Origin of the sequence: Streptomyces sp. NPDC058985 (assembly GCF_042740985.1) — a bacterium.
Lineage (GTDB): Bacteria > Actinomycetota > Actinomycetes > Streptomycetales > Streptomycetaceae > Streptomyces.
The window spans coordinates 1-112,459 of the sequence record NZ_JBHYJX010000014.1; the positions used below are offsets into that span (position 1 = coordinate 1).

At 71.5% G+C, this 112,459-nt stretch carries 106 protein-coding genes, 1 tRNA gene and 3 pseudogenes (1 of these 110 cut by a window edge); 61 read left to right on the forward strand and 49 right to left on the reverse strand.

Translation table 11 applies throughout. The features are described from left to right. The 3 genes from ACFW01_RS15045 to ACFW01_RS15055 form a co-directional block, all read right to left on the reverse strand. Positions 1-778: class I SAM-dependent methyltransferase (locus ACFW01_RS15045; protein ID WP_384503906.1), on the reverse strand; the 778-nt coding region annotated here is incomplete at its 3' end. A gap of 184 nt (positions 779-962) precedes the next feature. Continuing rightward, positions 963-1,592 carry a DUF2064 domain-containing protein gene (locus ACFW01_RS15050; protein ID WP_384504044.1) on the reverse strand — a complete coding sequence of 210 codons (630 nt, stop codon included), beginning with the start codon at positions 1,590-1,592 and terminating at the stop codon, positions 963-965. Between the two features lie 5 nt (positions 1,593-1,597). Continuing rightward, complete coding sequence (locus tag ACFW01_RS15055) at positions 1,598-2,326, reverse strand: glycosyltransferase family 2 protein (RefSeq protein ID WP_234956575.1); 729 nt, start codon at positions 2,324-2,326, stop codon at positions 1,598-1,600. Between the two features lie 358 nt (positions 2,327-2,684). On the opposite strand from ACFW01_RS15055, the gene ACFW01_RS15060 reads away from it, so the two are divergent. Together ACFW01_RS15060 and ACFW01_RS15065 are read left to right on the forward strand one after the other, a co-directional pair. Next, a complete protein-coding gene (locus ACFW01_RS15060; protein WP_384504046.1) occupies positions 2,685-3,491 on the forward strand; it encodes a response regulator transcription factor in 807 nt (268 codons plus the stop codon). Position 3,492: 1 nt separating this feature from the next. Beyond that, the gene (locus ACFW01_RS15065) at positions 3,493-4,605 is read left to right on the forward strand and encodes a HAMP domain-containing sensor histidine kinase (protein WP_234956576.1); all 1,113 of its coding nucleotides are present in this window, start codon (positions 3,493-3,495) and stop codon (positions 4,603-4,605) included. Between the two features lie 226 nt (positions 4,606-4,831). On the opposite strand, the gene ACFW01_RS15070 is transcribed toward ACFW01_RS15065, so the two are convergent. Next, positions 4,832-5,833 carry an NAD-dependent epimerase/dehydratase family protein gene (locus tag ACFW01_RS15070; protein WP_384503908.1) on the reverse strand — a complete coding sequence of 334 codons (1,002 nt, stop codon included), beginning with the start codon at positions 5,831-5,833 and terminating at the stop codon, positions 4,832-4,834. A gap of 181 nt (positions 5,834-6,014) precedes the next feature. Between ACFW01_RS15070 and ACFW01_RS15075 the strand changes: the two genes are divergently transcribed. The 3 genes from ACFW01_RS15075 to ACFW01_RS15085 are packed head-to-tail and all read left to right on the forward strand — an operon-like array spanning position 6,015 to position 7,590. Continuing rightward, positions 6,015-6,401 (forward strand): sortase-dependent protein, encoded by a 387-nt coding sequence (locus ACFW01_RS15075; RefSeq protein WP_384503910.1) that lies wholly within the window; start codon positions 6,015-6,017, stop codon positions 6,399-6,401. Then, positions 6,398-7,057 carry a class F sortase gene (locus ACFW01_RS15080; protein WP_384503912.1) on the forward strand — a complete coding sequence of 220 codons (660 nt, stop codon included), beginning with the start codon at positions 6,398-6,400 and terminating at the stop codon, positions 7,055-7,057. The genes ACFW01_RS15075 and ACFW01_RS15080 overlap by 4 nt, the downstream gene beginning before the upstream one ends. 41 nt (positions 7,058-7,098) lie before the next feature. After that, entirely contained in the window at positions 7,099-7,590 is a 492-nt protein-coding gene (locus ACFW01_RS15085) for an RNA polymerase sigma factor (protein WP_153178812.1), read from the forward strand. Positions 7,591-7,680: 90 nt separating this feature from the next. Here ACFW01_RS15085 and ACFW01_RS15090 read toward each other — a convergent pair whose 3' ends face one another. After that, complete coding sequence (locus tag ACFW01_RS15090; RefSeq protein WP_384503914.1) at positions 7,681-7,995, reverse strand: hypothetical protein; 315 nt, start codon at positions 7,993-7,995, stop codon at positions 7,681-7,683. A gap of 39 nt (positions 7,996-8,034) precedes the next feature. Between ACFW01_RS15090 and ACFW01_RS15095 the strand changes: the two genes are divergently transcribed. Further along, complete coding sequence (locus tag ACFW01_RS15095; RefSeq protein WP_384503916.1) at positions 8,035-8,388, forward strand: DUF952 domain-containing protein; 354 nt, start codon at positions 8,035-8,037, stop codon at positions 8,386-8,388. A 95-nt stretch (positions 8,389-8,483) separates the two neighbouring features. On the opposite strand, the gene ACFW01_RS15100 is transcribed toward ACFW01_RS15095, so the two are convergent. The 3 genes from ACFW01_RS15100 to ACFW01_RS15110 form a co-directional block, all read right to left on the reverse strand. Beyond that, the gene (locus ACFW01_RS15100; protein WP_234956582.1) at positions 8,484-8,804 is read right to left on the reverse strand and encodes an SCO5918 family protein; all 321 of its coding nucleotides are present in this window, start codon (positions 8,802-8,804) and stop codon (positions 8,484-8,486) included. 44 nt (positions 8,805-8,848) lie between these two features. Then, entirely contained in the window at positions 8,849-10,408 is a 1,560-nt protein-coding gene (locus ACFW01_RS15105; RefSeq protein ID WP_234956583.1) for a DEAD/DEAH box helicase, read from the reverse strand. Positions 10,409-10,628: 220 nt separating this feature from the next. Further along, on the reverse strand, positions 10,629-10,832 hold the full coding sequence (locus ACFW01_RS15110) for a cold-shock protein (RefSeq protein WP_019324834.1): 204 nt from the start codon (positions 10,830-10,832) through the stop codon (positions 10,629-10,631). Between the two features lie 275 nt (positions 10,833-11,107). Between ACFW01_RS15110 and ACFW01_RS15115 the strand changes: the two genes are divergently transcribed. Further along, positions 11,108-11,722 carry a VOC family protein gene (locus ACFW01_RS15115; RefSeq protein WP_234956584.1) on the forward strand — a complete coding sequence of 205 codons (615 nt, stop codon included), beginning with the start codon at positions 11,108-11,110 and terminating at the stop codon, positions 11,720-11,722. Positions 11,723-11,888: 166 nt separating this feature from the next. Next, the gene (locus ACFW01_RS15120; protein WP_384503920.1) at positions 11,889-13,181 is read left to right on the forward strand and encodes a phosphatase PAP2 family protein; all 1,293 of its coding nucleotides are present in this window, start codon (positions 11,889-11,891) and stop codon (positions 13,179-13,181) included. An 18-nt stretch (positions 13,182-13,199) separates the two neighbouring features. On the opposite strand, the gene ACFW01_RS15125 is transcribed toward ACFW01_RS15120, so the two are convergent. From ACFW01_RS15125 to ACFW01_RS15140, 4 genes are all read right to left on the reverse strand, one after another. Next, on the reverse strand, positions 13,200-14,273 hold the full coding sequence (locus ACFW01_RS15125) for an ABC transporter ATP-binding protein (RefSeq protein WP_384503922.1): 1,074 nt from the start codon (positions 14,271-14,273) through the stop codon (positions 13,200-13,202). Continuing rightward, positions 14,270-15,079, reverse strand: coding sequence for a molybdate ABC transporter permease subunit (gene modB / locus ACFW01_RS15130; RefSeq protein WP_234956587.1), 810 nt, complete (start codon positions 15,077-15,079; stop codon positions 14,270-14,272). The genes ACFW01_RS15125 and modB overlap by 4 nt, the downstream gene beginning before the upstream one ends. Continuing rightward, positions 15,076-15,912 (reverse strand): molybdate ABC transporter substrate-binding protein, encoded by an 837-nt coding sequence (gene modA / locus ACFW01_RS15135; RefSeq protein WP_384503924.1) that lies wholly within the window; start codon positions 15,910-15,912, stop codon positions 15,076-15,078. Before modA ends, modB begins: the two co-directional genes overlap by 4 nt. 257 nt (positions 15,913-16,169) lie before the next feature. Then, a complete protein-coding gene (locus tag ACFW01_RS15140; protein WP_234956590.1) occupies positions 16,170-16,565 on the reverse strand; it encodes a helix-turn-helix transcriptional regulator in 396 nt (131 codons plus the stop codon). Between the two features lie 108 nt (positions 16,566-16,673). Here ACFW01_RS15140 and ACFW01_RS15145 point away from each other — a divergent pair, with 108 nt between their 5' ends. The 3 genes from ACFW01_RS15145 to ACFW01_RS15155 all read left to right on the forward strand — a co-directional run bounded on the left by ACFW01_RS15145 (position 16,674) and on the right by ACFW01_RS15155 (position 19,745). Further along, on the forward strand, positions 16,674-17,453 hold the full coding sequence (locus ACFW01_RS15145) for an Fpg/Nei family DNA glycosylase (RefSeq protein ID WP_384503926.1): 780 nt from the start codon (positions 16,674-16,676) through the stop codon (positions 17,451-17,453). Between the two features lie 45 nt (positions 17,454-17,498). Next, on the forward strand, positions 17,499-18,443 hold the full coding sequence (gene sigJ, locus ACFW01_RS15150) for an RNA polymerase sigma factor SigJ (protein ID WP_234956593.1): 945 nt from the start codon (positions 17,499-17,501) through the stop codon (positions 18,441-18,443). A 111-nt stretch (positions 18,444-18,554) separates the two neighbouring features. Beyond that, entirely contained in the window at positions 18,555-19,745 is a 1,191-nt protein-coding gene (locus tag ACFW01_RS15155) for an NAD(P)/FAD-dependent oxidoreductase (RefSeq protein WP_384503928.1), read from the forward strand. Positions 19,746-19,900: 155 nt separating this feature from the next. On the opposite strand, the gene ACFW01_RS15160 is transcribed toward ACFW01_RS15155, so the two are convergent. Then, positions 19,901-20,674, reverse strand: a complete 774-nt coding sequence (locus ACFW01_RS15160; RefSeq protein WP_384503930.1) for a polysaccharide deacetylase family protein — start codon at positions 20,672-20,674, stop codon at positions 19,901-19,903. A 255-nt stretch (positions 20,675-20,929) separates the two neighbouring features. On the opposite strand from ACFW01_RS15160, the gene ACFW01_RS15165 reads away from it, so the two are divergent. Further along, positions 20,930-21,499: a DM13 domain-containing protein gene (locus ACFW01_RS15165; protein WP_384503932.1), complete on the forward strand. Its 570-nt coding sequence runs from the start codon at positions 20,930-20,932 to the stop codon at positions 21,497-21,499. A 10-nt stretch (positions 21,500-21,509) separates the two neighbouring features. Here the strand turns inward: ACFW01_RS15165 and ACFW01_RS15170 are convergent, their stop codons facing one another. Then, positions 21,510-21,887 carry a DUF1330 domain-containing protein gene (locus ACFW01_RS15170; RefSeq protein WP_234956598.1) on the reverse strand — a complete coding sequence of 126 codons (378 nt, stop codon included), beginning with the start codon at positions 21,885-21,887 and terminating at the stop codon, positions 21,510-21,512. Between the two features lie 367 nt (positions 21,888-22,254). On the opposite strand from ACFW01_RS15170, the gene ACFW01_RS15175 reads away from it, so the two are divergent. Then, positions 22,255-23,559 (forward strand): peptidase, encoded by a 1,305-nt coding sequence (locus ACFW01_RS15175; protein ID WP_234956599.1) that lies wholly within the window; start codon positions 22,255-22,257, stop codon positions 23,557-23,559. A 66-nt stretch (positions 23,560-23,625) separates the two neighbouring features. Here ACFW01_RS15175 and ACFW01_RS15180 read toward each other — a convergent pair whose 3' ends face one another. From ACFW01_RS15180 to ACFW01_RS15190, 3 genes are read right to left on the reverse strand one after another with little or no spacing between them, the layout of a single operon-like run. After that, entirely contained in the window at positions 23,626-24,006 is a 381-nt protein-coding gene (locus ACFW01_RS15180) for a hypothetical protein (protein WP_234956600.1), read from the reverse strand. After that, entirely contained in the window at positions 24,003-24,662 is a 660-nt protein-coding gene (locus tag ACFW01_RS15185; protein ID WP_234956601.1) for a hypothetical protein, read from the reverse strand. The genes ACFW01_RS15180 and ACFW01_RS15185 overlap by 4 nt, the downstream gene beginning before the upstream one ends. Beyond that, positions 24,653-25,210: an RNA polymerase sigma factor gene (locus ACFW01_RS15190; protein ID WP_384503935.1), complete on the reverse strand. Its 558-nt coding sequence runs from the start codon at positions 25,208-25,210 to the stop codon at positions 24,653-24,655. The genes ACFW01_RS15185 and ACFW01_RS15190 overlap by 10 nt, the downstream gene beginning before the upstream one ends. A gap of 261 nt (positions 25,211-25,471) precedes the next feature. Between ACFW01_RS15190 and ACFW01_RS15195 the strand changes: the two genes are divergently transcribed. Then, a complete protein-coding gene (locus ACFW01_RS15195; RefSeq protein WP_384504048.1) occupies positions 25,472-25,945 on the forward strand; it encodes an Asp23/Gls24 family envelope stress response protein in 474 nt (157 codons plus the stop codon). A gap of 408 nt (positions 25,946-26,353) precedes the next feature. Here the strand turns inward: ACFW01_RS15195 and ACFW01_RS15200 are convergent, their stop codons facing one another. Together ACFW01_RS15200 and ACFW01_RS15205 are read right to left on the reverse strand one after the other, a co-directional pair. Continuing rightward, the gene (locus ACFW01_RS15200; RefSeq protein ID WP_384503937.1) at positions 26,354-27,286 is read right to left on the reverse strand and encodes an SRPBCC family protein; all 933 of its coding nucleotides are present in this window, start codon (positions 27,284-27,286) and stop codon (positions 26,354-26,356) included. A 3-nt stretch (positions 27,287-27,289) separates the two neighbouring features. Beyond that, complete coding sequence (locus ACFW01_RS15205) at positions 27,290-27,859, reverse strand: hypothetical protein (protein WP_384503939.1); 570 nt, start codon at positions 27,857-27,859, stop codon at positions 27,290-27,292. 175 nt (positions 27,860-28,034) lie between these two features. Here ACFW01_RS15205 and ACFW01_RS15210 point away from each other — a divergent pair, with 175 nt between their 5' ends. Continuing rightward, complete coding sequence (locus ACFW01_RS15210; RefSeq protein ID WP_234956605.1) at positions 28,035-28,682, forward strand: GntR family transcriptional regulator; 648 nt, start codon at positions 28,035-28,037, stop codon at positions 28,680-28,682. Between the two features lie 87 nt (positions 28,683-28,769). Here ACFW01_RS15210 and ACFW01_RS15215 read toward each other — a convergent pair whose 3' ends face one another. Further along, positions 28,770-29,570 carry a carbon-nitrogen hydrolase family protein gene (locus ACFW01_RS15215; RefSeq protein WP_384503941.1) on the reverse strand — a complete coding sequence of 267 codons (801 nt, stop codon included), beginning with the start codon at positions 29,568-29,570 and terminating at the stop codon, positions 28,770-28,772. A gap of 12 nt (positions 29,571-29,582) precedes the next feature. Further along, positions 29,583-30,950: an MFS transporter gene (locus tag ACFW01_RS15220; RefSeq protein WP_234956607.1), complete on the reverse strand. Its 1,368-nt coding sequence runs from the start codon at positions 30,948-30,950 to the stop codon at positions 29,583-29,585. A gap of 126 nt (positions 30,951-31,076) precedes the next feature. On the opposite strand from ACFW01_RS15220, the gene ACFW01_RS15225 reads away from it, so the two are divergent. After that, positions 31,077-31,766: a DUF2848 domain-containing protein gene (locus ACFW01_RS15225; protein WP_234956608.1), complete on the forward strand. Its 690-nt coding sequence runs from the start codon at positions 31,077-31,079 to the stop codon at positions 31,764-31,766. Positions 31,767-31,782: 16 nt separating this feature from the next. On the opposite strand, the gene ACFW01_RS15230 is transcribed toward ACFW01_RS15225, so the two are convergent. The 3 genes from ACFW01_RS15230 to ACFW01_RS15240 form a co-directional block, all read right to left on the reverse strand. Further along, positions 31,783-33,327 (reverse strand): fused MFS/spermidine synthase, encoded by a 1,545-nt coding sequence (locus ACFW01_RS15230; RefSeq protein WP_384503944.1) that lies wholly within the window; start codon positions 33,325-33,327, stop codon positions 31,783-31,785. A 90-nt stretch (positions 33,328-33,417) separates the two neighbouring features. Then, complete coding sequence (locus ACFW01_RS15235) at positions 33,418-33,786, reverse strand: hypothetical protein (RefSeq protein ID WP_234956610.1); 369 nt, start codon at positions 33,784-33,786, stop codon at positions 33,418-33,420. 68 nt (positions 33,787-33,854) lie between these two features. Next, positions 33,855-34,442 carry a TetR/AcrR family transcriptional regulator gene (locus ACFW01_RS15240; RefSeq protein ID WP_234956611.1) on the reverse strand — a complete coding sequence of 196 codons (588 nt, stop codon included), beginning with the start codon at positions 34,440-34,442 and terminating at the stop codon, positions 33,855-33,857. A 157-nt stretch (positions 34,443-34,599) separates the two neighbouring features. Between ACFW01_RS15240 and ACFW01_RS15245 the strand changes: the two genes are divergently transcribed. Next, the gene (locus tag ACFW01_RS15245; protein WP_234956612.1) at positions 34,600-35,397 is read left to right on the forward strand and encodes an ABC transporter ATP-binding protein; all 798 of its coding nucleotides are present in this window, start codon (positions 34,600-34,602) and stop codon (positions 35,395-35,397) included. A 5-nt stretch (positions 35,398-35,402) separates the two neighbouring features. Further along, the gene (locus ACFW01_RS15250; protein WP_384503947.1) at positions 35,403-36,752 is read left to right on the forward strand and encodes an FtsX-like permease family protein; all 1,350 of its coding nucleotides are present in this window, start codon (positions 35,403-35,405) and stop codon (positions 36,750-36,752) included. A gap of 143 nt (positions 36,753-36,895) precedes the next feature. Here ACFW01_RS15250 and ACFW01_RS15255 read toward each other — a convergent pair whose 3' ends face one another. The 3 genes from ACFW01_RS15255 to ACFW01_RS15265 form a co-directional block, all read right to left on the reverse strand. After that, positions 36,896-37,249, reverse strand: a complete 354-nt coding sequence (locus ACFW01_RS15255) for a hypothetical protein (protein ID WP_384503949.1) — start codon at positions 37,247-37,249, stop codon at positions 36,896-36,898. Between the two features lie 74 nt (positions 37,250-37,323). Beyond that, on the reverse strand, positions 37,324-37,575 hold the full coding sequence (locus ACFW01_RS15260; protein WP_234956615.1) for an SCO4226 family nickel-binding protein: 252 nt from the start codon (positions 37,573-37,575) through the stop codon (positions 37,324-37,326). Between the two features lie 150 nt (positions 37,576-37,725). Beyond that, positions 37,726-38,742 (reverse strand): sporulation protein, encoded by a 1,017-nt coding sequence (locus tag ACFW01_RS15265; protein WP_384503951.1) that lies wholly within the window; start codon positions 38,740-38,742, stop codon positions 37,726-37,728. Positions 38,743-39,291: 549 nt separating this feature from the next. On the opposite strand from ACFW01_RS15265, the gene putP reads away from it, so the two are divergent. From putP to ACFW01_RS15305, 8 genes are all read left to right on the forward strand, one after another. After that, a complete protein-coding gene (putP, locus tag ACFW01_RS15270) occupies positions 39,292-42,240 on the forward strand; it encodes a sodium/proline symporter PutP (protein WP_384503953.1) in 2,949 nt (982 codons plus the stop codon). Positions 42,241-42,599: 359 nt separating this feature from the next. Next, the gene (locus ACFW01_RS15275; RefSeq protein WP_384503955.1) at positions 42,600-44,942 is read left to right on the forward strand and encodes an N-6 DNA methylase; all 2,343 of its coding nucleotides are present in this window, start codon (positions 42,600-42,602) and stop codon (positions 44,940-44,942) included. A 72-nt stretch (positions 44,943-45,014) separates the two neighbouring features. Continuing rightward, positions 45,015-45,239, forward strand: coding sequence for a hypothetical protein (locus ACFW01_RS15280; RefSeq protein WP_234956623.1), 225 nt, complete (start codon positions 45,015-45,017; stop codon positions 45,237-45,239). Positions 45,240-46,704: 1,465 nt separating this feature from the next. After that, positions 46,705-49,152 (forward strand): DUF6603 domain-containing protein, encoded by a 2,448-nt coding sequence (locus ACFW01_RS15285; protein WP_384503957.1) that lies wholly within the window; start codon positions 46,705-46,707, stop codon positions 49,150-49,152. A gap of 8 nt (positions 49,153-49,160) precedes the next feature. After that, a complete protein-coding gene (locus ACFW01_RS15290; RefSeq protein ID WP_384503959.1) occupies positions 49,161-51,341 on the forward strand; it encodes a hypothetical protein in 2,181 nt (726 codons plus the stop codon). After that, on the forward strand, positions 51,338-54,817 hold the full coding sequence (locus ACFW01_RS15295; RefSeq protein WP_384503961.1) for a hypothetical protein: 3,480 nt from the start codon (positions 51,338-51,340) through the stop codon (positions 54,815-54,817). Before ACFW01_RS15290 ends, ACFW01_RS15295 begins: the two co-directional genes overlap by 4 nt. Positions 54,818-54,846: 29 nt before the next feature. Next, positions 54,847-56,412, forward strand: coding sequence for a hypothetical protein (locus ACFW01_RS15300; RefSeq protein WP_384503963.1), 1,566 nt, complete (start codon positions 54,847-54,849; stop codon positions 56,410-56,412). A 315-nt stretch (positions 56,413-56,727) separates the two neighbouring features. After that, complete coding sequence (locus tag ACFW01_RS15305; RefSeq protein WP_384503965.1) at positions 56,728-58,635, forward strand: hypothetical protein; 1,908 nt, start codon at positions 56,728-56,730, stop codon at positions 58,633-58,635. Positions 58,636-58,722: 87 nt separating this feature from the next. Here ACFW01_RS15305 and ACFW01_RS15310 read toward each other — a convergent pair whose 3' ends face one another. From ACFW01_RS15310 to ACFW01_RS15320, 3 genes are all read right to left on the reverse strand, one after another. After that, complete coding sequence (locus ACFW01_RS15310; RefSeq protein ID WP_384504050.1) at positions 58,723-59,460, reverse strand: type I-E CRISPR-associated protein Cas6/Cse3/CasE; 738 nt, start codon at positions 59,458-59,460, stop codon at positions 58,723-58,725. A 174-nt stretch (positions 59,461-59,634) separates the two neighbouring features. Next, a complete protein-coding gene (locus tag ACFW01_RS15315; RefSeq protein WP_234956630.1) occupies positions 59,635-60,219 on the reverse strand; it encodes a TerD family protein in 585 nt (194 codons plus the stop codon). A 192-nt stretch (positions 60,220-60,411) separates the two neighbouring features. Beyond that, entirely contained in the window at positions 60,412-60,675 is a 264-nt protein-coding gene (locus ACFW01_RS15320; protein ID WP_121748154.1) for a GlsB/YeaQ/YmgE family stress response membrane protein, read from the reverse strand. Between the two features lie 264 nt (positions 60,676-60,939). On the opposite strand from ACFW01_RS15320, the gene ACFW01_RS15325 reads away from it, so the two are divergent. Further along, complete coding sequence (locus tag ACFW01_RS15325; RefSeq protein WP_234956631.1) at positions 60,940-61,089, forward strand: twin-arginine translocase TatA/TatE family subunit; 150 nt, start codon at positions 60,940-60,942, stop codon at positions 61,087-61,089. Positions 61,090-61,150: 61 nt separating this feature from the next. Here ACFW01_RS15325 and ACFW01_RS15330 read toward each other — a convergent pair whose 3' ends face one another. Both ACFW01_RS15330 and ACFW01_RS15335 read right to left on the reverse strand, forming a co-directional pair. Continuing rightward, positions 61,151-61,726, reverse strand: coding sequence for a TerD family protein (locus ACFW01_RS15330; RefSeq protein ID WP_234956632.1), 576 nt, complete (start codon positions 61,724-61,726; stop codon positions 61,151-61,153). An 89-nt stretch (positions 61,727-61,815) separates the two neighbouring features. Further along, positions 61,816-62,082: a GlsB/YeaQ/YmgE family stress response membrane protein gene (locus ACFW01_RS15335; protein WP_161167585.1), complete on the reverse strand. Its 267-nt coding sequence runs from the start codon at positions 62,080-62,082 to the stop codon at positions 61,816-61,818. A gap of 150 nt (positions 62,083-62,232) precedes the next feature. On the opposite strand from ACFW01_RS15335, the gene ACFW01_RS15340 reads away from it, so the two are divergent. Both ACFW01_RS15340 and ACFW01_RS15345 read left to right on the forward strand, forming a co-directional pair. After that, positions 62,233-62,619, forward strand: coding sequence for a BlaI/MecI/CopY family transcriptional regulator (locus ACFW01_RS15340; RefSeq protein WP_234956633.1), 387 nt, complete (start codon positions 62,233-62,235; stop codon positions 62,617-62,619). Positions 62,620-62,625: 6 nt separating this feature from the next. After that, positions 62,626-63,558: a M56 family metallopeptidase gene (locus ACFW01_RS15345; RefSeq protein WP_234956634.1), complete on the forward strand. Its 933-nt coding sequence runs from the start codon at positions 62,626-62,628 to the stop codon at positions 63,556-63,558. A gap of 265 nt (positions 63,559-63,823) precedes the next feature. Here the strand turns inward: ACFW01_RS15345 and ACFW01_RS15350 are convergent, their stop codons facing one another. The 3 genes from ACFW01_RS15350 to ACFW01_RS15360 form a co-directional block, all read right to left on the reverse strand. Further along, positions 63,824-64,279: a tellurite resistance TerB family protein gene (locus ACFW01_RS15350; protein ID WP_234956635.1), complete on the reverse strand. Its 456-nt coding sequence runs from the start codon at positions 64,277-64,279 to the stop codon at positions 63,824-63,826. 129 nt (positions 64,280-64,408) lie between these two features. Continuing rightward, a complete protein-coding gene (locus ACFW01_RS15355; protein WP_384503969.1) occupies positions 64,409-65,401 on the reverse strand; it encodes a sporulation protein in 993 nt (330 codons plus the stop codon). 94 nt (positions 65,402-65,495) lie between these two features. Further along, on the reverse strand, positions 65,496-65,714 hold the full coding sequence (locus ACFW01_RS15360) for a hypothetical protein (RefSeq protein ID WP_234956637.1): 219 nt from the start codon (positions 65,712-65,714) through the stop codon (positions 65,496-65,498). 363 nt (positions 65,715-66,077) lie between these two features. Between ACFW01_RS15360 and ACFW01_RS15365 the strand changes: the two genes are divergently transcribed. Together ACFW01_RS15365 and ACFW01_RS15370 are read left to right on the forward strand one after the other, a co-directional pair. Then, a complete protein-coding gene (locus ACFW01_RS15365) occupies positions 66,078-67,415 on the forward strand; it encodes a hemolysin family protein (RefSeq protein WP_384503971.1) in 1,338 nt (445 codons plus the stop codon). After that, the gene (locus ACFW01_RS15370) at positions 67,412-68,431 is read left to right on the forward strand and encodes a hemolysin family protein (RefSeq protein ID WP_234956638.1); all 1,020 of its coding nucleotides are present in this window, start codon (positions 67,412-67,414) and stop codon (positions 68,429-68,431) included. The genes ACFW01_RS15365 and ACFW01_RS15370 overlap by 4 nt, the downstream gene beginning before the upstream one ends. Positions 68,432-68,653: 222 nt before the next feature. On the opposite strand, the pseudogene ACFW01_RS15375 reads toward ACFW01_RS15370, so the two are convergent. Beyond that, positions 68,654-68,959 (reverse strand): annotated as a pseudogene (locus tag ACFW01_RS15375) (hypothetical protein); the annotation flags it as partial. A gap of 178 nt (positions 68,960-69,137) precedes the next feature. Between ACFW01_RS15375 and ACFW01_RS15380 the strand changes: the two are divergent. Continuing rightward, positions 69,138-69,541: pseudogene (locus ACFW01_RS15380) on the forward strand (site-specific integrase); the annotation flags it as partial. Between the two features lie 34 nt (positions 69,542-69,575). Here the strand turns inward: ACFW01_RS15380 and ACFW01_RS15385 are convergent. Further along, positions 69,576-69,953 carry a metalloregulator ArsR/SmtB family transcription factor gene (locus ACFW01_RS15385; RefSeq protein ID WP_234956639.1) on the reverse strand — a complete coding sequence of 126 codons (378 nt, stop codon included), beginning with the start codon at positions 69,951-69,953 and terminating at the stop codon, positions 69,576-69,578. A gap of 94 nt (positions 69,954-70,047) precedes the next feature. Between ACFW01_RS15385 and ACFW01_RS15390 the strand changes: the two genes are divergently transcribed. Together ACFW01_RS15390 and ACFW01_RS15395 are read left to right on the forward strand one after the other, a co-directional pair. After that, complete coding sequence (locus ACFW01_RS15390; protein ID WP_384503974.1) at positions 70,048-72,024, forward strand: heavy metal translocating P-type ATPase; 1,977 nt, start codon at positions 70,048-70,050, stop codon at positions 72,022-72,024. After that, complete coding sequence (locus ACFW01_RS15395; protein ID WP_384503976.1) at positions 72,021-72,437, forward strand: (2Fe-2S) ferredoxin domain-containing protein; 417 nt, start codon at positions 72,021-72,023, stop codon at positions 72,435-72,437. The genes ACFW01_RS15390 and ACFW01_RS15395 overlap by 4 nt, the downstream gene beginning before the upstream one ends. 352 nt (positions 72,438-72,789) lie before the next feature. Here ACFW01_RS15395 and ACFW01_RS15400 read toward each other — a convergent pair. Then, a pseudogene (locus tag ACFW01_RS15400) lies at positions 72,790-73,212 on the reverse strand (DUF1707 domain-containing protein). A 302-nt stretch (positions 73,213-73,514) separates the two neighbouring features. Beyond that, positions 73,515-73,588 (reverse strand) — tRNA-Gly (locus ACFW01_RS15405). Positions 73,589-74,113: 525 nt separating this feature from the next. On the opposite strand from ACFW01_RS15405, the gene dcd reads away from it, so the two are divergent. Next, positions 74,114-74,689, forward strand: a complete 576-nt coding sequence (dcd, locus tag ACFW01_RS15410) for a dCTP deaminase (protein WP_064728971.1) — start codon at positions 74,114-74,116, stop codon at positions 74,687-74,689. Positions 74,690-74,726: 37 nt separating this feature from the next. After that, the gene (locus ACFW01_RS15415; RefSeq protein WP_234956641.1) at positions 74,727-75,236 is read left to right on the forward strand and encodes a phosphoribosyltransferase; all 510 of its coding nucleotides are present in this window, start codon (positions 74,727-74,729) and stop codon (positions 75,234-75,236) included. Between the two features lie 44 nt (positions 75,237-75,280). Here the strand turns inward: ACFW01_RS15415 and ACFW01_RS15420 are convergent, their stop codons facing one another. After that, positions 75,281-76,306 carry a hypothetical protein gene (locus ACFW01_RS15420; protein WP_384503978.1) on the reverse strand — a complete coding sequence of 342 codons (1,026 nt, stop codon included), beginning with the start codon at positions 76,304-76,306 and terminating at the stop codon, positions 75,281-75,283. Between the two features lie 133 nt (positions 76,307-76,439). Here ACFW01_RS15420 and ACFW01_RS15425 point away from each other — a divergent pair, with 133 nt between their 5' ends. Further along, positions 76,440-77,096, forward strand: coding sequence for a TetR/AcrR family transcriptional regulator (locus tag ACFW01_RS15425; RefSeq protein ID WP_234956643.1), 657 nt, complete (start codon positions 76,440-76,442; stop codon positions 77,094-77,096). 90 nt (positions 77,097-77,186) lie between these two features. On the opposite strand, the gene ACFW01_RS15430 is transcribed toward ACFW01_RS15425, so the two are convergent. The 3 genes from ACFW01_RS15430 to ACFW01_RS15440 all read right to left on the reverse strand — a co-directional run bounded on the left by ACFW01_RS15430 (position 77,187) and on the right by ACFW01_RS15440 (position 81,936). Next, on the reverse strand, positions 77,187-78,194 hold the full coding sequence (locus tag ACFW01_RS15430) for a YIP1 family protein (RefSeq protein WP_234956644.1): 1,008 nt from the start codon (positions 78,192-78,194) through the stop codon (positions 77,187-77,189). A 91-nt stretch (positions 78,195-78,285) separates the two neighbouring features. Beyond that, positions 78,286-79,515, reverse strand: coding sequence for an FG-GAP-like repeat-containing protein (locus ACFW01_RS15435; protein ID WP_384503981.1), 1,230 nt, complete (start codon positions 79,513-79,515; stop codon positions 78,286-78,288). A 138-nt stretch (positions 79,516-79,653) separates the two neighbouring features. Further along, positions 79,654-81,936, reverse strand: coding sequence for a (Fe-S)-binding protein (locus ACFW01_RS15440; RefSeq protein WP_234959349.1), 2,283 nt, complete (start codon positions 81,934-81,936; stop codon positions 79,654-79,656). Between the two features lie 251 nt (positions 81,937-82,187). Here ACFW01_RS15440 and ACFW01_RS15445 point away from each other — a divergent pair, with 251 nt between their 5' ends. From ACFW01_RS15445 to ACFW01_RS15485, 9 genes are all read left to right on the forward strand, one after another. Further along, a complete protein-coding gene (locus ACFW01_RS15445; protein WP_384503983.1) occupies positions 82,188-83,408 on the forward strand; it encodes an MraY family glycosyltransferase in 1,221 nt (406 codons plus the stop codon). 95 nt (positions 83,409-83,503) lie between these two features. Beyond that, the gene (dnaK, locus tag ACFW01_RS15450) at positions 83,504-85,363 is read left to right on the forward strand and encodes a molecular chaperone DnaK (RefSeq protein WP_234959350.1); all 1,860 of its coding nucleotides are present in this window, start codon (positions 83,504-83,506) and stop codon (positions 85,361-85,363) included. Next, complete coding sequence (gene grpE, locus ACFW01_RS15455; RefSeq protein ID WP_234959351.1) at positions 85,360-86,037, forward strand: nucleotide exchange factor GrpE; 678 nt, start codon at positions 85,360-85,362, stop codon at positions 86,035-86,037. Before dnaK ends, grpE begins: the two co-directional genes overlap by 4 nt. Before the next feature lie 36 nt (positions 86,038-86,073). Continuing rightward, positions 86,074-87,273 (forward strand): molecular chaperone DnaJ, encoded by a 1,200-nt coding sequence (gene dnaJ, locus ACFW01_RS15460; RefSeq protein WP_234959352.1) that lies wholly within the window; start codon positions 86,074-86,076, stop codon positions 87,271-87,273. A 5-nt stretch (positions 87,274-87,278) separates the two neighbouring features. Next, positions 87,279-87,734, forward strand: a complete 456-nt coding sequence (locus tag ACFW01_RS15465; RefSeq protein ID WP_122616728.1) for a heat shock protein transcriptional repressor HspR — start codon at positions 87,279-87,281, stop codon at positions 87,732-87,734. Between the two features lie 216 nt (positions 87,735-87,950). Beyond that, the gene (locus ACFW01_RS15470) at positions 87,951-89,066 is read left to right on the forward strand and encodes a substrate-binding domain-containing protein (protein ID WP_234959353.1); all 1,116 of its coding nucleotides are present in this window, start codon (positions 87,951-87,953) and stop codon (positions 89,064-89,066) included. 178 nt (positions 89,067-89,244) lie between these two features. Beyond that, positions 89,245-89,625: a hypothetical protein gene (locus ACFW01_RS15475; protein WP_384503987.1), complete on the forward strand. Its 381-nt coding sequence runs from the start codon at positions 89,245-89,247 to the stop codon at positions 89,623-89,625. Between the two features lie 121 nt (positions 89,626-89,746). Beyond that, the gene (locus ACFW01_RS15480; protein WP_384503988.1) at positions 89,747-90,433 is read left to right on the forward strand and encodes an ABC transporter ATP-binding protein; all 687 of its coding nucleotides are present in this window, start codon (positions 89,747-89,749) and stop codon (positions 90,431-90,433) included. Continuing rightward, positions 90,430-92,595 carry a hypothetical protein gene (locus ACFW01_RS15485; protein WP_384503989.1) on the forward strand — a complete coding sequence of 722 codons (2,166 nt, stop codon included), beginning with the start codon at positions 90,430-90,432 and terminating at the stop codon, positions 92,593-92,595. The genes ACFW01_RS15480 and ACFW01_RS15485 overlap by 4 nt, the downstream gene beginning before the upstream one ends. Before the next feature lie 52 nt (positions 92,596-92,647). Here the strand turns inward: ACFW01_RS15485 and ACFW01_RS15490 are convergent, their stop codons facing one another. Beyond that, positions 92,648-93,370, reverse strand: a complete 723-nt coding sequence (locus ACFW01_RS15490; protein ID WP_384503990.1) for a DNA-binding response regulator — start codon at positions 93,368-93,370, stop codon at positions 92,648-92,650. A gap of 314 nt (positions 93,371-93,684) precedes the next feature. On the opposite strand from ACFW01_RS15490, the gene ACFW01_RS15495 reads away from it, so the two are divergent. Next, a complete protein-coding gene (locus ACFW01_RS15495) occupies positions 93,685-94,722 on the forward strand; it encodes a helix-turn-helix transcriptional regulator (RefSeq protein WP_234959354.1) in 1,038 nt (345 codons plus the stop codon). On the opposite strand, the gene ACFW01_RS15500 is transcribed toward ACFW01_RS15495, so the two are convergent. From ACFW01_RS15500 to ACFW01_RS15510, 3 genes are read right to left on the reverse strand one after another with little or no spacing between them, the layout of a single operon-like run. Continuing rightward, positions 94,685-95,668, reverse strand: a complete 984-nt coding sequence (locus ACFW01_RS15500; RefSeq protein WP_384503992.1) for a helix-turn-helix transcriptional regulator — start codon at positions 95,666-95,668, stop codon at positions 94,685-94,687. The genes ACFW01_RS15495 and ACFW01_RS15500 overlap by 38 nt on opposite strands. After that, positions 95,665-96,651, reverse strand: coding sequence for a helix-turn-helix transcriptional regulator (locus tag ACFW01_RS15505; protein WP_384503994.1), 987 nt, complete (start codon positions 96,649-96,651; stop codon positions 95,665-95,667). Before ACFW01_RS15505 ends, ACFW01_RS15500 begins: the two co-directional genes overlap by 4 nt. 25 nt (positions 96,652-96,676) lie before the next feature. Beyond that, the gene (locus tag ACFW01_RS15510) at positions 96,677-97,687 is read right to left on the reverse strand and encodes a helix-turn-helix transcriptional regulator (RefSeq protein WP_234959358.1); all 1,011 of its coding nucleotides are present in this window, start codon (positions 97,685-97,687) and stop codon (positions 96,677-96,679) included. A gap of 86 nt (positions 97,688-97,773) precedes the next feature. Here ACFW01_RS15510 and ACFW01_RS15515 point away from each other — a divergent pair, with 86 nt between their 5' ends. From ACFW01_RS15515 to clpB, 3 genes are all read left to right on the forward strand, one after another. After that, positions 97,774-97,959 carry a hypothetical protein gene (locus ACFW01_RS15515; RefSeq protein WP_234959359.1) on the forward strand — a complete coding sequence of 62 codons (186 nt, stop codon included), beginning with the start codon at positions 97,774-97,776 and terminating at the stop codon, positions 97,957-97,959. Between the two features lie 5 nt (positions 97,960-97,964). Beyond that, complete coding sequence (locus ACFW01_RS15520; protein WP_125494939.1) at positions 97,965-98,300, forward strand: hypothetical protein; 336 nt, start codon at positions 97,965-97,967, stop codon at positions 98,298-98,300. 297 nt (positions 98,301-98,597) lie between these two features. Further along, positions 98,598-101,210, forward strand: coding sequence for an ATP-dependent chaperone ClpB (gene clpB / locus ACFW01_RS15525; RefSeq protein ID WP_384503997.1), 2,613 nt, complete (start codon positions 98,598-98,600; stop codon positions 101,208-101,210). 58 nt (positions 101,211-101,268) lie between these two features. Here the strand turns inward: clpB and ACFW01_RS15530 are convergent, their stop codons facing one another. Then, positions 101,269-101,736 carry a hypothetical protein gene (locus ACFW01_RS15530; protein ID WP_384503999.1) on the reverse strand — a complete coding sequence of 156 codons (468 nt, stop codon included), beginning with the start codon at positions 101,734-101,736 and terminating at the stop codon, positions 101,269-101,271. A 217-nt stretch (positions 101,737-101,953) separates the two neighbouring features. On the opposite strand from ACFW01_RS15530, the gene ACFW01_RS15535 reads away from it, so the two are divergent. Further along, positions 101,954-102,490 (forward strand): YbjN domain-containing protein, encoded by a 537-nt coding sequence (locus ACFW01_RS15535; RefSeq protein ID WP_234959362.1) that lies wholly within the window; start codon positions 101,954-101,956, stop codon positions 102,488-102,490. Positions 102,491-102,764: 274 nt separating this feature from the next. Further along, positions 102,765-103,316, forward strand: coding sequence for a Uma2 family endonuclease (locus tag ACFW01_RS15540; protein ID WP_384504001.1), 552 nt, complete (start codon positions 102,765-102,767; stop codon positions 103,314-103,316). Here the strand turns inward: ACFW01_RS15540 and ACFW01_RS15545 are convergent. Beyond that, positions 103,261-104,502 carry a pyridoxal phosphate-dependent aminotransferase gene (locus tag ACFW01_RS15545; protein WP_384504003.1) on the reverse strand — a complete coding sequence of 414 codons (1,242 nt, stop codon included), beginning with the start codon at positions 104,500-104,502 and terminating at the stop codon, positions 103,261-103,263. The genes ACFW01_RS15540 and ACFW01_RS15545 overlap by 56 nt on opposite strands. 183 nt (positions 104,503-104,685) lie before the next feature. Between ACFW01_RS15545 and ACFW01_RS15550 the strand changes: the two genes are divergently transcribed. The 9 genes from ACFW01_RS15550 to fbaA all read left to right on the forward strand — a co-directional run. Continuing rightward, the gene (locus tag ACFW01_RS15550; RefSeq protein ID WP_234959365.1) at positions 104,686-104,961 is read left to right on the forward strand and encodes a hypothetical protein; all 276 of its coding nucleotides are present in this window, start codon (positions 104,686-104,688) and stop codon (positions 104,959-104,961) included. A gap of 398 nt (positions 104,962-105,359) precedes the next feature. Further along, positions 105,360-105,896 carry a DUF2617 family protein gene (locus ACFW01_RS15555; RefSeq protein ID WP_234959366.1) on the forward strand — a complete coding sequence of 179 codons (537 nt, stop codon included), beginning with the start codon at positions 105,360-105,362 and terminating at the stop codon, positions 105,894-105,896. Positions 105,897-106,040: 144 nt separating this feature from the next. Next, positions 106,041-107,696 (forward strand): polyamine aminopropyltransferase, encoded by a 1,656-nt coding sequence (locus tag ACFW01_RS15560; RefSeq protein WP_234959367.1) that lies wholly within the window; start codon positions 106,041-106,043, stop codon positions 107,694-107,696. 305 nt (positions 107,697-108,001) lie between these two features. Further along, on the forward strand, positions 108,002-109,174 hold the full coding sequence (locus ACFW01_RS15565; protein ID WP_384504006.1) for a sensor histidine kinase: 1,173 nt from the start codon (positions 108,002-108,004) through the stop codon (positions 109,172-109,174). After that, positions 109,171-109,920: a response regulator transcription factor gene (locus ACFW01_RS15570; protein WP_234959369.1), complete on the forward strand. Its 750-nt coding sequence runs from the start codon at positions 109,171-109,173 to the stop codon at positions 109,918-109,920. The genes ACFW01_RS15565 and ACFW01_RS15570 overlap by 4 nt, the downstream gene beginning before the upstream one ends. A 52-nt stretch (positions 109,921-109,972) precedes the next feature. Further along, positions 109,973-110,815 (forward strand): SRPBCC domain-containing protein, encoded by an 843-nt coding sequence (locus tag ACFW01_RS15575; protein ID WP_384504008.1) that lies wholly within the window; start codon positions 109,973-109,975, stop codon positions 110,813-110,815. Between the two features lie 82 nt (positions 110,816-110,897). Then, a complete protein-coding gene (locus ACFW01_RS15580; protein WP_234959371.1) occupies positions 110,898-111,686 on the forward strand; it encodes an aldose 1-epimerase in 789 nt (262 codons plus the stop codon). A gap of 10 nt (positions 111,687-111,696) precedes the next feature. Next, on the forward strand, positions 111,697-112,248 hold the full coding sequence (gene pyrE / locus ACFW01_RS15585) for an orotate phosphoribosyltransferase (RefSeq protein WP_234959372.1): 552 nt from the start codon (positions 111,697-111,699) through the stop codon (positions 112,246-112,248). Between the two features lie 168 nt (positions 112,249-112,416). Further along, on the forward strand, positions 112,417-112,459 hold the 5' portion of the coding sequence (gene fbaA, locus ACFW01_RS15590) for a class II fructose-bisphosphate aldolase (protein WP_234959373.1). Its footprint extends 989 nt past the window's final position; 43 of the gene's 1,032 nt are visible here — the first part of the coding sequence; its start codon is at positions 112,417-112,419; its stop codon lies off the right edge, out of view.

Sequence of the window (112,459 nt, forward strand, 5' to 3'; positions counted from 1 at the left end):
GGTCGCTGCGCAGCGCGACGAAGGGGCGCTCCCCCGACGTCCACTGAGCGACGGTCCGCCAGCCCCCGGCGGCCGCGCGGTCGAGCAGGGCGCGGGTGCCGATCCGCGCCCAGGGGAAGGGGCTGCCGGCGGCGTGGCCGTCGGTGACGTCGACGAGCTGCACGTGGGCGCGCTCGTCGACGTCCACCCCCGCGGTCTCGGCGATCAGCAGGCCCCCGGGGGCGAGCAGGGCGGCGACGCGGGCGAGCAGGGCGCGGGGATCGCCGCCGATGCCGACGTTGCCGTCCATGAGGAGCACGGTGTCCCAGCGGCCCTCGCCGGGCAGCGGCTCGAAGACGGAGCGCCGCAGCGACTGGCCGCCGGAGCGCACGGTGTGGGCCACCGCGGCCTCGCTGACGTCGATGCCGAGGACGGTCCGGCCCCGGGCGGCGAGTTCCGCGACCAGCCGGCCGGGGCCGCAGCCCACGTCGAGGACGGCGCCCTCGCACCGGTCCAGGACCTCCAGGTCGACCGTGTCGGCCCCCGCGCACCACCGCTCCACCTCCAGCGGCAGCAGCCACCCGTCGGTCCGCCGCAGGAACAGCGGCCCGCGACCGGCCCGCAGCGCGGCGGCGTAGGGGTCGGAGCCGGCCCAGGGCGCCGGTCCCGCCAGGGGGAACGCCGACTCCGCGAGGCGCCCGGGACCGACGGCCGTCCAGTCGCCGGACGGCCGCTCCACCGGCCCGCTCCCCACGGCGCGGTCCGCCCCGTCGGCCGGTCCGCTCACCGGCTCACTCATCGGCCGCCCCTTCGCACGCCCGTGGCCGCTCATCGGCCCACCCGCGCGTCCGCGCCGGCCGTGCATGCCGCGAACCGGCCGGGCGGCCGGCCCACCGGTGGGTGTGCCGGTCCGTTCTCGGCGGCGCGGTCCGCCCCGCCGGTCCGTCCGCTCGTCGGCCGCCCGCCCGCGCGTCCGTGGCCGCTCATCGGCCCACCCCCGCGTCCGCGCCCGCCGTGCACGCCGCCAGCCGGGCGGCGAAACGGCCGTGCGGGGCCAGTGCGGCGACGGCCCGGGCGTCGGCGGCGGTGTCGACGTCGCGCAGGGGCGGCAGGTCCCGTACCCGCAGCCCCGCCGCCAGCAGGCGCTCGCGCTGCACGGCCCCCGTCACCGGCGTCGACATCGGCACGCCCCGCAGCAGGGCCGGGTCGGGGCGGGCCAGGCCCAGCGCCCAGAAGCCGCCGTCCTCCGCCGGACCGAAGTACGCGTCGCAGTCCGCGAAGTCCACGTCGAGCAGCTCCGGCGTCACCTGCGGCGTGTCCATCCCGATCAGCAGGGCGGGCCCCGCGCACCCGGCGAACGCCTCCGCGAGCCGTGCGTCGAGACCGCCCGCGCACTGCGGTACGACGTCGAAGCCGGGCGGCAGCCAGGGCCCCGGGGCACCGGCGAGGACCAGCACCCGGCGCCGGGCGGGCGTCGCGGCGACCGCGCGCAGGGTGTCGGCGAGGGACGCCTCGGCCAGCGCGGCCGCCTCGTTCGGGGTGAAGGGCGGGGTGAGGCGGGTCTTGACCCGGCCGGGGCGGGGCTCCTTCGCGATGACGAGGAGGGTGCTCATCATGCTCACCGTGTGTTCCCCTCGTGGGCCGCGTCACGCGGAACCGTGCGATCCGGTTGCTCGGCGAGCACGCCGCGCATGTCCCGTACCGCGTGCCAGGTGCCGCGCCAGGTCCCGGTGACCTTCGACGCCCCGGTGCGGGGCAGGTACGGCACGTCGTGCTCGGTGACCCGCCAGCCCGCGTCGGCGGCCCGCACCACCATCTGGAGCGGGTAGCCGCTGCGCCGGTCGGTGAGGCCGAGGCCGAGCAGCGCCTCGCGGCGGGCGGCGCGCAGCGGGCCGAGGTCGTGCAGCCGCAGGCCGGTGCGGCGGCGCAGCATCCGGGCGAGCGCGAGGTTGCCGGCCCGGGCGTGCGGGGGCCAGGCGCCGCGCCCCTGCGGTCGTCGGCGGCCGAGCACCAGGTCGGCGGTGCCGTCCCGGATCTCGCGCACGAAGGGCTTCAGCAGGCCCGGATCGAGGGAGGCGTCGCAGTCGCAGAAGCAGACGATGTCGGCCGTGGCGGCGGTCAGCCCGGCGTGGCAGGCGGCGCCGAAGCCGCGGCGCGGCTCGGTCACGACCGTGGCGCCGAGCGCGCGGGCGATCTCCGCAGAGCCGTCGGTGGAACCGTTGTCGACGACGAGCGCGCGCCAGCCGTCCGGGATGCGGGCCAGGACCCAGGGCAGGGCTCCGGCCTCGTCCAGGCAGGGGAGTACGACGTCGACGACGGGAGCGGGCGAGGTGGTCACGGCTCTCACCCTACGAGTCGAAATCGGGCGAAACGGGCTCCCGCTCCTTACGAAACACGGACGTCGCGGCCCGGGTCGGCCCTCGGGGACGACGTCCGCGTGGGCGCGGTGCGAGGCTGGGCCCATGCAGCAGCCGCACGAGCCCGCTCCCGCACAGGCGGACCGCGCCGGATCCTCCGCCGGATCATCGGCCGGATCCTCCGCCGGATCCTCCGCCGGATCCCCGGCCGGAAGCCCCGCCGCATCCTCCGCCGGATCCCCGGCCGGATCCCCGGCCGGAAGCCCCGCCGCATCCCTGGCCGGATCCCCCGCCGCATCCCTGGCCGGAACTTCGGCCGGATCCCCGGCCGGATCCCCCGCCGCATCCCTGGCCGGAACTTCGGCCGGATCCCCGGCCGGATCCCCCGCCGGATCCTCCGCCGGATCCCCGGCCGCATCCCCCGCCGGCACCCCCACCGGGACCCCCGATGGATCCACCGCCGGCCCCGCCCGGATCCTGGTCGTCGACGACGACCCCACCGTCGCGGAGGTCGTCGCCGGGTACCTGGAGCGCGCCGGGCACGTCGTGGACCGGGCCGATGACGGTCCGGCCGCGCTCACCCGGGCCGCTGCGCACCGGCCGGACCTGGTGGTGCTGGACCTGATGCTGCCCGGCATGGACGGCCTGGAGGTGTGCAGGCGGCTGCGCGGCACCGGGCCCGTGCCGGTCGTCATGCTGACCGCCCGCGGCGACGAGGACGACCGCATCCTCGGCCTGGAGGTGGGGGCGGACGACTACGTGACCAAGCCGTTCAGCCCCCGCGAGCTGGTGCTGCGGGTGGAGTCGGTACTGCGCCGCACCCGGCCCCCCGCCGGTCTGGTGCCGCCCTCCGCGGCCGGTCTCACCGTCGACCCGGGCGCCCGGCGGGCCACGAAGGAGGGCGCCGAGCTGGCCCTCACCCTGCGCGAGTTCGACCTGCTGGCCTTCTTCCTGCGGCACCCGGGGCGGGCCTTCGCCCGGGAGGAGCTGATGCGGGAGGTGTGGGGCTGGGACTTCGGCGACCTGTCCACCGTCACGGTCCACGTGCGGCGGCTGCGCGGCAAGGTCGAGGACGACCCGGCCCGGCCGCGGCTGATCCAGACCGTGTGGGGCGTGGGCTACCGCTTCGACCCGACGGGGCGGGAGACGGTCTGACATGCACGACACCCTCCTCATCGCCCTGTACGCCTTCGCCGGCGCCGCCGCCGCCGGGCTGGCCGGCGCGGCCGTGCTGCGGCTGATCCGGCGGCGCTCGCTGACCGCGTCGCTCGCGGTGGTGGCGGCGGTCGCCGTCCTCGCGATGCTCGCGGGGACGCTCGCCGTCGCCTGGGCGATGTTCCTGTCCCCGCACGACCTGTCCGTGGTCACCACCGTCGTGGCGATGGCGGCCGTGGTGTCGCTGGCCACCGCGCTGCTGCTGGGCCGCTGGGTGGTCGCCCGCAGCCGCGAACTGGCCGCCGCCGCACGCTCCTTCGGCGACGACGGCGACTACGCGGCCCCCACCGTCCCGGCGACCGCCGAACTCGACGCCCTCAGCCGTGAACTGGCCGCCACCAGCGCGCGCCTGGCCGAGTCCCGGGAACGCGAGCGCGCCCTGGAGACCTCCCGCCGCGAACTGGTCGCCTGGATCTCGCACGACCTGCGCACCCCGCTGGCCGGCCTGCGGGCCATGTCCGAGGCCCTGGAGGACGGCGTCGCCGCGGACCCCGACCGCTACCTCCGCCAGATCCGCACCGAGGTGGAACGCCTCAACGACATGGTCGGCGACCTCTTCGAACTCTCCCGCATCCACGCCGGAGCGCTCGCCCTCGCCCCCGCCCGGATCTCGCTCTACGACCTGGTCGGCGACGCCCTCGCGGGCGCGGACCCGCTCGCCCGGGAGCACGGCGTACGGCTGGTCGGCGACGCGGTGGCGGCGGTGCCGGTCGAGGTGGACGGCAAGGAGATGAGCCGCGTCCTCGGCAACCTCCTGGTCAACGCCATCCGCCGCACCCCCGCCGACGGCACGGTCGCCGTCGCCGCCGAGCCCTCGCCCGAGGGCGTGGTGCTCTCCGTCTCCGACGGCTGCGGCGGCATCCCGGAGGAGGACCTGCCGCGCGTCTTCGACACCGGCTGGCGCGGCACCCACGCCCGTACCCCTCCGGCCGGCGCGGGCCTGGGCCTGGCCATCGTCCGCGGCATCGTGGAAGCCCACCGCGGCCGCACCACGGTCCACAACATCCCCGGCGGCTGCCGCTTCGAGGTGACCCTCCCCCTGGCCGACGCCTGAGCCGTCCGGCGCCTTCCCCCCTGGACCTGCCCGGGCCGGCGCTCTCGCCCTCGGACCCGGTCCCCGGCCCCAGGGGCTCGGTCCCCGGCCCCAGGGCTCGGTCCCCGGCCCGAGGGCGGCGCGGTCCTCGGCCCGAGGGCTCGGTCCCCGGCCTGGGCGCCCCGCCTCGCCCCGCGCCGTCTGCCCGGCCCGCGGACCGTGTCCGACCGTGCCGCCGCCCCCGACGTCATTGCCCCCGCAGACCCGCCCGGGCGAACTCCTCCATGCCCTCCCCGAAGCCGACCCGGGGGTGCCACGACAGGTCGGTGCGCAGGCGGGCGGAGTCGGCGGTGATGTGGCGTACGTCGCCCAGGCGGTACTCGCCGGTGACGACCGGTTCGGGGCCGCCGTACGCCTCGGCGAGGGCGGTGGCCATCTCGCCCACCGTGTGCGGGTCGCCGCTGCCGGTGTTGTAGGCGGTGAGCGTGCCGCCCGGGCGGTCGGCCGTCAGTGCCGCGACGTTGGCCGCGGCCACGTCCCGTACGTGTACGAAGTCCCGGCGCTGGCGGCCGTCCTCGAAGACCCGGGGGGCCTCGCCGCGGGCGAGCGCGGAACGGAAGAAGGAGGCGACCCCGGCGTACGGGGTGTCGCGGGGCATCCCGGGGCCGTACACGTTGTGGTAGCGCAGCGACACCGCCGTCGCGCCGGCCGACCGCGCCCAGGCGGCGGCCAGGTGCTCCTGGGCCAGCTTGGTCGTCGCGTACACGTTGCGCGGGTCGGCCGGCGCGTCCTCGCCGACCAGCCCCGGGGAGAGGGCCGCGCCGCACACCGGGCACGGCGGCTCGAACCGGCCCGCGTCCAGGTCGGCGACGGCCCGCGGGCCGGGCCGGACCACGCCGTGCCGTGCGCACTCGTAGCGCCCCTCGCCGTACACGACCATCGACCCGGCGAGCACGAGCCGCCCCACGCCCGCCTCCGCCATCGCGGCGAGCAGGACGGCGGTGCCGAGGTCGTTGTGCGAGACGTACTCCGCGGCGTCGGCGACCCCGTTGCCGAGCCCGACCACCGCCGCCTGGTGGCACACGGCGTCCACCCCGGTGAGCGCCTTGGCGACCGCCGCGGGGTCGCGCACGTCGGCGGCGGGGTCCTCGCGGACGTCGTACCCGACGGGCTCGTGCCCGTGTTCCCGCAGTGCCGTGACGACATGGGACCCGATGAACCCGGCATGGCCGGTGACCAGTACGCGCATGCGTCCACGCTAGGCGCGTGAGGCCCTCGCGCCGCGCGTCCGGCGCGGCACGTCACGGGTCCGTAAGAAGGGGATGCATCCGTCACCCACCACGGCTTTGCCATCCCTTTGCAACCCGCCGGGGTGCCGCCTCGTCTCTCCGTCCGATCCACCCACCACCCCCCCGAGAGAGAGCGACCCGATGCGCCGCACCATCCTCAGCGCCGTGGCCCTGGCCTGCACCGCCGTACTGGCCGGCACCGCGCCCGCGTTCGCCGACGACCCCAGCCCCGCGCCCACCAAGGCCCCGGCCCAGAGCACCCCGAGCCCCGTGCCGAGCGAGTCCCCGACCAAGGCCCCGACGCCCTCGCCCAGCAAGCCGGGTCCGGCGGACGAGGCACCCGCCCCCGCCCCGGCCGACGGCCAGGTCTCCGCCGTGCCCGAGGGCGCCCCCGACACCGGCGTCGCGACCCGGGAGCCGGGCGGCGCCGACGCGGGGCCGGCCGGCGCGGGCGCCGGTGCCGTGCTCGTCGCGGGCGGCGCGGTCCTCTTCGTCGTACGGCGTCGGCGGGCGGCGACCGGGGCATGACCCGGCCCGCCGGTCGCGCCCTCGCCACCGCGGCGCTCACCGTGCTGCTCGCCGGCTGCGGCGGCGGCGCGGGGAACGTCGGGAACACGGGGAACGCGGGGCACACGGGGAACGACGTGGCCGCGTCCGACCGCCCCGGCACCACCGCGCCCTCATCACCCACCGCCGCCAAGTCCACGCGGCCACTGGAGCGTTCGGTGCCGGTCGGCCTGCGCATCCCGGCCGCCGGCGTCGACACCCCGGTGATGCGGCTGGGGCTCGCGGAGGACGGCACGGTGCAGGTCCCGCCCGTCACGGACGACGACCGCGCGGGCTGGTACCGGCACTCGCCGACCCCGGGCCAGGTGGGACCGTCGGTCCTCCTCGGCCACGTCACCGTCGGCACCCACGGCGACGGCGTCTTCCGCCACCTCGCGCGGCTGCACCGGGGCGACCGGATCGAGACGCGCCTGCAGAACGGCGCGGCGGCCGAGTTCACGGTCACCGCCGTACGGACGGTGCGCAAGGCCGAGTTCCCGACGGACGACGTCTACGGGGACGTGAAGCGGCCGGAGTTGCGGCTCATCACCTGCGGTGGCCCACGCGTCGGCGAGGAGTACCGGGACAACGTCATCGTCTTCGCCGCGCTGAGCGCGACGCGTCCCGCTCCCTCCTGACCGGCCGTGCGCACGGCATACCCTCACGACCATGGAGAGCGTTGAAACGGTCCCGTGACAGGGCGGCGTCCGAGCTGTTCGCCGCCCTGTATCCGCGCCTCGCCGGCTGGTGCCGCCGGCTCGTCGACGACGACGAGACGGCCCACGAGATCGCCTCGGAGGCGTTCACCCGGCTCTGGGCCCGCTGGACGTCCGTGGAGGAGCCCCGCGGGTTCCTCTACGTGACCGCCGCCAACCTCGTCCGGGATCACTGGCGCAAGCTGGAGCGCGAACGCCGGGCCGTGCGCCGGGTCACCGCGGAGGTCGCCGTACGCCCGCACCCCGAGCAGGCCGACCCCTCGGTGCGGCTGCTCGTGCAGTCCCTGCCGGAGCGACTGCGCGTGCCGATCCTGCTCCACTACTACGCTGACATGCCGATCCGGGAGGTGTCCGCGCTGACCGGGCGCAAGGAAGGAACCGTCAAGGCCGACCTCCACGCGGCCCGCGAACTGCTCCGCGTCCATCTGAGGAGAAGCCTTGACCACACGCCTTGAGGACGATCCCGGGTCCGGACGGGACGAGGACGATCCGCTGCTGGTCGTGCTCCGCCCGGAGACCGCGTACCTGGGCCCGCCGCCCGGCCGCTACGAGGCGGTCCGCAAGGCCGCGTCCCGGCGGCGTCTGCTGCGCGCCGCCGCCGGCGGAGCCGCGACCGCTGCCGCCGCCGTCCTGATCGCGCTGCCGCTGAACTGGGCGTCCCCCGCCCCGCCCCCGCGTCCGACGGCCCCGCTGGCCCCCGCCGACCCGCCCGCGACGACCCCACCGACCCCCGCCTCGCCCCGCGACGCCTCACAGGCGCCGAGTCCGGTCCCCGACGCGTCCACGGGGGCCGTGCCGACCCCGTCGGCCTCCTCGCCGTCGGGGTCCGCGCCGCCGTCCGCCCCGGGCTCCGTGCCCACGCCCTCGGAGCCCGGCGGGCCTGCTGTTAAAACGGAACGATGATCTACCACGTGGTGCCGCTCGCCGAGTGGAACGCCGACCCCGACCGGCCCTACGCCCCCGCCTCCCTCGCCGAGGACGGGTTCGTGCACTGCTCGCCCGACGAGGCGACCACGCTCGCCGTCGTCAACGCCTACTACCGCGCCGCGCCCCGTCCCCTGCTCGCGGTGCTGCTCGACGAGGACCGGCTCACCCCGAGGTGCGTGTGGGAGGCGGCGGAGCCCGCACCGCCGCCCGGGGTCGCCGAGGGCACCCTCTTCCCGCACGTCTTCGGCCCGCTCGACCGCGCGGCCGTCCGGCGCGTGAGCGAGGTGCGCCGGGACGGCGCGGGCCGGGCCACGGGGCTCTCCTGACGCCGGAGGCGCGGAACTCTCAGGCCATCAGGCCATGGAAGTCTCCGGACACCGGGCCACGCGGCTCTCCCGACGGATGAAGCCCGTCGTCACTCCTACTCCTGCGGCTGGGCCGGTCCTCCGAGCAGCGCCGACGCGGTCTCGACCGGCGTGGCGGCGGGCGCCGGAGCGGGCTCTGCCCCGGGGGCCGGGTGGCAGGTGAAGCCCAGGCGCGTCATGGCCCGGGTGACCTCGGCCGCCGAGAAGTCGCGGCTGTCCTGCCGGGTGACGACCACGCCCACCTGCTTGACCGGGTAGCGACGGCGGCCGATGGTCACGGACTCACCCGTGACGGGCTGGGGCGTGACGCCCTTCATCGAGTCCAGCACCCCTTGCTTGGTGAGGTCGAACGGGTACCGGGCGATGACACAGCGCATGATGCCTCCAACAGGGGGACGGAGCGGATGGGCTTGCGGTTCGTCTAGGCCGCCGACGAACCACCGGCGGACTGGCGCCGCGGCCTGCGCCGCGGGGCTTCGCCGGCGGAGCGGCTCTGGCCGCCCCCGCGGCCCTGGCCGGTGCGGGTCTGCGGGACGGAGGCCTGGCCGGAGCGGGCCTGGCCGGAGCGGCCGCGCCGCCCGCGCGACGAGGAGCCGGTGCCGGACGCGGCGCGCCGCGGGCGCTCCACGACCGGTGCGGTGATGACGACGGGGACGCCGGAGGGGGCCTGCGCACCGGTGATGCGGGACAGCTCCGCCTCGCCGGAGCGGACCGGGGTGACCTGCGGGGTGATGCCGGCCGAGGCCATCAGCCGCGTCATGTCGCGCCGCTGGTCCGGCGTGACCAGGGTGACGACGCTGCCCGACTCGCCGGCGCGGGCCGTACGGCCGCCGCGGTGCAGGTAGTCCTTGTGGTCGCCGGGCGGGTCGACGTTGACGACCAGGTCGAGGTTGTCGACGTGGATGCCGCGGGCCGCGACGTTGGTCGCCACCAGCGCCGTCACCTGCCCGTCCTTGAACTGGGCGAGGGTGCGGGTGCGCTGCGGCTGGGACTTGCCGCCGTGCAGTCCGGCCGCCCGCACGCCGCTCTTCAGCAGCTGCTTGACCAGCCGGTCCACCCGGTGCTTGGTGTCCAGGAACATGATGACCCGGCCGTCACGCGCCGCGATCTCGACGGTCGTGGCCTGCTTGTCCGCCTCGTGCACGTGCAGGACGTGATGCTCCATCGTGGTGACGGCGCCGGCCGACGGGTCGACGGAGTGGACGACCGGGTCCGACAGGTAGCGGCGGACCAGCCGGTCGACGTTGCGGTCCAGGGTGGCGGAGAAGAGCATCCGCTGCCCGTCCGGCCGCACCTGGTCGAGGAGGGCGGTGACCTGCGGCATGAAGCCCATGTCGGTCATCTGGTCGGCCTCGTCGAGCACGGTGATGCCGACGTCGCCGAGGTGGCAGTCACCCCGGTCGATGAGGTCCTTGAGCCGTCCCGGCGTCGCCACGACGACCTCGGCGCCGCCCCGCAGCGCACCGGCCTGCCGGCCGATCGACATGCCGCCGACCACGGTGGCCGACCGCAGGCCCACGGCGCGGGCGTACGGGGCGAGCGCGTCGGTGACCTGCTGGGCCAGCTCACGGGTGGGGACGAGGACCAGGGCGCGCGGCCTGCGCGGCTCGGCGCGGAGACCGGCCGTGCGGGCCAGCAGGGCGAGGCCGAAGGCGAGGGTCTTGCCCGACCCGGTGCGGCCCCGGCCGAGTACGTCGCGCCCGGCCAGGGAGTTCGGCAGGGTCGCCGCCTGGATCGGGAACGGCACGCTCACGCCCTCGCCGCTCAGCGCGGAAAGCATGCGCTCCGGCAGGTCGAGTTCGGCGAACGTGTCGACGGCGGGCAGCGCCGGAGTGATCGTCTTCGGGGGTGCGAACTCGCCCTGGGGCGCGGCGGCCGGGCGGCGGCCGGGGTTCTGGGAGCGGCCGCCCGTGCGGGAGGAGCGGCGGGGGCCGCCGCCGGAGCGGCTGCGGTCATTGGTGCGTGTGCGTGCGCGGTCCATACGGAACCTTCCTCGATACGGCACGTATCAAGGGAGTCCCGCAGCGGTGGTACGGCGCGGGGAATCGCAAGAACGAGCCGGGTCCGGTCACTGTCGGCGCATCGGGGCGCGGGACCGGAAAATGGAGAAGAAAACGAGAAGAAAAGAAAGAAACGCGAGCGGGGGCCCGCACCCCAAGGTGCGGGCCCCGACTGCGAAGTAACGCGAGTGCGTCGTGAGGTCAGGCGACCACGATGTTCTCGGCGGTCGGGCCCTTCTGGCCCTGCGCGATGTCGAAGGTCACCTTCTGGCCCTCGAGCAGCTCACGGAAGCCCTGGGCGGCGATGTTCGAGTAGTGGGCGAAGACGTCGGGGCCGCCGCCGTCCTGCTCGATGAAGCCGAAGCCCTTTTCCGAGTTGAACCACTTCACGGTGCCGGATGCCATTTTTTCTCCTTCGGGACGGTGCTCGGCGCTCACCCTGTGTGAACGCCGGTCGCCGTGATGATCACCCCGTCGGAAAAACCTTCAGGCAACCACAACTGCAACTTCCATCGACAGTAGCACGCCGTGACCGTGTGGACGCTCGTGATAATCCCGTCGCACTCGCGACGCCCCCGCTGTCCCGGCCGGACGCGGCCCGGGGGCGGCCGGATCCCACGCGGCGGCATGGTCAGTTTTCGAGAAGCATCGCCGGCCCCGCCGCCCATACCGTCATGGACATGAACTCCATCGACTCCATCACCCTGGAAGTGGCCGACACCGAGGCCGCCGCCCGCTTCTACTCCGACGCCTTCGGGCTGGACCCGAAGCGGGTCCGCGTCCGTGCCTCCGAGTCCCCGACGACCGGCTTCCGCGGCTTCACCCTGTCCCTCGTGGTGTCCCAGCCGGGCAACGTCGACGCGCTCCTCGCCGCCGCCGTGGAGGCCGGCGCCACCGTCGTCAAGCCTGCGGCGAAGTCCCTGTGGGGCTACGGCGGCGTCGTCCAGGCGCCGGACGGCACGATCTGGCAGCTCGCCACCTCGAAGAAGAAGGACACCGGCCCGGTCACCCGCGAGTTCGACGAGATCGTGCTCCTGCTCGGCGTCGAGGACGTGAAGGCCAGCAAGCAGTTCTACGTCGAGCGCGGGCTCGCCGTCGGCAAGAGCTTCGGGGGCAAGTACGTCGAGTTCGCCACCGAACCGGGCACGGTCAAGCTCTCCCTCTACAAGCGGCGCGGCCTCGCCAAGGTCGCGGGCGTCGACGCCGGCGGCAGCGGCTCGCACCGCCTCGTACTCGCCGGGGAGACCGAGCCGTTCGAGGACCCCGACGGCTTCGCCTGGCAACCCGCGCAGTAATACATTCGTCTTCTTGCGCTGACGGGCTGGTAACCCTCCCGTCGCTGAAAGGTCGTTATTTGCGCAAATCGGTAAAAAGACGCAAACAGAATAAAGATTGAGATATATGCCATCACGGATACCCTCGCGCCTACGTGGGCGACAGCAGCGCGCCAGACTCTGGGCCGTGGCGGGTGCGGCGGCTCTCGCGTTCCTCGTCGCGCTGGAGATCGCCGCTCGCCGCTACGGTCTCCCGGGGCCGATCACCAACCAGGCGAAAGAGGTGGTGTTCGCCCCCGTCTCGGGGCCGCTGCTCTACGCCGGCCTGGCGCTGACGATGGTGGTCCTGACCTGGCGTCAGCGCTTCGTGGCGGCCGCCTGCGCGGTCGGTGTCGACCTCGTCTTCGCGCTGGTGCGCTGGGCGGCGGGTGCCACGGTGTCCGGCAGCCACTCCTTCGGCAACGGCGCGCTCTGGGTGGTCCTCGGCTGCGGCGTCCTCGCGCTCACGCGCCGCACCGGCCGGGAGAGGGTCCTGCTGCTGAAGGGTGTCGGGCTCGGTCTGCTGCTGGTGGCCGGCCGCAAGACCGGCGACACCTGGCTGCTGATCACCGCGAAGACCCACCCGAAGGTGCTGGACCCGTACGTCGCGGTCGCCGATCACGCGCTGGGCAGCCCCTCGTGGCTGGTGGGCCGGGTGGTCAGGGCCTCGGGCCCGGCCGGCGAGCACGTCCTCGACTGGGTCTACGTCCAACTCGCGGTGGCCGCGGTGGTCGTGGCGCTCTACCAACTGCGTCATGTCGCCGCCGAGCGCCGCTTCCCGCGCCATCACCTGGTGCGCACCTTCCTGGTGATCGGCCTGCTCGGGCCGGGCATCTACATGATCTTCCCCGTGGTCGGCCCGATCTTCACCTACGGCACCGGGGCCTTCGGCACCGGCGGTGAGCAGTGGGCCGTCGCCACCCTGTGGCCGGACACACCGCCGCCGATCGGCCCGCCCGCCCCGGTGACGTACGACGGGATCACCCCGCGCAACTGCATGCCCAGCCTGCACACGGCGTGGGCCACCGTCATCTTCCTGCATTCCCGGAACGGACCGAGGATCCTGCGCTTTGCAGGAACGTTCTGGCTCGTCGCCACGCTCGGCGCGACGCTGGGATTCGGCTATCACTACGGCATCGACCTCGTCGCCGGTGTGGTCTTCGCCGTCACCGTCGAGGCGGCCCTGCGCGCCTTCGACCGCGGCTGGGACCGGGCGGGAATCCAACTGGTCGCCCACGGCGCGCTGGTGTTCACCGCGATCCTCGCGTCGACCCGCTATCTGTCCCTGGACATGGCCCGCCACCCGCTGGTCTTCGGCCCCCTCCTCCTGCTCGCGATGGCCTCGGTGATCCACGGCTATGTGCGGACCACGAGGGGCTGGCGGCCGACGGGCGCGACGGTGCCGGCCCAGCAGTCGGAGCCCCAACTGGAGGCGGCCTGACCGGCGGTCGGCGGTCGGTCAGCCGCGGTAGGCGTGGGTCTGGGCGGCCTTGACGGTGGCCCAGACGGCGGCGCCGGGGTGCAGGTCGAGTTCGGCCGCGGCGACCGTGGTCAGGTCGGCCGCGAGGGGGAGTTCGCCGGTGAGGTCGGCGCGGATCTGGTCGCCGTGGGTCTCCAGACCGGCGACCTCGCAGCGCCACAGGTTGCGGGCGCTGGAGCCGGTGGGGCGGTCCCGGTGCAGGGTGACCGCGCTGGGCGGGAACGCCACGAACACCGGCCCGGTCAGCTCCTCGCTGGTCGTGATCGCCGTCCCGTCGTCCAGACGTACCGCATGCCCCTCGGCGCGCCCCCGGTAGAGGTTGAGGCCGACCAGGTGGGCGATGTAGTCGGTGCGCGGGTGGCGGGCGATGTGCGACGGGGTGCCCTCCTGGACGACCCGGCCGTCCTCCACGACGACGAGGTGGTCGGCGAGGACCATGGCGTCCAGCGGGTCGTGGGTGACGAGCACGGCCACCGCCTCGAAGTCGGCCAGGTGACGCCGGAGCTGGGCGCGGACGTCGAGGCGTGTGCGGGCGTCGAGGGCGGCGAGCGGCTCGTCCAGGAGCAGCAGCCGGGGACGGTTGGCCAGGGCGCGGGCGAGCGCGACCCGCTGGGCCTGGCCGCCGGAGAGCCGGCGCGGCTTGGCGCCCTGGTGGTCGGCCAGGCCCATGCGGTCGAGCCAGACGGCGGCCCGGGCCCGTGCCTCGGCCTTGCCGACGCCGTGGCAGCGCGGTCCGAAGGCCACGTTGTCCAGCGCGGTGAGGTGGGGAAAGAGCAGGTAGTCCTGGAAGACGACGCCGACGGGCCGGGACTCCGGAGGCGTACGGTCCAGCTCGTCCCCGTCGAGGCGGAGATGGCCCTCGGAGAGCGGGACGAGGCCGGCCAGCGCGCGCAGGGCGGTGGTCTTGCCCGCGCCGTTGGGCCCGAGCAGGGCGACCACGTCGCCGGGCGCGGCGGCCAGCGTCACGTCGAGACGGAAGCCCCCGCGGTCGACGACGAGCCGCGCGTCCAGCCCGTCGGCGCGGGGCGCGGTCCGCTTCCCGGTCCCGGTCATGAGGCGGTCATCCAGCGGTCGCGCAGTCCGGCGAGTACGGCGATGGACACGGCCAGCAGCACCAGGCTGAGGGCGATGGCCGCCTCCGGATCGCTCTGCAGGGCGAGGTAGACGGCCAGCGGCATGGTCTGGGTGCGGCCGGGGAAGTTCCCGGCGAAGGTGATCGTCGCCCCGAACTCGCCGAGTGCCCGGGCCCAGGCCAGCACCGCGCCCGCGGCGATGCCGGGCGCGATCAGCGGCAGGGTGACCCGGCGGAAGGCGGTGAAGCGGGAGGCGCCCAGGGTGGTGGCCGCCTCCTCGTAGCGCGGGTCGGCGGCGCGCAGGGTGCCCTCGACGCTGATGACGAGGAACGGCATCGCCACGAACGCCTCGGCGAGGATGACGCCGGTGGTGGTGAACGGCAGGGTGATCCCGAACCAGGAGTCCAGCCACTGCCCCACGACCCCGTTGCGGCCCAGCGCCATCAGCAGCGCCACGCCGCCCACGACCGGCGGCAGCACCAGCGGCAGCGTCACCAGGGCCCGTACGAGACCGCGCCCGGGGAAGTCGACCCGTGCGAGGAGCCAGGCCAGCGGCACGCCGATCACCATGCTCACCACGGTCGCCGCCGTGGCGCAGATCAGCGACAGCCGCAGCGCCTGCCACACCTCGGTACTGGTCAGCAGCTCCGGCATGCTCGCCCAGGGGGCCCGGATCAGCAGGGCGATCAGCGGCAGCACCAGGAAGGCGAGGCCGATCAGCGCGGGCACGAGCAGGGGCAGGGGAGCCCCGCCCCTCACCCGCGCGCTCCTGGACGGTGCGGTCACGGTGCGGTGAACCCGGCCCCGGTCAGCACCTTCCGGCCCTCGGCGGACCGCACCAGCTCGATGAACGCCCGGCCCACCTCGGCGTTGGGCGCATCCTTGAGCAGGGTGATCGGATAGTCGTTGACGGCGTCGGCGGCTTCGGGGAACTCCACGCCCTCCACCTTGTCACCGGCGGCCTTCACGTCGGTCTTGTAGACCAGGGCGGCGTCGGCCTCCTTGAGGACGACCTTGTTCAGCGCCGACTTCACGTCCTCCTCGTAGGAGACGGGCGTCAGCTTCAGCTTGCTCGCGTCCAGCGCCTTCTGGGCGGCGGCCCCGCACGGCACCGACTTGTCGCACAGGACGACCTTCAGGCCGGACCCGGTCAGGTCCTTCAGGGAGGCGATCTTGCCGGGGTTGCCCGGCAGGGTGGCGATCTCCAGCCGGTTGCGGACGAAGGTGGCCGGCGTCCCGGAGGCGGCGTCGGCGTCCGTGACGACCTTCATGGTCCTGGGGCTGGCGGAGGCGAACACGTCGGCGGGAGCGCCGCTGGTGATGCCCGCGGCGAGCGAGTCGCTGCCGCCGAAGTTGAAGACGACCTTGGTGCCGGGGTGCTGCTTCTCGAACTCCTTGCCCAGCTCGGTGAAGCTCTCGGTGAGCGAGGCCGCGGCGAAGACGTTGACCGTCCCGGAGAGCTTCTCCGAGCCGCCGGACTTCTCACCGGAGCCCGAGCCCGAGCCCGAGGCGGAATCGGAATCGGAATCGGCGGAGCAGGCACTCAGCGCCAGCAGCGCGGCGGCGGCCGCCCCCACCGCCTGCACGGTGCGACGGGTCCGGCGCGCGGAACGGGTCATCACGGCTCCACTCCCTCTGGTGCTGATGGTGCTGATGGTGCTGATGGTGCTGATCCGGCTGGGCCGGCTGCGCTTACGCCGATGATAATGCCGCAGATGCGACCCGGAAGTCTCCTGTCGCTTCGCATGAGCGGGCGCAACCCATCCCTGGCATGGCATGTGCGTTTGTACGGGAGGTCCGGCCGGGTACCGTCACACGGGACGTGACAGCCGTGAGCGCGTCCCGTCCTCCTCGCCGTCACCCGCGACGGCGCCGCTCAACCCCGGTCGACGTGCACGTTCGTCGACTTCACTCGGGCGGTGGCCTCCATCCCGACCTCCAGGCCCAGTTCCTCCACGGCCTCCCGGGTCAGCAGCGACACCAGCCGGTGCGGGCCGGCCTGGATCTCGACCTGTGCCGCCACGTCACCGAGTTTGATCGCGGTGACGATGCCGGGGAAGGCGTTGCGGACCGACGTGCAGGACGCCTCCTCCTCGCCGCTGCCGCTCTGGGCCAGCTCCACGGAGAACGCGGCCAGGTCCCTGCCGTCGATGAGCCGCTTGCCGCCCTCGTCGCGATGGGTCGTCACCCGCCCCGCGTCCGCCCACCGCCGCGCGGTGTCCGGACTGACGCCGAGCAGCCGGGCCGCCTGGCCGATCGTGTATGCCTGCATGGGCGCCAAGATAGGCGACCCGCGGTGTCGTGCTGCACGGTGCCCGCGGCGCGCGCACCATGGGACCGGGGCCGCTCGAGGAGGCCCGCGTTCCGGGAGGAGGCCCGCGTGCCGGAGCTGCCCGACGTCGAGGGATTCCGCGAGGTTCTCGCGTCCTGCGCGACGGGCAGGACCGTCCAGCGTGTCGACGTGCGCGACACCGGGGTCCTGCACGGAGTGAGCGCCCGGGGGCTGCGCGAGGCGCTGGAGGGCCGGCGCTTCACGCGGGCGGAACGGCACGGCAAGTGGCTGCTCGCCCGCACCGGCGGCCCCACCGTGCTGCTGCACTTCGGCATGACGGGCCTGCTGCTCTGCCGCCGCCCCGACGACCCCGCCCACCCGCACGACCGGGTCCTGTTCACGGTCTCCCGCGACCGCCAGCTCCGCTACCGCGACCAGCGCAAGCTCCGGGGCCTGTGGCTGGCCCACGACGAGTCCGACGTCGCCCGGCTCCTGGACCACCAGGGCCCGGACGCGCTGACGGTCGGCCGGGAGCACTTCGATGCCGCGCTCGGCGCACGGCGCGGCAGCGTCAAGACGGCGCTGACCGACCAGTCCGTCGTCGCCGGCCTCGGCAACCTGCTCGCCGACGAGATCCTGTGGCGCGCCCACCTGCACCCCACCCGCGCGGCGAGCGGCCTCGCCGAGTCCGACCGCCGCCGCCTCCACACGCACATGCGGCGCACCCTGCGCTCCGCCGTCCCCACGGGCCGCGTCCCGCCACGCGCCTCCTGGCTCACCGGCCACCGCGACACCCCGGACCCCACCTGCCCTCGCTGCGGCACCCACCTGCGCCACTCCCGGGTGGGCGGCCGCGGCACGGTGTGGTGCCCGCGCTGCCAGCGGTGACCAGGTGCCGACCGTCCGCGCGCCGGGGCGACTAGGATCCGGCCCATGGCCCTGACCATGAACGACGTGGAACGGTTCGAGGCGTCCAGGCCCCGTCTGGAGGCCATCGCCTACCGCCTCCTCGGCTCCGCGAGCGAGGCCGAGGACGCCGTGCAGGAGACGTTCCTGCGCTGGCAGGCCACCGACGTCGGCCGTGTCGAGGTCCCGGAGGCCTGGCTGACGAAGGTGCTCACCAACCTCTGCCTCAACCAGCTCACCTCGGCCCGCGCCCGGCGGGAGACCTACGTCGGACAGTGGCTGCCCGAGCCGCTGCTCGCCGGGGACCCGATGCTCGGCCCGGCCGACACGGCCGAACAGCGCGAGTCGGTCTCCTTCGCCGTACTCGCCCTGCTGGAGCGGCTGTCGCCGGGCGAGCGCGCGGTGTACGTCCTGCGCGAGGCGTTCGGCTACGGGCACCGGGAGATCGCCGGGATCCTCGGCCTCACCGAGGCCGCCAGCCAGCAGATCCTCCACCGCGCCAAGAAGCACGTCGCCGAGGGCAGGGCCCGTACCGAGGTCGACGAGGCGGCCGCCCGGCGGGTCGTCGAGGAGTTCCTCGCCGCGGCCACCAGCGGCCGTACCGAACCGCTCGTCCGCCTGCTCACCCAGGACGCCGTGTCGATCGGCGACGGCGGCGGGAAGGTCCCGGCGCGAGCCAAGGCGTTCGAGGGCGCCCGCGCGGTGGCGACGTTCATGCGGGGCCTGTTCAAGCCCGGCAAGGCCAAGCGTGCCCTGGCCGGCGGCACCGTCGGGGTCTACGCCGACACCGCGAACGGCGACCCCGCCGTGGTGGCGGTCGTGGACGGCCGGGTCATCGGCGTCATGTGCCTGGAGATCACCCCCGAGGGCATCGCCGGGTTCCGCAACCAGGTCAACCCCGACAAGCTCGAACGCGCCACCCGGCGCTGGGCCGCCACCGACCACGGAGAACCCCTGTTCAACGCCTTCTGACCACCGCCACGTGCATGTGACGTACGTCACACCCTGCTCCTGTCAGGAAACGGCGGGCCGCCCGGTTCAAGGGGCGGAGAGCTTCAGCCGCCGGAGAAGAGGAGCAGGGAAATGCAGCACCGCATCGTCGTCCTGGGCGCCGGATACACCGGAGCCATCGCCGCCGGGCGCCTCGCCAAGCGACTGCGCCGCGAGGATGTCGCCATCACCCTCGTCAACGCCGAGCCCGACTTCGTCGAACGGGTCCGCATGCACCAGCTCGCGGTCGGTCAGCAGCTCCGGCCCCGGTCGCTCGGCGAGATGTTCGCGGGCACCGGTGTAGAAGTGCGGCTCGGGAAGGTCAGCGGCGTGGACGTGGACCGCAGGACGGTCGCCGTCACGGACCCGGACCACCCGGGCGAGGAAAGGGAGCTGGCGTACGACACCCTCGTCTACGCCCTCGGCAGCGCCTGGAACCACCAGGGCGTGCCCGGCACCGTCGAGCACGCCCACGAGATCGCCGGCCGCCCGGGAGCGCTCCGGCTGCGCGAGCGGCTGGCCGGGCTGGACGCCGGAGAGTCCGTGGTCGTGGTCGGCGGCGGCCTGACCGGGCTGGAGGCGGCCACCGAGATCGCCGAGGCCCGCCCGGACCTCGACGTGTCGCTCGCCGCGCGCGGCGGTCTGGGCGACTGGCTCTCGCCCAAGGGCCGCCGCCACCTGCGCAAGGTCTTCGGCACCCTCGGCATCACGGCGTACGAGAACGCCGCGGTCACCGAAGTCGCGGCGGACCACGTCGCCACCGCCGACGGCGCCACCATCCCGGCCGCGGTCACCCTGTGGACGGCGGGCTTCGCCGTCCACCCCATCGCGCGGGCCACCACCCTGAACGTGACCGGCACGGGCCAGATCGTGGTCGACGGGACCATGCGCTCGGTCTCCCACCCGGACGTGTACGCCGTCGGCGACGCGGCCATGGCGGCCGGCCCCGGCGACAAGCCGCTGCGGATGTCCTGCGCCTCGGGCACCCCCACCGCCTGGCAGGCCGCCGACTCCATCGCGGCCCGCCTGACCGGCGGCAAGCTCCCGAACGCGCCGCTGCGCTACTTCAACCAGTGCATCTCGCTGGGCCGCCGGGAGGGCCTGATCCAGTACGTCACCGCCGACGACCGCGCCGTACCGGCCGCCCTGACCGGACGCTTCGCCGCCCTCTACAAGGAGCTGGTCTGCAGGGCCGCCGCCTGGGGCGTCGCCAACCCGACCCTCGGCGTACCGGCCCGGCGCCGTGCCGTCACGCGCGCGGAGGTCCGTCCCGCGGCGGTGTGACGGCGCGCGGGAACGCCTCGGCGAACGTGTCGCAGACGCCCTCGCCGGGCGGGACGGAGGGCCGGAGGGCCTGCCGCGCGGCCAACGCGTTCTTCGACGGCACGTCCGCCGGGTCCCCGCCCCGGGCCTGGACCGCCGGGCCCCGCTCGGCCTGATCAGCGCACGGGGAACCCGAACGCGTACCCCTGTTCCTCCAGCCACGGGAGCACGCGCCGCAGGGCCTCGACCGTCTGCGAACGGTCGCCGCCCGCGTCGTGGAACAGGAGCGTCGGCCCGTTGGCCAGCTCCCGCTCGACGGTCTCCACGATGGCGTCCGTGCCCGGCCGCTCGAAGTCCTTGGTGTCCACGTTCCAGCCCAGCGGGCGCATCCCGTGGGAGGCGGCGAGCTTTCGGCTGTAGGGGGTGAAGGCCCCGCCGGGAGCCCGGTAGTACATCGGCCGGACGCCGCCCGACGCCTTGATGATCATCTGCTCGGCGTCGAGGATCTCCTTCGACTGGTACGCCTCGGATTTCCGGTCCATGGCGGTGTCGTGCGACACCGAGTGGTCGCACAGCCGGTGTCCGGCCGCGACGACCTTCTTCACGAGGTCCGGGTGGGCCTGCGCCTGCGTCCCCGTCACGCAGAACGTGGCCTTCACCCCGTACTCCTCCAGCAGGTCGAGCACTTGAGGCGTCCACGCCGGGTCGGGGCCGTCGTCGATGGTGATGTTCACGCCGCGCGCCCCGGCGTCCGAGGCGTGCGCGATGGTCACGTCGACCGGCTTCACCGCACCGCCCGGCGCGGGGGACGCGGACGCCTTCGGCTCCGAACTGCCCACGGCATCGGCCTGCGCGGTCCACACCGAGGCACCGACGGCGAGCATCGTCACCCCGAGGGCGGCCCCGACCACCTTGCCGTACCAGCCCCGCCCGCCACTGTGCCGTGCCATGCCCGCCCCGCCTTCCCGCAGTTCACCGTCGAACCCCGGTAACCCGGGTCCACCTGGCAGGACGAGGAAAAGGGGACACGGGATCCGTCCGTTACAGATCACGGACAATCCAGGAGAAGTTCCTGGACAACTCCGCGGGGCGGGTGGCGGACGTAAGCATTTCGTCATCCGCCGAACGATGTGGGAAGGCCGCTCCATCCGTTGAATGGGAGCGATACGGAAGCGACGCGGCATTCTCCCCGGGAGGCGGACGGTATGGGACGTGGACGAGGTGCGAGGGTCAGGCCGTGGATGGGCGGCGTGCTGCTGGTGGCGGTCGCCGCGGCCGGCCTCGGGCTGTACTGGTTCCAGCCGTGGAAGCTGTGGCAGGACGAGACGGTCGACGAGGCGCTGCCCGCGACAGCGGACGTCTCGCGCGCCCCTGCCCGGGGGCCTTCGTCCGACAAGCCGGCGGCGCCCTCCGCCGCGGAGCCGGTCACCCTGGCGAGCGGCGACCTGATCAGCCACGAGCACGCGACCTCCGGCACCGTGAAACTCGTGCGGCTCGCCGACGGATCGCACGTGGTGCGCCTGGAGGACCTCGACACCAGCAACGGCCCCGACCTGCGCGTCCTGTTGACCGACGCCCCGGTCGAGGAGGGCCGGGACGGCTGGCACGTCTTCGACGACGGGAAGCACATCGGCCTGGGCAAGCTCAAGGGCAACAAGGGCAGCCAGAACTACACCGTGCCCACCGACATCGACCCGGCCGGCTACAGCAGCGTCAGCATCTGGTGCGACCGCTTCGACGTCTCCTTCGGCGCGGCGGAACTCGCCCGCGCCTGAGGCGGCGCCGTCACTCCCGCCGGCCGCCCGTCCACGGCGCGGTCGGCTGCAGTACCGCCTCGGTCAGGGCCCGGCTCCGCAGCCCCGTGATCCTCTGGTACCCGGGGTCGGCGACCATGCGGCTGAACGCGTCCCGGCTCGGGTAGCGGACGAGCAGCACGGCGTCCCACGCCTGCCCGTCCTCGGCGACCAGGGGCGTACCGCCGTCGCCTGCGTAGACCAGCTCGCCGCCGTACTGCCGCAAGAAGGGCGCGGCCCGGCGGGAGTACTCCTGGTACGCCTCGCGGCCGTCGGGCGCGAAGCGCAGCAGGTTGAGCATGACGAAGGGCTCGTCCGGGGCGTGTGCGCCCAGCGTGGCGAGTGCGGCTCCCGTGGGGTCGACGGCCATGAAGGTCTCCCTGTCTGCGGGGGCGGCGCGGACGGTGGTCCATCGGACCCGCCGCGCCGTCGGACGACGACAGCAGGGTAGGGGACGCGGCACGCTGTGCATACCACCTGGTCGGTATGGACCGGCTCGCTCTGCTGGGGCCGCCTGTGGAGTGATATGGATCATAGAAAAAACGCGGCCTACGCGGGCAACTGTGCTGGTTCGCCCCCTTCGTTCACGCATGGGGGCGACCATTCCGGCCGACGGGCGGGAAACTCCCTGTGTGCCCCGTCGGGCAGGTCATACGATCACCGGAGCGTCGCACCGCGTGAACACTCCGCGAGCGCGGCGCCCGTTACTCGCTTCCACCACCCGACCAGGGGTCCATGTGAAGATTCGCCGTGTTCTCGCGACCGCCGTCGCCGCCGCCGTGACCGCCCCGGTCGTCCTCCTGTCGTCGGCGCCCGCCTTCGCCGACGAGAAGCCCGCCGCGCAGACGCAGAAGGCGAAGCCCACGATCGAAGAGCTGAAGCAGGCGGTCGAACGCGCGCAGAAGGAGTACGACGCCGCCGTCATCGCGGTGAAGGACGCCAAGAAGTTCCTCAAGGAGGGCTTGGAGGAGGAGACCTACCCGACCAAGGCCGCGCTCATCGAGGCCGAGAAGGCCGCCGAGGAAGCCGCCGAGGTCAAGGCCGAGGCCGACCAGGCCGTGGTGGACGCCCAGGCCGAGCTGGACGCCGCCACCACCGACGAGGACAAGGCGGCGGCGCAGACCGCCCTGGACGAGGCGAAGACCGCCGCCACGGAGGCCGCCGAGGCCAAGACCGCCGCCGACACCGCGCACACCGAGGCGCAGGACGCCCACGACGACGAGCGCGTCGCCCAGGCCCGCAAGATCGAACTCCTCAAGAAGGCGCGGGACGAGGCCAAGACGAAGCTGGACGACGCGGAGAAGGCGCTCTCCGACGCCGAGGACGCCGAGGAGGGCGAGGAAGGCGAGGAGCCGGCCGGTGAGTGCGTCGCCGCGCCCGAACTCACCGCCGTCGTCAGCGGACTGCCGGACAAGGTCGTCGGCGGCACCACGGAGACCTTCACGCTCCGCGTCTCCAACGGCACCGGCGGCACGTTGGACGAGGTGTACCCCTTCGCGTCCGCCCACGGCTTCGACACCAAGGGCTACAAGGAGCTGGACTCCTACCTCGACCTGGAGTGGTCGACCGCCGCCAACCCGCAGTGGCGCGACGCCGAGCTGCTGGGCGGCACCTCCATCGGCTCCCTCAAGGCGAACGCCTCGGTCGACGTCAAGCTGCGGCTGAAGGTCGACGCGGACGTCCTCGCCGGGCAGGGCGCGGTCTACGTCACCGCCGACTACCTCAACGACGACGGCTCCTGCGGCGGTTACCCGGAACTGGACGACCACGCCTTCCAGATCCTGCCCAAGGGCGCCGACGACGCCGGCGACCCGGGCAAGCCCGAGGACCCGAAGGACGAGCCGGCCCCCAACAGCCCCACCGGACAGGGCGGCACCTCCACCACCCCGGTGAACACGTCCAGCACCACCACCGGCGCCCTCGCCCAGACCGGTTCGAACGACGCCCTGCCGAAGATCGCCCTGGCGGGCGGCGCGGCACTCGTCCTCGGCGCCGGCGCGGTGGTCGTCGCCCGCCGCCGCAACCAGAGCACCGGCGCCTGACGGACAGACACGCCACGACACGACCGGGCCCGGCCCCCCGAAGGGGACCGGGCCCGGCCCGTCGGGTCAGCCGGTCCAGGCGCGGCCCCGTACGTCCCCCACGACGCGCGTGATCGTGACGGTGACGACGCAGCCTCCCGGAGCTTGCTGGTTCACGGCCGTCAGGGCGCGGGCGCGGACCGCGCGGGCCGTGTCGAGGGCGCGGCGGCCCTCGGCGAGGACGCAGCGGACCTCGACGTGCCAGACGCCGCTGTCACGCGCGTACCGGGCGCGGACGCCGGCGCCCGGAGCCGGAGCGGCGGTGCCGGAAACGCGCTGGGTGTGGGCCGTGTGGGCCGCGTCGGCCAGTGAGCGGCCGAGGCCCGGCTGGAGTCCGGCCACTCCGGGGACCGACAGCGCCGCGTGGGCGACCGCGCGTTCCACGCCCCTCGCGTCGACGGCGGTCACGTCGCCACCCCGGACCCCGAGGCACCCGTCGGGTGCGGACGCTCCCACTCGGCCGAGACCCGCAGGTCGATCGCATCGACGGCGAGGCCCAGCTCGTGGGCCGCCGCGTCGGCCACGGCTCGTCGCACCTGTTCCGTCCTGCCGGGCAAGGGCTGGTCGAGCGTGACGGAAAGGGTCATGGCGACGGTCACCCGGTCCTCCGTCCCCGCGGCGCCCGGGGTCAGCCGGCAGCTGGCGGCCAGCACGCCCGGAACCCTTCCGGCGGCGCGGCGAAGGACGCCGGCCGCGGTGGTCTCCGCGATGCGCAGTTCTCCGGTCGGGTCGTCCAGGGGGAGCAGCCGCCCGAGCCGTACCTCCGCGCGTACGGCGGCGACGATTCTCTCCACGAGGGCGCGGGCGCTCGGCCCCCGGGTGTGCAGCGCGTCGGTGGCGCGGTCCAGGGCCGCCAGTCCTTCGACGGCGTCCCGGCAGTACACGCACCCGTCCGTGTGGGCGTCGCCCTGATCGCGGCCGGTGCGCGCCCGCTCCCACACGTCGCTCAGCAGGCGGGCGCACGGCAGTCGCTCGTCGGCCGGGAACCGTACCTCGCCGGTGTTCCCGTGACCCGGGCCGGTCCGGCCGGACGAGGAGGTGGCGGTGGGGTGGTCTAGCGCCATGGGGCCATCTCCTTCGTGAGCGTGCGCCGAGCCCGGAAGAGTTTGCCGCGTACGGTCTGTTCACTCACCCCCAGCACCTGCGCGATCTCCTCGTAGTGGAGTTCGTGCAGCTCCCTGAGGATCCAGCAGGCGCGTTGGCCGGCGGGCAGGCCCCCCAGCGCGCGGGACAGTGCGGCAGCCGCCGCGGCGTTCTCGGCGCTGCGTTCCGGTTCGCCCGTCGCGTCGTGGGCCGAGGGCTCGGCGACGGAGTCCAGGGGCAGGGAGGGCGTGCGCCCGCGGAGGAGATTGAGGCAGCGGTTGGTGACGATGCGGTACATCCACGTGTGGAAGGCGGCGTCCCCCCGGAACTCGGGAAGGCGCCTCCAGGCACTGGCGAAGGCATCCTGCACGACCTCCTCGGCGTCCGGGAGGCTGCCCAGCATGTGACAGGCCAGCGCGAGCAGCCGGGCGGTGTGCCGGTGCACGAGCACCGCGAACGCGTCCTCGTCGGCTTCGGAGGCGCGGACGGCGAGGACCCGGTCGTCCGCTTCGTCGAGATCGCTCCCCACATCCACTGTCCGCTTCCGCTTCCCACGTGACGCGGTCGCGCGCGTCCTGCTACGAGCCCAGGATACGTGAGCCAGATCACAGAAAAGTGTGACGATTTAGCCCGGTTCGTGTCGAACTCTATGAAGGGCGCCGACCAGGTGCCCCCGAACCGCAGCTTCCAGCTCGCAGCTCGCAGCTCGCAGCTCGCAGCTCAGGAGGACGTCATGACGCAGACGACGTACAGCCCGGCCTCGGACCGCGCCAGGCCGACGCCGGGAACCATGCCGCAGCACGACCCCAAGCGGGACGTCCATGCGCCGGAGGACGAGAAGCGGACCGGCGGCGCCGGCTCGGAGCCCGGGGGACGGACCACGATCGCGGACGTCGTGGCGGCGAAGATCGCCGGGATGGCGGCCCGCGAGGTTCCCGGCATCCACCACCTCGGTTCCGGCATGACGCGCGCCCTCGGGGGTGTCCGCGACCGTATGCCCGGCGGCGGGACGAGCGTCACCCGGGGCGTGAGCGTCGAGGTCGGGGAACGCCAGGTGGCGGTGGACCTGGACGTGGTCACCGACTACGGCTACCCCATAGCCGAGGTCGCGGCGGAGACGCGCGCCGAAGTGATCGCGACGCTGGAGCGCATGACCGGCCTGGAGGTGGTGGAGGTGAACATCGACGTCAACGACGTCGCCCTGCCGGGGGCGGATGAAGAGGACGAGGACGAGCGCGACCGCGACCGGCAGCGGGTCGACTGACTCGCCCCGTCCCGCCCCTCCCGAGGGGGAGCCGCACACGAGATGGGGAACGAGCCATGAACACCACCACGGCGGGGCTCCTGACCGGCCTCGCACTCGGCTTCGCCGGATACTTCGGCGGGTTCGCGGCGTTCGTGGTGGTCGCCGCCCTGGGTCTGGCCGGTCTGGTCGTCGGCCACCTGGCGGGCCGCGAGATTGCACCTCTCCGATGTCGTGCGCTCGCGCCAAGGCCGCGAGGGCCGTGGGCGCCGGGAGGGCTTCGAAGCGAACAGGGCGCCCCGCGAGCCCGGCCACCGGACCGGGAACGGGCACACGCGGCGAGTGCGGTGATGCCTCATCGTGAGACACCCTGAAGCACCGTGGGACCGGCACCGGCGACGCGCGCACACTCCGTCGGGCCGGTCTCGTCTACCGCCCTTCTTCCTCGTACTCGCCCTCGTCCTCGTACTCGCCCTCGTACTCGCCCTCGTCCTCGTCGTCGTACTCCTCTTCTTCCTCTTCTTCCTCGTCCCCGTCGTCCCCGTCGTCCTCAAGACCTTCCTCGTGCGAGCGGACCACTTCGCCGTCGCGGATCTCACCGCGCCAGCCCTCCAGTTCCTCGTCGTCGGAGAGCGTGGCGTACCGCAGGAAGTGCTTGAGGTCGAGGCGCAGGCGACGTCCTTGCGTGCGCCAGATGTTGCCGGTCTTCTCGAAGAAGCCGGACGGGTAGTACTCGACCACGGCGACGACGCGCGTGAGGTCGGGAGTCAGTTCGTGGAAGCTGACGGCGCCGCGGGTGGTGCCCTTGCCGCCTTCGGAGTTCCAGACGATGCGTTCGTCGGGGACCTGCTCCTGGACGGTGGCCTTCCAACTGCGGTTGGAAAAGGCGATCTTGGCCTTCCAGTCGCTCTCGACCTCGTCCGACTGCGAGACGCTCTGGACACCCTTGGTGAAGGAGCTGAACTCCTCGAGCTGGGTCCAGCGGTCGTACACGGTGCGCACCGGCTTGCCGACGTCGATCACCTCGACGATGTTCGTGACCTTGACGCTCCCCGCCTTGCCGCCACCGCCGAAGACGCCCTTCACGGTGTCGACCACCTTGTCCTTCACGTCCCCCGCCTTCTCGCCGAGGAACGCCTTGACCGGCGACTCCCCTTCGCCGAGTACGCGTTTGCCGACGTCGAGCAACGTGCTGTTGCCGTCGCCGACGTCCCCCAGGCCCTGCGCGAGGCCGCTGATCTTCTCCCCGGCCTTGTCCGCCATCCGCTGCCCCTTCGCCGAGGCGAACGCGGCCAGCTGCTCCTTGAGCTGGTCCATGCCGGAGGTGCCGGCCGGCGTGGACTTCTCCTCCGTCCTGGCCATGGCCTACCTCCTACGGCTGCCGCGGGTGGATGCCTTGCCGGCGGAGGCCTTCTTCTTCCCGGCGGGCGCCTTCTTGGCGGGGGCCTTCTTCGCCGGAGCCTTCTTCGCCGGAGCGGTCCTGGACGCGGACTTCTTCGCGGGGCTCTTTCCCGCCCGGCTCCGACGCGGCGGCGCCGCCTCTGCCTCCTCCTCGTCCTCCTCGTCCTCCTCGTCCTCCTGGTCCTCCTGGTCCTCCTGGTCCTCCTGGTCCTCGTCATCGGGTTGGCCCAGGAGGGTTTCGGTGCGCTCCTGCAGCGAGGTGGCCAGCGCGCCCAAGCGGCGGTCGGCGGTCGCGGACAGCGCGGTGCGGGCGGAGTCCATCAGCTCGCCGCGGACCTGATCCAGCAACTGCGCGGTCTGCGGGTTCTCGGACGCCTTGCTCAGCGCCCGAGTCATCAACTCTCTGGGACTCAGCAGCCCTTGGCCGGCGAGTGCGGAGGCGACCCCGATGGCGAGTTTGCCCTTCTTGGTACGGCCCAGGGCGTATCCGGTCGCGAGGGCCGCGACGAGAGTGGCTTGCGTTTCGGTTTCCATGAATGGCCTCAAGTGCGGTCAGCGGTATAAGGCGCGCCCCGGCTCAGCGGCGGCGGCCACCCCTCCCTTCCACCCTCCTCTCACCCGCGCGGGCCCGCATCTCCCAAGAGATCCGGAACGCACCGCGGGCACCGCGAGGGGGCCGCGTGGTAGCGTCCGGTCGTATACAAGGTGTATGCGAGAGCTGGGGGCTGCCGTGACGTCCGGTCGGGAGAAGGCGTACGCGTATCTCAAGGACACGGTGCTGACGGATCCCGGGATGCAGGGCGCCTTCCTGTCCGAGCAGGAGCTGGCGGACCGGATCGGCGTCTCCCGCACGCCCATCCGGGAAGCCCTGTTGCAGCTCGCGGCCGAGGACCTGGTCGAGCTGGTGCCGAAGCGGGGCGCCCGGGTCTCCCCCCTGACGGGACGGGAGATCCGCGAGCTGATGGAGCTGCGGGGCATCGTCGAGCGGTACGCCGCCCAGGAGCTGGTCTCGGGCGGCGGAGCGCCGGTGGCGGAGCTGCGGTCCCTGCTGGAACGGCAGCGCGGGCTCACCGGTGCCGACCAGGCCAGGGAGTTCATCGCCGTGGACCACTGCTTCCACGCGGCCCTGGTGTCCGCCGTCGGCAACACCCTCCTCGACCGGCATTACGAGGGCCTGCGCAGCCGCCAGGTCCGTGCCGGGGTCGCCGCCCTCTTCAGCAGGCAGGGGCGCCAGGAAGCGGTGCTCGGGGAGCACGAGGCGATCCTGGACGCCCTGGAGGCCGGTGACGCGCAGGCCGCGTGGGCGGCCATCGACCATCATCTGGAGTCGACGCTCAAGGTTTTGCTGGAGGGTTGAGGAGCGCGCGGCATCCGCGTGCCCCGCGCTCCTCGACCGCTACCGAAGCCGAAGCCCCCCCCCCCGGCGCGGCCGGGGGGAAGGCGTTCACCGCCCCCACACCTCCGGACGCCGGTTCTCCAGCACGGAGATCCGCTGCCGGACCGCGGCGACCTCGTCCACGTCGAGGTCGGCCACCAGCAGCTCGGGCCCGGCGCCCAGCGCGTGCCGTACGGTCCCGTCGGGTCCGACGACGCGACTGTGCCCGATCCCGGTCGGCGCGGAGCCCGGTCCCGCGCCCGTGCCGGGGTCGGCCTGGTCCACGGCGGCCAGCCACACGGTGGCGTCCAGCGCCCGGGCCCGCGCCAGCAGCTCCCACTGCTCCAGTTTGCCCGGCCCGGCCCCCCAGGACGCGCCCAGCAGCGTGGCGACGGCACCGGCGTCGGCGTGCGCCCGGAACAGCTCCGGGAAACGGATGTCGTAGCAGGTGGCGAGCCCCAGCCGTACGCCGTCCACGTCGATGACCGTCGGGGACGGGCCCGCGGCGACCGTGTCGGACTCATGGAACCCGAAGGCGTCGTACAGATGGATCTTGTCGTAGGAGGCCTCGACCCCGGCCCCGGTGGCGATCAGGGTGTTGGCCACCCGCCCCCCGGTGGCCGGGGTGAACATGCCGGCCACGACGACCGTGCCGGTGGCGGCGGCGATCCGCCGGACGCCGTCGGCCCACGGCCCGTCCAGCGGCTCGGCGAGCGGTGCCAGCGGGGTGCCGAAGCAGGCCATCGTCGCCTCCGGGAAGACGACGACACGGGCTCCGGCGTCCGCGGCGCGCCGGGTCCATTCCTCGACGAGCAGGAGATTCTTCTCGGGGTCGGGGCCGGTGGTGAGCTGGCTCAGGGCGATGCGCACGGTGCGTCCTCCTCAGAGGCGGGTAGGGACGGTGTCCGCCTTCGGCGCGGCGAGGGCGGCGTCCTCGTCGAGGGCGGCGTCGGGGTCGCGCCCCAGCCGGACGCCGACGAGGGTGACGGCCGAGGCGAGGGCGATGTACACGGCCAGCGGCGCCCACGTGCCGTACACGCTCAGCAGGCTGGTGAACAGCAGCGGGGCGACGGCGCCGCCGATGATCCCGGCCAGGGTGTAGGCCAGGGACGAGCCGGTCGAGCGCAGGTGGGGTGCGAACTGCTCGGTGATGAAGGCGGCCTGCGGGCCGTACAGGCAGCAGTGGATCACCAGGCCCACGACGACCCCCGTGGCGAGCGGCAGCCAGGTGCCGCCGCTGATCATCGGGAAGAACACGAAGGGCCATACACCGGCGGCCACCGTGGCGACGCCGTACAGCAGACGGCGGTTGACCCGGTCGGAGAGCGCGCCGGCCAGCGGCATGAGGAAGACCTGGATCGAGGAGCCGATGAGCACGGCCGCGAGGGCGGAGCCGCGTGACATGCCCAGTTCCTCGGTGGCGTACGTGAGGACGAAGACGGTGAACATGGCGTACAGCACGTCGGGGCCGACGCGGCACAGGATCGCGGCGAGCAGGGCGCGGGGCTGGGTGGTGAAGACCTCGCGGACCGGCGCCTGGGGCCGGGACTGCTCGGCCTCCATCGCCTTGAACACCGGGGTCTCCTCCAGCTTCGCCCGGATCCACAGCCCGAACGCGACGAGGACGCCCGAGAACAGGAACGCCACGCGCCAGCCCCACGACTCGAACTGCGCCTCGGTCAGCAGCGCGCCGAGGGCCGCCAGCACACCGTTGGCCAGCAGGTTTCCGGCCGGTGGGCCGACCTGGGCGGCGGAGGCGTAGAAGCCGCGGCGGCGCGGATCCCCGAACTCGCTGGACAGCAGTACGGCACCGCCCCACTCGCCGCCGACGCCGACGCCCTGCGCGAAGCGCAGCACGACCAGGGCGATCGGGGCGGCCACGCCGGCCGTCGAGTACGCGGGCAGGACGCCGATCAGGAACGTCGCCGCCCCGATGAGCACCAGCGTGGCGATCAGCACCTTCTTGCGGCCGATCACGTCACCGAGCCGGCCGAAGACGAACCCGCCCAGCGGGCGTGACACGTAGCCGACCGCGTAGGTGGAGAACGCCAGGAGCGTGCCGGTGAGCGGGTCCTCCGAGGGGAAGAATAGATCGCCGAAGACCAGGGCGGCCGCCGCGGAGTAGACGGCGAAGTCGTACCACTCCAGCGCCGTGCCGGTCAGGCTCGCGACGAAGGCCCGGCGCACGCCGGAGTGGAGCGCGGGCGGCGAGGTGCCGTCCTTCGTGTCGTCCTTCGGGGTGTCGCGCATGGTTCCCATCCTCGCTCGGGGACGTCGGGGGACATCGACCTCTCGGCATACTTCTTGTATACAGGTCGTATGCGCAACCCTTTGCGCGAGAGATTCACCGCGGACCCGAACTCTGGGAGTGCCCTCATGGCCGTGCTGCTGACCTTCGAACTGCCCGACGGATCGACGCGCGAGGTCGACGTCGTCCAGGTCCTCAACGCCGGGTACGCCGGACGCAGCCAGGAGGACGTCGCCGCACACGTCGCGGAACTGGCCGAGCTGGGCGTGCCCGGCCCGTCCGTGACGCCCGCCCTCTACCCCGTCTCCCCCTACCTCGCCCAGCAGACCGACCGGGTCCAGGCACAGCACGGGCACACCTCCGGCGAGGCGGAGTGGGCGCTGGTCGTGGCGGACGACGGGGAGCTGCTGCTGACCGCAGCCTGCGACCACACCGACCGCGACCTGGAGGTGCACGGCGTGGCCTGGAGCAAGAACGCCGGCCCCGACGTCCTGGCCCGCCGGGCCTGGCGCCTGGCCGACGTGGAGTCCCGCCTCGACGACCTCACCCTGCGCGCCTGGGTCACCCACGGCGACACGTCGACGCAGATCCAGCACGGCACCCTGGCGGAACTCCTCGCCCCCGCCTACTGGATCGACGTCCTGCGCGCACGCGGCGGGCTCACGCCCGGCACCGTCCTGATCTCCGGCACCATCCCCATGACCCCCGGCGTCGACCAGTTCGCCGACGGCTGGAGTGTGGAGCTGGCCGACCCCGCGACCGGGGACACGATCCGCCTGCAGTACGACGTCCAGCCCATGCCGGCACCCATCGGCTGAGCGCGCCGGCCCCGCGTCACGGACCGCGCCGCGTGGCGGCCGGCTGGAGGAGCTGGTCGACGGGTGCGTAGTCGTCGGTGAGCGGCCGGGCGTCGCCGGTCCAGGCGGCGAGCCGGTCACCACCGGCGATCTTCCAGCCGGTCCGCCGGGCGTCGAGCGCCCGCTGCGTGGCGCGCAGGTCGACGGGCCGGTCGGAGGCGAGCACGACCAGGTTGCCGCCGTCGGGCCCGGTGCCCGGGCCGAGGCCGATGTCGACGGGTTCGCCGACGAGGGCGACGTGCTCGAAGACCTCGCCGAGGGTGGCGACTTCGGCACGCGCGAAGTCCAGCCCCCCGTGGTCGATGAGGTTGGCGACGTACAGCCCGCCCTCCCTCAGCACCCGCCGTACGTCGGTCAGCGCCTCCACCGTGGTGAGGTGCCACGGCACGCTGACGCCCCCGAAGGCGTCGCCGACGACGAGGTCCCGACTGCCGGCGTCCAGGCGCCGCAGACCGAGCCGCCCGTCCTCGACCCGCACGTCGACACCGGCGGCCGACCCGAGACCGAGCCGCTCCCGGTCGATCCGTACGACACCGCTGTCGATCTCGGACACCAGGCTGCGCGTCCCGGGCCGCGTGGCGGCGAGGTACCGGGGAAGGGTGAGCCCGCCACCGCCCAGGTGATGGGCGGCGAGCGGCTCGCCCTTGGGGAACGCGGAGTCGACCGCGGACGCGATGGCGCGCACGTACGCGAACTCCAGGAACGTCGGGTCGTCGACGTCGACGTAGGAGTGCCGCACACCGTCGAGGACCAGCGTGCGCCCGCCGTCCCGCTCGGGATCCGCGACCACCCGCGCGCAGTGGTAGCGGGTCTCGGCGTCGCAGCCACCGGGCGCGACCGCGGTGGCGAGGCCCCCGGCGACGATCACGAGGGCCAGGGCGGGCGCGCCACGCCACCCGCGCGTGCGCCACTCGACCACCGCGGATCCGGCCACCAGCAGTGTGCCGAGTCCGATCAGGATGCCGCTGACCGGCAACCGCGACACGAGGACGAAGCCGGTGAGGACGGTCCCGAAGATGGCCCCGACGGTGCCGACGCCGGACAGCCGTCCGACGACCGTCCCGGTCTCGGCGAGGCTGGTGAGCCGCAGCTTCGTCACCATCGGCGTCACCGCGGACAGCAGCGCCCCCGGCACGAGGATGGTCAGCGACGCGATGAACAACAGCGCCGTCGGCGCCCACTCCGCGGTGGTGCGCAGCACGGCGGGGGTGAGCCCCACGACCGCCCCCGACACCCCGAGCGAGGGCCCGAGAAGCCGTCGGGGATCGACCTGGTCGGCGATCTTTCCCCCGAGCCACGACCCGACGGCGATCGCCGTGAGGGCGATACCGATCACCATGGTGCTGGTCTCGAGCGTCAGCCCGAGATACGGAGCCAGCAGCCGCAGAGCAACGATCTCGACCACCAGCACGGCGGCCGACGACCCGAACACGAGCGCGACGGCGGCACGGGCCCCCAACCCACGCACACACGCTTTGCCTTCGGCGACGACTGAGGGCGACGAATCGGTCACGGGCGACATCTTCCCACGCGCCGCACCGCGGCGCGGCGGACGATTACCGAACTCGCTTTCCCGGCCGGGGATTCGGGCACTCGCGCCGCCGCACTCGGCTCAGCCGACCGGAGCGGTGCTCCTGAACTGATGAAAGGCTCCTTCATAGCCGAACTCCGGCGCCTGATACGGAACCCACCAACTGGTCAGGCCCCAGATCCCCAAGGCAGCCACGCCGGCGGCGACCACCGCGGCGAGCCACGGCCGACGGAACCGGCGCAGGGTGAGCACCCAGAAGACGAATGGCACCAGAGCGCCCCCGGCGGTGATGAGCGGCAAGTCGATGTAGAGCACGCTCAGGTCCCGGTGGCTCCCGGCGAACCCGCCGTCTATGTTGACCCGCGCCCTGGGAGCCCAGGCCAGCACCGTCGCGGCGGCGCCGAGACCGGCCACGAGGAAACCGGCGAGGCCCTTGATCTCTTCCTTCACGTCGAGTCGGACGCCACGCCTCCGCGCACGGTTCCCAGCCGGCCGAGCTCCTGCCCTCCGCAGCCGGCTCACTCCCGCGGCCTGGGGCTCATCCCGGCGAAGGCCGCGCGCAGGACGCGGTCGATGTAGGCGTCGGTAAGCGGCTGTTGAGTGACCAGCAGCCGGAAATACAGGGGACCCGACAGGAGGTCCATGGCCACGTCCAGATCGAAGCCGGGATCGATCTCCCCCTGGTCCCTGGCGGCTCGCAAGCGGGCGAGGGTGTCGGCGGTCTGCGGCTCGATGAAGCGCTCGTTCAGAGCGGCCGCGACCGCCGGGTCGTGCTGGGCCTCGCCGATGAGGTCCTGGTAGAGCGGCCCCCACGGCGGGCGGCCGAGCAGGCCGGCGGCTCTGGTCATCACTTCGCGCAGGTCCGCGACGACATCGCCGGTGTCGGGGTGGGTGAGGCCGGACTCGTTGAGGCTGAGAACCGCGTCGAGGAACAGCAGCCCCCGGGAAGGCCAGCGGCGGTAGATCGTGTGCTTGCCGACGCCCGCGCGGGCCGCGACCGCCTCGATGCTGAGCTTGGCGTACCCCGTTTCCTGGGCCAGCTCCAGCGTGCAGCGCATGATCGCTTCGGTGAGGTCGGCGGCGCGGGCGGCACGGCGGTCGGTCATGTCTGAACGGTACAGCACGGCACGTGCCGTGTTGACACCCGGGCGGTCCGCATCCATGCTGACGCGGAACGGCACGGCCCGTGCCGTGTCGTTCCATTCCGTGCTGCCCCTGGGTCGCGGTGCCAGCCGCTCTCTCCACGACGCGAAGGACTTCCTCATGTCTCAACCCGCAACGCCCGCCGACGCACTCGGCGCCGGCAACGTACTGCGTCTGGACGCAGTCACCAAGCACTACGAGTCACCGGGCGGCCTGGTGCGGGCGCTCGACGGCGTTTCCCTGGCCCTGGACGGCGGTTCGTTCACCGCGGTGATGGGCCCTTCCGGGTCGGGCAAGAGCACGTTGCTGCAATGCGCCGCCGGGCTCGACAGCCCCAGCTCCGGACGGGTGTTCGTGGACGGTACGGAGATGAGCGGTGGCTCCGAGGCCCAGCTCACCACGTTCCGCCGGGGCCGGATCGGCTTCGTCTTCCAGCACTTCAACCTGCTGCCCACGCTGACCGTCCTGCAGAACACCACGCTGCCGCTGCGGTTGGCCGGAAAGCGCGTCAACCGTGCGCAGGCCGTGGAAACCCTGGACCGTGTCGGGCTGGGGGACCGCCTCGACCATCTGCCCTCGCAGTTGTCCGGCGGGCAGCAGCAACGGGTGGCGATCGCCCGGGCGCTGGTCGCCGGGCCACGGGTGGTGTTCGCCGACGAACCCACCGGCGCGCTGGACACCCGCAGCGCGCGCGAGGTGCTGGCACTCCTCCAGGAAGCGGTACGCATCGACGGCCGGACCCTGGTGATGGTGACCCACGACCCGGTCGCCGCCGCCCACGCCGACCAGGTCCTCTTCCTGGCCGACGGCCGGCTCGTCGGGCGGCAGGACCGGCCGACCGCCGTGGCGGTCGCCGACACGATGACCCGGCTCACCGACCAGGTCGCCGCCGACCGTCGCGTCAGCGAAGGGGTGTGAGGGCGTTGCTCTGGTTGGCCTGGGCCTCCCTGCGACGCAGGGCAGGGTCCTTCGCGGGCAGTTTCCTGGTGCTGTTCTTCGGCGCCGCGATGGTCATGTCGTTCGCCTCGATGCTGGACACCAGCCGTGGCACCGGCGTGGACGCGACCAGTGCCGAGACGCTGACGACCATGGGCGGTGTGGTCGGCGGCTGGGGCATGTGCCTGGTCGTGTTCGCGGTGATCTCCACGCTGGGGTTGTCGGTGCGGCAGCGCGCGGCCGAGACGGCCCTGCTCAAGAGCGCCGGAGCCACCCCGGCACAGATCACGCGGATGATCGTGGGCGAGGCGGCACTGGTCTCGGTCGCCGCCGCGGTGCTCGCGGTGGGCCCGTCCTACCTGTTGGGCCGGTCTCTGCTCGGCCTGCTGACGGACACCGGCCAGGTCGGCGCCGGCACCGCCTTCGCCTTCGGCACGATCGCGTTGCTCGTCGGCTTCGGGATCACCGTACTGTCCGCGGTGATCGGCGCACTGTGGACGGCCCGCCACGCCACGGGGAGGAGCGTCGCGGCGTCCCTGGCGGACGCCGATCTGGGCCGTATGACCTGGAAGCGGCTCGTCCCGGCGGGCGTTCTGCTGGCCGGCGGCCTCTACCTGGGCGTGCTGACCGTCACGGCGTTCCGGGACAAGGGCACGGACGCCATGCCGATCGCCGCGCAGGCGTCCATCGTGACCTCCATGGGCCTGGCCGTCCTGGCTCCCGGTCTGGTCCGCGCCGCCACCGCGCTGACCGGCCGCGTGCTACGGGGTCGCGGAGTGTCCGGCTACCTGACGGTGCAGCACCTGAGGCAGCGCACCAGCCAGGCGGCCGGCGCGCTCATGCCGATCATCGTGTTCACCGGCATCGGCACCGGCGTCCTCTACCTCCAGCTCATCGAGGACCGTGCCGTCGCCGCCTCCGGCCAACTGCGCAGCGTCGAACAACAAAGCATCCAGACGCTCAACCTCGTCGTGATCGGCATGATCATCGTGTTCGCCTGCATCATGCTGATCAACACCCTGGTGGCCTCGACCACCTACCGGCGCGGTGAGTTCGGCCGACTGCGGCTCGCCGGCGCGACACCTCGCCAGGTACTGCGGATGGTCCGTACCGAGTCCCTGCTGATCGTGGCGACCGGCACGGTCCTGGGCACCCTGGCCGGCTCGGTCACGGTGCTTCCGTACAGCGTGGTCCGCACGGACCGCTGGATCCCCGACCTGCCCGTCTGGATCCTGCTCGGCATCATCACCATCGCGGTCACCGCGACTCTGGGCGCCGCGCTGGGCACCGCACGCCGGATGCTGCGGACCCCGGCCGTGGACGTGGTGGCACTCTGACGGCTGTGTGACGTAGGAGCGCGGCACGGCAGGAGGAGGCGGTCGACCACCCCGGGCTACGGCGAGGCTGTCCTCGTGGACCTTCGGGAGAGCGGCCGGCTGAGCAGGTGGGCCGCTCCGGCCCGCCCAGGCGACGCTCCGGCTCAGGTGCGCCGGCCGGCAAGCCGGAACACGAACCAGGTGATGCCGAGGATGAGGTCGGCCGCGGCCCACAGAGCGATGGCGAGTCCCACACCGATGGCGGTTCCGACGTCGCTCGCGTCCTCGCACAGAGCGAGATCGTCGCCTGTCCGGCCCCGGCACTCCGCCGGTGCTCCGCTGCCGCTCGCCGCGCCCGAGACCACCCAGATCAGGAACAGGATCTGAACGGCCAGGAAGACCCAGAGAAAGACACGGCGCCGCTTCTTCGGCGCGGGGCCGGGCTGGACTTGCTGAGGGCTCCCCGGTGGTGAACCCGGTGGCGACACCGGCCGGCCGTTCGACGGCAGCCTCGCCACCTGCCTGCGCGCCCCGCCCCCGCACGACACCGCGCAGGGGCGGCTCGCCGAAGGGCCGCCGGACCGCCGGACCGTCACGACAGCATCAGTGACACCGGGTAGATCTCGTCGGCGGTGTGACCGGCCCGCTCATGGGTCCGCTGGACCGCTTCCGCCGAGGGCCCTTCGGACAGGCACCACACGGTGCCGGAATCCGGGTCGGCCCATGCCTGCTCGAAGTGCACGCCTTCGTCGCCCTCCACCGCCAGGTCGGCCCTGTGGGCGGCCAGGAACTGATCGCTCGTGATCCCCTTCATGCCGTGGTGCACGTCCATGAACTTCGTCATCGCTCCCACTCCTCCGGTCCCGTGACGGCACCGGGAACCGGCACCGCCGGCCCTGCCCCCTCCTTCCATGCTGCACCTGCGGGTCGAGACGGGCGACTCGCAGGTGCAGGCGACCGGGTTCCAGGGACCGCCCCCGCGCAGTCCCCGGCCTCAGTCCTCGCCCTCTCCTTCGTCGTCACCCTCGAAGAAGTCACCGACCTCGTCGACGACTTCCGCGGCGACCATGCCACCGGCCACGCCGACCGCGAGCCCGGCCGCTCCGGCTGCGACGGCCGCGCCCGTACCGGGACCCGAGCGATGGTGGCCGTCGTGGTGATGACCGCTGTGCCCGTCGTGCCCGTGGTGCCCGTGGTCGGTGAACGGGGCGCCGTGTCCGTACGCGGCCCCGGCCCCGTACGTCGCGCGGTGCTCGACGAGCCGCCGAACCCAGCCGTCCACCTCGGCCGGCCAGTCGCGGACGTCGTGGTGGCCCAGGGCGAAGCGGGTGACGGCGTCCTGGCCGGAGGAGAGGAACCCGCCGCGCTTGTCGGCCTCCAGGACCACTTCGAGCCCGCCGGGCCCGGTCAGGAAGGTCACTTCGACCTCGTTGAGCTGGTGCGCGTACTGGGGTGCCGGGGCCAGCTCGATCTCCTGGTAGAAGGGCAGTTGCTGGCCCGTTCCTGCGATGTGCCCGTACTCCAGGTCGGCCGACCTGAAGCCGAAGCCGAGCTGTCCGAAGGCCTCCAGGACGGCTTCCTGGACCGGCAGGGCCGTGACGGTGAGGGGGTCGAGGTCGCCCTTGTCCTTGGCGCCCGCGACCGCCAGCTCGGTGCGCACGCCGAGCACGATGCCCAGCGGCTGTCCGTACAGCTCGGTGATCGGCGTCTCCCAGGGCAGCGTGACCTGGAAGGGCACACTGCGCGATGCCTGGGCCCCGAGCCGGAAGCCGCCGCCGACGGTGAACCGGTCGAAGGCGACGACGCCCTCGCTCTCCCCGTCCTCGTGCTCCGCCTCGACCCTGGCCACGAGCTCGAGTGTGATGTGCTCGATGTCGAAGTCGGCCTGCCCGCCCTTGAGGTGAACCTGTCCGGTCAGCGTTCCGCCGGGCAGGACGGGGTCCGGTGGGAGAACCGTGTCGACCGTGGGGGCGCCCACGCCGAGGGAGCCGAGAAGTCGCTTGAACACCATCGTGGCGTTCACTCCTTATGAGTGCCTGTGTTTCGTGAGGCGGTGCCGTCCGGCCGGAAGGACGTGCACGGACGGCACCTGTCCGACCGCCAGGGGCCGCCGCCTCCGGGCTTGTTTCTACAAGCAAGTAGAAGCATAGGGTCGGTCCGACAGCCAGGAAGCGCGCCCCGGCCGCCCCCGCACGGAAAGGCCGAAAGACGCTCCTGAGCCGGCCAAGGCCGTGACCGACGGGCAGCGCTTCGCCAAGGCCGCGCCCCGGCGTACCCAGGGCGAGATTGCCGCCCCAGGCCGTACCGGGAGACCGGGCAGGCCCGGCGGACCCTGGTGCGGTGGGGTGTGCGGGTGGGGTGTGCGGGTGGCTGTGCGGGTGGGGACCGGGAGGGAGAAGCCGCGGGAGCCGGCGACGGGCCCTGCCCGCGAAGCCCTGTCCGCCGGCACCTCGCCCGGTCGCCATTGCCGTCCTGAATGTGTAGGTTTGTGAAGCGGTGTATCACTGCCGAGTGCGCACGGGTCGTGCCGGCGCCTACGAGCCATGCAGGCGAGGGCCGTATGTTCGACGTGAGCGCGCCGATCGTGGCCCTGTTTCTCGTGTACGCGGCCGCCATGATCGGAACGGGTGTCTGGGCCTACGCCCGCACGCACACGTTCACCGACTTCGCCCTGGGGGGCCGCAGGCTCAGCCGGCTCGTCGCCGCCCTGTCCGCGGGGGCCAGCGACATGTCCGGCTGGCTGTTCCTCTCGCTTCCGGGAGCGGTGTACGCGGCCGGAGTCGGCGCCGGCTGGATCGCTGTCGGTCTGGTGGCCGGTACCTACCTCAACTGGCTCTTCGTCGCGCCGAGACTGCGCACGTACACCGAACGCGCGGAGAACGCCGTGAGCCTCTCGGCTTATCTGGAGGAGCGGTTCGAGGACCGGACCCGGGTGCTCCGGACGGCCTCGGCCGCGGTCACCCTGGTCTTCTTCACGGTGTACGTCGCCAGTGGGCTGGTGGCCGGCGGACTGCTCGCCAACAACGTGTTCGACCTCCCCTTCGGGCTCGGAGTGTCCCTGACCGCCCTGCTGATCGTCATCTACTCGTGTCTGGGCGGCTTCCTCGCCGTGAGCCACACGCACGTCCTGCAGGGCACGCTGATGCTGCTGGCCCTGGTGGTGCTCTCGCTGACCGGTGTCGTGGCCCTCGGCGGCTTCGGAGAACTCGGCGACGCGCTCACCCGCAGGACACCGGGGCTGCTCGACCTGGGGACCGACGTCCACTACGCGGACGGCCGGTGGACCGCGGGCGGGCCGCTCGGCGCCGTCGCCGTCGTCTCGCTGCTCGCCTGGGGTCTGGGCTACTTCGGCCAGCCGCACATCCTGGCCCGCTTCATGGGCATCCGCAGCGTCCGTGCCATCCCCGCGGCCCGCCGGATCGGCACCCTGTGGGTCATCGTCGTACTGAGCGCCGCCACGCTCATCGGCCTCGTCGGGATCGCACGGCTCGGCACACCGCTGGCCGAGCCGAACACCGTGTACATCGTCCTGAGCCAGACCCTGCTCAACCCCTGGATCGCCGGGCTGATGCTGATCGCCGTACTGGCAGCGATCATGTCGACCGCGGACAGTCAGCTCCTCGTCTCGTCCGTCGCGCTCACGGAGGACTTCTACCACGCGCTCTTCAACCGTCGGGCCCCGGACCGGTTGCTGGTGTGGGTGGGGCGCGGCGCCGTCGTAGTGGTGATCCTGATCGCCTGTGTGATCGCCCTGCGAGCCGACGGGCTGCTGAGCATCGTCGCCTACGCATGGGCGGGCTTCGGAGCCGCCTTCGGCCCGGTCGTGCTGCTCTCGCTGTACTGGCCGCGCATGAGCTGGGCGGGCGCCATGGCCGGGATCGTGGCGGGTGCGGCGACCGTACTGCTCTGGGACAGGATCAACCCCTTGCTGGGTCCGCTCCGGTCGGACGTCTACGAGATGGTTCCGGGCGTGCTGGCCGCCACCCTTGCCGCACTGGTCTTCGGCAGGTTCGTCGGCCGCCCGCCGAAACGGGCCTTCTGGCGGATGCCGGGCGGCGGGGTGAACCAGTTGATGATGGCCCCCTTCCTCACCCACGCGCCGGTGGGCATCGCCGTTCTGGACACCGACCTGCGCTACGTCTGGGTGAACCAGCCGCTGGACCGCATGGTTCCGCTCGCGCGGCGGCTGGGGAAGGAGGCGCGGGAGGTACTGCCCGAGGCGAACGTCGAGGAGTTCGAGGACTGCATGCGGACGGTCCTCGAGACCGGGCGCCCGGTGACGGACCACGAGTTCCGCGGCCCGGGCCCGACCGACCCCCTCCAGGAACGGGCGTACTCCGCGTCCTTCTTCGCCATGAGGGACCGCCAGGACCGGCAGGTGGGCGTCTGGTACATGATCATCGATGTCACCGAACGGTGGCGGGCCCAGGAGCGCCTGGCCCTGCTGAACGACGCGGGCGCCCGCATCGGCGGCACCCTGGACGTGACGCGGACCGCGCAGGAGCTGGCCGACGTGGCCGTGCCGTCCCTCGCCGACCTGGTCGCGGTCGACCTGCTGGACGCGGTCATGCGGGGGGAGGAACCGGCTCCCGGACCGGTGGGCCTGACCCCGGTCATCCGTCGCGCGGCGCGGCGGTCGGTGCGCGAGGACTGGCCGGAGGTGACCCTGGCCGTGGGAGAAACGGTACGGCGTGCGCCCTCGGCGCCCGTGACCCGGTGCCTGCTGGAGAGCAGGACCCTGGTGGAGCCCGTCCTGGACCCCGCCACCAGCGCCTGGGTGACCGAGGACCGGTCCCTGGGCGACTCCGTCCTGGCGTTCGGCCTTCGCTCGCTGATGGTGGTACCCGTGCGGGCCCGCGGTGTCACCCTGGGCGTCGCGACGTTCGCCCGGTCCCGTGCGGCGTGGGCCTTCGAGGAGGACGACGTACGCCTCGCCGAGGAGCTCGTCGCCCGCGCGGCGGTGAGCATCGACAACGCGCGCCGCTACCACCGGGAGCGCACCGCGGCCCGTTCCATGCAGAGCTCGCTGCTCCCGAACAGGCTGACGGGCGGTTCGGCCCTGGACGTCACGTCCTGGTACCTCCCGGCGGACGCGCCCAGCGGTGTGGGCGGCGACTGGTTCGACGCGATCCCGCTCTCCGGGGCCCGGGTCGCGCTCGTCATCGGTGACGTCGTCGGCCACGGGATGAACGCGGCGATCGCCATGGGGCGCCTGCGCACCGCGGTCCGCACGCTCGCCAACCTGGACCTCGCCCCCGACGAGGTGCTGGCCCACCTGGACGACCTGGTCATCGGTCTCATCGGGGAAGACGACGGCGACGAGCAGGAGCAGGCCGATGGCGGGACGGTGGGAGACGCGTTCCTGGGAGCCACCTGCCTGTACGCCGTGTACGACCCGGTCAGCAGGTGCTGCACGCTGGCCCGGGCCGGCCACCTCCCGCCCCTGGTCGTCCGGCCGGACGGACGTACGATGGGTCGGCGGCGTCTGGTCGGGGCAAACGCGCGTTGACTGACACCGCCGCGCCGAGCAGGCCCTGATTCCGGACGTGCAGCGCACGTCTTCCCGGCGTCTTCCCGGCGTCTTCACCCGCCGGGTCGAGAAGCTCGCCGAGCCCCTTGGCATCACCCAGCTCTCGAAACCTCGGAACAGCGCGCGAGGATCACCTGAGACTTCTGTTAAGACCCATAATCGTTGGCTCGCAGCAGGGGTCCGGTCGCAGGAACGTCAAGGACCCGCTTCTACATGCTTTTTCGTCTCTGCCGCGGTCGTGACAGGGCGAGTTGTCCACTGCCCGGCCAAGGCGGAGTCAGCGAGCACTGTGAATGCGCGCTTGGATCGCACGCCCCTCTCCTCGTACGGTCCTCGCATTGGAAGCGGGACCGCCCCAACCACCAGGAGACGAAGTGCAGTTGGCGCACGATGAACAAACCGGCCTGATCACCCGGAACCAGATCGCTGAGCGTGCGGGCGTCAAGCGTCCGGCTGTGTCGAACTGGGCTCGGCGGCACAGAGACTTTCCCACCCCCGTGCGCTCCGGTGATACGGAGCTCTTCCACGAGGCCGAGATCACGCGGTGGCTGATGAACCGCATCATTCCCCAGTCGCAGTTACTCGAAGGGGAGCAGGCGGGAACCACCTACGCCGACCGATTCCTCCGGACCAGCGGTGACCGTCCCTCCGCGGAACCGGAGGCCGTGGAGCGCACTCAGCGCATCGGGGCTGAGGACGAGAAGGCCGTCGATCAGCTGATGGGCCGGCTCGCGGACCGCGTCCGAGGCCCGGCGACGATGGCGGACTTCGTGAATCTCTGTCTCATCGTGATGTACGTACGACATGCGGAACCGGGGCGATGGCGCCGCATCGAGCATGCCATGTCGGCAGGCCAAGGGGCCCGAGACGTGCAATCGCTGCTCCGTTGCCTCGGCGACATGGCGCAGGACACGCTGCGCCGGAACGGCGACCGCACCGACATGCGCAGCAGCTTGCTGCAACTGGAACCACGGAGCTGGGGTGACCTCACCACGGCAGTGCGGACGGCAGCAGGCACAGGCGTCGGCGCGTTCCAACTGGTGTGGGAGTCCTTCAGCGCCCGGGAAGGGCTGCAGAGTTCGGAGTTCTGCAGCCCGGTGGGCCTGGCCTCGTTGTCCGCAGCACTCGTACTGACCCCGGGGCGGAGGACCTCGGTTCTCGACCCCTACATGAGAGGGGGAGAGATGCTGGCGGCAGCGCACCGCCACATCGGAGGCGCGCGGGGGACCGTGCACGGCGAGACCCTTGACGGCCGGCTGCAAGCAGTCGCGAGCCTGTACCTTCTCCACCTCGGCGTCCGGCCGAAGCTGACCAGCACCCGGTCCGACCGGTGGCCGACGAACCGCGGACACGGTGTCGACGTGGTCCTGACGAACCCCCCGTTCAACATGAGCGACGCACCCGGCCCCGGACGCCGGACAGGAGACTGGCCGTACGGATCACCGCCACAGGGCAACGACAACTTCGCCTGGGTGCAGTATGCCCTCGGTGCGCTGGTACCCGGTGGTCGCGCAGTGGTGGTCATGCCGGTCAAGGCGGGCAACTCGGTCAACACTGCCGAGCGCGAGATCCGCCGCGCCCTCGTCCGTCGAGGGGCCGTGGAGTGCGTCATCACCGTGCCGTCCCATCTGTTCTCCGCGACGCCCGTTCCGGTGTCCCTGTGGGTGCTGCGACGAGCGGAGCGTCCGGCGAGGGAAGGCATCCTGTTCGTCGACGCCCAGAAGCTGGGGGCGAAGGTGCGGCGTCGACGCGTACTGCGGGACACGGATCGCGAAGCGATCACGGCCGTGGTCCGTCCGTGGCTCGACGGGGAGCGGTGCCCGGACGGCGCGTACGCGGTGCGTGCGGCTGCGAGAGGCATCTCTGCTGTCGTCGTTGCCCGCCAGGTCGTCGCCGACGAAGGGTGCTCACTCCGCCCTGCCGACTACCTGGGGAGCGGAAAGTACGGCGCTGCTCCCGTCACGGCCCAGCTGCTCGAAGCCGGTGAGGTGGTGGGGCACACGGACGAGCTGCTTCTGCTGGAGCGGCGGGCGAGGGAATCGGGGAACGGCTACCGCACGGGTTCGGGACCCGGCGGCTGGAACGAGGCAGTGCTCAAGGACCTGTGCGACATCCGACCCGGGCCGTCGTACACCCGCCTGCCGGCAGCGGCACGTACGGCGGACGCCGGCGTTCCGCTCGTCTTCCCGCAGGATCTCGCCGACGGGAGGATCGCGGACGAGACCCGGGACCGCGTGCCCTGGGAGACGGCCGAGCACTTCAAGAGGTTCGAGTTGCTCCCGAACGACATCGTCTGCGTACGCACGGGTGCGCAGCAACGACCCGCGCTGGTCTCCGGCACGCAGACCGGCTGGCTGCTCAGCTCGAACGTGACGCGGCTGCGCTTACGCCCGGATGCCGAGATCGACCCTCAGTACCTCCATGCCTACCTGGGCCTCCGATACTCGCGCGAGTGGATGTCCCACCGCGCGGCGGCCACGGCGGCCCCGTCCCTGAGCTCTGCTGCTCTGGGCCACCTTCCCGTGCGCTTTCCGCCGATCGGGCAGCAGCGGCGGAGCGTGCGTCTTCTCGGTGAACTCGGCCGACGCGCCGACGCGTATGCCTCGTACGTCTCGGCACTTGGGCGGCTGCGGGCCGAACTCGCCGAACACCTGCTGCATGGCTCGGTCGAGCCGCTGTGAGGGCTTGCCACCGCTGAGCCCCTCGCGCGTCCCTCTCCCTCCCGCCCGTAACTCTCGAAAGGATCTACGTCCATGCCCGAGTCGACAGGCCGTTCCGCGCGTACGTGGCAACTGTGGCTGGCACTGTACGTTGCCTGTTCCACGGTGGTCGGCCTCTTCGTCAGCCTGTTGGTGATGCGGTCAGGCGTTGGTTCCACCGATGCCGTTCTGGCAGGGGGAGGAGGCTTCGCAACCTCCTTCGCCCTGTGCCTCGCGCTGCCCGCGGCGGTACGCGAGCTGAAACGACAGAACAACTGACCCGGACCGACCGTCCGCGCGGCCGAGCCTGGCCAGCAAAAAGGCCCGGGTCTCCGACCTGGGCCTTCTTCGTGGAGCGGGTGACGAGAATCGAACTCGCGCTCTCAGCTGGGGAAGCGACGGCGCTTGTGGGGCCACTCGGTCGCCGACCTGCTGTTTCAGGTCTCAACCGGCCCCGTCGGTGACGTGCTGACGGTCCGCTGATGACCGTGGTTGTCCGCTCTCAAGGGCATGCTATGGGCACGGTGCCTGGTGATGGAGTGCTGAGGCGTCCCCATGAGGATTCGGCTGCGATCAGCGGTTCGGTCTCTCTGGGCTGAAGGCGCCATTGCAGCCGCACACCTCCGGTTCCACTCGGGACGTGAGGCTCTAGCGGTGTACCGGAAGGGTGTAGGTGGTTCCTGCGGCGTTGCTGTGGGAGCCCGATCCATCGGTCACCGCCGGGCAACACTTCCGCAAGCCCGTCGCCCTCGTATCGGCGCAGCCGATCGTTCCGGCCGGCAGGGGCTGAGACAGCCGGTGGTTCGGACGCTCCGGCTTTCACACGGGGCGGGTGGAATGCTGAGTTGAGTTTCTCCTAGTTCGGTTCGGAGGATCTCAAGCGGGCTGCGACGGTTTCGGAACGGCCGGACGGATTCAATGTGAAAGGCGGAACCAGCCGGACGGCCGATGGTCATCGACCACTGGCCGTAGCGGTGTCAAACGCCTTTATCGCTCCAAGGGTGGGCGCGTTGAGGGGGAAATTCACCGGCGCGCGGAAGGTGCATGATTTTCGGCCCTTTTATAGATCGTCGTGGAATTGGTCTCCAGGGCTTGTGTGGACGGCATCGCGGGCAAGGTGGAGGAGGTCGGTCCATGTCGCACGGAGCTGCCGTAGAGGGAAGGCGACGAGAGTGGTCAGGGACAGTGCAGGTCGCAGCGCTACTTCGGCGGTCCTGCGGGTGGCACGGGCGCGAGGCATGCGCTGTGCTCGCTTGAATGGCGATCGCCGTGAACGGGAGTAAGTTCGATTATAGAACTCGATCGTGCAGCCCCTGAGTGTGTGGCTCACCTATTCCGGTGAATGCTAGGTCGAGGTCCGTTCAAAAAACGTTCCGGCATGTGCTCGATGTGACTAGGGTTGATCCTGTGAGGTGCCCCGTGCCATTTCGTATTGCGGTGAGAATCGGATACTTAGTGAATTTGAGTGCCTCGCTGTCGAAATAATTTCGGCGCGGTCCAGGGTGGTGTGAAGGCAGAGGTGCCGCCACTGCAATTGCCGATTCCGAACCGCGGTGACCATGGAGAGCGAGCCGCGAGGTTCAACGTACTCCTTCGACTCCTCCCACCTCCTCTCCGCTCTGGAAGGCGTCTCTTGTTCGCCCTGCTCGTCGACACACGGCTCAGCGCCAGACTTTCCGACCTCCCCCTTGTCCGTGATCACATTCGCCCCGACCACGACCTCGGAATCACCAACGTGAGGGCCGTGATCGCTTCCCCCGCTCTCACCGCCGAGCTGGTTCAGTCGCTGAACGATCGGGTGTCACACCTGGATGACGGCCGGCCCGTGTTTCCCGAGGAGGCCCGCGGGCACGCCCTGGTGGCGCTGGATTACGCGTGGGGGGACGAGCAGCGCGCCCCCCTGGTGTTCCGTTTGGTCCGCGGCGAGTCCGCCGAGGAGTCGAAGGAGCCGGTGGTCGGTGACGGCGCCTCACCCGTTTTCGCCGCGTTCGCGTCGGACGAGACGGACGCGGCGGCGGTACCGGCCGTCGCCTGGGCGGGCCTCGACCGCTCGGTCGGATCGCTGCACCTGCGCCGGCTCGGCGCGACCTACCGCGACGGCATGGTCTGGGTCCTGTGCGACGCCGGCGTGCACGCCGGCCCCCTGGACATCGAGGTGGACGGACTGGGGCTGGGCATTCCGCTGGACGGCGGGAGCGCGCCCGTCGGCCGGTTGGACGGGTTGAGCCTCACCTTCGACAAGCCTCCGCTGGCGATGTCCGGCGCGTTCGTGAACAGGCCGGTCACCGACACCTCGCCCTACCGGGTCCTGATCGAGGGCAGTGCCCTGGTCAGAACCCCGGCCGCCGGCTTCACGGCGATCGGTGCGTACCAGGTGTTGCGCGACGGCACCCAGTCGCTCTTTCTCTACGCCGAGCTGGGAGCGAAGTTCGGCGGTCCTCCGGCCTTCCGGGTCACCGGTCTGAAGGCCGGGTTCGGGTACAACAGCAGTCTGCGCGTGCCCACCATCGACCAGGTCGCCGACTTCCCCCTCCTGCGCGGGGTCGATGACGCGGGCGACGGCGCGCCGCTCCGGCCGCTGGAGATGCTCGCGAAACTGACCGAAGGGTCCGACAGCCATCCCGCCTGGGTCACTCCGCGGGACGGCGCCACCTGGCTGGCCTTCGGTCTCAACGCGGAGGTTTTCGGGACCGTCCACTGCAAGGCGCTGGCCTTCGCCGAGTTCGGTGCGGACGACCTGGTGGTGGGCCTGCTGGGCTCGGCGAAGGCCCGGTTTCCCGACCCGAAGAAGAAGTCGGCCAAGCCGTACGCGGGCGTCGATCTGGCCATCTCCGCCGTCTACCGGAGATCCGCCGACATGCTCGCCGTCGACGCCCGCCTCTCCCCGGACAGTTTCCTGCTCGACCCGTCCGTCCACCTGACCGGAGGAGCGGCGCTGCGCCTGTGGTTCGGTGGCAGCGATCACCCCGGCGACTTCGTCTTCACCGTCGGCGGCTACCACCCGCGCTACACCCCGCCCGCGCACTACCCACGGGTCGACCCGGTCGGCGTCGACTGGGCCCCGGATTCCTCCGTCACCCTCAAGGGCACCAGCTACTTCGCGCTGACGCCCTCGGCCGTCATGGCCGGCGGCCGCCTGAACCTGCGCTACGACGGCTCGTGGGCCAAGGCCCGGGTCGACGTCGGCTTCGACGCCCTGGTCGAATGGGCACCGTTTCACTACGAGATCGACGTGTGGGCGGACATCACCGCTCAGGTGTGGCTGGCGTTCGGCTGGAGCGGCGAGAAGTCGCTGGGCGCCCGGTTGTCGGTGTGGGGGCCGCCGTTCGGCGGCACCGCGCACGTGAAGGTGCTGGGCATCGACATCCCCATCGACTTCGGCGAGTCCAGGGCCCGGCCCGCCCCCATCGGCTGGGAGCAGTTCCGCACACTGCTGCCGCAGCAGCCGCTGACGCTCGCCCCGGTTGACGGGCTGCACCCCGACCACGCCGCCGCGGCACGGCAGAGCGAGCCGGCCGGCAGCGAATCCGACGCGTCCAGGACGTGGCACACCACCTGCGACGGCTTCGCATTCACCGTCAGCAGCGCCGTCCCCGCCTCTGTACTGAAGGTCAAGGTCAACGGCGAGGACAGGACCGAGGGCGGCGGAGCGAGGGTCAACATCCGTCCCATGCGCAAGGCCGGCCTCGAAGTCCCGCTCCTGGTCACCGTCGAGAAGGAGAGGCCCGGCGGCGGAGAGGACCCCCCGGCCGCCGAGGTCCAGCCGGACTGGGGCGTCACCGTCCACCGCACGCCGCAACCGGCCGCGCTGTGGGGGACGGGAAGCGCGGATGGCGCACTCACCACCGAGGACCCTTTCGTCCGCGGCCTGGTCAGCGGAGCACGTATCAGCGTCCCGGCCCCCCGCCTGCCGGAGGACCCCGAGTCCAGCGCCCGGGGGCGCCTCGGTCACAGCCCGCCGCGCGAGGGCATCCTGCCGCTCGATCCGGCCGCGGCTGCCACCGGGGCGCGTGGGGAGGCATCCGACAGCAAGGCACTGAAGGACGACATGGCTGACCCCGCCAAGCGCCAGGACGCAATCGCCGCCCTGGCCGCCGCCGGCTACCTCCTCGAAGGCGCCGGCCCGGAGCTCAACCGCTATGCCGACGAAGCGGCCTTCTCCTCCCTGCCCCTGCGTCTCACCCGCCCGTAAGGACCGCAATGACCACGCATCCGGCCGGGCCGACCGCACCGGCGGGCGCCAGCCCCATCATCTTCCACGACCACCTGCTGCCCGGCATCACAGCGGGCCGCTACCGGATCACCTTCGACCAGCGGCTACCCGCCGAGGACCTGCCGGGAGCCCGGTTCGAGCCGGTGCAGCAGACCGTGAACGTGCAGGCAGCGCAGTTCCGCCTCGACCCCTCGTGGGTGCACGCCGTCTACCCGGCCGCCCACAGCCAGGGCTCCTTCCACCGGCTGCTCCCGCACATCACCCTCGACGCGGCCACCCTGCCGTGGCAGCGGGAGCCCTTCACCGCCGACACACGAAGCCCTGTCCGGACACCCTGGCTGGCGCTGTTGCTGTTCGGCGAGGGAGAACTGCCCGGTGACCCCGACGCCCTGGGCACCACCACTTCGGTGACGGTGGGTCGGCTCCTCACCGGCGACCCCGCGGTCTCGGGTCCCCGACTGGACCCGAACGCCGTCGACCCCGTCCTGCTCGACACCCCCTGCCACGTCGTCGACGTACCGCAGGACCTGCTGGCACAGCTCCTGCCGGACCCGTCCGACCTCAAGTACCTCGCCCACGTCCGCGTGGGCGGCGAGGACGCCGCGCCCGCCGAGGGACAGGACGGCCGGCCGGCCCCTGACGCGTATGCGGTCGTCACCACGGCCCGCTTCCCCCGCGAGGACCAGGGCCGGTATGTGGCCCACCTGGTATCCCTGGAAGGACACGCACCGCCGCTCACTTCCGACGGCAAGCCCGAGCCTGACGGCAAGCACGTGCGCCTGGTGTCCCTGCACCACTGGACGTTCACCTCCTGCCCCACGGCCCGGGACGGCTTCGGCCGGCTGGCCGAACGCTTCACCCCGGACAACGACGAGCACAGCGCCGCACCGCTGCGCCCGGCCCCTGTCCCGGGCATCGGACTGCGGGAGGACCTGAGCTACCTGCTGGAGCAGGGCCTGCTCCCGATGACCCACGTCACCGACTCCGGCGAGCGCACCCTCGCGTGGTACAGCGGCCCGTTCCTCCCCCGGGTCGCACCCGAGCTGCCCCGCCCCGCAGACGGCCACTTCCCCGACGCCGACGGCCTCCTGCTCCACGAACCCGTTACGGGCACCTTCGCCGTCGGCTACGCCTGCGCCTGGAACACGGGCCGCGCCTTGGCTCTCGCCGATCCCGGCTTCGCCACGACCCTGGTCCGCCTGCGTCACCAGGGCAGGCTGCGCCGGGCGACCGACCGTCAGTACGCGACGTACCAGCGGCAGCTCTACGGCGCCCTGCCCACCGGAGCGGTGGCCGCAGAGTCGCCGCGCGAGGTGTTCGAGGAACTGCTGCGCGGCGACGCCGCCGACGTGCTGGCCACGGTCCTCGGCGTTACCGAGGACGAACCGCGCCCTCGGGCCGTACCCGCAGCCCCCGTCCCGCCGCGCCGCGACGTCCCACGCCACGCCGCCACTCCGCGGGCGCCGTCGCCGGACGCCGCGGAGGCGGCGAAGTGGCTGGCGGGACTGCGCACGCTGAGAGGAGTGCCGTTCGACTGTCTCGTCCCGGACCAGCGGATGCTGCCGCCCGAGAGCCTGCGCCTGTTCCATGTCGACCGCGGCTGGCTCGACGCCCTCCTCGACGGCGCGCGCAGCCTGGACCGCAACCCCGACGCCGACACCGCGACCGACACCGAACTGGACGCGCTGCTGGCCGGCCACGGGCCCGTTCCGGCCGCAGGACTGCTGCTGCGCTCGGCGCTCGTCCCGGGCTGGCCGGCCCTTCGCGTCGAGGCCCACTCCGCCGGGACCGAACCGGTCCGGGTGATCCACAACGAAGCCCTGGGCGCCGACGTCCTGCTGGTGCTTTTCGACCGGGTGCCGCACAGCCTGACGATCAGGGAACCGCCTCAGGGCCTGTACTTCGGCACCGACGAGGAAGGGGAGGTGGTACTGCGCCGCCAAGGACGCGGAGATGCCGCCCCGCCGTCGAAACGCTCGGTTCCGGCACCGATGGCCCGCCCCGCCGGGCCGCGGGTGCTGGACGTCGGCAAGCTCGCGGCCGTTCTGGCCCGGGAGCTGGCCGCGGAGATCGCGCCCCGGACGACGCTTTCCCCGGCCGAGTTCGCCATGCAACTGGTGCGCGCCCCCGAGCAGCTCACCCTCACGTTCGGAGGAACCCGCCGATGACTACCGAACTCCTCGTTCCCGTCAGGCTCCGGGCTCTGGTCGTCAACGAACAGATGGGCGACCAGGACTTCCAGCGCTGGGCGCCCAACTACCACCTGCTCGGCGTCCACCGCTCCCCGGAGCCGCCGCCCTTCGCAAGCACCGACACGAACTTCGCCCGAGACCCCGCACACCGGGGCGTGTACCTGCACTGGGAACTCCCGGCCGCGCTACGACGGGCGACCACCCCCGGCGGCGAGGTCACGCTCCCGCCCGCACCCAACCGCTGGCTGGTCGTCCGGCACGCCTACACGGCCACCGGCGAGTACACCACCGCCGCATGGGTCGTCGAGAGCGACTTCCTCGACAAGCGCACCGGCACCGTGCCCTATCTGCGGCCCGGCCGGGGCCACGTCACACCGACCCGGATCGGCCGCCACACCGAGGCCGCGCGCTGGACGGAGCCCGCGGAGGGGCAGCCCACCTTCCTCACCGCGACCGGCCCCGGGACCCTGTCGTTCGCCGCGTTCCAGCCGCATTGCCAGGACGTGTTCTCCTTCCACGACTCACTGGCGCAACTCCCCGACCGGTTCGACCGCCTGGGCTACCAGGTCATCGGCTGGCACACGGCGCACTCCGACGACCCGCTCGCCGCGCCTTCGGACGACCCGCTCGCCGACCAAGAGGCATGCCGGAAGCGAACAGCCTCCCTGGGCTGGCAGACCGACAGCACCCCGCCCTCCGACACACGCAGCGTCTACACCGGCCGAGTCCACAGCGTCCTGCGCCGCTTCGACCCCGCCGGCGAGCGGCGGCCGGACCCGACCGTGGCGGTCGCCGACAGTGCCCGCTCGGCGCTCACCGCCCTGGCCGCCGACACGGCCGCGACCGTTCCCCAGACGACCGCGACCCTCGTCCCCGCGCTGCTCGACCAGCTCCAGTCCGGCACCCTCGCCCGGGCGAACGAACCGGACAACACGTTCCACCTCACGGACGCCCTGCTCACCGCCGGCTTCGCCGAGGGCACCACCTCGTACGCCTGGCACGCCCTGCCGCCCAGCAACTCGGAAGGCCCGATCTCCCCCGAGGACGAGCAGCACGGCCGGACCGTCGAGGCCCGCCTGAACGCCGCCCAGCACGCCTATGACCGGGCGAACCGCGAGCTGGCCGGGCTGCGCCGCAGGCTGTACGGCATGTGGCGACTCCAGGGCCTGCCCGTGCAGCCGCCCGACTACCACCGTCGGCTGACGGAGGAGCTCGACCCCCGGCGCGAGGGCAGCCTCGCCGCCCGCGTGCGCACCGGCCGGCAGGAACTCGACCGGCTCCGCGCCGGCCTCCCGGACGGCGATACCCCTGAGCAACTGGCGGAATCGGTCCGGCGGTACGCCGGCGTTCACGGCCTGCCCACCGGCTGGGACCTCAAGCGCGTGGCACTCGACCCCTTCCACCGCGCCCTGGACCCTTCCGTCGTCCTCCAGGGCGCCGGATCCATGCCCACCCCCGACGACGCCGAACTGCCCTGCCGGTTCGGCGACCGGACGGTGACCGCGGTCGCACACCCCGGCACGCCCGGCGGGCTGACCGCCGAGCATCCCGACCTCGCGTGCAACACCCTCGACCTGGGCCCGCACGAGCGCTCCGCCATGCCGGCCGTCACCCGCGCCCTGGTGCGCGAGGCGTTCCTGCTCGACCCCGACTGCCCGGTCGTACAACTGCGCCCGAAGGGCGGCCGGGGGGACACGGGAGCGGCGCCCGCCCCGCACGTCGGCACCGCCCCGGCCTTCGGCAACGAGCCCTGGACACAGCCCTGGCAGCCGGTCCACCTGCTCTGGCACATCGAATACCACCCCCTGCCGTACGACCAGTGGCAGTTCGACGGCACCGACTACGTCTGCCCCCGGCCGAGGCCCGAGCCCGCGCGCGACTACGCCGGCCGGACGCTGCTCAGCGACCACCTGCCCCGCACCCTGGCCGACCGGGTCCGCCAGTACGCGCTCCACTGCCCCGACCCGTCCCCCCACTACGACGCCCTCGCCGACCGCATGGAACGCGGCGACGTCCTGGCCGGAACCCTGGCAGGGCTGCGTGAACTGCTCATCGGCCAGGACCCCGGCCAGGGCTTCCCGCCCCTGGGCGCACCACCCGAACTGGCGGAACTGATCGGGGACGCCTACCGCACCAGCCCCGACCCCGGCCCGCTCCCCAAGTCCTTCGGCGGCTGGCCGGACTCCGGGTTCCAGCAACTGCGCGCGGGGCAGTTCCGCTTCCGCAGGCTCACCGTGGTGGACTCCTTCGGACGTGCCCTGAACGTCATCACCCCGGAGGGAACCGGCCGGGCGAGTGCCTTCCGGCGCCCCGTGGTCGCCGGCCACCACCGCCCGCAGGCCGTTCCCGAGGTCCTGGGCACCGCTTCGGACCATGTCGTCCAGCTGCCGCCGCGTCTGCCCCAGGCCGCACGTCTGCGGCTGGAACTGGTGGACACCACCCGCGAGACGTACCAGGCCACGCACCTGGAAGACGGCAATCCGATCGTCGGCTGGATCGTCCCCAGCCCGGTGGACAACTCCCTCACGGTGTACACCTCGGACGGAACCGCCGTGGGCCTGCTCCGCCAGGCGTACCGAATCGGCCGGCCCGACCCGGAAGCGGCGTGGTCACCGCTGCCCGGCGCCACCGCCGGCCTGTACGCCGCTCTCCCGTACTTGGAGGAGCTGATCACCTGGTTCCGGGGTGCCGGCGGCGACAGCCCGCTGCCCGCCGCCCTGGACGTCCTGAAGACCTCGCTCCTGGACGTAGCGCCCACCACCGGTGCCGTCCCGGCCGCGCTCGCCGGGCATCCGCTCGCCGTCGTCCGCTGCCGCCTCCGCCTGGATCTGGACGGGCCGCCGCTCACCGACCCCGGCTGGAAGCACGTCTTCGACCACGAGCCGCCGAGTCCCGACTTCACCGGCTACCCCTGGCCGGTGCGCCTGGGCGAACGACAGCGCGTCGGCGACGGACTGGTGGGCTACTTCACCGACGACGAACCCGGCGTGCTGCGTACCGTCGTCGCACCGGATGGCACGCATCCGCACCTCGCCGCCGTCGGGGAGGGGATCCATCTACGCGTCACGGCCGGGACGCCGCGGCTCCTGACTCTGCTGGTGGACCCGCATGCCCCGGTGCACGCCACGACCGGCCTGCTGCCCACCACGGCACTGGAGGTCCCCCGCCGCTTCACCGACGGGCCGCTGAGCCGCATGCGCACCGTCCTGCGCAGCGGACCGCTGCTCACCCCGGCGGCCGCCACGCAGGAGGACACCGTCGCCCTGCCGGTACGGACCGTCGACGACCGGACGTGGACCTGGGCGGAACGCGCCCCGGACGGCGCCTGGACCCGCTTCGCCACCTCGGCCGCGAGCACCGCACCGAGCTGGACCGGGCGGGCCCCCGTCCTCCGCTCCGGCCTGCTCACCTCCTACGACCCGCCCCCGCCGGCCCCCGCCACGTCCCGGTAACCGCCGCAAGAGCCGAAGGAGAACCTGACATGAGCGGCCAGTGCGACAGCACCAGCGGCCTGACCTACAGCCTCGCCACGGCCCCGGCCACGCCGGCCACCGGCCGGCCGGCCCGTCTCTACCTGGTCGTGTCCAACTCGGGCACCGTTCCCGTCCTGTGCAAGCAGATCGTCGTCGTACTTCCCACCGGCGACCTCGCCCAAGACCTCGTGCCCGCGGGCCAACGCCTCCCGGCCTCGGTCGAACCGGCCGACCAGTGGACCGTCGACCAGCTCCAGGACGGAGTCCTCCTCACCCTGCCCCAGGACGAGACGGCAGCCTTCCCCGGCAGGGGCACGGAGCTGAAGGTCGTCCCCGCCAACGGCGAGTCGGTCTCCCTCACCACCCACGGCCTCCTCGTGCGCGTCAAGGACCTCAGGATCAATGCCCGCACCGGAACCGCCCTGCTGCGCATCCGGGAGACCGTCAGCGTCGACAACGGGAACACCTGGGAGGACCACCAGGTCACCCTCTCCGTCGCCAAGTACCCGCCGGAGGAGGCCCTGACGGACGACGTGGTCGGCAACCTCGCCGTCCACGCCGTCGACACCGAGGGCAATCCCAGTGCCACCCCCGTCACTCTGCTCAAGCCGGAGCACCGGGGAAAAGCCGTCCTCACCTGGACCGCACCGTCGGACGCCGTCTGCGAGGTCCACTACGACGGCAGGGAGCCCGCGCGGCTGAGCGGCCAGGAGAAATGGCAGCTCCCCGTCACCGACATCACCCGCGATACGCACTTCCGTGTCCAAGTGACGCTGCAGCGCTCCGGCGAGACCATCACCCACCACCTCTCGACCGCGGTCGCCGTCGCGGAGCCTGTCATCCCGCGACTGACCGTTGACAAGATCACCGCAGGTGGTCAGAAGAACCTGCTTGGGCACCAACTCCTGACCGTCGACGGAGCCGTGGTGGTGGAGAAGGAGAGCCACTTCTACGGAGCTGTCTACGGAAAAGAGGCCACACTCGTCGTGGCCGACGCCCTCACCACGAGCCAGAAGCTCTCCGCCCCGGAGATCCACTCCGACAAGCTCGCCGTGGCCGACAAGGTCCTCGTCGGCTCCACCGACTACACCGGGATGGCGGCGGGCGACCTCCGGGTCAGGAACGACCTCACGGCAAAACGACTCGCCGCGACCGACAAGGCACTCGTCGGTTCCACCAACTACAGCGGGATGGCGGACGGCGATCTCTGGATCAAGGGCAAGGCAACGGCCGCTCGTGCCCACATCTCCTCCGTGCTCGGCACACCCACGAAGCTGACCGGCGCGTTCGACCACACCAAGCGCCAGGCACCCTCCAACGGCGTGCTGCTCCTGTGGATCAGAACCGCCGATGCCTATGCCACCAGGACCATCTTCGTGGACATCAACACGGACGGGGCATGGGGAGGGACGTACGAGACCGTGGCGGCCGCGTCCATCGACTACGGCAAGACCCCTGACGTGTGGATGGCTTCGGCCACCGTCCCCCTGTACGCGGGCCAGTGGTACAAGATCTGGCAGGCCGGGGAAGGCGGCAGGACCGACGCGTACTTCTTCCCCGTTCTCGCCGGCTGAGGGCGACGGCATCGAGGACGACGGCAGCGGTTCCCGGACCGCGAGTGGCGGCCACAGCGGCGCGGCGGGCCGAGGCGGCACCGGGCAAGGACAGTGAGGCCGGTACGTCCGCGGCGGTGGCCGGCGAGGCCACGGTGGTACCGGCCGCGACAGCCACTTCGACGTCGGTAAGACCACGCTGTCTCCGCCGATTGAACCAGGCCGCCAGGCGAGGAGACCCGGCGCTCCAGGGTCCGCCCATGACGCCGACCCCTGCCTTCACCACCACTTGGCCGGCCGCGGCCGGCCGCACACCACCGAGGACGGGAGTCAGCAATGCCGTTGTCCGTCGACACCATCACCGAAATGGCACGGGCCGGGAGTCTGCGGCTCCAGGCCGACCAGTTCGCCGACCCCGTGGTCAGCGGCGTACTGACCACGTATCTCGGCTCCGAGCTGAAGTTCCTGGAGTCCCTGGAGCCGGAGCCCACTGCGGAGAGCGTGACGGTACGGGGGCGCTGCGCCGTACCCGGCCTGGGCCTGGAGCCGTGCCCGGCCGTGGCGGAGTTCCTCCGGGCCGACGTCCAGGACGGGACGGTCAAGGGATTCATCCTGACCGTGGACGCCCCGCAGTGGCGACTGCCGCAGCCCTTTCCCACGCACGACCTCAGCCCGCTCCGGGAGCTGGGAGCACAGTCCCCCGTCGTTGTGCTCCACGCGGTCCCCGCCACGAAGAAGGAAGCCGGGCAGGAGCGGCCATCTGCCGTCTCCGGAGCCCGGTGGGAACGCTCCGACACCACCGAACCGGTGCTGTTCCTCGCCTCGATGCGGGACGGCGTGCTCACAGCGTCAGCCGGCTTCCCCGACGGACTCGCCCTGCCGGCCCTGGAACACCTGGGGCACCTGCCAGGCTGCACCGGCGCGGAAGCGCTCAGCGAGCGCTTTCCCGCCGAGTGGCGGGACTGTCTCATCTCGGTACGGCCCACGCTCCGCGAGGTCACCGTCCAGTGCTCCTCCGACGGTAAGCAGGTGAGCGGAGAACTCGAGATCGACCTGGCGCCCCGGTGGCCGCTGCCGGAAGGCGTCACACTCGGCGCGGTCCGAGCACGGATCGCCGTGGACCCGACCGCCCGCAAGGAGGCCAAGAAGGCGGAGGAGACCGAAGAGACGACAGAGGCGGAAAAGACCGAGGAGACGGAGGAGACCGGCAAGGCGGAGGAGACCGAGGAAACCGAAGAGGCCGAGGAATCCGAAGAGAAGAAGGACTGGCTGTCGGTCACGCTGACCGGAAACCTGACCGCGTACAGCCTGAGCAGCGCCGTCACGGTCGTGCTGCCGTCCATGACCGCAAAGGGCGTGCTCGCCCACGACAGCGGCTTCTTCGAGCACATGGCATCCGACCTCCGCAAGGACACCAACGGGGAGCTCTCCTTCCAGTACGACCTCCACAAGGGCACCTACGACATCACGGGGAAGCTCTCCGCCGCCCAGAAGATCGCCGGAGTGCAGGTCGCGAACGTGACGGTGAAGGCGGTCGGCGACGGAGACCGGAAATGTGAGCTCACCCTGGACGGCCGGCTCACCGTAGGCGAGACCGAGATCAAAGCGACGGCCAAGAGGAGCCAGAACGCTGAGAGCTGGACACTGACCGCAGAGGCCGAAAACATCGCCTTTCGCGACATCAGCGCCTGGGCCGAGCAGGCCATGGGCAGTGGTCTGCCGGCGTCCCTGACGGAGCTGACCTTGCAGAAGCTCAGCTTCACGGTCGTCTCCACCGCCGAGGAGCGCACGTTCGACGCGAAGGCGACCGCCGAGTTCCCGCTGACCGCGGACCTCCGGACCACTGTCGAACTCGCCGAAATGAAGATCACCGCCAAGGGCAAGACCTCCGAGGTCTTGGCCAAGGGGTCCTTCGCACTCGGCCATGCGGACGCGGAGTCACCGCTCATGAAGTTCGAACTCGTGGCGGACAAGGACCCGAAGTCGACGAGCTGGACCGCGACCTCGACCCTCGAAAGGGGCATCACACTCAGCCAGGCGCTCGCCCCCCTGCTGCCCGCCAATGGCCAGCCGACGGCAGGTCTGCCGGACCTGCTGCCACCACTCAAGAATGTCTCCCTGCGCTACACCGCGCCGAAGGCCACGGGCCGTACCGCGCCCGAGACGGCCGAAGCCGCCGCCTCCCTGGTCCTGACGGCCGAAACCCCGCAGCAGGCTCGGACAGTTCTGGTCGTCACGGGTTGAGCGGCGCAGTCTCAACGAACCGTTGGCCTGCCGTTGATACCGCGTCCCACTGGTCGGCAGGCCGACTGATCAGGACGCACTCACCTGTCATGAGTGCAGTACTGGGGATACATCAGTGTCGGCTGGCCTGAGGCAGAGCAGACCTAATCCATAGGCGCATCCGCGGCCGATACCGGACAGGACCGCTGCCTGCAATGCGATGGGGTCAGCGATCAGAGCCAGTCCTTCGAGACGGGTTGCCTGAAGAAAGGTCGGGTTTCTCGCCAAGCGCCTCGCAATGACGGACCCCAACGGACGGCTGCGGACTTCGACAGTCGCCAGCCCTGCTCGGGAGGCTTGACGTTCCCACCAGTCGATCATTTCAGCAGTCTGCAAGCCCACGCGTTTGCCGCGTTGCCCTGTCCTCACCGTCGCCTCAGTGGCATTCGCATCCAGGAGAAACCTCACCCGCTGCCCCTCGAAGCGGGTCTCCCACCAAGAGACTCGCTCAACTGCGAGTGCGCGGGCGTGGTTGGCAGGCAAGGAGCGGAGAAAGAGGGTCCCAGCGGTCTGGACGCGCAGGATCGCGATGGTCAGCGGGATCGAGTCCGCCGGGCTCGGACGGAGGCTGCCAACGACGACCGACGAGCTTGCATGCACGCGACGGGTGATCGCCAAAGGGCAACGAAAAAGGCCCGGGTCTCTGACCTGGGCCCTAACGATGGAGCGGGTGACGAGAATCGAACTCGCGCTCTCAGCTTGGGAAGCGACGGCGCTTGCGGACCCGGAGCGCTGCTGACCTGCGAAGACGGAATTCTCCGACCGCCACGGTGGTGCGTAGCACACCTCTGTTGACCGCGCCTGACCGGCTTTATGGGCACGCTGCTCGACGAGGTGGTCGAATGCTCTCTTCAGCGGCGGATGGTCGTCGGAACGCGCAGCAGGAAAACCGGCGCGGACTCTCCTGTTGCAGCAGCACGCGATGTCCCTCAAAGCAGGCTGAAGCGGGCCGGACGTCGTCTACTTGCTGACGGCGAACCGCATCAGGGCATGTTCGTCGCCCTGCTTGACCTTCCCCGTCTCGCTGACGACCTCCAGCTTCCAGGCGCCGCCCACCCGCACGGCCTTGGCCACGGCGCAGGCGTTGTCCTGGCTGAGCAGGCTGGGCCAGATGTCGGCGACCTGCTGGGTGCTGCCGCCGGTGGCGTCGTAGACCTTGAAGCTGATGTTGCGGGCCTTCTGGAAGGAACTGCCCTTCTTGTAGGCGGCGGCGACGAACACGACGGAGGTGATGGGGGCGGGGAGCCGGGCGAACTCGACGGTCACCGTCTCGTCGTCGCCGTCCCCGTGCCCGGTCTGATTGTCGCCGCTGTGCAGGAGCGAGCCGTTGCCCATGGGGTCGAGGGAGTCGAGGCCGGCCAGGCGTACGGGGTCGCCGCCCTGCATGGCGACGGCGATCAGGTCGAGGTCGGTGCCGGTCTTGCGGCGCAGCTTGCCGAGCACCCCGCCGCTGCTGCCGGCGGTCGGGTCCCAGGAGACGCCGATGGACAGGTGGGTCACCCCGTCCAGGTCCGCGGGGCCGTCTTCCTTCGTCAACGTGATCATGTTCGAGTCGTCCTCCGTTTTCGTGCCTACGGCACAGAGTCTGCCCCGCGCTCTCTCCTTCCGGGTGGGCGGGTACCCGTCCGTGCGCTCCAGGGGTGCCTGAGACGGTCACCGCTGGAGGAGGCCGACCTGGCAGACGGGGCTGGCCCGGAAGGCCACCGTTGCGCGCAGCGCGTGGCGGGCGCCGCAGTGTCAGCGGCGTGCCTTGGCACGGTCGAGGGCGGCTACGCCGAGGGCTGCGAGAGCGATCTGGATGAGCCACTCGACCCAGTCGACGCCGTCGGTGTCGGCGACACCGAACGCTGCGGCGAGGGCTGAGCCGATGAGAGCTGCGACGATGCCGACCGCGATGGTCCACAGGATGCCGATGCGCTGCCGTCCGGGGATTACGAGTCGGCCCAGGACACCGATGACGATGCCGATCACGATGGCGCTGATGATGCCGGAGATCTCCACGTCTGCCCCTTCGTTGTCTTTATCCCGCGCTTACGACTGCCCCTTCGGAGGGCTGCCATGCCACCGTCATGCAGCTGGTCAGAGAGGGGCCTGCCTGGCGAGAGGGCGCGGACGCCGGAGACGTCGTACCGGCCACCAAGGCTGGAATGCGTGCTTGCTGAAAGATCGCGCCGACAAGAGACTTCTACAGCACTGTAGTTGGCGCCGTGCGGTCGGTGAAGCGTCCGTTTCCGGGCTGCGCCCGTTGTGAAGGGAGCGGATTCGGTGTTCGGTCTGAGTGAACTGGCCCTGGTGCTGGTCGTGGTGGTCGTCGTTCTCGGGATCAAGAAGGGGCCCGAGTTGGTGCGCTCGGCGGGCAAGGCCGCACGCATCCTCAAGAGTGAGAAGAAGGCGTTGAAGGATCGTGAGCAGTGAGCTGAGCCGGCTCGGAGGGGAGCGAGGCCCTGCTCCGGGGAGCAGGACCGAAGCCGCTCCGTCAGACGTTGACGCCGAAGTCCGCGGCGATGCCGGCCAGCCCTGAGGCGTAGCCCTGTCCGACCGCCCGGAACTTCCACTCGGCGCCGTGCCGGTACAGCTCGCCGAAGACCATGGCGGTCTCGGTCGAGGCGTCCTCGGAGAGGTCGTAGCGGGCGATCTCCTGGCCACCCGCCTGGTTGACGACGCGGATGAAGGCGTTGCGGACCTGGCCGAAGCTCTGGCCGCGGTTCTCCGCATCGTGGATGGAGACAGGGAAGACGATCCGGTCCACCTCCGCCGGGACGGCGGCCAGGTTCACCTTGACCGCCTCGTCGTCCCCCTCACCCTCACCGGTCAGGTTGTCGCCGGTGTGCTCGACCGAGCCGTCCGGGCTGGTGAGATTGTTGTAAAAAACGAAGTGCCCGTCCGAGAGCACCTTGCCGGAGGCGTCCAGGAGCAGCGCCGAGGCGTCGAGATCGTAGTCGGTGCCGGTCGTGGTGCGCACGTCCCAACCCAGTCCCACCAGCACGGCGGTCAGGCCGGGCACCTCCTTGCTCAGCGAGACGTTGCCGCCTTTGGCCAGGGAGATTCCCATTACGTACTCCTTCTCGATAGGTGTGGCGTGGTCCACGCTGTGTGCGGGGTCACGGAGGTCGGAGAGGGGGACGAACTTGCGGGGGCGTGTCAGTCCCGAGAGTTGCCGAACAGCAGGCGGTAGCCGACCAACAGGACGAGGGCGCCGACGACGGCGGACCCCCATGTCGCGGCGTCGAAGAACTCCCGCTGCACCGGTCGGTCGAGGAACTCGGCCGACAGCCAGCCGCCGAGGAAGGCGCCGGCGATGCCGATCACAGTCGTGCCCACGCAACCGCCGGGATCCCGTCCGGGCAGGATCGCCTTGGCGATCGCTCCGGCGAGCAGTCCCAGCACCAGCCAGGCGATGACACCCATACTTCTGCGCTCCTTGCCGCCGCGTTGTTCCTGAGGTGAACGGCCTCGGGCACACCCTATCTTCTACACTGATGTAGAGGCGGTGGTGGTCGGAAGGGTCTATACGATGTCCGCCCGGGAAACGGGTGGTGGGCGGAAGGGAGACGGGGCGTGGCGGACAGTCGGCGTCCCCGGCGGCGGGGGCAGGGTGAGCTCGAGGCGCTGGTGCTGTCGGCGCTGCGGGAGACGGGCGGGCCGGCCACGGCCGGCCAGGTGCACGAGCACCTCGGCGAGGATCTCGCCTACACGACGGTGATCACCATCTTGACCCGATTGCTGGACAAGGGTGTGGTGGCCCGTGAGCGGGCAGGCCGTTCGTTCGTCTGGCGGCCGGTCGCCGACCAGGCCGGTCTGGCGGCGCGGAAGATGCGCCGGGTCCTGGATGCGGAGAACGACAGGGAGGCGGTGCTGACCAGCTTCCTCACCGCCCTCGACCCGGCTGACGAACGGCTTCTGCGCGGCCTGCTGGCCCAGCCGCGGAGTGACGGAGGAGACTGACACCTCATGGGGGTCTTCGTCTTCCTGCCGCTCGTCCTGCCGTTCACCGCCTGGCCGATCTCCCGGCTGGCCGAGCAGCATCTGCACCCGCGGACGGCGACCAGGCTGCTCACCGTTGTGGCCACTGTGATGGCGCTGTGCAGCACGGTGTGCTTGGCATTGGTCATGGTGGTCGGGACGGCGCAGCTACCGGGGAATCCTCTGCCTGACGGCTGGTCCGACCCGGAGGTGCGCGCGGCGGTTCCCTTCGACGAAGTGGCCGGGAAGGTGGCGATCCCGGCTCTGGGTGCGGTGCTCCTGGCCTGCGGGCGGACGCTGTGGCGGCACGGCCGGGTACGCCGTCGTGCTCACCGCGCGCTGACCGGACTGCCGGATACCGTGGTGGCCGTACTCGCGGACGACGTCCCTTATGCGTACGCCTTGCCCGGCGCGCGGCGAGACCGAGTCGTGGTGACCACCGCCCTGCTCAGCTGCCTGGAACCGGCGGAGCGCCGGGCGCTGTTCGCCCACGAGCGGGCACACCTCGCCGGGCGACATCACCGCTATCTGGTCGCTGTGCAACTGGCCTCACGCGCCAACCCATTCCTGCGCCCACTGCGCTCCACAGTGACGTACGCGGCGGAACGGTGGGCCGACGAGGAAGCGGCCCGTGCCGTGGGGAGCCGGCGGGTTGTGGCACACGCGATCGGCAAGGCGGCCCTGGTGTCACGCGAAGTGCCGGTGGCGACTCTGGCGGGCATGGCCGAGCCAGGGCCGGTGCCGCGCAGGGTGGCCGCCCTGCTGAAGCCCGCTCCGGTGTCGCGCAACTGGTCATCGGTGTCCACGTCGGTGGGGCGGGCGGCGTGGGCGGCTGCGGCGGGAACCGCCGTGTCGGCGATGTCGTCCGCGAACTCGGCCGTGACCATGTTCTTCATCCTGCACGCTGCGACACCGCTCTGATCGGGTGGGCCGAGAGGCAGGCGCGGTCTGCCGGCGCGACTCCGCTGGAAATCCCGGCGAGAGCCCAGAGGAGGCCGCCTTTGGTCCGGTGACCCTCGTAGTACCGATCTCGTTCCTGAACGCATCCGGTGAGCAGTGCTCCGCGTGCCTGATCGAACCCGGTCGTCCGCAGATGCGGCCTGCGTCGGTCCGGCTGCGACGGACGGAGGGACCTGCCGGAACGACACAAGACTGTGATCGCTCCGGCGCGGTGCCCGTCCGCTGGTCAGAGATCGAACTCGTGGGGCGGGAGATCGAGGGCGTAGCACGCCTCGCGAACGACGGCCTGCTCGTCCTTGTCGAAATCGCCGTCGGCTCCGCCGATCACGATGCCGATCTGCACCACGGCCCGAGCCTCGGCAGGCTTCTTCTTCGCCTTGGCGACTTCCTGGAGGACGCTGACCTTGCCGAGCGCGTAGTCGGCCGCGAGCTTGTTCAGATTGTCCTCGAAACGCCGGTGCAGGTCGTCGGCAGGGAAGTTCTGCAGTACGTCGTTGGTGGCGATGAGCTGGGCGACGCGTTGCCGCTCCGAGGAGTCGACGGTGCCGTCGGCCGCGGCGACCAGCGCGCACATCGCCATGCTCGCGTCGCGGAAGGCGCCGCTCTTGAGGTCGTTCTTCTTCGCCGTGAGCTGGGCCTGCATCTGGGATGCGGACTCCTTGAAGCGGTCCCACAGGGCCATGAACACTCCAAACAGGTCAAGGGGAGCCCCTGCACGATTCGGCTCGGGGTAGTTGAAAGCTCGTGCTGTGCTCGGAAAGCGGATGACGGAGCGCGCGGCTCCGTCCCTGGGGCTGGCTCCGGCTACCGCTCAGTCGTCGCTCTCGTCGTCACCCTCGAAGAAGTCCCCCACCTCGTCGACGACTTCGGCGGCGACCATGCCGCCTACGACACCGACCGCGAGGCCGGCGGCTCCGGCAGCGATCGCCGTTCCCATACCCGGCCCGGACCGGTGGTGGTCGTCGTGATGACGCTCACTGTGTCCGTGGTGTCCGTGGTGTCCGAGGTCGGCGAAGGGCGCACCGTGCCCGTAGGCGGACCGGTGCTCGACGAGCTGACGGATCCAGCCGTCGACTTCGGCCGCCCAGTCGCGGTTGTCGTGGTGGCCGACGGTGAAGCGCGTGAGCGCGTCGTGGCCGGAGGAGAAGAGACCGCCGCGCTTGTCGGCTTCCAGGACCACCTCCAGTCCCGCGGAGTTGGCCAGGAAGGTCAGCTCGATCTCGTTGACCTGGTGGGCGTACTGGGATGCGGGGGCGAGCTCGATCTCCTGGTGGAAGGGAAGCTGCTGCCCGGTGCCCCCGATGCGTCCGTACTCGAGGTCGGCGGACTTGAAACCGAAGCCGAGCTGCCCGAGGGCTTCCAGGATCGCTTCCTGGGCCGGCAGCGGGCCGACGGTGAGCTCGTCGAGGTCGCCACGGTCCTTGGCGCCGGCGACGGCGAGTTCGGTGCGCACGCCGAGGACGATGCCCAGAGGTTGCCCGTACAACTCGGTGACGGGTGTCTCCCAGGGCAGTGTGACGCTGAAGGGGATGCTGCGTGACTCTTCGGAGGCCAGCCGGAAGCCACCGCCGACGGTGAATCGGTCGAAGACGACGACGCCCTCGCTCTCCCCCTCCTCGTGCTCGGCCTCGACCCGGGCCACGAGGTCGAGCGTGATGTGCTCGAGGTCGAAATCGGCCTGGCCGCCTTTGAGGTGCACCTGGCCGCCGAGTGCACCACCGGGCAGGACGGGAGCCGGGTCGAGAACCGTGTCGACCGTGGGGGCGCCCACGCCGAGCGAGCCGAGAAGTCGCTTGAACACCATCGTGGCGTCCACTCCTTATACGTGCGCGTGATCTTCAGGAAGGTGCCGTCCGCCCGCGTGAGAACGGACGACGCTACGTCCCGTGCTCGGCCGACTACTTGGCCGCTTCGAGAGCGGCGAGGGCCTGCGCCCAGCGGACGTACTTCAAGTCGGCCAGGTCCGCGACAGTCTTGACGCCAAACGCCTCCTGGAGCAGCTCACCGTCGCGGTCGGAGACCCCCTTCAGCGAGGCCACGGGGGCGGCGAGTATCTCCTGCAGGCTCTTGTCCGCCCACGCCTTGTCCAGCACCTTGTCCAGATCGACCGAGGCCATGTGTGTCATCTCCATAGGGCGCGGCCCGGGTCGCCCCAGGGCCTGTTTCTACAAACGAGTAGAAGCATAGAGTTGCCTCGGCAGATGAAGAGCGCCCTGCGGGTCGCCTCGCCGGGAAAGGCCGAAATCCGCCCCCGGGCTGACCGGAGGCCGCTCGGCGCGAAGGCCCTTCACTGGTGGTGTGCCGGAAACGAGGGGACGCATGCCCGGGGTGGGAACCTGGTTCAGCCAGAACCGTTCTGCTGTCTGCACACAGGTAAGGAGCCGGCGCTTGTCCGCCAGATCGACGGACCCTTCGGGGCTCGGTCCTCGACCATTCCGTACACGGATTGCCGAGCACAATCCGCGGCGGGGTGGTGCGGGATGAGTGCCGTGGAAGCCTGGCTCGGTGTGCTGGCCGTGTTCGTGCTGACCGCGGGAACCGGCTACTTCGTCGCCCAGGAGTTCGCCTACGTCTCGGCCGACCGGCTCGCCCTCGCCCGGGAGGCCGAGGAGGGGGACAGGAAGGCCGGCCGTGCGCTGAAGGTGCTGGAGCGACTGTCGTTCATGCTCTCGGGCGCCCAGCTCGGCATCACGGTGACGGGCCTGGTCGTGGGATTCATCGCCGAGCCGGCCGTCTCCGCGCTGCTGAAGCCGGTGCTGTCCGGTCTCGGTGTTCTCGACGGCGCCGTCACGGGCATCTCGGTCGTGCTGGCGTTCGTCCTCGCCACGGTCGTGCAGATGGTGTTGGGCGAGCTGGCGCCGAAGAACCTCGCCATCGCCGTGCCGGAGCAGCTGGCCAAGGCGTTGGCGGGTTCCACGCTGGCCTACCTGAAGGTGGTCGGCCCGGTGGTGCGCGTCTTCGACGGCGCGGCGGACAGGCTGCTGCGCAGGATCGGTATCGAGCCGGTCGAGGAACTCCACCACGGCGCCACACTGGAGGAGCTGGGTCATCTGATCGGCGAGTCCCACGACCAAGGGCAGTTGCCCCGCCAGACGGCCGAGCTGGTCGACCACGTACTGGAGTTCTCCGAGCGGACGCTGCGCGAAGTGATGGTGCCGCGCGTCGACGCGGTGTTCGTCCGCAAGGACGCCACCGCGGCCGAGGCCATCGAGCTCGTCGGGAGGTACGGCCACTCCAACTACCCCGTGATCGGAGACCACCCGGACGACGTCGCGGGCGTGCTCGGGGTACGGGAACTGATGGGCGTGGCCGCCGAGCGGCTGGCTTCCAGAACGGCCGGTTCCCTGGCCCGGGGGCCGCTGCTTCTGCCGGACACCTTGCCTCTGCCGGCCGCCGTGGAGCAAATGCGGGAGCGCGACGACGAGTTCGCCGTCGTTCTCGACGAGCACGGCGGGGTGGCGGGTGTCGTCACCTACGAGGACGTCGCCGAGGAGCTGGTGGGCGACATCGCCGATGAGTCGGACACCGTCATCGCCGTCGCGGTGCCGGATGGGGTCGGCTGGTTGGTGGATGCCGGGCGCCGTCTGGATGAGGTGGCCGGTGTCACCGGCGTGGAGCTACCCGAGGAGGACGACTACGACACCGTGGCCGGCCTGATCGTCGACCGGCTCGGCCGCTTCCCCACCATCGGTGACCGGCTCACGGTGAAGCTTCCCACCGGCGCCAGCGTCCTGGTCGACGTACGCACCCTTCACCGGCATGTTCCGGAGCGGGTCCGGATCGAGTGGATGGCCGACAAGGCGGAGGAGGAGGCATGAGTTTCCCGATGGCGCTCTTCGTCACCGTTCTGCTGCTCATCGGCAGCGGATTCTTCGTCGCCGCCGAGTTCGCCCTGGTGGCCGCCAAGCGGCACCGCATGGAACAGGCGGTCGCTGAGGGGCGGCGCGGCGCCAGGGCCGCGCTGGCGGGGATGCGTGAGCTGTCCCTGATGCTGGCCGGTGCCCAGCTCGGCATCACCGTGTGCACGCTGGGTCTCGGCTCGGTCTCCAAGCCCGCGATCTCCCACGAACTCGACCCGCTGCTGCACGAGCTCGGTCTGCCCACCGCGCTCAGCTACGGCATCGCCTTCGCCGTGGCCATGATCGTGGTCGTCTTCCTGCACATGGTGCTCGGCGAGATGGCGCCCAAGTCGTGGGCCATCGCCCATCCCGAGCGTTCCGCGATGCTGCTCGCCCCTGCTTTCCGGGCCGTTGCCACCGCCGTACGCCCGCTCATCTGGGTCCTCAACCGCATTAGCAACGCGCTCGTCCGGCTCTGCCGGGTCACCCCGCGCGACGAGCTGGCCTCCGTCCACAACCGTGAGCAGCTCACTCACCTGGTGGAAGAGTCCGAACGGCTCGGTCTCATCAACGAGACCGACTCGGAACTGCTCACCCGCTCGCTCACCGAGCCGGAAACCCCGGTGCACGAGCTCCAGATCCCGGCCGTCGCCATCACCGCGGTCGACGCCGACGCCGACGCGGAACAGATCCTGGCCCTGGCCACCGCCAGGGACCGCACTCGGCTTCTGGTCCGCGAGGACAACGTCGTGCTCGGCTCGCTGCACGCCCGCGATGTCCTGGTTGCCCGCTTCCAAGGCCGGCCCACCACCGCCCGTGCCCTGGCCCGCCCGGTGCCCGACCTCCGTGGGGAAACCACGGTGGCCGAAGCGATCGAGCTGCTGCGCCGCCGCCGGGCCACCCTCGCGGTGGTCCGGGACGGCTCCGGCGAGCTCATCGGCATGGTGAGCCTGGACGACCTGTTGGCCCGCTACCTCCAGCCGCGCCCGGCCTGAAGGGCCGCCTGATGCCCGAGCGCCCCAGGGCATCCTGGGGCGCTCGGGCATGTCTCTTCGGGCGCGACCGGCGCACGGTGTGGGCACGTGGGCTGCTCGTACCCGCGGTCGCGATCTCCGGCGCCCCCTTCGCCGGCGCTGCCGTCGCCCGAAAGGGGTGGTGCTGCAATCGGGTGCGCTGTGAGGCGTGGAAAGAGGCTCCATCGGTGACTCCTTCGAGGCTTTCTCGATGGCCTCGAAGATGTCGCCGTCGGTCTCCTTCTGCCTTCGAGCAGATCGGCCCGGTCAGCGACGTAGCCGGGCTTCGGGTCTTCGAAGTGCTTGTACATCTGCGCGGCTCTTCTGTTCGCGAGTGAGGCGGGAGGCGTGGCGGTCACTGAGGTCGAGGAACTGGCGCACCTGGTCGTGGTCGGCGCCGGCGGCCTGACGTTCCCACGCGGGGGTCTCTTCCCAGGGGGTGACGTAGCCGGGCTGCGGCTCGCCGTGGAAGTGCTTGCGCACCCCGGTGGTCCAAGCCTCGCGGAACAGTCGGGCGCCCTCGAACCGGGACGTGCCTTCCCTCTCGTCGCGTCGTGCACAGTGCGTCGATCTCGGCGTCCAGTTCCGCTACGCGGGCGTCACGGGTAATCACTATGACCACTGTCGTCACGGCATGGATCGCGGTCCCCGCCGGCGTGGCGCCGGGTGCAGCGGGCTTCAGCCTGAGGGCAAGCGCACCGTGTACCTGCCCGGCTTCGTACGGCCGGAGTTGCAGCGGCACCTGCGGTGGTTCACGGAGAAGGAGCGGGACGGCCTCGTCTTCGTCGGGGAGAAGGGGCGCCCTTCCGCCGCTCGACCTTCGGTCGCAAGTGGCGCCGAGCCAGGGAGAAGGCCGGAATGCCGGACAACTTCCGCTTCTACGGCCTCCGGCCCACCGGCAGCACCCTTGCAGCCGACACGGGCACCAAGCCGAAGGACCTCATGGTCCGTGCCGGCCAGTCCTCGGAGTGCGGCCAGCTGATCTACCAGCACCCGACGGCGAAGCACCAGCGTCGGCTGGCCCAGGGGATCGACGCCGAGGTGCGAGGGCGTCTGCGGGAGGCTGCTGACGGGCGGACGGAAGCGATGGAGGGGGAGACGTCGCGGTCGGCTCGGTCCAGTGGGCTCAGTCGGCTGCAGGCACCTGCGCCTGAGCGTCCCGGACGCCCAGGCGCAGGTGTTCCACGTGGTAGAGGGCCTGGTCGAGGAGCTCGGCGACGTGGTTGTCGTAGAGCGCGTAGACGATCGAGCGGCCATGGCGCTCGCCGGTGACGAGTCCGAGGTTCCGCAGCAGGCGGAGCTGGTGGGAGCAGGCGGAGGATTCCATTCCCACGGCCTCCGCGAGCTCGCCCACCGAGCAGGGTCCCTCCTGGAGCCGGGCCAGGATGCGCAACCGCGACGGTGTGGCAAGAGCTTGGAGGGTCGCTGCGACATCGGCGGTTCCCACGGCATCGAGTCGCTCGCGGGTCGTGGCGTTGCTGGCGGTACCGGTTCCGTGCCCCATGGAAACATCGTACCCGCCACACATGAATAACTGTTCATTCATTCCTGTAGGGTGATGATGTTGCCCCGGCCCGTCCGTGAAGGGTTGCTTTGTCATGTCTTCAGTCCTCGACCTGCGGCCCGCGCCGCCCACCGACGCGTCGCCGTCGGCGCCTGAGCGGCGCCGGACGCGGGTGCTGGCGCTGCCGGAGGCCCGGTGGGCGCTGACCGCGCTGGTCCTGTTCCTGGTCGCCCTGCCGCTGGACCTGTTCGGGACGTCGGTCTGGCTGTGGGGACCGATGTATGCCGCCGTCTACGTGACGGGCGGTTGGGAGCCGGGGTGGGAGGGCCTGAAGGCCCTGAAGGACAAGACCCTGGACGTGGATCTCCTGATGGTCGTCGCGGCGCTGGGCGCAGCCGCCATCGGCCAGGTCCTCGATGGTGCGCTGCTGATCGTCATCTTCGCCACGTCTGGCGCCCTGGAAGCACTCGCGACAGCGCGGACCGCCGATTCGGTGCGCGGTCTGCTGGATCTTGCGCCGACCACCGCCACCCGGCTTCTGCCCGGAGGAGAGGAGGAGACCGTCCCGGCCGACTCCCTCACGGCCGGCGACACCATCCTGGTCCGGCCCGGCGAGCGCATCGGTGCGGACGGGCAGGTAATCGTCGGGAACAGCGACGTCGACCAGGCCACCATCACCGGAGAGTCGCTGCCCGTGGCCAAGGAGGCGGGGGACGAGGTGTTCGCCGGCACCGTGAACGGCACCGGAGCCCTGCGCGTCCGCGTCGAACGGGATCCCGCGGACTCGGTGATCGCCCGGATCGTGAAGATGGTCGAGGAAGCCTCCGAGACAAAGGCTCCCACCCAGCTGTTCATCGAGAAGGTCGAGCAGCGGTACTCGATCGGCATGGTCGTCGCCACGCTGGCCGTCTTCGCCATCCCGCTCGCCTTCGGCGACGAACTGCAGTCGGCCCTGCTTCGCGCGATGACGTTCATGATCGTCGCCTCGCCCTGCGCGGTGGTGCTGTCCACGATGCCGCCGCTGCTGTCCGCCATCGCCAACGCCGGCCGACACGGCGTCCTCGCGAAGTCAGCCGTCGTGATGGAGCGCTTGGGGCAGATCGACGCCGTCGCCCTGGACAAGACCGGCACCCTTACCGAGGGCACTCCCCGCGTCGCCGACATCCGGCCCGCGCCGGGCTCCGGCCTGGACGAGAACACGCTGCTGGCGACGGCAGCGGCGGCCGAACTTCCCAGCGAGCACCCTCTGGCCCGTGCCGTCGTCCAGGCGGCGCGCGAACGCGGCCTTGCCCTCGCCGACGCGGCCGGCTTCACCTCCGAGCCAGGCGCCGGCGTCACCGCCACCGTCGACGGCCAGTTGGTCCAGGTCGGTTCCCCGGCCCGCCTCGCCCCCGACCGTGACGCGGAAACCGGCAGTACGGTGCGGACGCTCGAAGACCAGGGGCAGACCGCCGTACTCGTGCTGCGCGACGGCCTCCCCGCCGGAGTGCTGGGTATCTCCGACCGGCTCCGCCCCGACACGAAGGCCACGGTGGCGGCCCTCACCGCACTCACCGGCCGGCCTCCGGTCCTCCTGACGGGCGACAACGAGCGCGCCGCCGGCCACCTCGCCGCCGAAGTCGGGATCACTGACGTCCGCGCCGGGCTCCTCCCGCAGGACAAGGTGACCGCCGTCCGGACGTGGGAGTCCGAAGGACGCCGGGTGCTGGTCGTCGGCGACGGAGTCAACGACGCCCCGGCTCTGGCCGCGGCCCATACCGGCATCGCGATGGGCAAGGCCGGCTCCGATCTCGCACTCGAGACCGCCGACGCGGTCGTCGTCCGCGACGAGCTCGCGACCGTCCCCGCCATCGTGGACCTGTCCCGCAGGGCCCGCCGCCTGGTCGTACAGAACCTGGTCATCGCCGGGATCTTCATCACCGCGCTCGTGGCCTGGGACCTCATCGGCACCCTTCCGCTGCCGCTGGGCGTGGCGGGCCACGAGGGTTCCACCGTCATCGTCGGTCTGAACGGTCTCCGCCTGCTGCGCGAGGGCGCGTGGACGAACAGCCTCGGCAAGGACAACACGTGAGCCGGCGTACCCGCCGCGATCGCGCGTCCTCTCCCGCCAGCGCCGCCCGGTGCACGGTCACCGTCTGCCGGGGCTGCTGCTGCGGCACCGCGGCCAAGGTTCCGCGCTTGGACCACGAGGCCCAACTCGCGGACGTCCGCTCCGCACTGGGGGACATCGAGGCAGTCCGGCGCACCGACTGCCTCGACGCGTGCGAGCGTGCCAACGTCATCGTCATCCAGCCCTCCGCCGAAGGACGCAAAGCCGGAGGCCGACCGGTCTGGCTCGGCCAGGTCAACGATCCCGGCGCCGCAGCCGACATCACGACCTGGGTCAAGGAGGGCGGCCCCGGCCTGGCCGAGCCACCCAGCATCCTCGACCTGTACGCCTTCCAGCCTTCACTCCGCGTCCGCGCCGAACTGCACGACGAGTAGCGATGCTCTGGCCCCCTCGGCCGTATCTCCCAGCGAGGTCTGGTCGGCTCATCGGGGGCAGACCGGGATGACCCGGCGGGATCACGACGCCTACATGAGCGGCGCGACGCAGGCGCGCGGTCGCACGATGGAGAATCCCGTCTCCTTCGAAGAGCCGGTGACGCTCAGTGCGCTGCGCTCCGCCGGGTCCTTTCATCCTCCGCAGAGCTATCGATGCTGAAGGGCGACGACCTTCAACAGGTGGCCATGGCGGGGCCTGCCGTGGGCACGGCTCTCCGCGAGGCACTGGGAGGCCTGGCGCCTGCCCAGTGCTGCGCTCGCCGCCGGCGGGGCCGAAGCGCCGGATGGGGCTTCAGCGCAGGGCGTGGCGGATCTTCAAACGTCCGTAGCCCATGACCCCGGAGATCCGAATCGTCGGCCCGCCAGGCCGGGGAGGTTGTAGCGCAGGTCCTTCCATCCCATGCTCAAGCCTTCGACGTCAGCTGTCGCGTCACAAGGCACCGTGATCCTGGCCCCGCCGGTTCCGAGTTGTAGCTCGATGTCGACGACCGGGTGCTGGAGGGCCGCCCGGAACAGGTCCAGGCGCACCCTTGCATACGCTGACCCGACCTTGAGGACCCGAGGTACCCGCCAGGCTGAGCACCTGGTGGAGGTGCTCGTCCAACGCCTCGTGTGGGATGAGTCCTTCCGTGTACGTCTCCTGCAGGCGTCGCACGGCTGCTTCGAGGTCGTCTTCGCCGATCAGTGACGGCGATCCTTCCGGTAAGGAGGTCACGGGGTTCACCGTACTGCCGAGTCGGCGAGGTCAACCCGTCAAGGCATGCCCGGAGGTCGGGCGCCACCTGTCCCGCACCCCCCTTTGCGTATGCGTCTTGGTGATCTTTGCGTAACTGTGGCGCGGGGTCACACGCATTGCGTCGCGCGATGGTGGGACGCGGGGTCAGGTCGATGCCTGCTGGAGCGTCCGAATGGCGCTGGTGCGACAGCCTGGACTCGACTTGGGGCACGCAGAGGGCACGTCCCCCTGATTGGGAAGACAACAAGTAAGGCCCAGGTGCGTGACCTGGGCCTTCTTCATGGAGCGGGTGACGAGAATCGAACTCGCGCTCTCAGCTTGGGAAGCTGATGTTCTACCATTAAACTACACCCGCGTAAGACGCCGACCATGGTCGGTGCCTGGACGCTCGCTCACTCTACCCCATCGCTGGCCCCCGGTGTTCCCGCCGCGGGGTCGCCGGTCGTGCCGGGGGGTGGGATGCGGCTGCGGGCGGGCCGAGTTGGCGCGTACGGTGGGGGCGTTGGAGAGGGTGTGCGTGAGGGCGGAGTGCCGCCTGGAGAGTCGTCTCTTTCATCCCGTACTGTGGCTTTTGTCGTCAGGGTAGACAGCCAGACGCGGCTCTTGGGGAAGGGACTTGAAGGACTTGATGGAGCGCACCACCGTCGTCCGCTGTGCCGATGGGCACGTGTTCACCGCCGCCTCGTTCCCGATGCAGCAGGCCGAGCGACTCGGCCCCGGCAGGCTCGTCCGATGTCCGCGGTGTGCGCGGCTGCGGAGTGCCGTGCCGGTGGGTTCGCAGGAGCGGTAGCGGGAGACCCGGGGGCTGCCCCGGGCAGGATCGGGCGCGCGGCGCGGCGGCGGTTGTCGCAGCTCCGCGCGCCTTGCGTATCCTCGGTGCGTGCTTCTCTCAGACAAGGACATCCGGGCCGAGATCGACTCCGGGCGGGTGCGGATCGATCCGTTCGACGACTCCATGGTGCAGCCGTCGAGCATCGACGTGCGCCTCGACCGCTACTTCCGGGTGTTCGAGAACCACCGGTACCCGCACATCGACCCCTCCGTCGAGCAGGTGGATCTGACCCGGCTCGTGGAGCCGGAGGGCGACGAGCCGTTCATCCTGCACCCCGGCGAGTTCGTGCTGGCCAGTACGTACGAGGTCGTCTCGCTGCCCGATGATCTCGCCTCGCGGCTGGAGGGGAAGAGCTCGCTCGGGCGGCTCGGCCTCGTCACGCACTCCACCGCCGGGTTCATCGACCCCGGGTTCTCCGGGCACGTGACGCTCGAGCTGAGCAACCTCGCGACCCTGCCCATCAAGCTGTGGCCGGGGATGAAGATCGGGCAGCTCTGCATGTTCCGGCTCACGTCGCCGGCCGAGCACCCGTACGGGAGCGAGCGGTACGGGTCCCGCTACCAGGGGCAGCGGGGGCCCACCGCCTCCCGCTCCTTCCTCAACTTCCATCGGACCCAGGTGTGAACCCGGGCATGAACCCAGGTATGAGCAGGACGCGCGCATGAGTGATGTTCGGGAAAATCTGACCTACGAGCAGTTCGGCGTCGCCGTGCGCGAACTCGCCCAGACGATCGCGGACGACGGGTACGAGCCGGACATAGTGCTCTCCATCGCCCGCGGTGGGGTCTTCGTGGCGGGCGGGCTGGCCTACGCGCTGGACTGCAAGAACATCCACCTCGTGAACGTCGAGTTCTACACGGGGGTCGGGACCACGCTCGACATGCCGGTCATGCTCGCGCCGGTCCCCAACATCATCGACTTCTCCGACAAGAAGGTCCTGATCACCGACGACGTCGCCGACACCGGCAAGACGCTGAAGCTGGTGCGGGACTTCTGCCTCGACACCGTCGCAGAGGTCCGCAGCGCGGTGATCTATGAGAAGTCGCACTCGCTCGTCCAGTGCGAGTACGTGTGGAAGCGGACCGATGAGTGGATCAACTTCCCGTGGAGTGTCCTGCCTCCCGTGCACAGGTCCGGAACGGCCCCGAGGGAGAACAGGGAAGCCCTCTGACCTGAGATCGTCGATCCCGGCGTGGCCACCGCGCACGGAGCCTGTCACCTCCGATACCGCTGTGCCACTGCCGTGAAGGCGGCCTTGGGTTCCCATTCCATGTCGGGGTAGGTCTGCCCCCGGCGCCCTTCGAGGAGTTTGACGATGCCCAGGCCGGCCCGGTCCAAGTCGTCCCTGGGGTCGCCGTCCGGGCGGTGCGGGTAGCCGGGCAAGGCGAACAAGAACACGAACGCGCTGTCCACGCCCTCGGTCTCGAAGATCTCCAGCAGTTCACTCAGATACGCGGCCTGGCCGGCCTCGTCACGCTCGTACGTGTCGTTCAGCCGTACCGGGGCCTTGGTCGTCGGGTCGTGCTCGACCACTTCCAGCACCCGCCCTCCACGGTCTCCAGCGCCTCGGTAGGCCGCAGTGCCGAACCCGGTGATGGCGAGCGGCTTCGGGCCTTGGGTCAGGGTGCGCACCGCGTCCCGGAAGCGGTCGGCGACCTCGGCGGAGCGGATCAGCTCGAACGTCACCATGTCGAACGGGGTCCAGTCGACCTGCTCGAACTGGATGGCCGCGTAGGTGAGCCTGCCCCGGAAGCTCTCGCGGACCGTGGCCGCGGCCTCACGGAGAAACGCGTTCATCCGTACGCCGAGCTCGCGCATCGCTTCGCCCCGCCGCTCGGGTTGACGCATCAGATGCTCAACCCGCTCCTCGGGGCTCTCTCCGGACAGGAACCCGCGGTTCATCACGCTCAGCTCGACCCCTGCGACGAACACGACCGCGGCCCCCTGGTGCCGGATCCGTTCCGCCCGCTCGGCGCAGTCCCGGAGGAGCGTGAGGATCTGCTCCGGATCCAGCTCCAGCGGATAGGGCGAGAACCAGATCTCCAGGCCGAGGTCGGCTGCGGCACCTGCGGCCAGCTCCAGTCGGTCCGGGTCGCCGCCGATGATCTGGACCGCGTTGCAGTGGAGTTCGTCGCGGATGATGGCGAGCTCTCGCCGTACCACTCCGGGGTCGAAGTGCTCGTGGGACACCTGGCCGTCCATGACGAACCCGGTGTCGTAGGCGATTCCCCTGGCGCGCATGGTGACGTCCTCTCTGCCGGTCTCGGGAGGGTTGAGACTGACAGTAAATATGCGTGCCCGCAAGTTTGCGTGCGAGTAAATGTGCGGGCGCGTAACTTTTCGCGTACGCAGGTCCGTATGGAACCCTGGCGTCGTGACGACACCACCACCGGGGCTGCGGGAGCGGAAGAAGCAGGCCACGCGCGAGGCGCTGCGCGAGGCGGCCCTGCGCCTGGCCATGGAGCGCGGACCGGATCAGGTGCGAGTCGAGGACATTGCCGAGGCGGCCGGGGTCTCACCGCGCACCTACAACAACTACTTCGCCAGCCGCGAGCAGGCGATCGTCTCCGTTGTCACCGCGGACCGGGAGGCGCGCACCGCGGCGGCGGTCGCGGCCCGGCCCGCTGGAGTGCGCCTGGCTGACGCCGTCACCGAAGCACTGGTCGAGCAGTACACGAACATCGGCGAGCGCGAACACCAGGCGCTGCTGTTGATCACCACCCGGACCGCGCTGCGCGACGCGTTCCTCGACAGCGTCGCCGGCATCGAGTCCCCTCTCGCGGCGGTGATCGCCGAACGCCTGGGTGACGTCGAAGCGCCCACAGCCCGCGTCCTTGCGGCAAGCGTGGCAGCGGCAGTGCGCATCGCGTTGGAGGGCTGGCTCCAGCCGACCGGGAACGCGGGGGCCGGCGGGAGTTCCGGCGTCGGAGGACTGGTCGTGCCCTCCGGCTCACTGCCCGGCCGGCTCCGCGCGGCACTGGCGCCGCTCGCGCCCGCGTTCGACGCCGCGGAGCGACGCACCCAGCCGTGAAGTCCACCCGACTGGGGCTGGGGCGGCTGCTGGGCGAACCCCTGAAACCTGGTCAGCCGAGGGCCCTGCGCACGCACGCGGGCGGACCGGCTAGAACGTCCCCAGCTTCACGATCGACAGCAGCGCGATCAGCTGGATCGCCGACGCGCCCAGCGCCTTCGGCCAGGGCAGGTCGTGGGAGCGGGTGACCATCAGGGTCAGCAGGGCGCCGGCCGCGATCCAGGTGGCCCAGCCCAGGATCTGGACGAAGGGCGCGTCGCCGCCGGCGAACAGGGCGACGACCAGGCGCGGGGCGTCCGTGATGGACATGATCAGCATGGAGAGGCCGACCGTGGGCTGCCACGCGCCGTCGCCGCCGAGCTGGCGGGCCAGCGTGTGGGTGACCACGCCCAGGACGAACGCGCTCAGGACCATCGCCACGGCCGTCGTCAGGACGATCGGGACCGCGTTCGACAGGGTGGCGTTGATCGCCTCCTCGCGGGCGCCGTCGAAGCCGAAGACCGCCAGCAGGCCGTAGAGGAACGTCACGATGAGCGCCGGGGCCCACATCGCGTAGTCCCGCATCTGGAGGAAGGTCTGGTTGGGGGCGAGGACGACGCCCCTCAGCAGGTCCTTCCAGTGCAGGCGCGGGCCGACCGGGCCGGGGGCCGGGGCGGAGCCGGCGCGGTAGGTGTCGCCCTGGTTGTAGGGGTCGTCGACCGTGAACGCCTGGGTGTGGCCCGGGTTGTTGGCGGCGTACGGGTCGTACGGGGCCTGGCCGCCGGGCCCGCCCGGGTGGTGGCCGCCGTCGCCGAAGTACTCCGGCTCTCCGTGGCCGCCGCCGTGCGCCTGGGGCCACGGCGAGCCGCCCGGTCCGGGGCCGCCACCCCCGTACGGCTGCTGCGGGTACGGCTGCCGAGGCGCCGCCTGGCCGCCGTACGGCGGTCCCTGGGGCGCCTGCTGTCCGTACGGTGGGCGTTGCGGTCGCGCGTTTGGAGCGCCGTTGTCCCGGCCGCGTCCGATCCTGAATCCAGCCACGCCTTCGAACGTACCTGGTCCCGGAGAGTGACGTGCGGGGCCCGGCCATTCGGGGGACCCTTTGCGGCCGAGCTGTGACATCCCCTACGGGAGCCGGCCGGGGCGTCCCTTAGGGGCCCGTACGCGGCACGGCCGTACGCGGCACCCAGGGGACGCCCCGGCGGTCCGGCTGTCAGCACAGCGCGGTGAAACCCCACCAGCCGTCGTTGACGCGCCACGCCTTTTCGAGGCGGCCGTCACCGCGGCCCAGGTAGGCGAGCTGCCAGCCGGCGTTGTCCGACCAGCCGTCCAGCACGTAGTCCTCGTTGGTGACGGCGAGCAGGTCGGGAGCGTCCGAGCCGTTGAAGTCGCCGACCGAGACCAGATGCTCCATGACGTTCCAGCCGCCGGTGCCGATCAGCTTGCGGGTGCCGAGGCCGCCGGTGCCGGTGCCCGGGTAGAGCCAGAGCCTGCCGGTGGACGCCTCGCGTGCGTAGAGGTCGGGGTGGCCGTCGCCGTTTGTGTCGCCCATGCCGACCAGGGCGTTCATGGCGTTCCAGCCGCCGGTGCCGATCAGCGTGCGGGAGCCGAGGGTGCCGGTGGAGGTGCCCGGATAGAGGTAGAGCCTGCCGGTGGACTTCTCGGCGGCGACCAGGTCGGCGCGGCCGTCGCCGGTGAGGTCGCCGAAGGCGGTGACGTGGCGCATGCCGTTCCAGCCGCCGGTGCCGATCAGCTTGCGGGTGCCGAGGCCGCCGGTGCCGGTGCCCGGGTAGAGCCAGAGCCTGCCGGTGGACGCCTCCCTGGCGATGACGTCCTCGCGGCCGTCACGGCTGAAGTCCCCGTGCCGGGTGAGGGCGTTCATGGTGTTCCAGCCGCCGGTCCCGACGATGCGGCCGGTGCCGTCGCCCGAGGTGAACCAGAGGCGCCCCGCCCGGTCGCGGCTGATGACGTCGGCCCTGCCGTCGTCGTCCATGTCGCCGAAGCCCAAGGAGGCGGAGTTGGGGGTCGCCACCCAGTCCGGGTGGTCGCGCACGTTGCACTCGTGCGGGTCCTGGACGAAGCTGATCGAGCGGATCACGCTGCGGTTTTCCCCGTAGTACGCCCATCCCTCCCCCTCCGGGCGTTCCACCCACCAGAGGTAGCTCGACCTGTCGTAGTTCCGCTCGCCGTAGAGGCACGCGTCGGCGCTCTTGCGATTGGTGTACGAGTGGATGTCGTCGGCCCAGCGGCCCAGGTCCGCGACGTTCTTGTTCGTCTTCCACATCTTGCCGTCGGCGTCATCGCCGGTCCAGCCGCAGAAGTAGCCCTTGGGGCAGTCGTCCACGTGCGCTGCGGCCCCGGCGGCGTTGACGACGCTCAGGCCGGAGCCGGCCAGTACCAGGCCGGCGAGTGTGGCGACGGCCCGGTTCCATCGGTTCGCCATGCTGTTGTTTCCCCTCCCTGTGTTGCGGAGGCACCCTAGCCGGGCCGCGCAAGGTCCGTGATCCCGGCCTGGGAAAGGGGGCGGCCCCCGACCGCTGGGTCGGGGGCCGTGGGGCCTGGGACTGCGGTGCCGTGAGGGCTACTTCACCGGCTCCGGCGTCGGCTCGCTCTCGGTCTCCGGCTCGCCCGCCGGGTCGGCCGGGGTCTTCACGGAGTCCAGCAGCAGCTGGGCGACGTCGACGACCTGGATGGACTCCTTCGCCTTCCCGTCGTTCTTCTTGCCGTTGACCGAGTCGGTCAGCATGACGAGGCAGAACGGGCAGGCGGTGGAGACGATGTCCGGGTTGAGGGACAGGGCCTCGTCGACGCGCTCGTTGTTGATGCGCTTGCCGATCCGCTCCTCCATCCACATCCGCGCGCCGCCGGCGCCGCAGCAGAAGCCGCGCTCCTTGTGGCGGTGCATCTCCTCGTTGCGGACGCCCGGGACGGCGGCGATGATCTCGCGCGGCGGCGTGTAGATCTTGTTGTGCCGGCCCAGGTAGCACGGGTCGTGGTACGTGATGATGCCCTCGACCGGCGTGACCGGGAGCAGCTTGCCCTCGTCGACGAGGTGCTGGAGCAGCTGGGTGTGGTGGATGACCTCGTAGTCGCCGCCGAGCTGCGGGTACTCGTTGCCCAGGGTGTTGAGGCAGTGCGGGCAGGTGGCGACGATCTTCTTGGCCGACTTGGGCTTCTTCGACTCCTCGGTGACCTTGCCGTCGTCGTCCATCTCCTCGCCGAAGGCGGCGTTGAGGGACATGACGTTCTCCATGCCCAGCTCCTGGAAGAGCGGCTCGTTGCCGAGGCGGCGGGCGGAGTCACCGGTGCACTTCTCGTCGCCGCCCATGATCGCGAACTTGACGCCCGCGATGTGCAGCAGTTCGGCGAAGGCCTTGGTGGTCTTCTTGGCGCGGTCCTCCAGGGCGCCGGCGCAGCCGACCCAGTAGAGGTACTCGACCTCGGTGAGGTCCTCGATGTCCTTGCCGACGACCGGGACCTCGAAGTCCAGCTCCTTGAGCCACTCCAGGCGCTGCTTCTTCGCCAGGCCCCAGGGGTTGCCCTTCTTCTCCAGGTTCTTGAGCATCGTGCCCGCCTCGGACGGGAACGCCGACTCGATCATGACCTGGTAGCGGCGCATGTCGACGATGTGGTCGACGTGCTCGATGTCCACCGGGCACTGCTCGACGCAGGCGCCGCAGGTGGTGCAGGACCACAGGACGTCCGGGTCGATGACGCCGTTCTCCTCGAGGGTGCCGATCAGCGGGCGCTCCGCCTCGGCCAGCGCGGCGGCCGGAACACCGGCCAGCTGCTCCTCGGACGCCTTCTCCTCGCCCTCCATCGTCTTGCCGCCGCCGGCCAGCAGGTAGGGGGCCTTGGCGTGCGCGTGGTCGCGCAGGGACATGATCAGGAGCTTGGGGGAGAGCGGCTTGCCGGTGTTCCAGGCGGGGCACTGCGACTGGCAGCGGCCGCACTCGGTGCAGGTGGAGAAGTCCAGCAGGCCCTTCCAGGAGAACTGCTCGACCTGGGAGACGCCGAAGGTGTCGTCGTCGCCGGGGTCGGTGAAGTCGATCGGCTTGCCGCCCGAGGTCATCGGCAGCAGGGCGCCCAGCGCGGTGCCGCCCTTCGCGTCGCGCTTGAACCAGATGTTCGGGAAGGCCAGGAAGCGGTGCCAGGCGACGCCCATGTCGGTCTTCAGGGCGACGGTGATCATCCAGATGAACGAGGTCGCGATCTTCAGGCCGGCGAAGAGGTAGACGAGGTTCTGGAGGGTGGAGACGTCCAGGTCCCCGAGCGCGGAGACGACCGGGTACGAGATGAAGAACGATGCCTCGTAGCCGTCGACGTGGTGGAGGGCGCCCTCCAGCGCGTGCAGCATGAAGATGCAGACGCCGACGATGAGGATGACGGCCTCGACGAAGTACGCCTGGCCGAAGTTGGAGCCGGCGAAGCGGGACTTGCGGCCCGGCTTGTCCGGCCGGCTCAGCTGGCGGATCACGATCAGGACGAGGATGCCGAGCACCGTCATGGTGCCGATGAACTCGACGAAGACGTTGTACGGCGCCCAGTCGCCGATGACCGGCAGGATCCAGTCCGCCTCGAAGAGCTGTCCGACCGCGTTGACGATCGTCAGGAGCAGGGAGAAGAAGCCCACCGCCACGAACCAGTGCGCCACCCCGACGATGCCCCAGCGGTTCATCCGGGTGTGGCCGAGGAACTCCCGGACCACGGTGACGGTGCGCGCTGCGGGATCGTCGGTCCGCGTGCCGGCCGGCACCGGCTGTCCGAGCCGCATGTAGTTGACGATCTGCAGGACGGCGCGGCCGAACAGTGCGACGCCGACCACGATCAGGACCAGCGACACGATGATCGCGGCGAGTTGCATTTGGGGGCTCCTCGGGCCTGCGAGGTTGCGAGGGGATCGTTATTACTAAGCGGTAACTTAATCAGTCTGTCCGAGACTACCCCGATCCTGAGCCGCACTGTAGTCGGACGTGCGGTGATCTGCGTCGCTGAGGCAACCCTGACCCAGGTCGGTCACCGGCCCGGGCGCAGGGTCGGCCGCCCGCCCCGGCGCCACGCCGTAACGGGCGCGCAATTCATAGCAAAACGTGATATCCGGCATAGCTTATCCCCGTGCTCTACGGGATCGCCGCCGCCACCGCCTCGTTTCTCCTCGCCGCTCTCCTCGCCGGGGTGCTGCGCGCACCCGCCCTCTCCCTCGCCCTCGTCGACCGGCGCCGCCGGCGGCCGGTCCCGCTCTCCGGCGGGGTGGCCGTCGCCCTGGTCACCGCGCTGGCCGCCTGGGCCGGGGACTGGACCGGCGTCGTGCCGCTCGGCTCCGCCGCCGGCCGGCTGCTCCTCGGCGCGTCCGCCGTCGGTGTCCTCGGCCTCGCCGCCGACGTCTGGCGGCTGCGGCGGCGCTGGGTGCTCGCCGGTACGGCCGTCGCGGCGGCGTGCGTCGTGCCGTACGGCGAGACGGGGCCGATGGCCGGGGTGCTCGCCGTGGGATGGATCACGCTGGTCGCCTCCGCCTTCCGGGGGCTGGACCACGCCGACGGGGTGGCCGGCACGGTGGGGGTCGTGACCGCCTTCGGGGTCGCCGCCTGTGCCGCGGCGGAGCTGCGCGACGGGCTGGCGGTGGCGCTGCTCGCGCTGGCCGCCGCGCTGACCGGACTGCTGCTGCACAACTGGCATCCCGCGCGGATCGCGCTCGGTGCGTGCGGGGCGCTCTTCGCAGGGTTCCTGCTGGCCGGGTCCGCCGTGTTCACCCGCGCGGGCAGCGCACCCGCGAGCGGCGCGGCGGTGCTGTTCGCGCTGAGTGTGCCGGTCTGCCTGGACGCCGTACTCGTCCTGCTCTCGCGCCTGCTGGCCGGGCGGCCGGCGCTGCGGGGCGGGCCCGACCATCTCGCCCACCGGCTGCGCCGGCTCGGGCTCACTCCGCAGGGCGCCGCGGTGGCCGTCGGCGGGGCGTCGTGCGGGGCGGTGCTCGTGGGTGTGCTCGTGCACACGGGGCGGCTGGACGCGGCGGCGGTGTGGTGGGTGGCGGGCGGTGCGGCCGCCGCGCTGGCGGGACTGCTGCGGGTGCGGGTGTACGGGCCGCGGTGCGGGGCAGGGGCGGCAGGGGTGCCGGGACAGGCGCCCGGACGGCCCCGGACGCGGGTGCCGGCGGAGGGGCCGGTGTCCGGTCGGCCGCAGGCGCGGGTGCGGCGGCCGCGTACGGAGTCCCAGGTGCCTCCCGAGGCGGTCGGACCCCCTAGGGGTGCATCCTCCCGGGGGTCGATTTTCCCGGTTCGTCAGGCCACGCGTACCGAAGAAGCGCAGGTCAGCGCCCCATTGCGTGTAAGGAACGGATAAGAGTTGAGTCGGATCGACTCACCTACGTTGACCGCACGAAGGCCGTCATGCACACTTGAGCCTGTTCCACTCAAGTCAGCTGGAGGTTATTCACCATGGCACGTGCGGTCGGCATCGACCTGGGCACGACTAATTCCGTCGTCAGCGTTCTGGAGGGCGGCGAGCCCACCGTCATCACCAACGCCGAGGGCGCCAGGACCACGCCGTCCGTCGTCGCCTTCGCCAAGAACGGTGAGGTGCTGGTCGGCGAGGTGGCCAAGCGCCAGGCGGTCACGAACGTCGACAGGACCATCCGGTCGGTCAAGCGCCACATGGGCACCGACTGGAAGATCAACCTGGACGGCAAGGACTTCAACCCGCAGCAGATCAGCGCCTTCGTGCTGCAGAAGCTGAAGCGGGACGCCGAGTCCTACCTGGGCGAGAAGGTGACCGACGCGGTCATCACCGTCCCGGCGTACTTCAACGACGCCGAGCGCCAGGCCACCAAGGAGGCCGGCGAGATCGCGGGCCTGAACGTCCTGCGCATCGTCAACGAGCCGACCGCCGCCGCGCTGGCGTACGGCCTCGACAAGGACGAGCAGATCATCCTCGTCTTCGACCTCGGTGGCGGCACCTTCGACGTCTCGCTGCTGGAGATCGGCGACGGCGTCGTCGAGGTGAAGGCCACCAACGGTGACAACCACCTCGGTGGTGACGACTGGGACCAGCGTGTCGTCGACTACCTGGTGAAGCAGTTCCAGGCCGGCCACGGCGTGGACCTGTCCAAGGACAAGATGGCCCTCCAGCGCCTGCGCGAGGCCGCCGAGAAGGCCAAGATCGAGCTGTCCTCGTCCACCGAGACCTCGATCAACCTGCCCTACATCACCGCCTCCGCCGAGGGCCCGCTGCACCTCGACGAGAAGCTCACCCGGGCGCAGTTCCAGCAGCTGTCGGCCGACCTCCTGGAGCGCTGCAAGACGCCGTTCCACAACGTCATCAAGGACGCCGGCATCCAGCTGTCCGAGATCGACCACGTCGTCCTCGTCGGCGGCTCGACCCGTATGCCGGCCGTCGCCGAGCTGGTCAAGGACCTGACCGGCGGCAAGGACGCCAACAAGGGCGTCAACCCGGACGAGGTCGTCGCCATCGGCGCCGCCCTGCAGGCCGGTGTCCTCAAGGGCGAGGTCAAGGACGTCCTGCTCCTCGACGTCACCCCGCTGTCCCTCGGTATCGAGACCAAGGGCGGCATCATGACCAAGCTGATCGAGCGGAACACGACGATCCCGACGAAGCGTTCGGAGATCTTCACCACCGCCGAGGACAACCAGCCCTCCGTGCAGATCCAGGTCTACCAGGGCGAGCGCGAGATCGCGGCGTACAACAAGAAGCTCGGGATGTTCGAGCTGACCGGTCTGCCCCCGGCGCCCCGCGGCGTCCCGCAGATCGAGGTCGCCTTCGACATCGACGCCAACGGCATCATGCACGTGACCGCGAAGGACCTCGGCACGGGCAAGGAGCAGAAGATGACCGTCACCGGCGGCTCCTCGCTGCCGAAGGACGAGGTCGACCGGATGCGCCAGGAGGCCGAGAAGTACGCGGAGGAGGACCACGCCCGCCGCGAGGCCGCCGAGTCCCGCAACCAGGGCGAGCAGCTCGTCTACCAGACGGAGAAGTTCCTCAAGGACAACGAGGACAAGGTCCCCGGCGAGATCAAGACCGAGGTCGAGGAGTCCGTCGCCGAGCTGAAGGAGAAGCTCAAGGGCGAGGACACCGCCGAGATCCGCACCGCCACGGAGAAGGTCGCCGCCGTCTCGCAGAAGCTGGGCCAGGCCATGTACGCCGACGCCCAGGGCGCGCAGGCCGCCGGCGGCGAGGCCCCGGGCGCCGGTGCCACCGCCGGTGACGGCGACAAGGCCGACGACGACGTCGTCGACGCCGAGATCGTGGACGACGAGCGCAAGGACGGTGCCGCGTGACGGAGGAGACCCCGGGCTTCGACGAGAAGCCCGACGTCCCCTCCGGCGCCAGCCCTGACGACGCCGAGCCGAAGGCCGCCGCCCCCTCCGCGGAGGAGGGCGCGGCCCCGGCCGGGGACGCGAGCGAGAACGCGGGCCTGGTGGCCCAGCTGGACCAGGTGCGCACCGCGCTCAACGAGCGCACGGCGGACCTCCAGCGGCTCCAGGCCGAGTACCAGAACTACCGCCGCCGCGTGGAGCGGGACCGCGTCGCGGTCAAGGAGGTCGCCGTCGCGAACCTCCTGACCGAGCTGCTCCCGATGCTGGACGACATCGGCCGCGCCCGGGAACACGGGGAGCTGGTCGGTGGCTTCAAGTCCGTCGCGGAGTCGCTGGAGACGGTCATCGCCAAGATGGGCCTCCAGCAGTTCGGCAAGGAGGGCGAGCCCTTCGACCCGACGATCCACGAGGCCCTGATGCACTCCTACGCACCGGACGTCACCGAGACGACCTGCGTGGCGATCCTGCAGCCGGGGTACCGGATCGGCGAGCGCACCATCCGCCCCGCGCGGGTGGCCGTCGCCGAGCCGCAGCCCGGCGCGCAGACCGTCAAGCCGGCCGAGGAGAGCACCGAGGCCGAGGACGGCCCCGACGCCGCGGAGAACAAGGAGAGCGGTGGCCCGGAGGAGGGCTGACGTCAGTAATCGAAGCGGGAAGGAGGGACGTCGGGGATGAGCACCAAGGACTTCATCGAGAAGGACTACTACAAGGTCCTCGGCGTCCCCAAGGACGCCACCGAGGCCGAGATCAAGAAGGCGTACCGGAAGCTCGCCCGCGAGTACCACCCGGACGCCAACAAGGGGAACGTCAGGGCGGAGGAGCGCTTCAAGGAGATCTCCGAGGCCAACGACATCCTCGGTGACTCCAAGAAGCGCAAGGAGTACGACGAGGCCCGCGCCCTCTTCGGCAACGGCGGTTTCCGTCCGGGGCCGGGCGCGGGCGGCGGCGGCACCTTCAACTTCGACCTGGGCGACCTCTTCGGAGGCGGCGCCCAGGGCGGGGGCCAAGGGGGCGGCGCCGGCGGCTTCGGCGGCGGCCTCGGGGACGTGTTCGGCGGCCTGTTCAACCGCACCGGTGGCGGTCCCGGCACCGGCACGCGGACCCAGCCGCGGCGCGGCCAGGACATCGAGTCCGAGGTCACGCTGAGCTTCACGGAGGCCATCGAGGGCGCCACGGTGCCGCTGCGGATGTCCTCGCAGGCGCCCTGCAAGGCCTGTTCGGGCACCGGCGACAAGAACGGCACACCGCGCGTGTGCCCGACCTGCGTCGGCACCGGCCAGGTCGCGCGGGGCTCCGGCGGCGGCTTCTCGCTCACCGACCCGTGCCCGGACTGCAAGGGCCGCGGCCTGATCGCCGAGGACCCCTGCGACGTCTGCAAGGGCTCCGGACGCGCCAAGTCCTCGCGGACGATGCAGGTCCGCATCCCGGCCGGGGTGTCGGACGGGCAGCGCATCCGGCTGCGCGGCAAGGGCACGCCGGGCGAGCGGGGCGGACCGGCGGGCGACCTGTACGTGGTCGTGCACGTCAAGGAGCACTCCGTCTTCGGCCGCAGGGGCGACAACCTCACGGTCACCGTCCCCGTCACCTACACCGAGGCGGCCCTCGGCGGCGAGGTGCGGGTGCCGACCCTGGGCGGTCCGCCCGTCACGCTGAAGCTTCCGCCGGGCACGCCCAACGGGCGCACCATGCGGGCCCGCGGCAAGGGCGCGGTCCGCAAGGACGGCAGCCGGGGCGACCTCCTGGTCACCGTCGAGGTGAGTGTTCCGAAGGACCTGACGGGGAAGGCTCGTGACGCGCTGGAGGCGTATCGCGAGGCGACCGCGGACGAGGATCCGCGGGCGGAGTTGTTCCAGGCCGCGAAGGGAGCTTGATGGGGATGGACGGTCGTCGACGCAACCCGTATGAACTGACCGAGGAGACCCCGGTCTACGTCATCTCGGTGGCGGCCCAGCTCTCCGGTCTGCACCCGCAGACCCTGCGCCAGTACGACCGCCTCGGCCTGGTCTCCCCGGACCGCACGGCCGGGCGCGGCCGGCGCTACTCGGCCCGCGACATCGAGCTGCTCCGCCAGGTGCAGCAGCTGTCGCAGGACGAGGGCATCAACCTGGCCGGAATCAAGCGCATCATCGAACTGGAGAACCAGGTCGCCGCGCTCCAGGCCCGAGTCGCGGAGATGGCCGACGCCCTCGACGGGGCGGCGACGGCCATGCGCCAGCGCGAGGCGGCGGTGCACGCGTCGTACCGCCGTGACCTGGTCCCTTACCAAGAGGTACAGCAGACCAGCGCCTTGGTCGTGTGGCGTCCCAAGCGCCATGGCCAGACCTCGGACTGACCTCGGTCCGGCAGGCGGCACAAGGGCGGACGGCATCGACAGCCCCGGAGGTCCGATCGGACCTCCGGGGCTTGTTCACAACGGTGCTGTCTCATTGGTCTAGTACTTCTTGACGATTTGGTGAAGACAGCGTTGGCTTCCTTCACCAGGGGGACCAGGAGGACCAGGGGTCACCTGGGTCACCGACAACACCCGTGTGTTCGGAAGGTAAGCGCAGTGAGCAGCCGTGCCCGTCGTACCGCCATATCCGTGGCCGCGTCCGTGATGACGCTCTCGCTGGCCTCCTGCGGCGTCCTGGGCGCCTCGGACAGCAGTGGCGAGGCGAGCCCGACCAAGGGCAACGACATCACCGTCGGCCTGCTGCTGCCGGAGAAGGCGAACACGCGCTACGAGCAGTTCGACTACCCCTTCTTCAAGGCGAAGGTCGGCGAGCTCACGAACGACGCGGGCAACGTCAAGTACGCCAACGCCGAGGCGAGCGCGTCGAAGCAGACCGAGCAGATGCAGCAGATGATCGACGACAAGGTCGACGTGATCGTGCTGGACGCGGTCGACTCGCAGTCCATCGGGGACGGCGTGCAGAAGGCCAAGGACGCCGGCATCCCGGTCATCGCCTACGACCGGCTGGCCGAGGGCCCGATCGACGCGTACATCTCCTTCGACAACGAGCTGGTCGGCGAGGTGCAGGGCCGCTCCCTGCTCGACGCGCTCGGCGGCGCGGACAGCTCCGACAAGATCGTCATGATGAACGGCTCGCCCACCGACCCGAACGCCAAGCAGTTCAAGGCCGGCGCGATGTCCGAGCTGAACGGCAAGGTGACGATCGCCCAGTCCTTCGACACCAAGGACTGGAAGCCGGAGAACGCCGAGGCGAACATGACCGAGGCGATCGGGAAGATCGGCAAGGACAACATCGCGGGCGTCTACTCCGCCAACGACGGCATGGCGGGCGGCGTCATCAAGGCCCTGGAGGACGCGGGCGTCACCGACCTGCCGCCGATCACCGGCCAGGACGCGGAACTCTCCGCGGTCCAGCGGATCGTCACCGGCGAGCAGTACATGAGCGTCTACAAGTCCTACCCGCAGGAGGCCGAGAACGCCGCGGAGATGGCCGTGGCGCGGGTCCAGGGCCGGGACATCCAGTTCGACGCCCTCGCCCGCGACAAGGTCGACAGCCCCACCCACAAGGGCATCCCCGCCCAGCTCGTCCCCGTCGTCGCCCTCACCCAGGGCAACATCGACGAGACGGTGATCGCGGACGACTTCTACAAGGTCAGCGACATCTGCACGGCGAAGTACGCGGACGCCTGCGGGGAGATCGGGCTGAAGTAGGCGGTCCCCCCCCGGCAGGGCGGGGGGCGCGTCCACACCCCCCAGCGGGTGGATTCTCCTCCCGTTCGTCCCCGAGCAGTCTGGGAGCCACAGGAAACGCACGGCTCTCCACGGTGCGTTTCCCTCCCTGCCGCCTGTCGCGGCACGGGCACTCCGTCAGACGAGGGGACACACTTCAGTGAACATCAGAATCGCTCGACGGCTCGGGGTCGGGGCCATCGCCGCCCTGGCCCTGAGCACGGCGACGCCCGCCTTCGCGTACGAGATCGGCCCGCACTCCTACAGCGGCGAGCTCCGTTTCTGGACCGAGGGCAATCGCTCGATCATGAACATCAAGGACACGGGTTCCAGCCACTGGGTGAAGGCGGAGTACTACCGGGTGGCCCACTCGGGCACCAAGCTGACCCTGTGGAACAAGAACGGCCCGAACGGTCCGTCCGACAACGACGGCAACAGGGGCACCGTCGAGAGCAGCAGGGCCTCCGAGATCTACAAGGCCCGCGGCACGGTGTCCCGCAACAACCTGCCCGACTGGCACACCAGTTGGTACTCGGGCTGACGCAGTTCCGCCCACGCAGCCCGACCACTGCCTGACCGAGGGGCCGACCCGGCCCCTCGGTCAGGCATGCGTGGTCCGCGACGTACACCTCGAGTGATCCCCCCGACCAAGGGAGCTCCGCGTGACCTCAACCCCCCGTCCCCCTGTTCTGCGGCTCAGTGAGGTGGTCTACGGCGTGTCCGGCCGGAGTCTGCTCGCCGGTGCCGATCTCACCGTTCCGCCGGGTGCTTCCGTCTCCGTGATGGGGCCGTCCGGGAGCGGGAAGTCGACCCTGCTGATGTGCGTCATGGGGCTGATACGCCCGCAGTCGGGTCGCGTGGAGGTCGTGGGGCAGGACGTGACCCGGCTGTCCGCGCGGGCCCTCGCCGCGCATCGGCGGCGCCACGTGGGCATGGTCTTCCAGTTCGGCGAGCTGCTGCCCGAGCTGACCCCGGTGGAGAACGTGATGATCGCGAGCCTGCTCGCCGGGGAGGCGGTGACCGACGCACGCTCCCGCGCCGAGTCGCTGCTCACCCGCCTCGGTGTGCCCCGGGCCGCGGCCACGCGGGACCTGTCCGGCGGCGAGAGGCAGCGCGTCGCTGTGGGGCGCGCCCTGGTCAACACCCCCGGGCTGCTGCTGGCCGACGAGCCGACCGGAGCGCTGGACGGCGAACAACGGGAGTCCGTGGCGGACCTGTTGTTCAGTACCCCGCGCGAACACGGGTGTGCCCTGGTGGTGGTGACGCACGACCCGTCGGTGGCCGGTCGCGCCGACGTTCGGCTGCACCTGCACGAGGGGCGCCTGGTCCAGGCCCGGGAGGTGCGGTGAACGGGGCCGCTCTGCGGGGGCAGTTGCTGCGCATGGGGCGAGCCGCGTCCGGGACGGCGGAAGCGGGCCGCATCCGGTACTTCGCGCTCTTCGCGGCCACCACCGTGGCCGTCCTCACCGTCTGCGGATTCCTGCTCGCGGTGTCCTCCTTCGACGGCAGGACCGAGCGCAGCCAGGCCCGTTGGCCCCAGACCGCCGACAACGGCTCCGCCACGCTCCTGTGGCGGGCGACGCTGGCGAGCGCCGGCGACCGCCAGTACGACGTGGTCTACATAGAGCCCCTGACCCCGCGTGCGCCCCTGCCACCCGGCCTGAACGACTGGCCGGAGCCCGGACAGGCCGTGCTCTCCCCGGCCCTGAAGGCGGCCGGGCCCCAGGTCCGCCGCGAATACGGCCGGAGCGTCGGCACCATCGCCCCGGACGGCCTGGAGTCGCCGAGCGAGTACTTCGCCTACGTACGGCCGACGCAGGAGCGACTGGACGCCGAGAACATGACCAGGGCCTCGGGATTCGGCGTCTCCTGGACGCCGTCGCTCGGTGAGCACATGTACAACTTCGGGCCGAAGGAGTTCCACTGGGCCTATCTCGCGATGGTGGGCCTTCCCGCCGGCCTGTTCGTCGTGATCGCCGCCAGGGTCGGCGCCGCGGCCCGGGACCGGCGGACCGCGGTCCTCACCGCGCTGGGCGCCTCGGCCACCGCCCGGGCCTGGTTCTCCGTGGGCGAGGCGTTCCTTCCCGTGGCGCTCGGGGCGTCGGCCGCGGCCGTGACGGTCGCCCCCGTACTCCTCACCGACGTGCCGCTGCCCGTCGTCGACTTCGTGCTGTACGAACCGGACGCCCGCGCCGCGCTCCCCGGCCTGGTGGGCGCCGTGCTGGGCGCACCCCTCGCGGTGCTGGCCGCGGTGGTACTGCTCCAGCCGCGCCACCGGCCGGGCGGCTCGACCCGGCCCGTGGCCGCCGGTCGGCGTCGCGAGTGGATGCTGTGGCTGTTCCCCGTGGCGCTCTTCGGCACGGTCCGGGGCACCGACCTGGCTCCGTACGATCTCCGCCTGCCGGTCCTGGCGGCCGGAAGTGTGATCACCATCGCCCTGCTGCCCGGAGTGGCCGGCGCGGTGGTGGCGGCGACCGGGCCCTCACTGGCCCGATTGGGCGCCGCGCGCGGGCGGGTGGGCATGCTGGTCGCGGGCCGGCGGCTGGCGGCGGGCGCGCGCCCGGTGGCCCGGCTGGTGGCGGCGGTGGTCATCGCGATCGGGCTGGCCGCGCAGGGCCAGATCGCGATCAGCCTGTTCACGGACATGAGCGACCGGGTCGACGCGGTGGAGGACCACCTCGGCACCAGCGTCCTGCACGTGTCGACGACCCTCTCCACGGCCACCGCCGACGTGGCGGCCTTCGAACGGGATCTGGGGACGGGAGTGCACGCACTTACCATGACGAGGGATCCCCGGTCGGGGCGGATCGACCTCGTCGCGGACTGCCCGGTCTGGCGGGACCTGGGCGTCACGTGTCCGACCGCGGCCCCCGCCGAACTGCGCACCCGGCACGCCGGTCTGGCCCGTGCGGCGGAGCTGGAGCGGTCCGTCGGGGCACACCTCTACGCCCGTAGGGGCGACGTGACCAAGACCGTCCGTACAGCCGAGGAAGCGGCCATGGTGGTCCTGGCCCGGGACGGACGGCAGTTGTCGCTGCCACGGGTGCACCAGGCCGCCAACGCGCACGTGGCGATGGCGACGGACGTCCAGGTCTTCGCGATGGCGGGCACCTTCGGCGGCAGTGGCGAGGGCGTCGCGGCCCAGCGGTGGCTGGAGCTGCTCTCCGTGGCGGGCGTCCTGGTGATCGTGGTGGTGGCGGGGGTCGGCTCGGTCGCCCAGTTCGTCCGGACCGGCCGCGAACTGGGGCCGGTCTCGGTGCTGAGCGGCAACGGCCGCGTCTACTACGCAGTCTCCGGCTGGTCCCTCCTGGCGCCGACCGCCTTCGCGGTGTGCGCGGCCGTCGCCGTGACGTGGTACGTGACCACACCGCTGATGGCCGACTCCGCCGACCGGCTGTCCGCGCTGTCGGCGGTGGGCGCGGCCGGTCTGGCGTGCGCCGCGGTGATGGCGTGGTGGGGCGCCAGAACGGCCTCCGCCGCGGGACTGGCGTGGCGCCCGCGCAACGACTGAGGCGAGGCGTGCCGGGGGGTGTGGACATGCGGTGGTCCACACCCCCGGGCGATCAAGGCCCCTCGCCACCTGGGCGGGCCTTGGACTCTCGCGCCTGTGCGCTCGTCGTCGGCTGTTCGGGGACATGGGCCTGCCACACGATGCGGGAGGCCTGGACGCGGTTGTCGACACCGAGCTTGGCGTAGACCCCGCGGATGTGGTCCTTCACCGTGTGCGCACTGATCCCCAGTGCCTCGGCCATGTCGGGATTCGAGGCACCCTCCGCCAGTAACCGGGCGATCTCCCGCTCACGGGCGCTGAGCCTCTCCAGCATCCCCCGCGCGGCGACCACCGCGTCCGCCATGCGGCCGGGCCGGACGTACTGATCGACGAGGAACCGGGCGGCAACCGGTCCGAGGGCGACGGTGCCTTCGGCGGCTGCCCGGACCGCCCACGGCAGGTGCCGTACGGAGTTGCCCCGCAGCAGAATCCCGCGCGCTCCGTGGCGGAGCAGTGTGCGTGTGCCGTGTTCCGACAAGGAGTCGACCAGTACGACGTGTGCGGGAGCGACGGCCGGGACACCGGCCGCCCCCGGTGCGGCCGGCTTCGGTCGCCGGAGAGCGTCGAGCGCCTCCTCCGCACTGCGGTGCATGCTGGTCAGGACGTCCGGACGGGACGTCCTGACCAGAGGGGCCGCCGGGTCCGAGTTCTCGCAGACGATCCGGATCCTGGTGTCCTCCTCCAGCACACGTCTGACCCCGGCCCGTTCCAGCGGCTCCCGGCCGAGTACGCCCACGCGTATCACGATCTCTGTCCTCCCCCATGCGCACCCCCACGCGCCGTCCGGGCACCCGGCCCTGCCCACGCGACGGCAAGGCGGCCTCAGTACGGCAGGCGGAGCCGGTCATGCTCCGCCGTCACCCAGCATGCACGCTGCGTACAACCCTGCGACACCTTCAGCTTGTTGCAACGAGCGGAACCGGAGGGCGTACGTAAAGGGTTATTACGGCGCATATTGATGTGGCGTGGGAGGGGAGCCGTGTTGCGGAGCCGGTCCCGGCCGCGCATAGTTGCGCTGCGGAGGAGCCGGAACCGGGGGTGGGATGGGCGATGGCCGGGCACGGGGCTCAGGAGCATCCGCACGGGGCCGACCGGCTGTGCGCGGCCGGGGACCGTGTGTACTCCCGGGCCGTACGACGCGGCCGGGTGCCGCGCCAGGACGCCGAACCGGTCCCCTGCCTCCTCGAACTCGCCCTGCTGCACCCCGACCCCGACGACATGGACTGGCTGGTGCCGACCTCTCCGCAGGAGGTCATGACGCGGCTGCTGCGCGGGGTCCACGACGAGGTCAGCGCGAGTCAGCGGCGGGTGGGCTCGGCGGTGGAGGCTTTCGAGTGGTACGCGGGGCTCGGCCGGCTCATCCACGCCTCCGCCGGGACGGAGAGTTCGGCGATCCGGGTCCTCGACGGGCTGGCCCGTATCCAGGCCGCGATGGACGAGGCGACGCAGGCGTGCACGACGGAGGTGCTCACCGTGCAGCCCGGCGGCATCCGGCGTGAGGCGGAGCTGTCGGAGGGGCTGCACCGGGCGCTGGCGCTGCGCGGGCGCGGGGTGCGGATGCGGGACCTGTACACGCACGTCGCCCGGCACGGCCAGGGCCTCCTCAACTACCTCGAGTTGATGGGCGACGCGGTGGAGGCCCGCACGCTGGACGAGGTCATCGACCGCCTCATCCTCTTCGACCGCACGGTCGCCTTCATCCCGGCCAACACCGACCGCACGATGGCCCTCGAACTGCGCCACCCCGCGCTGGTCTCCTACCTGGTCACGGTCTTCGAACGCCTCTGGCGCCTCGCCATCCCGCTCTCCGCCGCCCTCCCCGACACCGGCATCGAGGGCATCTCCCACCGCGAGCAGTCCATCGCGGCGCTGCTGGCGGAGGGCCACCAGGACGCGGTGATCGCGGAACGGCTGGGCATAAGCGTCCGCACGGCCCGCGCGCACATCGCCCGCCTCTCGGAGACCCTGGGCGCGGCGAGCCGTACCCAGCTGGGCGTCCGCATAGCCCAGGCAGGCCTGGACGGCACCACCCAGGGCGTCCCCGCCCCCGTCATCCTTCCCGGTCAAGAATCCCCGACCGCCCGATGAGATACCCGAGCTGAGCCCGGCTCTCGCTGCCGAGGGTGGCGGCGAGTTTGGCGATGTGGACGCGGGCGGTGCGGACGTTCATGCCGAGGCGTTCGGCGATGACGTTGTCGGTGTGGCCTTCGATGAGGAGGGCGGCTATGGCGTGTTGGCGGGGGGTTATGCCGTCGGGCGTCAGGCGTTCGACAGTCCCGGGATGCATGGGCGACGCAAGGCGCCAGAGCCGGTCGAACGTCGTGATGAAGTGGGACAGTAATGCCGGGTGCCGCACTTCCAGGGCCAGTGATCGATCGGCATTGGCGGGGATGAAGGCGACCGCGCGGTCCACGACGATGAGGCGTTCGGTGATCTCGTCGAGAGTCCTGGCTTCCACGTCGCCGGTCAGTTTCTCGTAGCGCGCGAGCACGTAGGGGGCGTTGCGGACGGTGTGCTGGTAGAGGGCGCGGATGCGGCCTCCGCGGTCGAGGAACGCCTGGTCCCGCTCCATGGCGGCTTCGTGGTGGTGGAAGGGCGGCCTGACGAGACCGTCATGCGGCTGGATCGTGAGGACCTGCTCGGAGGCGGCGACCATCGATCTGCCGATGACCTCCCCGATGCGTTCCTTGCCGCTGAGCACCTTCAGGGCGGGTGTGTCCTCGGCGGCCCGCGGATGGGTGTCGGGCCGCATGAGCGTGCTGAAGATCTCGATCAGCTGTGTCTCGCTGCGCCTCTTGTCCGCGATGTGTTCGCCGGAGGCGCGCAGCAGCCCGTGCAACGCTGCCACCGGGGGCACCGGTTCGAGTCTGTCGTAGTGGTCGAGTGAGAGTTGGAGCAGTCCGTAGTCGATGAGGCAGGGTGCGGCTTCGGCGGCGGCGGGCGATACGTGTCCTCGTTCAAGCGCCTGTCGGTACAACTCCAGTCCGATGCCGCACAGCTGCTCCGGTCCGTGTGCCAGGTGTGAGCTCGTCACCGAGCGGTGTCTCCCGTCTTGAGGATCCCGGACTCGGCGATGAGGTACCCGAGCTGAGCGCGGCTCTCGCTGCCGAGGGTGGCGGCGAGTTTTGCGATGTGGACGCGGGCGGTGCGGACGTTCATGCCGAGGCGTTCGGCGATGACGTTGTCCGTGTGGCCTTCGATGAGGAGGGCGGCTATGGCGTGTTGGCGGGGGGTTATGCCGTTGAGGGTGGGCTTTTCGACGGCTTGGGGGTGCATGGGGGTGGCGAGGCGCCAGAGGCGGTCGAAGGTGTTGACGAAGTAGGCGATGAGGGCGGGGTGGCGGACTTCGAGGGCGAGGGTGCGGTCGGCGCTGGCGGGGATGAAGGCGACGGTGCGGTCGACGATGATGAGGCGTTCGGTGATTTCGTCGAGCGTGCGGGCCTCCACGTCGCCGGTCAGTCGCTCGTAGCGCACGCGTTGGTAGGGGGCGTGGCGGGCAGTGTGCTGGTACAACGCCCGGACTCGGGCGCCCCGATTGAGGAAAGCTTGGTCTCGCTCCATGGCCCCTTCGAGTATGTCGGGGCGCCTGGTGACGTATGAATCGTGCGGCTGGATTGCGAGAAGCTCGTTCCTGCCCTCAGTCATGGCTTCCTCGATGGCCTGGCCAGTGCGCTCCTTGCTGGCGAGGATTCTGAGGGCGGGGGTGTTCTCGATGTCGCGGGTTCCCATGCGTATGAGGGGCTCGAAGACATCGGCCATGCGCTGCCCGCGCCGTCGCTCGTCGGCGATGCGGTCCGCCGAGGACCGGAGCAGGCGTTGCAGCGCGACGGTGGGCGGGACGGGCTCCAATCGGTCCAGGTCGTCGATCGCCGGATGGAGGAGGCCGTTGTCGATCAGACAGGGTGCCGTCGCTGCCTCGGCGGTGGGAAGGTGTCCTTCTCGCAGTGCACGGGCGTATGTCTCCAGACCCGCATCACACAGCTCCTCCGCTCCGTGGTGATGCACCTCAGGGGTCACGCGTGACTCTCTTCTGCGATTGGGATCAGTGGTCCTTCTCCAGGATCCCGGACTGGGCTATGAGAAAGCCGAGTTGGGCGCGGCTGCCGCTTCCCAGGGCCAGGGCCAGTTTGGCGATGTGGGCACGGCAGGTGCGGACGTTCATGCCCAAGCGGCGGGCGATGGCCTCGTCGACGTGTCCCTCAACGAGGAGTTTGGCGATGGAGTGCTGGATGTCTGTGATGCCGTCGGGGGCCGGTTCGTAAGGCGTGCCGACATTGAGCGGAACCGCGCGTGCCCACATGAACTCGAAGACTTTGACCAGGTAGCGGACCAGGCCAGGGTGGCGCAGCTCCAGGGCGACTTGCCGGTCTTCCCGGGTCGGGATGAAGGCGACCGTCTCGTCACAGATAATGAGTCGCTCGACCAACTCGTCGATGGTGCGAACCTCGACCTTGCCGTTCGCGATCTGGTCCACGTAAGCGAGTGTCTCAGGACTGTGTCGGGCGGTGTGCTGATAGAGGGTTCGCAGCCGAACCCCTCTTTCGATCAGCGGCCTGTCACGTTCAAGGCCCTTCAGGAGATTGCTCTCCAGCCGACGACCGCCGGGCTGCACCGTGAGCACCTCGGACTGGCACTCTGAGGTGGCCAAATTGAGTGCCGAGTTGATCCGATCCCTCCCCTCCAGGACAGTGATGGCGTGGGTGGATCCGGTGCTCTGTGCACTGGCTGCCATGAACGGCTCGAAGGCGTCCGCCAGTTGCACGGAGAGACGCCTGCGCTCCGTGATCTCCCGCTCGATCGGGTGGAGGCGCTGCGCGAGGGCGACCGTCGGAGGGATGGGGCGCAGCCACGTGGGATCGTCCGGGTCGGGGTGGAGCAGTGCGAAGTCCATCAGGCAGGGGGCCGACTCGACGTCAGCGCGAGCGATGCGGCCGGCACGCAGCGCACTGACGTAGATTCGGCTGCCTTCGTCACACAGTTCGGTTATGGCATGGGGATGTGCCACTTGTGTCTCGTTTGTCCCCAATTTTCCACCCCCCAGGGTCCTGAACATGCAGGAACATGATGCACCGATTGTGTGGCCATGACGTGCCTGAATGAGCCATCGTCTTATCCGACGGGGGAAGAGGAGACCATCGAGTGAGGACGAAGCCGACTATGAGTAAGAGAATGCTTCGCTCGGTTCTTGCCGCTGCTCTTTCCGCCGTTGTGGTGTTCGGGGCCGCGAGCAGCCTGGCCGGCAAGTCCAGCGACGTTCGTGCGGATACGGGGTCGATCACGGTCGTCGCTGGTGTGGACCACACCGACGACACCTCTTGGAACTGATCGCGATGACCACGCCACCCGACGACCGCTCCTTCCGCCGAGAAATGGCCACCGCCTACCGCTCCGGCTGGCACTTCATCGACCTGGTCACCGCGATCCCCCACCCCGGTGACTCCCTGATGGTGACCGTCTTCGGCGAGCCGGTCGTCGTCACGCTGGACGAGGACGGTGACGTGCGTGCGTACCGGTGTCTGCGGCGGCCTCGGGGGGCGCCGCAGCCCGTGCGGTGTGCCATCCGGTACGGAATGATCTTTGTGAACCTGGACCAGCGGGACCACCGGCTCGCGCCGCCGGAGGTCTCCGACATCAGGACCATCTCGGCCACCCCCCGCAGCGCCTGACGCGATTCCCCCGTCGTAACAAATCGCTCAGGTGCTTCCCCCCGGCAGCGGCGTCACCGTGACCTGAACACGGTGACGCCGCTGTCGTATGTAGGGGTATGTGCGGGTACTGCGGATTCCTGAGCCTGGCTGAAAAGCTCCTGCCCGTGTCGGATCACGTCCTGATCTCGCCCGGGTTCCGTCCGGATGTCCCCACGGAACCCGTGGCCGACCCTCCTTGAGTGAAATAGACTCAACTTTGTGTACGTTGTCTGAGTCAGCACTGGGAGACATGGAGACACGGAGGAGAGCCAGAACGTGGACGCCGAGCTGACCAACCGGAGCCGGGACGCCATCAACGCGGCCAGCAGCCGGGCCGTGACCGAGGGGAACGCCGACCTCACCCCCGCCCACCTGCTGCTGGCCCTGCTCCAGGGGCAGGACAACGAGAACATCACCGACCTGCTCGCCGCCGTCGAGGCCGACCTGGCCGCCGTGCGGACCGGCGCCGAGCGCATCGTCGGCGGGCTGCCCAGCGTGACCGGGTCCACGGTCGCACCGCCGCAACCCAGCCGTGAGATGCTCGCCGTGGTCGCCGACGCCCAGGCACGCGCCAAGGAACTCGGGGACGAGTACCTCTCCACCGAGCACCTGCTCCTCGGCATCGCCGCGAAGGGCGGCGCGACCGGTGAGGTACTGGAGGGGCAGGGTGCCAGTGCGAAGAAGTTGCAGGAGGCCTTCCGCAGGGCGAGGGGTGGACGCCGCGTGACCACCGCCGACCCCGAGGGTCAGTACAAGGCGCTGGAGAAGTTCGGCACCGACTTCACCGCCGCCGCACGGGACGGGAAGCTCGACCCCGTCATCGGGCGTGATCAGGAGATCCGCCGGGTGGTGCAGGTGCTCAGCCGGCGCACCAAGAACAACCCCGTCCTCATCGGTGAGCCCGGTGTCGGCAAGACCGCCGTCGTGGAAGGGCTCGCCCAGCGGATCGTCAAGGGGGACGTGCCCGAGTCGCTGAAGGAGAAGCGGCTGGTGGCGCTGGACCTGGGCGCCATGGTGGCCGGCGCCAAGTACCGGGGTGAGTTCGAGGAGCGGCTGAAGACCGTGCTCGCCGAGATCAAGGACTCGGACGGGCAGATCATCACCTTCATCGACGAGCTGCACACCGTCGTGGGGGCCGGGGCCGGCGGGGACTCCGCCATGGACGCCGGGAACATGCTCAAGCCCATGCTCGCGCGCGGGGAGCTGCGCATGGTGGGTGCGACCACGCTGGACGAGTACCGGGAGCGGATCGAGAAGGACCCCGCCCTCGAAAGGCGCTTCCAGCAGGTGCTCGTCGCCGAGCCGACCGTCGAGGACTCCATCGCGATCCTGCGCGGGCTCAAGGGCCGGTACGAGGCCCACCACAAGGTGCAGATCGCGGACAGCGCCCTGGTGGCCGCCGCGAGTCTGTCCGACCGGTACATCACCTCCCGCTTCCTGCCCGACAAGGCCATCGACCTCGTCGACGAGGCCGCCTCGCGGCTGCGCATGGAGATCGACTCCTCGCCCGTCGAGATCGACGAACTCCAGCGCGCCGTCGACCGGCTGAAGATGGAGGAGCTGGCGATCGGCAAGGAGACCGACGCCGCCTCGCTGGAGCGCCTTGAGCGGCTGCGCCGCGACCTCGCCGACAAGGAGGAGGAGCTGCGCGGGCTCAACGCCCGCTGGGAGAAGGAGAAGCAGTCCCTCAACCGGGTCGGCGAGCTGAAGGAGAAGCTCGACGAACTGCGCGGGCAGGCGGAACGGGCCCAGCGCGACGGTGACTTCGACACCGCCAGCAAGCTGCTGTACGGCGAGATCCCCACCCTGGAGCGCGACCTGGAGGCCGCCTCCGAGGCCGAGGAGGAGGTCGCCAAGGACACCATGGTCAAGGAGGAGGTCGGCGCCGACGACATCGCCGACGTGGTCGCCTCCTGGACCGGCATCCCGGCCGGGCGGCTCCTGGAGGGCGAGACGCAGAAGCTGCTGCGCATGGAGGACGAGCTGGGCAAGCGGCTCATCGGGCAGAGCGAGGCCGTGCGGGCCGTGTCCGACGCCGTACGGCGCAGCCGGGCCGGGATCGCCGACCCCGACCGGCCCACCGGGTCGTTCCTCTTCCTCGGCCCCACCGGCGTCGGCAAGACGGAGCTGGCCAAGGCGCTCGCCGACTTCCTCTTCGACGACGAGCGGGCCATGGTCCGCATCGACATGAGCGAGTACAGCGAGAAGCACAGCGTCGCCCGGCTCGTGGGCGCGCCGCCCGGATACGTCGGGTACGAGGAGGGCGGCCAGCTGACGGAGGCGGTGCGGCGGAGGCCGTACACCGTCGTGCTCCTCGACGAGGTGGAGAAGGCGCATCCGGAGGTCTTCGACATCCTGCTCCAGGTGCTCGACGACGGGCGTCTCACCGACGGACAGGGCCGCACCGTCGACTTCCGCAACACCATCCTGGTCCTCACCTCCAACCTGGGCAGCCAGTACCTGGTCGACCCGACCACCGGCGAGGCGGAGAAGAAGCAGCAGGTCCTTGAGGTGGTCCGCAGCTCGTTCAAGCCGGAGTTCCTCAACCGGCTCGACGACCTCGTGGTCTTCTCGGCGCTCAGCAAGGAGGAGCTGGGCCGGATCGCGCGGCTCCAGATCGAGGGCCTGTCCCGGCGCCTCGCCGAGCGCCGGCTCACCCTGGAGGTCACCGACGAGGCCCTGGCCTGGCTGGCGGAGGAGGGCAACGACCCGGCGTACGGCGCCCGCCCGCTGCGCCGCCTCGTCCAGACCGCGATCGGCGACCGGCTGGCCCGGGAGATCCTGTCCGGCGAGATCAAGGACGGCGACGCCGTCCGCGTGGACCGGTTCGGCGACGATCTGATCGTGGGGCCGGCGACGGAGGGCAAGACGGAGGGCAAGACCCTCTGAGGGCGCCGTGGAGGCGTCGGCGGCCCGTCACCCCGGGTGGGTGGCGGGCCGCCGGGTGTCACATCGTGAACGCCGTGAACCGCACCAGCGCCGTCACGGCGTCCTCGTGCACCACCCGCACCCGCACGGCGTGCGCGTCCACGCCCGCCGGCAGCCCCTGCTCGTGGACCAGATCCAGACACAGATCGGCTTCGGCGCCCACGCAGGACTCCGTGCCGGGCTCGGGAGCGTCCGGATAGGTGTGTATCAGCCAGTCCTGGACACCCGTGCGGGGCATGCGGAAGGCGGCGCTGTAGTGAATGTCCTGGAAGCCCTGCACCGTGCACGCACCGGTGGGCCGCGCGTCGGCCGGCAGGGCCGCTCCGCCGAACGCCAGCGCCTCGGCGCAGGGGACCTGCTCGCTCGTCCGCCCGCCCTCGTCCCGCCCGCCCCCGCCCCGGTCGTCCGACTCGGAGAAGACGAAGCCCACGAAGGCGATGAGGAAGGGCAGCAGGATCAGCGCCGGCACCGCCACCACAGCGGCCACCCGCCCCCACCGGGTCCGCCCCCGCGACACGTCCGCACCGCCGTGTGGGCCCCCGCCCGCCCTCGGTGTGCGCGCCATCGTCCCCGCCTCCGTCCGTCGCACATCCACCCGACCGGCCGGATCATGTCAGCCCAGGGCTGACAGGCTCCCGGCGGGCTTGCCACGCCCCTCCCCGCATGGGGGAGGATGGCCAGATCCGTACGAAGGGAAATTCACGGTGACCATCGACCCGTCCTCGATTCCGAACTTCGGGGGCAAGCAGCCCGAGCCGCAGCCCCAAGGACCGGCGGGCCCCGTCGTCCCGGATCAGGATCTTGTGAAGCAGCTCCTCGAACAGATGGAGCTGAAGTACGTCGTCGACGACGAGGGCGACCTCGCGGCGCCGTGGGAGCAGTTCCGTACGTACTTCATGTTCCGCGGTGAGGACGACCAGCAGGTCTTCTCGGTGCGGACGTTCTACGACCGGCCCCACCAGATCGACGAGAAGCCGCAGCTGCTCGAGTCGGTCGACGACTGGAACCGGCGCACCCTGTGGCCCAAGGTGTACTCCCACACCCACGACGACGGCACCGTCCGCCTGATCGGCGAGGCGCAGATGCTGATCGGCATGGGCGTCAGCCTGGAGCACTTCGTCTCCTCGACGGTCAGCTGGGTGCGGGCCGCCATCGAGTTCGACCGGTGGCTCGTGGAGCAGCTCGGCCTGGAGCAGGAGGTCAACGAGGCGGAGAAGCCGACCGACGAGGACGGCGAGTAGTCCGCCCCACGTGCGGCGAGCCCGGTCCCCGGCAACACGGGGGCCGGGCTCTTCCACGTTCTGACCCGCCCCGTCGCCCCACCGCGGCCCACCCCGCCGACACCTCGTTGCCCCACCGGTGCGCTCGCTGTGCGACAGGTGCCGACGGGGATCTCCGGCACCGTCGGAGCGCCTGCCGTGCAGCCCGCCCGAACCGGTCCGCCGGCCGTACCGCCGGGCACGGTGACGCTGCACGGTCCGTCGTATTCTGACCACACACGGGGAGGAGCCGTCCATGAGCCTCGACGCGATCGTGCACACCGAGTTCCCCAAGGGATACGCGGTCCTGTTCGGAGCCGACGGAAAGGTGATCATGACTCCGCAGAGCGAAGAGCGCTCCAGCACCATCAGGTCGATGCAGATCGACTCTCTCGCTCTCGGCCGTCACGCGAAGGTCACCTCCGACGTCTATATCGACTTCCCCGCCGACGAGAACTCGGCCCCCGATCTGGCGATCTTGCGCGAGGACGCACGCAAGGAGGGCAAGCGCTACAGCTTCGAGGACGTCCTGCTGATCTCCGAGGTCGTCTCGACCTCCTCCGCGCGTAAGGACTACGACGACTGCACGGCCAAGTACGGCCGCTGCGGCATCCCCGTCTACCTGGTCGTGGACCCCTACGCCCAGGAAGTCGTCCTCCACACCCAGCCGACCGCTACCGGTTACATCGCGGCCCACACCCACAAGTACCGCACGGGTAAGCTCCCCATTCCGCTGGCCGACGGCCGCACCTTCACTCTCGACCTCGACGAACTCCCGTTGCCGGAGTCCGAGGCGGACGCCCGCTGACGAGCCGGGCCGTGGCCTCCTCCAACACCTCTGTCCGTTTGCAGAACGCGAACCGGACGAAGGGCGCGCCCTGTTCGCGGTGGTCGTAGAAGACCGCGTTCGGGACGGCGACCACCCCGCAACGCTCCGGCAGCGAGCGGCAGAAGGCGAAGCCGTCGCTCTCACCCAGGGGGCGGATGTCCGTGGTGATGAAGTAGGTGCCTGCCGGCCGGAACACCTTGAAGCCCGCTTGCTCCAGACCGCCTGCGAGCAGCTCGCGCTTGGCCCGCATGTCCGCGCGGAAGTCGTCGAAGTACGAGTCGGGCAGGCGCAGCGCCTCGGCGACCGCGTACTGGAACGGGCCGGAGGCCACGTACGTCAGGTACTGCTTGGCCGAGCGGACCGCCGTGACCAGGGCCGGTGCCGCGGTGACCCAGCCGACCTTCCAGCCGGTGAAGGAGAAGGTCTTGCCGGCCGACCCGATGGTCACCGTGCGCTCGCGCATCCCCGGGAAGGTCGCCAGCGGGATGTGCTCGGCCGTGTCGAAGACCAGGTGCTCGTACACCTCGTCGGTCACCACCAGCAGGTCCCGCTCCACGGCCAGCTCGGCGATCGCGGCCAGCTCGGCGCGGTTCAGGACCGTGCCCGTCGGGTTGTGCGGGGTGTTCAGCAGCAGCAGCCGGGTGCGGTCGGTGACCGCGTCGCGCAGCTCGTCGAGGTCGAGGCGGAAGGCGGCGCCCTCGTCGGTGGTGTGCGGGCGCAGGGTCACCGGTACGCGGGTGCCGCCCGCCATCGCGATGCAGGCCGCGTAGGAGTCGTAGTACGGCTCCAGCGCGATCACCTCGTCACCGGGCTCCAGGAGCGCCAGCAGGGAGGCGGCGATGGCCTCGGTGGCACCGGCCGTGACCAGGACCTCGGTGTCCGGGTCGAAGGACAGGCCGTAGCGCCGCTGCTGGTGGCCGACGACGGCGGCGCGCAGTTCGGGGACGCCGGGGCCCGGCGGGTACTGGTTGCCGTGCCCGTCGCGCAGGGCCCGTACGGCGGCCTCCCGGACCTCCTCGGGGCCGTCGGTGTCGGGGAAGCCCTGGCCCAGGTTGATCGCGCCGGTCCGCACGGCCAGGGCGGACATCTCGGCGAAGATCGTCGTTCCGAACTCCGCCAGCCGGCGGTTCAGAAGGGGGCGGGCGCTGGAGCTCATGGAGGTCATGGCGGTCATCCTGCGCCGAAGCTCTGGACTTCCTCAACTCTGCTTTGGGCCGTGGCGGCGAGGGGCATCTCCCGTTCACGCAACGAGCTTCACGACAGATTCCACAAGAGCGAGGCATCCGACGGGGGACTGCTTCGGGGGACGTTCCGGGCCTGCGCCCGGGATGGGAAGGAGGGTGGAGTCATGATCACAGTCATCATCCTGATCGTGGTCGCAGCCCTGGTGATCAGGGGAATCGTGGTCGGCCGGCGGGCCGGCCGCACCGTCCGGCCGCGGCGCGGCGGCCGTTCGGGGTGGACGGGCGACAGCGGCGGCGGCAGCTGGTGGGCCGGTGACAGCGGTGGCTCGTCCTCGGGCGGGCACCACGGAGGCCACTCCTGCAGTGGCGGGTCGTCCTGCGGAGGCGGGTCGTCCTGCGGGGGAGGAGGGGGCGGCGGCGGATGCGGTGGAGGCAGCTGACACGGGGCAGCTGAGCTCCGGCCAGGGGGAACCGCATCCCCGCCGAGGGGTCCGGTCCTGGGACCGGGCCCCGGGCCCCGCCGAGAGCGCCCACCGGGCCGTACACCCGGTGGGCGTTCGTACGCTCCGGCGCACTCCGTTCGCTCGGGGTGTGCGCCCTGGTTGAACAGTTGAGCAGTGGAGCCCCCTGAGGGATGGAAACCCCACGAAGTTGGGTAAAAACGCTGTGGCGGCGCCATTGTTCATGATTTGTTTTCCCTTACCAACGCAGCTCCTCGGACGACCTGTTGACCCCCCTCCTGACCGGCCGACCGGGCTGCGCGGACCGCAGCCCCGGCAGTGGCCGGGATGCGCGGGCCCCACATCTTCCTCTCCTTGTGTGCTTGCGGAGCCGATCCATGCTCACGACCCTGAACACCGCCTACACCGACACGCGCGCCGCAGACCTGGCCTGGGCCCTGGGGCGCGAGCCGCTGCCCGCGCTCGCCTGTCTCGATGTCGAACTCACGGACGCGAAACTGCAGTTGAGACTCCTCGGCGCCTCCCATCAAGTGCTCCTCGAGGAGGAGCGGGGCAGCTGCTCGGAGACGGTGGCGTGCATCCCCGGCAGCAGCACGCCGTTGCCGCTCGGCGTCGCCAAACGGGTGGGCGACTGGGAGTACGAGTTCGCCGCCCGGGTGGAGGTGCTGACACCGGGCTCCTTCGCCGGCCGCGCCCAGGAGCTGCTGGCCCTCGTCTCCGACCATCCGCACGGTCTGGCCGGCGTCTTCCCGGGCAGCCCGCACGCCTTCACCGCGCTGCTGGCCCAGCGGCGCGACGGCCAGGTGCACTGGCGCACCTGGCACGCCTACCCGCAGGACGGGCAGGTGGTGGCGACCCGGACCCGCGTGGGCGTCCGGGTGCCGGCGTCGCAGCTCAGGCGGTCCGCGGTATGAGGCGGTATGAGCCGGAGAGCGCCGCCGGGCGGGGAGCGGCCCGGCGCGGGGTCCGGGCCGGGTAAACCTGTGGGGCCGAACGCGACGCCAGATTCACACGTGTGGGTGACGAAGCGCGGTGGGGGAGTGACGTAACGTCACTGCGTGATCGATCCGCACGCGCCCGCTCCGCCCGGCTCTCCGCCGTCCTGGGGCGGCCCCTGCGGTCCGCAGGCGCCCGCGCGGCTGCCCGTCCGGCCCGCCCTCGCGCGGTTCCTGGTCCTGGCGGGCGTGTTCGTCTGCGCGGCCTGCGGGCTGGTGTACGAACTCGAACTGGTCGCCCTCGCCTCCTACCTGATCGGCGACTCGGTCACCCAGGCGTCCGTCGTGCTGTCCGTCATGGTCTTCGCCATGGGCCTCGGCTCGCTCGCCGCCAAGCGGCTGCGCCGGCTGGCCGCCGCCGGCTTCGGCGCGGTCGAGGCGGTCCTCGCCCTGGTCGGCGGCTCCAGCGCGATGATCCTGTACGCCGTCTTCGCCTGGACCGGCGGCTGGGGCGGCCTGTGGGCCGACGGGCCGCGTTTCCTGCTGGTCGCCTTCTCGCTCGTCATCGGTGTGCTGATCGGCGCCGAGGTGCCGCTGCTGATGGAGCTGATCCAGCGGGTGCGCAGGCAGGACGCGGGCGGCGCCGTCGCCGACCTGTTCGCCGCGGACTACGTCGGCGCGCTCGTCGGGGGCCTCGCCTTCCCCTTCGTCCTGCTCCCCTTCCTCGGCCAGCTCACCGGCGCGCTGCTCACCGGCACCGTCAACGCGGTCGTCGGCGCCGCCCTGGTCCTCGGTCTGTTCCGGCGCGACCTGACGCGCCGCGCCCGCTGGCTGCTGCTGACCGCCAACCTCCTCGTACTCGCCCTCCTCGCCACGGCCACCGTCCTCGCCGGCGACTTCGAACGGGCGGCCCGGCAGGCCGTGTACGGCCAGGACGTCCGGGTGGCCGTCCGGACCGGCGTGCAGGAGGTCGTCCTCACCGGGGGCACCGACGGCCGGTCCCTCGGCCTGTTCCTGGACGGGCGGCCACGGGCCGGCGGCGGCGACGCACGGCGCTACCACGAGGCCCTGGTACACCCGGCGATGAGCGGCCCGCACGCGCGCGTGCTGATCCTCGGCGGCGGCGACGGCCTCGCCGCGCGGGAGGTACTGCGGCGCCCCGGCGTCCAGCGCGTCGACGTCGTCGAACTCGACCCCGGGCTCGCCCGGCTGGCCCGGGACGACCCCGGCCTGTCCTCCCTCAACGAGCACGCCTACGACGACCCGCGCGTCCACGTCCTGGCGGAGGACGCCTTCCGGCGGCTGCGGTCGACGCCCTCCGCGACGTACGACGTGGTGATCTCGGACCTGCCCGACCCGGGCATCACCGCCGGCACCAAGCTGTACTCGCAGGAGTTCTACGGCCTGCTGCGGCGAGTGCTCGCCCCCGACGGGCGGCTGGTGGTGCACGCGGGCCCGGCCGCCGCCCGGCCCCGGACCTTCTGGACGGTGGACGCGACGCTCCGCGCGGCCGGACTGCCGGCCGTCGCCTACCGCGTCGCCGCCCGGGACGCCGGCTTCACGCCCGGCCCCGACCGCACGGCCGCCGCTCCCCCCGCCCCCCGCGACTGGGGTTTCCTCCTGGCCGCCCGCACGCCCCCCGCACTGCGCCTGGATACGGCGCAGGGCCCCCGCCCGCGCACCCTCACGCCCCGGTCGCTCGCCCGGGACGCCGACGCCGCGTCCCGCACCAGGATCCCGGATCTGCCCCCGTCGACCTTGGTGCATCCGCGGTACTGAGCCCGTCGGCGGCGCGGAGCCGGGCCGGACGACCGGCCGCGGAGCCGGGCCGGACGACCGGATACCCAATACCCGGGGGTGCGACCCGTGCGGCGGCCCGCCCTCCTCCCCCCGGTGCGGACGGACCGCCACACCCCCCTGTGGATCGCCCGCACCGAGAACCTAGGGCCGCGCGGCCGATCGCGGAATCGGGCCGTGGGTGGAGACGGGAGCCAACCCGCCGCGGTAGCCGGCCGGTTCCTGCACCTTCCGCGGTACCGCGAAAGGAGGACGCCGACGCCGGGCGGTGGACCTACGCTGCGGCAATGCGCCTGCATCCCCTGGCGGCCGACGGCCTGATCGCCGCGGCGCTGACGACCGTTGCCGTCCTGCTCGGCACCGAGGCCGTCGCCCAGGGGTGGCCCGCGCTCGATCCGCGCGCCTGGTCGCTCGTCGCCCTGCTGACCCTCCCGCTCGCCCTGCGCACCCGGGCCCCCGTCACCGTCTGCCTCACCGTCCACGCCTGCTGGGCGCTCTACGTCACCCTCGGCTACTGGCCCGTCGTCGGATCCTTCGGCCCCATGCTCGCCCTCTACACCGTCGCCTCCCTGCGCCCCACCCGCACCGCCGCCGCCTGCGCCGCGCTGCTCGCGGGCGTCTGGATCTACGCCGGGGTGGTCGCCGGTGCCGAGGCGATGGCGTCCGTGGTGGGGCAGGCCATCGGATTCCCGCTGGTGCTCTGGCGGTTCGGGTACGTCGCCCGCCGGACCGCCGAACTCACCCGGCAGCTCCGTGCCGAACAGGCCGACCGGGCCCGGCGCGAGGTGGCCGAGGAGCGCGTGCGGATCGCCCGTGAGCTGCACGACGTGGTCGCCCACCACATCGCCGTCATCAACGTCCAGGCCGGCCTCGCCCGCTTCGTCTTCCACTCCGACGCCCGCACCGCGCGCACCGCCCTCGACACCGTGGAGGACGCGAGCGGCGAAGCCCTGACCGAACTCCGCCGCATGCTCGGCCTGTTGCGCGCCGAAGGCGTCCAGGGCGCCGACGGCGACCCCGCGCCGGGCCTCGACCAGCTGGACGAGATGGTCACCCGGGTCCGCGCCGGCGGCGTACGCGTGGAACTGCGGATCACGGGTGCGCCCCGTCCGCTGTCGTCCGGCATCCAGCTGTGCGTCTACCGGGTGGTGCAGGAAGCGCTCACCAACGTGCTCAAGCACGCCCCCGGAGCGGACGCCACCGTCGAACTCGCCTACCGCACCGGCGAGGTGACCGTGTCGGTCACCGACGACGGACATGCCGACGGGCCGCGGGAGGGGATGGATTCGGACACAAACGCCGAGCGCGGCGGCCACGGCTTGATCGGGATGCGGGAGCGGGCCAAGCTCTACGGCGGGACGATCGTCGTCGGCCCGCGCGGCGAGGGGGGCTTCGGCGTGCTCCTGACCCTGCCGACGCCGGTAGGCACCGCACGCCGGGGAGACACCGTCAGGGAATGACCGACCCAGAGCATCCGAGGCACGAGACGACCGAGGGACCGGACGACCGTCCGGTGCGGCTGCTCGTCGTCGACGACCAGTTCCTCGTCCGCAGCGGCCTCGCCGCCCTGCTGCGCGCCGCCCCCGGCATGGAGGTCGTCGGCGAGGCGGCCGACGGCGCGCAGGCGGTGGCACTGGCCGCGCGCACCCGGCCGGACGTCGTCCTGATGGACATCCGCATGCCCGGCATGACCGGCATCCAGGCCACCGAGCGGATCCTCGCCGAGGCGGCCGACCCCGCCCCCCGCGTCCTCGTCCTGACCACCTTCGACCTCGACGAGTACGTGTACGGCGCCCTGCGCGCCGGCGCCTCCGGCTTCCTGCTCAAGGACGCGGGCCCCGAACGGCTGCTGGCCGCGGTCGCCGCGGTGCACGGCGGCGACTCCCTGTTCGCCCCCGCGGTCACCCGGCGTCTGGTCGAGGCGTTCACGCGGATGTCGGAGCCGGCCCGCACGGACCCGCCGGACGCCGCTCCACCGCCCGGGCTGGCGACGCTGACCTCGCGCGAGGCGGAGGTGCTGGGCCTGGTGGGCCGCGGACTGAGCAACGCCGAGGCCGCCGACCGCCTCTTCATCAGCGAGGCCACGGTGAAGACCCACCTCAACCGCACGATGTCCAAGCTGCGCCTGAGCAGCCGGGCCCAGGCGGTCGTGGTGGCCTACGAGACGGGTCTGGTGACGCCGGGGAGCGCGGGGGACGCCGGGTGACTTCGGGCCGACGGGGGGTGCTCCGGGCGCCCGCTGGGTAGGGTGCCGTGACATGGAGCATGAGGTGTTCGTTCCGGTTCCGGCCGAGCGGCTCAGGGACGTGCTGGCCGACCCCGTGCGGGTCGCCCGGGCGGTTCCGGGGCTCCAGCAGGACGCCGGCGCCGAGCCCGTCGCGGGCCGGCTGAAGGTGCGTATCGGCAGCCACTCCATCACCTACCGGGGCGCGCTGCACCTGTCCGCGCGCCCGGACGGCACGTACGCCGTCGAGGGCGACGCCACCGAGTCGCGCGGCACCGGCGCGGTCACGCTCGCCCTGACCCTCTCCGTCCGGGACGCCGAGGGCGGCGCCACCCTCGGCTTCGCCGGGACGGCCACCGCGGACGGGCGCGTTACGGAGCTGCCCGAGGAGTCGGTGACCTCGGCCACGGCCCGCCTGCTGACCCGGTTCGCGGAGAACCTGGGCACCGCGGCGGCCGAGGAGCAGCCGCCCGCCTCCGTCTTCGACACCGAGGTCCCGCCGCCGTCCCTCGACTCGGAGGACGCGGACGAGGCGGGCGAGGCGGCCGAGGCGGGCGACGCGAATGACACGGACGGCGCGAATGACACGGGCGGCGCCGACGAGGTCCGAGCCGCCGCCCCGCAGGCCCCCGCCGCCCCGGACGCCCCCGCCCCCGACATGGTCGAACCCCCCGCCGAGGCCGCGCACGCCCGCCGCACGATGATCGGCCGCAGCGCCGAGGAGGTGGACCACGCCCCGCCGCGCGGCCGGTACGCCCCCGTCCCCGCACCCCAGGCGGGCGTCGCCGGCGCCTCCCTGCGCTGGGCCGCCCCCGCCGCGGCCGTGGTCGTGGCCGGGGCGATCGTCGTGGGCCGCGCGCTGCGCAAGCGCCGCTGAGCGTCCTCCCGGACCCCGCGCACCACCCTGCGCATTACCCCGCGTACCGGGGCGCCCTTGATCGCCCCAGTAGGGTCGTGGCGTGAGTAACGAACCCATCACGCTGACCGCGGGTGACGCGGAGGCGACCGTGCTGCCGGGCAACGGCGGCCGGATCGGCGGACTCCGCGTCGGCGGCACGGAACTGCTCCGCCAGGGCGAGCGCTACGGCTGCTTCCCGATGGTCCCCTGGTGCGGCCGGATCCGCGACGGCCGCTTCCGGGACGGTGCGGCCGTCCACCAGATGCCGCTCAACTCCCCGCCGCACGCCATCCACGGCACGGCGCGCGACGCAGCCTGGCGCACCGCGCGCGTCACCGCGGACGAGGCGGTCATCACGTACGACCTGGCCGACCCCTGGCCCTACACCGGCCGCGTCACCCAGGTGATCGCCCTCACCGGGGACGCGCTGACGCTGACGATGTCCGTGGAGACGTACGACTCGTCCTTCCCGGCGCAGGTCGGCTGGCACCCGTGGTTCAACCGGACCCTCGACGGCGCGGACGTCGCGGTCGCCTTCGACCCCGCCTGGCAGGAGGAGCGCGGCGACGACCACCTGCCCACCGGCAACCGCGTCGACCCGAAGCCGGGCCCCTGGGACGACTGCTTCGGCATGCCGGACGGCGTCGACACCACCCTGACCTGGCCGGAGCGGCTGGAGCTGAGGGTGACCAGCCCCGAGCAGTGGGTCGTGGTCTACGACGAGCAGGAGGCCGCCGTCTGCGTGGAGCCGCAGACCGGGCCGCCCAACGGCCTGAACACCCTCCCCCGCCTGGTCACGCCCCTGGAGCCGCTGGAGGCCACGACGACCTGGTCCTGGCGCCGCCTTTAAGCTGGCGTACATGACGGACGACGTACGCGCGGCGCTGCTGCAGCAGATCAAGGACAAGGCCGTGGTGCACGGCAAGGTGACGCTCTCCTCGGGGATCGAGGCCGACTACTACGTCGACCTGCGCCGCATCACCCTGGACGGCGAGGCCGCGCCGCTGGTCGGGCAGGTGCTCCTTGAGCTGACCGACGACCTGGAGTTCGACGCGGTCGGCGGGCTGACCATGGGCGCCGACCCGGTCGCCGCGAGCATGCTGCACGCCGCCGCCGCGCGCGGAAAGCGCCTGGACGCGTTCGTGGTCCGCAAGGCCGCCAAGGCGCACGGGCTGCAGCGCCAGGTCGAGGGTCCGGACATCGAGGGCCGCCGCGTCCTGGTCGTCGAGGACACCTCCACCACCGGCGGCTCCCCGCTCACCGCCGTCGAGGCCGTGCGCGCGGCCGGTGCCGAGGTGGTCGCCGTCGCCACCATCGTCGACCGCGCGACGGGCGCCGCCGAGAAGATCGAGCAGGGCGCGGGAGTGCCGTACCTGTACGCGTACGACAAGGACGAGCTGGGCCTGGACTGAGGCCCATTCCGAGGCCATTCCGAGGCCATTCCGTGGCCCGCTCCGAGGTCCACTCGGGTAATCCCGGTCCGTCTGGAAGGATGGGGCCGACGATGACGTCGCCCCCCAGTCCTAGGTCAGGGCCATAAGCAGCAGCCGAGCCCACCCGCACATACAAGGAGCGGACAGATGCCCATCGCAACTCCCGAGGTCTACAACGAGATGCTGGACC

Excerpts from the sequence above, each read along its gene's own strand:
- ACFW01_RS15050 (WP_384504044.1), bottom strand. The coding sequence starts at position 1,592 with ATGAGCACCCTCCTCGTCATCGCGAAGGAGCCCCGCCCCGGCCGGGTC.
- ACFW01_RS15065 (WP_234956576.1), top strand. The coding sequence starts at position 3,493 with ATGCACGACACCCTCCTCATCGCCCTGTACGCCTTCGCCGGCGCCGCC.
- ACFW01_RS15070 (WP_384503908.1), bottom strand. The coding sequence starts at position 5,833 with ATGCGCGTACTGGTCACCGGCCATGCCGGGTTCATCGGGTCCCATGTC.
- ACFW01_RS15075 (WP_384503910.1), top strand. The coding sequence starts at position 6,015 with ATGCGCCGCACCATCCTCAGCGCCGTGGCCCTGGCCTGCACCGCCGTA.
- ACFW01_RS15080 (WP_384503912.1), top strand. The coding sequence starts at position 6,398 with ATGACCCGGCCCGCCGGTCGCGCCCTCGCCACCGCGGCGCTCACCGTG.
- ACFW01_RS15095 (WP_384503916.1), top strand. The coding sequence starts at position 8,035 with ATGATCTACCACGTGGTGCCGCTCGCCGAGTGGAACGCCGACCCCGAC.
- ACFW01_RS15100 (WP_234956582.1), bottom strand. The coding sequence starts at position 8,804 with ATGCGCTGTGTCATCGCCCGGTACCCGTTCGACCTCACCAAGCAAGGG.
- ACFW01_RS15105 (WP_234956583.1), bottom strand. The coding sequence starts at position 10,408 with ATGGACCGCGCACGCACACGCACCAATGACCGCAGCCGCTCCGGCGGC.
- ACFW01_RS15110 (WP_019324834.1), bottom strand. The coding sequence starts at position 10,832 with ATGGCATCCGGCACCGTGAAGTGGTTCAACTCGGAAAAGGGCTTCGGC.
- ACFW01_RS15115 (WP_234956584.1), top strand. The coding sequence starts at position 11,108 with ATGAACTCCATCGACTCCATCACCCTGGAAGTGGCCGACACCGAGGCC.
- ACFW01_RS15125 (WP_384503922.1), bottom strand. The coding sequence starts at position 14,273 with ATGACCGGGACCGGGAAGCGGACCGCGCCCCGCGCCGACGGGCTGGAC.
- modA (WP_384503924.1), bottom strand. The coding sequence starts at position 15,912 with ATGACCCGTTCCGCGCGCCGGACCCGTCGCACCGTGCAGGCGGTGGGG.
- ACFW01_RS15140 (WP_234956590.1), bottom strand. The coding sequence starts at position 16,565 with ATGCAGGCATACACGATCGGCCAGGCGGCCCGGCTGCTCGGCGTCAGT.
- sigJ (WP_234956593.1), top strand. The coding sequence starts at position 17,499 with ATGGCCCTGACCATGAACGACGTGGAACGGTTCGAGGCGTCCAGGCCC.
- ACFW01_RS15155 (WP_384503928.1), top strand. The coding sequence starts at position 18,555 with ATGCAGCACCGCATCGTCGTCCTGGGCGCCGGATACACCGGAGCCATC.
- ACFW01_RS15160 (WP_384503930.1), bottom strand. The coding sequence starts at position 20,674 with ATGGCACGGCACAGTGGCGGGCGGGGCTGGTACGGCAAGGTGGTCGGG.
- ACFW01_RS15165 (WP_384503932.1), top strand. The coding sequence starts at position 20,930 with ATGGGACGTGGACGAGGTGCGAGGGTCAGGCCGTGGATGGGCGGCGTG.
- ACFW01_RS15170 (WP_234956598.1), bottom strand. The coding sequence starts at position 21,887 with ATGGCCGTCGACCCCACGGGAGCCGCACTCGCCACGCTGGGCGCACAC.
- ACFW01_RS15185 (WP_234956601.1), bottom strand. The coding sequence starts at position 24,662 with ATGGCGCTAGACCACCCCACCGCCACCTCCTCGTCCGGCCGGACCGGC.
- ACFW01_RS15195 (WP_384504048.1), top strand. The coding sequence starts at position 25,472 with ATGCCGCAGCACGACCCCAAGCGGGACGTCCATGCGCCGGAGGACGAG.
- ACFW01_RS15200 (WP_384503937.1), bottom strand. The coding sequence starts at position 27,286 with ATGGCCAGGACGGAGGAGAAGTCCACGCCGGCCGGCACCTCCGGCATG.
- ACFW01_RS15205 (WP_384503939.1), bottom strand. The coding sequence starts at position 27,859 with ATGGAAACCGAAACGCAAGCCACTCTCGTCGCGGCCCTCGCGACCGGA.
- ACFW01_RS15210 (WP_234956605.1), top strand. The coding sequence starts at position 28,035 with ATGCGAGAGCTGGGGGCTGCCGTGACGTCCGGTCGGGAGAAGGCGTAC.
- ACFW01_RS15220 (WP_234956607.1), bottom strand. The coding sequence starts at position 30,950 with ATGCGCGACACCCCGAAGGACGACACGAAGGACGGCACCTCGCCGCCC.
- ACFW01_RS15225 (WP_234956608.1), top strand. The coding sequence starts at position 31,077 with ATGGCCGTGCTGCTGACCTTCGAACTGCCCGACGGATCGACGCGCGAG.
- ACFW01_RS15230 (WP_384503944.1), bottom strand. The coding sequence starts at position 33,327 with ATGTCGCCCGTGACCGATTCGTCGCCCTCAGTCGTCGCCGAAGGCAAA.
- ACFW01_RS15240 (WP_234956611.1), bottom strand. The coding sequence starts at position 34,442 with ATGACCGACCGCCGTGCCGCCCGCGCCGCCGACCTCACCGAAGCGATC.
- ACFW01_RS15245 (WP_234956612.1), top strand. The coding sequence starts at position 34,600 with ATGTCTCAACCCGCAACGCCCGCCGACGCACTCGGCGCCGGCAACGTA.
- ACFW01_RS15260 (WP_234956615.1), bottom strand. The coding sequence starts at position 37,575 with ATGACGAAGTTCATGGACGTGCACCACGGCATGAAGGGGATCACGAGC.
- ACFW01_RS15265 (WP_384503951.1), bottom strand. The coding sequence starts at position 38,742 with ATGGTGTTCAAGCGACTTCTCGGCTCCCTCGGCGTGGGCGCCCCCACG.
- putP (WP_384503953.1), top strand. The coding sequence starts at position 39,292 with ATGTTCGACGTGAGCGCGCCGATCGTGGCCCTGTTTCTCGTGTACGCG.
- ACFW01_RS15280 (WP_234956623.1), top strand. The coding sequence starts at position 45,015 with ATGCCCGAGTCGACAGGCCGTTCCGCGCGTACGTGGCAACTGTGGCTG.
- ACFW01_RS15290 (WP_384503959.1), top strand. The coding sequence starts at position 49,161 with ATGACCACGCATCCGGCCGGGCCGACCGCACCGGCGGGCGCCAGCCCC.
- ACFW01_RS15295 (WP_384503961.1), top strand. The coding sequence starts at position 51,338 with ATGACTACCGAACTCCTCGTTCCCGTCAGGCTCCGGGCTCTGGTCGTC.
- ACFW01_RS15300 (WP_384503963.1), top strand. The coding sequence starts at position 54,847 with ATGAGCGGCCAGTGCGACAGCACCAGCGGCCTGACCTACAGCCTCGCC.
- ACFW01_RS15305 (WP_384503965.1), top strand. The coding sequence starts at position 56,728 with ATGCCGTTGTCCGTCGACACCATCACCGAAATGGCACGGGCCGGGAGT.
- ACFW01_RS15315 (WP_234956630.1), bottom strand. The coding sequence starts at position 60,219 with ATGATCACGTTGACGAAGGAAGACGGCCCCGCGGACCTGGACGGGGTG.
- ACFW01_RS15330 (WP_234956632.1), bottom strand. The coding sequence starts at position 61,726 with ATGGGAATCTCCCTGGCCAAAGGCGGCAACGTCTCGCTGAGCAAGGAG.
- ACFW01_RS15335 (WP_161167585.1), bottom strand. The coding sequence starts at position 62,082 with ATGGGTGTCATCGCCTGGCTGGTGCTGGGACTGCTCGCCGGAGCGATC.
- ACFW01_RS15345 (WP_234956634.1), top strand. The coding sequence starts at position 62,626 with ATGGGGGTCTTCGTCTTCCTGCCGCTCGTCCTGCCGTTCACCGCCTGG.
- ACFW01_RS15350 (WP_234956635.1), bottom strand. The coding sequence starts at position 64,279 with ATGGCCCTGTGGGACCGCTTCAAGGAGTCCGCATCCCAGATGCAGGCC.
- ACFW01_RS15355 (WP_384503969.1), bottom strand. The coding sequence starts at position 65,401 with ATGGTGTTCAAGCGACTTCTCGGCTCGCTCGGCGTGGGCGCCCCCACG.
- ACFW01_RS15360 (WP_234956637.1), bottom strand. The coding sequence starts at position 65,714 with ATGGCCTCGGTCGATCTGGACAAGGTGCTGGACAAGGCGTGGGCGGAC.
- ACFW01_RS15365 (WP_384503971.1), top strand. The coding sequence starts at position 66,078 with ATGAGTGCCGTGGAAGCCTGGCTCGGTGTGCTGGCCGTGTTCGTGCTG.
- ACFW01_RS15370 (WP_234956638.1), top strand. The coding sequence starts at position 67,412 with ATGAGTTTCCCGATGGCGCTCTTCGTCACCGTTCTGCTGCTCATCGGC.
- ACFW01_RS15385 (WP_234956639.1), bottom strand. The coding sequence starts at position 69,953 with ATGGGGCACGGAACCGGTACCGCCAGCAACGCCACGACCCGCGAGCGA.
- ACFW01_RS15390 (WP_384503974.1), top strand. The coding sequence starts at position 70,048 with ATGTCTTCAGTCCTCGACCTGCGGCCCGCGCCGCCCACCGACGCGTCG.
- ACFW01_RS15415 (WP_234956641.1), top strand. The coding sequence starts at position 74,727 with ATGAGTGATGTTCGGGAAAATCTGACCTACGAGCAGTTCGGCGTCGCC.
- ACFW01_RS15420 (WP_384503978.1), bottom strand. The coding sequence starts at position 76,306 with ATGCGCGCCAGGGGAATCGCCTACGACACCGGGTTCGTCATGGACGGC.
- ACFW01_RS15430 (WP_234956644.1), bottom strand. The coding sequence starts at position 78,194 with ATGTCACAGCTCGGCCGCAAAGGGTCCCCCGAATGGCCGGGCCCCGCA.
- ACFW01_RS15435 (WP_384503981.1), bottom strand. The coding sequence starts at position 79,515 with ATGGCGAACCGATGGAACCGGGCCGTCGCCACACTCGCCGGCCTGGTA.
- ACFW01_RS15440 (WP_234959349.1), bottom strand. The coding sequence starts at position 81,936 with ATGCAACTCGCCGCGATCATCGTGTCGCTGGTCCTGATCGTGGTCGGC.
- dnaK (WP_234959350.1), top strand. The coding sequence starts at position 83,504 with ATGGCACGTGCGGTCGGCATCGACCTGGGCACGACTAATTCCGTCGTC.
- dnaJ (WP_234959352.1), top strand. The coding sequence starts at position 86,074 with ATGAGCACCAAGGACTTCATCGAGAAGGACTACTACAAGGTCCTCGGC.
- ACFW01_RS15465 (WP_122616728.1), top strand. The coding sequence starts at position 87,279 with ATGGACGGTCGTCGACGCAACCCGTATGAACTGACCGAGGAGACCCCG.
- ACFW01_RS15495 (WP_234959354.1), top strand. The coding sequence starts at position 93,685 with ATGGCCGGGCACGGGGCTCAGGAGCATCCGCACGGGGCCGACCGGCTG.
- ACFW01_RS15510 (WP_234959358.1), bottom strand. The coding sequence starts at position 97,687 with ATGTTCAGGACCCTGGGGGGTGGAAAATTGGGGACAAACGAGACACAA.
- ACFW01_RS15520 (WP_125494939.1), top strand. The coding sequence starts at position 97,965 with ATGACCACGCCACCCGACGACCGCTCCTTCCGCCGAGAAATGGCCACC.
- ACFW01_RS15540 (WP_384504001.1), top strand. The coding sequence starts at position 102,765 with ATGAGCCTCGACGCGATCGTGCACACCGAGTTCCCCAAGGGATACGCG.
- ACFW01_RS15545 (WP_384504003.1), bottom strand. The coding sequence starts at position 104,502 with ATGACCTCCATGAGCTCCAGCGCCCGCCCCCTTCTGAACCGCCGGCTG.
- ACFW01_RS15550 (WP_234959365.1), top strand. The coding sequence starts at position 104,686 with ATGATCACAGTCATCATCCTGATCGTGGTCGCAGCCCTGGTGATCAGG.
- ACFW01_RS15555 (WP_234959366.1), top strand. The coding sequence starts at position 105,360 with ATGCTCACGACCCTGAACACCGCCTACACCGACACGCGCGCCGCAGAC.
- ACFW01_RS15565 (WP_384504006.1), top strand. The coding sequence starts at position 108,002 with ATGCGCCTGCATCCCCTGGCGGCCGACGGCCTGATCGCCGCGGCGCTG.
- ACFW01_RS15570 (WP_234959369.1), top strand. The coding sequence starts at position 109,171 with ATGACCGACCCAGAGCATCCGAGGCACGAGACGACCGAGGGACCGGAC.
- ACFW01_RS15575 (WP_384504008.1), top strand. The coding sequence starts at position 109,973 with ATGGAGCATGAGGTGTTCGTTCCGGTTCCGGCCGAGCGGCTCAGGGAC.
- pyrE (WP_234959372.1), top strand. The coding sequence starts at position 111,697 with ATGACGGACGACGTACGCGCGGCGCTGCTGCAGCAGATCAAGGACAAG.